This is a genomic window from Porticoccus sp. W117, from assembly GCF_030341905.1.
Classification (GTDB): domain Bacteria; phylum Pseudomonadota; class Gammaproteobacteria; order Pseudomonadales; family Porticoccaceae; genus SCSIO-12696.
Genome location: NZ_JATAAF010000006.1, coordinates 1 through 115,343, shown reverse-complemented (window position 1 = coordinate 115,343; position 115,343 = coordinate 1). Strand labels below are relative to the sequence as shown.

109 protein-coding genes and 1 other RNA gene are annotated in these 115,343 nt (G+C 54.4%); 76 read left to right on the top strand and 34 right to left on the bottom strand.

Going from position 1 to position 115,343, the window contains the following annotated elements:
• Window positions 1-85: 85 nt before the first annotated feature.
• From flgB to QSV34_RS06450, 32 genes are all read left to right on the top strand, one after another.
• Window positions 86-478 carry a flagellar basal body rod protein FlgB gene (gene flgB / locus QSV34_RS06605; RefSeq protein WP_289153061.1) on the top strand — a complete coding sequence of 131 codons (393 nt, stop codon included), beginning with the start codon at window positions 86-88 and terminating at the stop codon, window positions 476-478.
• Window positions 479-504: 26 nt separating this feature from the next.
• On the top strand, window positions 505-915 hold the full coding sequence (flgC, locus tag QSV34_RS06600) for a flagellar basal body rod protein FlgC (protein ID WP_289153059.1): 411 nt from the start codon (window positions 505-507) through the stop codon (window positions 913-915).
• A gap of 13 nt (window positions 916-928) precedes the next feature.
• Window positions 929-1,615, top strand: coding sequence for a flagellar hook assembly protein FlgD (locus tag QSV34_RS06595; protein ID WP_289153058.1), 687 nt, complete (start codon window positions 929-931; stop codon window positions 1,613-1,615).
• A gap of 42 nt (window positions 1,616-1,657) precedes the next feature.
• Window positions 1,658-2,923: a flagellar hook protein FlgE gene (gene flgE / locus QSV34_RS06590; protein WP_289153056.1), complete on the top strand. Its 1,266-nt coding sequence runs from the start codon at window positions 1,658-1,660 to the stop codon at window positions 2,921-2,923.
• Window positions 2,924-3,053: 130 nt separating this feature from the next.
• Window positions 3,054-3,791 carry a flagellar basal body rod protein FlgF gene (locus QSV34_RS06585; protein WP_289153055.1) on the top strand — a complete coding sequence of 246 codons (738 nt, stop codon included), beginning with the start codon at window positions 3,054-3,056 and terminating at the stop codon, window positions 3,789-3,791.
• Window positions 3,792-3,802: 11 nt separating this feature from the next.
• On the top strand, window positions 3,803-4,585 hold the full coding sequence (gene flgG, locus QSV34_RS06580) for a flagellar basal-body rod protein FlgG (RefSeq protein WP_289153053.1): 783 nt from the start codon (window positions 3,803-3,805) through the stop codon (window positions 4,583-4,585).
• 189 nt (window positions 4,586-4,774) lie between these two features.
• A complete protein-coding gene (flgH, locus tag QSV34_RS06575; protein WP_289153051.1) occupies window positions 4,775-5,455 on the top strand; it encodes a flagellar basal body L-ring protein FlgH in 681 nt (226 codons plus the stop codon).
• Window positions 5,456-5,480: 25 nt separating this feature from the next.
• Window positions 5,481-6,611, top strand: coding sequence for a flagellar basal body P-ring protein FlgI (locus tag QSV34_RS06570; RefSeq protein ID WP_289153049.1), 1,131 nt, complete (start codon window positions 5,481-5,483; stop codon window positions 6,609-6,611).
• Window positions 6,611-7,591, top strand: a complete 981-nt coding sequence (gene flgJ / locus QSV34_RS06565) for a flagellar assembly peptidoglycan hydrolase FlgJ (protein WP_289153047.1) — start codon at window positions 6,611-6,613, stop codon at window positions 7,589-7,591. The genes QSV34_RS06570 and flgJ overlap by 1 nt, the downstream gene beginning before the upstream one ends.
• Window positions 7,592-7,596: 5 nt before the next feature.
• Entirely contained in the window at window positions 7,597-9,525 is a 1,929-nt protein-coding gene (flgK, locus tag QSV34_RS06560) for a flagellar hook-associated protein FlgK (protein WP_289153046.1), read from the top strand.
• 104 nt (window positions 9,526-9,629) lie between these two features.
• Complete coding sequence (flgL, locus tag QSV34_RS06555; protein WP_289153044.1) at window positions 9,630-10,832, top strand: flagellar hook-associated protein FlgL; 1,203 nt, start codon at window positions 9,630-9,632, stop codon at window positions 10,830-10,832.
• Between the two features lie 425 nt (window positions 10,833-11,257).
• Window positions 11,258-12,415 carry a flagellin gene (locus tag QSV34_RS06550; RefSeq protein WP_289153043.1) on the top strand — a complete coding sequence of 386 codons (1,158 nt, stop codon included), beginning with the start codon at window positions 11,258-11,260 and terminating at the stop codon, window positions 12,413-12,415.
• Window positions 12,416-12,493: 78 nt separating this feature from the next.
• Entirely contained in the window at window positions 12,494-12,871 is a 378-nt protein-coding gene (locus QSV34_RS06545; protein WP_289153041.1) for a flagellar protein FlaG, read from the top strand.
• A 138-nt stretch (window positions 12,872-13,009) separates the two neighbouring features.
• On the top strand, window positions 13,010-15,055 hold the full coding sequence (fliD, locus tag QSV34_RS06540; protein ID WP_289153039.1) for a flagellar filament capping protein FliD: 2,046 nt from the start codon (window positions 13,010-13,012) through the stop codon (window positions 15,053-15,055).
• A gap of 16 nt (window positions 15,056-15,071) precedes the next feature.
• Window positions 15,072-15,488, top strand: coding sequence for a flagellar export chaperone FliS (gene fliS / locus QSV34_RS06535; protein ID WP_289153037.1), 417 nt, complete (start codon window positions 15,072-15,074; stop codon window positions 15,486-15,488).
• Complete coding sequence (locus QSV34_RS06530) at window positions 15,485-15,820, top strand: flagellar protein FliT (RefSeq protein WP_289153035.1); 336 nt, start codon at window positions 15,485-15,487, stop codon at window positions 15,818-15,820. Before fliS ends, QSV34_RS06530 begins: the two co-directional genes overlap by 4 nt.
• 313 nt (window positions 15,821-16,133) lie before the next feature.
• Window positions 16,134-17,570: a sigma-54 dependent transcriptional regulator gene (locus QSV34_RS06525; protein ID WP_289153034.1), complete on the top strand. Its 1,437-nt coding sequence runs from the start codon at window positions 16,134-16,136 to the stop codon at window positions 17,568-17,570.
• 118 nt (window positions 17,571-17,688) lie between these two features.
• Window positions 17,689-18,930: a sensor histidine kinase gene (locus QSV34_RS06520; protein ID WP_289153032.1), complete on the top strand. Its 1,242-nt coding sequence runs from the start codon at window positions 17,689-17,691 to the stop codon at window positions 18,928-18,930.
• Between the two features lie 39 nt (window positions 18,931-18,969).
• The gene (locus QSV34_RS06515) at window positions 18,970-20,364 is read left to right on the top strand and encodes a sigma-54-dependent transcriptional regulator (RefSeq protein WP_289153031.1); all 1,395 of its coding nucleotides are present in this window, start codon (window positions 18,970-18,972) and stop codon (window positions 20,362-20,364) included.
• Window positions 20,365-20,370: 6 nt separating this feature from the next.
• Window positions 20,371-20,724: a flagellar hook-basal body complex protein FliE gene (fliE, locus tag QSV34_RS06510; protein ID WP_289153030.1), complete on the top strand. Its 354-nt coding sequence runs from the start codon at window positions 20,371-20,373 to the stop codon at window positions 20,722-20,724.
• Window positions 20,725-20,866: 142 nt separating this feature from the next.
• Window positions 20,867-22,534, top strand: coding sequence for a flagellar basal-body MS-ring/collar protein FliF (gene fliF, locus QSV34_RS06505; protein WP_289153029.1), 1,668 nt, complete (start codon window positions 20,867-20,869; stop codon window positions 22,532-22,534).
• A gap of 234 nt (window positions 22,535-22,768) precedes the next feature.
• Window positions 22,769-23,413, top strand: coding sequence for a FliH/SctL family protein (locus QSV34_RS06500; protein WP_289153027.1), 645 nt, complete (start codon window positions 22,769-22,771; stop codon window positions 23,411-23,413).
• Window positions 23,414-23,457: 44 nt separating this feature from the next.
• The gene (fliI, locus tag QSV34_RS06495) at window positions 23,458-24,780 is read left to right on the top strand and encodes a flagellar protein export ATPase FliI (RefSeq protein ID WP_289153150.1); all 1,323 of its coding nucleotides are present in this window, start codon (window positions 23,458-23,460) and stop codon (window positions 24,778-24,780) included.
• 107 nt (window positions 24,781-24,887) lie between these two features.
• Window positions 24,888-25,334, top strand: coding sequence for a flagellar export protein FliJ (gene fliJ / locus QSV34_RS06490; RefSeq protein ID WP_289153025.1), 447 nt, complete (start codon window positions 24,888-24,890; stop codon window positions 25,332-25,334).
• A 320-nt stretch (window positions 25,335-25,654) separates the two neighbouring features.
• Complete coding sequence (locus QSV34_RS06485) at window positions 25,655-26,017, top strand: hypothetical protein (protein WP_289153023.1); 363 nt, start codon at window positions 25,655-25,657, stop codon at window positions 26,015-26,017.
• Window positions 26,018-26,510: 493 nt separating this feature from the next.
• A complete protein-coding gene (locus tag QSV34_RS06480) occupies window positions 26,511-26,843 on the top strand; it encodes a hypothetical protein (protein WP_289153021.1) in 333 nt (110 codons plus the stop codon).
• Window positions 26,844-26,912: 69 nt separating this feature from the next.
• Window positions 26,913-27,317 carry a peptidase associated/transthyretin-like domain-containing protein gene (locus QSV34_RS06475; protein WP_289153019.1) on the top strand — a complete coding sequence of 135 codons (405 nt, stop codon included), beginning with the start codon at window positions 26,913-26,915 and terminating at the stop codon, window positions 27,315-27,317.
• On the top strand, window positions 27,317-27,757 hold the full coding sequence (locus QSV34_RS06470) for a hypothetical protein (protein WP_289153017.1): 441 nt from the start codon (window positions 27,317-27,319) through the stop codon (window positions 27,755-27,757). Before QSV34_RS06475 ends, QSV34_RS06470 begins: the two co-directional genes overlap by 1 nt.
• A gap of 80 nt (window positions 27,758-27,837) precedes the next feature.
• Window positions 27,838-28,200: a DUF1801 domain-containing protein gene (locus tag QSV34_RS06465; protein ID WP_289153015.1), complete on the top strand. Its 363-nt coding sequence runs from the start codon at window positions 27,838-27,840 to the stop codon at window positions 28,198-28,200.
• 126 nt (window positions 28,201-28,326) lie between these two features.
• A complete protein-coding gene (locus QSV34_RS06460; RefSeq protein WP_289153014.1) occupies window positions 28,327-29,418 on the top strand; it encodes an efflux RND transporter periplasmic adaptor subunit in 1,092 nt (363 codons plus the stop codon).
• A 4-nt stretch (window positions 29,419-29,422) separates the two neighbouring features.
• Window positions 29,423-32,530, top strand: coding sequence for an efflux RND transporter permease subunit (locus tag QSV34_RS06455; protein ID WP_289153013.1), 3,108 nt, complete (start codon window positions 29,423-29,425; stop codon window positions 32,528-32,530).
• Window positions 32,511-33,920, top strand: coding sequence for an alpha/beta fold hydrolase (locus QSV34_RS06450; RefSeq protein ID WP_289153011.1), 1,410 nt, complete (start codon window positions 32,511-32,513; stop codon window positions 33,918-33,920). Before QSV34_RS06455 ends, QSV34_RS06450 begins: the two co-directional genes overlap by 20 nt.
• An 88-nt stretch (window positions 33,921-34,008) precedes the next feature.
• On the opposite strand, the gene QSV34_RS06445 is transcribed toward QSV34_RS06450, so the two are convergent.
• Window positions 34,009-34,761, bottom strand: coding sequence for a methyltransferase family protein (locus tag QSV34_RS06445; protein WP_289153009.1), 753 nt, complete (start codon window positions 34,759-34,761; stop codon window positions 34,009-34,011).
• A 126-nt stretch (window positions 34,762-34,887) separates the two neighbouring features.
• On the opposite strand from QSV34_RS06445, the gene QSV34_RS06440 reads away from it, so the two are divergent.
• A complete protein-coding gene (locus QSV34_RS06440; protein WP_289153007.1) occupies window positions 34,888-35,283 on the top strand; it encodes a DUF2846 domain-containing protein in 396 nt (131 codons plus the stop codon).
• A gap of 49 nt (window positions 35,284-35,332) precedes the next feature.
• Here the strand turns inward: QSV34_RS06440 and QSV34_RS06435 are convergent, their stop codons facing one another.
• Window positions 35,333-37,492 carry a M3 family metallopeptidase gene (locus QSV34_RS06435; protein ID WP_289153005.1) on the bottom strand — a complete coding sequence of 720 codons (2,160 nt, stop codon included), beginning with the start codon at window positions 37,490-37,492 and terminating at the stop codon, window positions 35,333-35,335.
• A 174-nt stretch (window positions 37,493-37,666) separates the two neighbouring features.
• Window positions 37,667-38,878, bottom strand: a complete 1,212-nt coding sequence (locus tag QSV34_RS06430) for a CaiB/BaiF CoA transferase family protein (protein ID WP_289153003.1) — start codon at window positions 38,876-38,878, stop codon at window positions 37,667-37,669.
• Between the two features lie 426 nt (window positions 38,879-39,304).
• On the opposite strand from QSV34_RS06430, the gene QSV34_RS06425 reads away from it, so the two are divergent.
• The 3 genes from QSV34_RS06425 (at window position 39,305) to csrA (ending at window position 44,354) form a co-directional block, all read left to right on the top strand.
• Window positions 39,305-42,064: an aminotransferase class I/II-fold pyridoxal phosphate-dependent enzyme gene (locus QSV34_RS06425; protein WP_289153001.1), complete on the top strand. Its 2,760-nt coding sequence runs from the start codon at window positions 39,305-39,307 to the stop codon at window positions 42,062-42,064.
• A 248-nt stretch (window positions 42,065-42,312) separates the two neighbouring features.
• Window positions 42,313-43,755 (top strand): hypothetical protein, encoded by a 1,443-nt coding sequence (locus tag QSV34_RS06420; RefSeq protein WP_289152999.1) that lies wholly within the window; start codon window positions 42,313-42,315, stop codon window positions 43,753-43,755.
• 254 nt (window positions 43,756-44,009) lie between these two features.
• On the top strand, window positions 44,010-44,354 hold the full coding sequence (gene csrA / locus QSV34_RS15235) for a carbon storage regulator CsrA (protein ID WP_502928993.1): 345 nt from the start codon (window positions 44,010-44,012) through the stop codon (window positions 44,352-44,354).
• Between the two features lie 50 nt (window positions 44,355-44,404).
• Here the strand turns inward: csrA and QSV34_RS06410 are convergent, their stop codons facing one another.
• The gene (locus QSV34_RS06410; RefSeq protein ID WP_289152998.1) at window positions 44,405-45,439 is read right to left on the bottom strand and encodes a C45 family autoproteolytic acyltransferase/hydrolase; all 1,035 of its coding nucleotides are present in this window, start codon (window positions 45,437-45,439) and stop codon (window positions 44,405-44,407) included.
• 269 nt (window positions 45,440-45,708) lie between these two features.
• Here QSV34_RS06410 and QSV34_RS06405 point away from each other — a divergent pair, with 269 nt between their 5' ends.
• From QSV34_RS06405 to flhB, 9 genes are all read left to right on the top strand, one after another.
• Entirely contained in the window at window positions 45,709-46,986 is a 1,278-nt protein-coding gene (locus QSV34_RS06405; protein WP_289152996.1) for a flagellar hook-length control protein FliK, read from the top strand.
• Window positions 46,987-47,324: 338 nt separating this feature from the next.
• Window positions 47,325-49,088: a gamma-glutamyltransferase gene (ggt, locus tag QSV34_RS06400; protein ID WP_289152994.1), complete on the top strand. Its 1,764-nt coding sequence runs from the start codon at window positions 47,325-47,327 to the stop codon at window positions 49,086-49,088.
• A gap of 428 nt (window positions 49,089-49,516) precedes the next feature.
• Window positions 49,517-50,068 carry a flagellar basal body-associated FliL family protein gene (locus QSV34_RS06395; protein WP_289152992.1) on the top strand — a complete coding sequence of 184 codons (552 nt, stop codon included), beginning with the start codon at window positions 49,517-49,519 and terminating at the stop codon, window positions 50,066-50,068.
• Between the two features lie 19 nt (window positions 50,069-50,087).
• Window positions 50,088-50,537, top strand: coding sequence for a flagellar motor switch protein FliN (gene fliN / locus QSV34_RS06390; protein ID WP_289152990.1), 450 nt, complete (start codon window positions 50,088-50,090; stop codon window positions 50,535-50,537).
• Between the two features lie 125 nt (window positions 50,538-50,662).
• Window positions 50,663-51,172 (top strand): flagellar biosynthetic protein FliO, encoded by a 510-nt coding sequence (gene fliO / locus QSV34_RS06385; protein WP_289152988.1) that lies wholly within the window; start codon window positions 50,663-50,665, stop codon window positions 51,170-51,172.
• A gap of 29 nt (window positions 51,173-51,201) precedes the next feature.
• Entirely contained in the window at window positions 51,202-51,936 is a 735-nt protein-coding gene (gene fliP / locus QSV34_RS06380) for a flagellar type III secretion system pore protein FliP (protein ID WP_502928996.1), read from the top strand.
• Between the two features lie 9 nt (window positions 51,937-51,945).
• Window positions 51,946-52,215: a flagellar biosynthesis protein FliQ gene (fliQ, locus tag QSV34_RS06375; RefSeq protein ID WP_289152986.1), complete on the top strand. Its 270-nt coding sequence runs from the start codon at window positions 51,946-51,948 to the stop codon at window positions 52,213-52,215.
• 181 nt (window positions 52,216-52,396) lie between these two features.
• Complete coding sequence (gene fliR / locus QSV34_RS06370; protein ID WP_289152984.1) at window positions 52,397-53,188, top strand: flagellar biosynthetic protein FliR; 792 nt, start codon at window positions 52,397-52,399, stop codon at window positions 53,186-53,188.
• Between the two features lie 116 nt (window positions 53,189-53,304).
• A complete protein-coding gene (gene flhB / locus QSV34_RS06365; RefSeq protein WP_289152982.1) occupies window positions 53,305-54,441 on the top strand; it encodes a flagellar biosynthesis protein FlhB in 1,137 nt (378 codons plus the stop codon).
• Window positions 54,442-54,443: 2 nt separating this feature from the next.
• Here flhB and QSV34_RS06360 read toward each other — a convergent pair whose 3' ends face one another.
• Together QSV34_RS06360 and QSV34_RS06355 are read right to left on the bottom strand one after the other, a co-directional pair.
• Window positions 54,444-54,743: a type II toxin-antitoxin system RelE/ParE family toxin gene (locus QSV34_RS06360; RefSeq protein ID WP_289152980.1), complete on the bottom strand. Its 300-nt coding sequence runs from the start codon at window positions 54,741-54,743 to the stop codon at window positions 54,444-54,446.
• A 30-nt stretch (window positions 54,744-54,773) separates the two neighbouring features.
• Window positions 54,774-55,001 (bottom strand): type II toxin-antitoxin system ParD family antitoxin, encoded by a 228-nt coding sequence (locus tag QSV34_RS06355; protein WP_289152978.1) that lies wholly within the window; start codon window positions 54,999-55,001, stop codon window positions 54,774-54,776.
• Between the two features lie 164 nt (window positions 55,002-55,165).
• Here QSV34_RS06355 and flhA point away from each other — a divergent pair, with 164 nt between their 5' ends.
• The 11 genes from flhA to QSV34_RS06300 all read left to right on the top strand — a co-directional run bounded on the left by flhA (window position 55,166) and on the right by QSV34_RS06300 (window position 69,340).
• Complete coding sequence (gene flhA / locus QSV34_RS06350; RefSeq protein ID WP_289152976.1) at window positions 55,166-57,259, top strand: flagellar biosynthesis protein FlhA; 2,094 nt, start codon at window positions 55,166-55,168, stop codon at window positions 57,257-57,259.
• A 190-nt stretch (window positions 57,260-57,449) separates the two neighbouring features.
• Window positions 57,450-58,709: a flagellar biosynthesis GTPase FlhF gene (flhF, locus tag QSV34_RS06345; RefSeq protein ID WP_289152974.1), complete on the top strand. Its 1,260-nt coding sequence runs from the start codon at window positions 57,450-57,452 to the stop codon at window positions 58,707-58,709.
• A 61-nt stretch (window positions 58,710-58,770) separates the two neighbouring features.
• Window positions 58,771-59,619, top strand: coding sequence for a MinD/ParA family protein (locus QSV34_RS06340; protein ID WP_289153147.1), 849 nt, complete (start codon window positions 58,771-58,773; stop codon window positions 59,617-59,619).
• Window positions 59,616-60,329, top strand: a complete 714-nt coding sequence (locus QSV34_RS06335; protein ID WP_289152973.1) for an RNA polymerase sigma factor FliA — start codon at window positions 59,616-59,618, stop codon at window positions 60,327-60,329. Before QSV34_RS06340 ends, QSV34_RS06335 begins: the two co-directional genes overlap by 4 nt.
• Window positions 60,330-60,353: 24 nt before the next feature.
• A complete protein-coding gene (locus tag QSV34_RS06330; protein ID WP_289152970.1) occupies window positions 60,354-60,527 on the top strand; it encodes a hypothetical protein in 174 nt (57 codons plus the stop codon).
• Between the two features lie 293 nt (window positions 60,528-60,820).
• Complete coding sequence (locus QSV34_RS06325; RefSeq protein ID WP_289152968.1) at window positions 60,821-61,408, top strand: sigma-70 family RNA polymerase sigma factor; 588 nt, start codon at window positions 60,821-60,823, stop codon at window positions 61,406-61,408.
• Window positions 61,405-62,415 (top strand): FecR family protein, encoded by a 1,011-nt coding sequence (locus QSV34_RS06320; RefSeq protein WP_289152966.1) that lies wholly within the window; start codon window positions 61,405-61,407, stop codon window positions 62,413-62,415. Before QSV34_RS06325 ends, QSV34_RS06320 begins: the two co-directional genes overlap by 4 nt.
• 383 nt (window positions 62,416-62,798) lie before the next feature.
• Window positions 62,799-66,062, top strand: coding sequence for a TonB-dependent receptor (locus tag QSV34_RS06315; RefSeq protein WP_289152964.1), 3,264 nt, complete (start codon window positions 62,799-62,801; stop codon window positions 66,060-66,062).
• A gap of 67 nt (window positions 66,063-66,129) precedes the next feature.
• Window positions 66,130-66,642, top strand: a complete 513-nt coding sequence (locus QSV34_RS06310) for a protein-disulfide reductase DsbD domain-containing protein (RefSeq protein WP_289152962.1) — start codon at window positions 66,130-66,132, stop codon at window positions 66,640-66,642.
• A 50-nt stretch (window positions 66,643-66,692) separates the two neighbouring features.
• The gene (locus QSV34_RS06305) at window positions 66,693-68,144 is read left to right on the top strand and encodes a hypothetical protein (protein WP_289152961.1); all 1,452 of its coding nucleotides are present in this window, start codon (window positions 66,693-66,695) and stop codon (window positions 68,142-68,144) included.
• 29 nt (window positions 68,145-68,173) lie between these two features.
• Window positions 68,174-69,340, top strand: coding sequence for a TlpA family protein disulfide reductase (locus QSV34_RS06300; RefSeq protein ID WP_289152959.1), 1,167 nt, complete (start codon window positions 68,174-68,176; stop codon window positions 69,338-69,340).
• A gap of 76 nt (window positions 69,341-69,416) precedes the next feature.
• On the opposite strand, the gene QSV34_RS06295 is transcribed toward QSV34_RS06300, so the two are convergent.
• Window positions 69,417-70,226, bottom strand: a complete 810-nt coding sequence (locus QSV34_RS06295; RefSeq protein WP_289152958.1) for a fructosamine kinase family protein — start codon at window positions 70,224-70,226, stop codon at window positions 69,417-69,419.
• Here QSV34_RS06295 and QSV34_RS06290 point away from each other — a divergent pair.
• The 4 genes from QSV34_RS06290 (at window position 70,215) to QSV34_RS06275 (ending at window position 72,285) form a co-directional block, all read left to right on the top strand.
• Window positions 70,215-70,682: a hypothetical protein gene (locus tag QSV34_RS06290; RefSeq protein ID WP_289152956.1), complete on the top strand. Its 468-nt coding sequence runs from the start codon at window positions 70,215-70,217 to the stop codon at window positions 70,680-70,682. The two genes, QSV34_RS06295 and QSV34_RS06290, sit on opposite strands and share 12 nt — an antisense overlap.
• Before the next feature lie 121 nt (window positions 70,683-70,803).
• Window positions 70,804-71,259, top strand: a complete 456-nt coding sequence (locus tag QSV34_RS06285) for an Mpo1 family 2-hydroxy fatty acid dioxygenase (protein ID WP_289152954.1) — start codon at window positions 70,804-70,806, stop codon at window positions 71,257-71,259.
• Entirely contained in the window at window positions 71,240-71,452 is a 213-nt protein-coding gene (locus QSV34_RS06280; RefSeq protein WP_289152952.1) for a DUF1272 domain-containing protein, read from the top strand. The genes QSV34_RS06285 and QSV34_RS06280 overlap by 20 nt, the downstream gene beginning before the upstream one ends.
• A gap of 47 nt (window positions 71,453-71,499) precedes the next feature.
• On the top strand, window positions 71,500-72,285 hold the full coding sequence (locus QSV34_RS06275; protein WP_289152950.1) for an alpha/beta fold hydrolase: 786 nt from the start codon (window positions 71,500-71,502) through the stop codon (window positions 72,283-72,285).
• Between the two features lie 87 nt (window positions 72,286-72,372).
• On the opposite strand, the gene QSV34_RS06270 is transcribed toward QSV34_RS06275, so the two are convergent.
• The 7 genes from QSV34_RS06270 to rsxA all read right to left on the bottom strand — a co-directional run bounded on the left by QSV34_RS06270 (window position 72,373) and on the right by rsxA (window position 80,911).
• Window positions 72,373-74,541: a S9 family peptidase gene (locus QSV34_RS06270; RefSeq protein WP_289152948.1), complete on the bottom strand. Its 2,169-nt coding sequence runs from the start codon at window positions 74,539-74,541 to the stop codon at window positions 72,373-72,375.
• A gap of 130 nt (window positions 74,542-74,671) precedes the next feature.
• Complete coding sequence (locus tag QSV34_RS06265) at window positions 74,672-75,388, bottom strand: electron transport complex subunit E (protein WP_289152946.1); 717 nt, start codon at window positions 75,386-75,388, stop codon at window positions 74,672-74,674.
• A gap of 130 nt (window positions 75,389-75,518) precedes the next feature.
• Window positions 75,519-76,175, bottom strand: a complete 657-nt coding sequence (rsxG, locus tag QSV34_RS06260) for an electron transport complex subunit RsxG (RefSeq protein WP_289152944.1) — start codon at window positions 76,173-76,175, stop codon at window positions 75,519-75,521.
• 4 nt (window positions 76,176-76,179) lie between these two features.
• Window positions 76,180-77,262 (bottom strand): electron transport complex subunit RsxD, encoded by a 1,083-nt coding sequence (gene rsxD, locus QSV34_RS06255; RefSeq protein WP_289152942.1) that lies wholly within the window; start codon window positions 77,260-77,262, stop codon window positions 76,180-76,182.
• A gap of 2 nt (window positions 77,263-77,264) precedes the next feature.
• Window positions 77,265-79,547, bottom strand: a complete 2,283-nt coding sequence (gene rsxC / locus QSV34_RS06250) for an electron transport complex subunit RsxC (RefSeq protein WP_289152941.1) — start codon at window positions 79,545-79,547, stop codon at window positions 77,265-77,267.
• Complete coding sequence (rsxB, locus tag QSV34_RS06245) at window positions 79,547-80,146, bottom strand: electron transport complex subunit RsxB (RefSeq protein ID WP_289152939.1); 600 nt, start codon at window positions 80,144-80,146, stop codon at window positions 79,547-79,549. Before rsxB ends, rsxC begins: the two co-directional genes overlap by 1 nt.
• A gap of 189 nt (window positions 80,147-80,335) precedes the next feature.
• Window positions 80,336-80,911 (bottom strand): electron transport complex subunit RsxA, encoded by a 576-nt coding sequence (rsxA, locus tag QSV34_RS06240; protein ID WP_289152937.1) that lies wholly within the window; start codon window positions 80,909-80,911, stop codon window positions 80,336-80,338.
• 404 nt (window positions 80,912-81,315) lie between these two features.
• On the opposite strand from rsxA, the gene QSV34_RS06235 reads away from it, so the two are divergent.
• Together QSV34_RS06235 and QSV34_RS06230 are read left to right on the top strand one after the other, a co-directional pair.
• Window positions 81,316-82,809 (top strand): CRTAC1 family protein, encoded by a 1,494-nt coding sequence (locus QSV34_RS06235; protein ID WP_289152935.1) that lies wholly within the window; start codon window positions 81,316-81,318, stop codon window positions 82,807-82,809.
• Between the two features lie 22 nt (window positions 82,810-82,831).
• Window positions 82,832-83,368, top strand: a complete 537-nt coding sequence (locus QSV34_RS06230) for a DUF2937 family protein (RefSeq protein WP_289152933.1) — start codon at window positions 82,832-82,834, stop codon at window positions 83,366-83,368.
• 299 nt (window positions 83,369-83,667) lie between these two features.
• On the opposite strand, the gene QSV34_RS06225 is transcribed toward QSV34_RS06230, so the two are convergent.
• The 7 genes from QSV34_RS06225 to QSV34_RS06195 all read right to left on the bottom strand — a co-directional run bounded on the left by QSV34_RS06225 (window position 83,668) and on the right by QSV34_RS06195 (window position 89,204).
• Window positions 83,668-84,327, bottom strand: coding sequence for a 2-thiouracil desulfurase family protein (locus QSV34_RS06225; protein WP_289152931.1), 660 nt, complete (start codon window positions 84,325-84,327; stop codon window positions 83,668-83,670).
• A 14-nt stretch (window positions 84,328-84,341) separates the two neighbouring features.
• Entirely contained in the window at window positions 84,342-85,067 is a 726-nt protein-coding gene (locus tag QSV34_RS06220; RefSeq protein ID WP_289152929.1) for an SIMPL domain-containing protein, read from the bottom strand.
• Between the two features lie 55 nt (window positions 85,068-85,122).
• Complete coding sequence (gene xerC / locus QSV34_RS06215) at window positions 85,123-86,037, bottom strand: tyrosine recombinase XerC (RefSeq protein ID WP_289152927.1); 915 nt, start codon at window positions 86,035-86,037, stop codon at window positions 85,123-85,125.
• 217 nt (window positions 86,038-86,254) lie between these two features.
• Complete coding sequence (locus QSV34_RS06210; protein WP_353738359.1) at window positions 86,255-86,953, bottom strand: DUF484 family protein; 699 nt, start codon at window positions 86,951-86,953, stop codon at window positions 86,255-86,257.
• The gene (dapF, locus tag QSV34_RS06205) at window positions 86,950-87,759 is read right to left on the bottom strand and encodes a diaminopimelate epimerase (RefSeq protein WP_289153143.1); all 810 of its coding nucleotides are present in this window, start codon (window positions 87,757-87,759) and stop codon (window positions 86,950-86,952) included. The genes QSV34_RS06210 and dapF overlap by 4 nt, the downstream gene beginning before the upstream one ends.
• A gap of 31 nt (window positions 87,760-87,790) precedes the next feature.
• The gene (gene lysA, locus QSV34_RS06200; protein ID WP_289152925.1) at window positions 87,791-89,059 is read right to left on the bottom strand and encodes a diaminopimelate decarboxylase; all 1,269 of its coding nucleotides are present in this window, start codon (window positions 89,057-89,059) and stop codon (window positions 87,791-87,793) included.
• Between the two features lie 16 nt (window positions 89,060-89,075).
• Window positions 89,076-89,204, bottom strand: a complete 129-nt coding sequence (locus tag QSV34_RS06195) for a lipoprotein (RefSeq protein WP_289152923.1) — start codon at window positions 89,202-89,204, stop codon at window positions 89,076-89,078.
• Window positions 89,205-89,255: 51 nt separating this feature from the next.
• Here QSV34_RS06195 and QSV34_RS06190 point away from each other — a divergent pair, with 51 nt between their 5' ends.
• Together QSV34_RS06190 and cyaY are read left to right on the top strand one after the other, a co-directional pair.
• Window positions 89,256-89,426: a hypothetical protein gene (locus QSV34_RS06190; RefSeq protein ID WP_289152921.1), complete on the top strand. Its 171-nt coding sequence runs from the start codon at window positions 89,256-89,258 to the stop codon at window positions 89,424-89,426.
• A gap of 146 nt (window positions 89,427-89,572) precedes the next feature.
• On the top strand, window positions 89,573-89,893 hold the full coding sequence (cyaY, locus tag QSV34_RS06185; RefSeq protein ID WP_289152920.1) for an iron donor protein CyaY: 321 nt from the start codon (window positions 89,573-89,575) through the stop codon (window positions 89,891-89,893).
• On the opposite strand, the gene QSV34_RS06180 is transcribed toward cyaY, so the two are convergent.
• A complete protein-coding gene (locus tag QSV34_RS06180) occupies window positions 89,890-92,055 on the bottom strand; it encodes a sensor domain-containing phosphodiesterase (RefSeq protein WP_289152918.1) in 2,166 nt (721 codons plus the stop codon). The two genes, cyaY and QSV34_RS06180, sit on opposite strands and share 4 nt — an antisense overlap.
• A 176-nt stretch (window positions 92,056-92,231) precedes the next feature.
• On the opposite strand from QSV34_RS06180, the gene QSV34_RS06175 reads away from it, so the two are divergent.
• From QSV34_RS06175 to QSV34_RS06165, 3 genes are all read left to right on the top strand, one after another.
• The gene (locus QSV34_RS06175; protein WP_289152916.1) at window positions 92,232-92,501 is read left to right on the top strand and encodes a hypothetical protein; all 270 of its coding nucleotides are present in this window, start codon (window positions 92,232-92,234) and stop codon (window positions 92,499-92,501) included.
• Window positions 92,502-92,677: 176 nt separating this feature from the next.
• The gene (locus QSV34_RS06170) at window positions 92,678-93,745 is read left to right on the top strand and encodes a sensor histidine kinase (protein WP_289152914.1); all 1,068 of its coding nucleotides are present in this window, start codon (window positions 92,678-92,680) and stop codon (window positions 93,743-93,745) included.
• Between the two features lie 41 nt (window positions 93,746-93,786).
• A complete protein-coding gene (locus QSV34_RS06165) occupies window positions 93,787-94,521 on the top strand; it encodes a LytR/AlgR family response regulator transcription factor (protein WP_289152912.1) in 735 nt (244 codons plus the stop codon).
• A 226-nt stretch (window positions 94,522-94,747) separates the two neighbouring features.
• Here the strand turns inward: QSV34_RS06165 and QSV34_RS06160 are convergent, their stop codons facing one another.
• Genes QSV34_RS06160 through QSV34_RS06145 form a run of 4 tightly spaced genes read right to left on the bottom strand, consistent with a single transcriptional unit; the run spans window position 94,748 to window position 98,258 of the window.
• Complete coding sequence (locus QSV34_RS06160) at window positions 94,748-95,386, bottom strand: BON domain-containing protein (protein WP_289152910.1); 639 nt, start codon at window positions 95,384-95,386, stop codon at window positions 94,748-94,750.
• Entirely contained in the window at window positions 95,387-95,974 is a 588-nt protein-coding gene (locus tag QSV34_RS06155) for a D-sedoheptulose-7-phosphate isomerase (protein ID WP_289152908.1), read from the bottom strand.
• 37 nt (window positions 95,975-96,011) lie between these two features.
• Window positions 96,012-96,383 (bottom strand): YraN family protein, encoded by a 372-nt coding sequence (locus tag QSV34_RS06150; protein ID WP_289152906.1) that lies wholly within the window; start codon window positions 96,381-96,383, stop codon window positions 96,012-96,014.
• A gap of 21 nt (window positions 96,384-96,404) precedes the next feature.
• On the bottom strand, window positions 96,405-98,258 hold the full coding sequence (locus tag QSV34_RS06145; RefSeq protein WP_289152904.1) for a penicillin-binding protein activator: 1,854 nt from the start codon (window positions 98,256-98,258) through the stop codon (window positions 96,405-96,407).
• An 11-nt stretch (window positions 98,259-98,269) separates the two neighbouring features.
• On the opposite strand from QSV34_RS06145, the gene rsmI reads away from it, so the two are divergent.
• Complete coding sequence (gene rsmI, locus QSV34_RS06140; protein WP_289152902.1) at window positions 98,270-99,112, top strand: 16S rRNA (cytidine(1402)-2'-O)-methyltransferase; 843 nt, start codon at window positions 98,270-98,272, stop codon at window positions 99,110-99,112.
• 72 nt (window positions 99,113-99,184) lie between these two features.
• Here the strand turns inward: rsmI and QSV34_RS06135 are convergent, their stop codons facing one another.
• On the bottom strand, window positions 99,185-100,297 hold the full coding sequence (locus QSV34_RS06135) for an ATP-NAD kinase family protein (protein WP_289152900.1): 1,113 nt from the start codon (window positions 100,295-100,297) through the stop codon (window positions 99,185-99,187).
• Between the two features lie 188 nt (window positions 100,298-100,485).
• Between QSV34_RS06135 and rnpB the strand changes: the two genes are divergently transcribed.
• An RNA gene (gene rnpB, locus QSV34_RS06130) (RNase P RNA component class A) lies at window positions 100,486-100,860 on the top strand.
• On the opposite strand, the gene QSV34_RS06125 is transcribed toward rnpB, so the two are convergent.
• The 6 genes from QSV34_RS06125 to yrfG all read right to left on the bottom strand — a co-directional run bounded on the left by QSV34_RS06125 (window position 100,859) and on the right by yrfG (window position 106,298).
• Window positions 100,859-101,236, bottom strand: coding sequence for a hypothetical protein (locus QSV34_RS06125; RefSeq protein ID WP_289152899.1), 378 nt, complete (start codon window positions 101,234-101,236; stop codon window positions 100,859-100,861). The genes rnpB and QSV34_RS06125 overlap by 2 nt on opposite strands.
• 181 nt (window positions 101,237-101,417) lie before the next feature.
• Entirely contained in the window at window positions 101,418-102,083 is a 666-nt protein-coding gene (gene rquA / locus QSV34_RS06120) for a rhodoquinone biosynthesis methyltransferase RquA (RefSeq protein WP_289152897.1), read from the bottom strand.
• A 124-nt stretch (window positions 102,084-102,207) separates the two neighbouring features.
• On the bottom strand, window positions 102,208-103,770 hold the full coding sequence (locus tag QSV34_RS06115; protein WP_289152895.1) for a phosphoenolpyruvate carboxykinase: 1,563 nt from the start codon (window positions 103,768-103,770) through the stop codon (window positions 102,208-102,210).
• Between the two features lie 427 nt (window positions 103,771-104,197).
• Window positions 104,198-105,085: an Hsp33 family molecular chaperone HslO gene (gene hslO, locus QSV34_RS06110; RefSeq protein WP_289152894.1), complete on the bottom strand. Its 888-nt coding sequence runs from the start codon at window positions 105,083-105,085 to the stop codon at window positions 104,198-104,200.
• Between the two features lie 170 nt (window positions 105,086-105,255).
• Complete coding sequence (locus QSV34_RS06105; protein WP_289152892.1) at window positions 105,256-105,636, bottom strand: RNA-binding S4 domain-containing protein; 381 nt, start codon at window positions 105,634-105,636, stop codon at window positions 105,256-105,258.
• On the bottom strand, window positions 105,633-106,298 hold the full coding sequence (yrfG, locus tag QSV34_RS06100; RefSeq protein WP_502928995.1) for a GMP/IMP nucleotidase: 666 nt from the start codon (window positions 106,296-106,298) through the stop codon (window positions 105,633-105,635). Before yrfG ends, QSV34_RS06105 begins: the two co-directional genes overlap by 4 nt.
• Window positions 106,299-106,409: 111 nt before the next feature.
• Between yrfG and cysQ the strand changes: the two genes are divergently transcribed.
• Window positions 106,410-107,240, top strand: coding sequence for a 3'(2'),5'-bisphosphate nucleotidase CysQ (gene cysQ / locus QSV34_RS06095; protein WP_289152891.1), 831 nt, complete (start codon window positions 106,410-106,412; stop codon window positions 107,238-107,240).
• Between the two features lie 51 nt (window positions 107,241-107,291).
• Here the strand turns inward: cysQ and QSV34_RS06090 are convergent, their stop codons facing one another.
• On the bottom strand, window positions 107,292-109,883 hold the full coding sequence (locus tag QSV34_RS06090) for a penicillin-binding protein 1A (RefSeq protein WP_289152889.1): 2,592 nt from the start codon (window positions 109,881-109,883) through the stop codon (window positions 107,292-107,294).
• Window positions 109,884-110,023: 140 nt separating this feature from the next.
• Here QSV34_RS06090 and QSV34_RS06085 point away from each other — a divergent pair, with 140 nt between their 5' ends.
• The 6 genes from QSV34_RS06085 to QSV34_RS06060 form a co-directional block, all read left to right on the top strand.
• A complete protein-coding gene (locus QSV34_RS06085) occupies window positions 110,024-111,091 on the top strand; it encodes a pilus assembly protein PilM (protein WP_289152887.1) in 1,068 nt (355 codons plus the stop codon).
• Window positions 111,091-111,693: a PilN domain-containing protein gene (locus tag QSV34_RS06080; RefSeq protein ID WP_289152885.1), complete on the top strand. Its 603-nt coding sequence runs from the start codon at window positions 111,091-111,093 to the stop codon at window positions 111,691-111,693. Before QSV34_RS06085 ends, QSV34_RS06080 begins: the two co-directional genes overlap by 1 nt.
• Window positions 111,693-112,313: a type IV pilus inner membrane component PilO gene (locus QSV34_RS06075; protein WP_289152884.1), complete on the top strand. Its 621-nt coding sequence runs from the start codon at window positions 111,693-111,695 to the stop codon at window positions 112,311-112,313. The genes QSV34_RS06080 and QSV34_RS06075 overlap by 1 nt, the downstream gene beginning before the upstream one ends.
• Window positions 112,313-112,852: a pilus assembly protein PilP gene (locus QSV34_RS06070; RefSeq protein WP_289152882.1), complete on the top strand. Its 540-nt coding sequence runs from the start codon at window positions 112,313-112,315 to the stop codon at window positions 112,850-112,852. The genes QSV34_RS06075 and QSV34_RS06070 overlap by 1 nt, the downstream gene beginning before the upstream one ends.
• A 17-nt stretch (window positions 112,853-112,869) precedes the next feature.
• The gene (locus QSV34_RS06065; RefSeq protein ID WP_289152880.1) at window positions 112,870-114,999 is read left to right on the top strand and encodes a type IV pilus secretin PilQ; all 2,130 of its coding nucleotides are present in this window, start codon (window positions 112,870-112,872) and stop codon (window positions 114,997-114,999) included.
• A gap of 95 nt (window positions 115,000-115,094) precedes the next feature.
• The coding region (locus QSV34_RS06060; RefSeq protein WP_289152878.1) for a transposase at window positions 115,095-115,343 on the top strand (249 nt) is incomplete at its 3' end.

Genomic DNA, 115,343 nt, shown 5'->3' with positions numbered 1-115,343 from the left:
GTAAAAATATTTTGGCATGAGGTTTGCTAAAACCGGTTGAAGGCGATGGCCACACAGGCCAGAGACAAAGCGAAAGAAAATTATTATGCCCAGCTGGATCGACAACGCACTGGATTTACACGCCCAAGCCATCGCGGTTCGCGGACGACGCGCCGAAATTTTGGCGTCCAACCTGGCGAATGCGGATACCCCCGGATACAAGGCTCGTGACATCAACTTTCGCGACGTTCTTGCCCAGGCTCGCGGCGGCTCCACTTTGCACACCACTAGCGAACGTCACTTTACCAGTGCCAGCAGCGGCTTGGGCGGTGGCGAGATTGTCTACCGCACGCCCAATCAGGCATCTCTGGATGGCAACACGGTGGAAACCCAGGTGGAGAAAGCCCAGTTTGGTGAGAACGCGGTGCGTTACCAGGCCAGCGTGAACTTTCTCAATGGCTCCATCAAAGGCCTGATGCTGGCCTTGCGGGGAGAGTAGGAGGACAGAACTATGAGGAGTAAGTCATGAGTCTATTTAATGTTTTGGACGTATCCAGCTCTGCCCTGCAAGCCCAGTCGATACGCCTGAATACCGTGGCCAGCAACATCGCCAACGCCGATGCGGTGAGCTCTTCGGCGGAAGAGGCTTATCGTTCACGCCAACCGGTATTTTCCACGGTGATGCGCGACGCTTTTAACGATTCGGTGGCCGGTGTACGGGTTTCTGAAGTGGTCACTACTGATGCCGCTCCGGTGCGCCAGTTTTCGCCGGAGCATCCCATGTCAGACGAAGATGGTTATGTCTATTACTCCAACGTCAACGCGGTAGCGGAAATGGCCAATATGATTTCCGCATCGCGCTCTTATCAGAACAGTGTCGAGGCCATGAAGACCGCCCGCCAGCTGTTGATGCAAACCCTCAATATAGGCCGATAGGCAGGAGCAGATCATGCCGGTAGAAAATCCATTTAGCAGTGTTACAGGTGTTTCCACGGCGGAAAACCTGGCCGCTGCTCGCCAGCGGGGCAGTAACGACCCCAACGACCTGGGGGTGGAAGAATTCCTCAGCCTGATGGTGGCGCAACTGGAAAATCAGGACCCAACAGACCCCCAGGACAGCAGCCAGTTTCTCGCCCAGATAGCCCAGTTTGGCACCGTGTCGGGCATCGATGAGCTGAATAATTCCATGAGTGGTCTGGTGGGCTCATTGTCTGCCAATCAGGGGTTGCAGGCGGCGTCTCTGGTGGGGCGGGATGTGATCGCCAATTACAACATTGCACCACTGGCGGAAGGTGGTGATTTCAATGGCGTGGTGGAGTTGCCCACCGGGGTTAACGGTTTGACTGTAGAGGTGGCTGATCTGGCGGGCAATCTGGTGGCGCGAGTGCCGCTGGGGCCCCAGTCCGGCGGGGTGGTGCCCTTTACCTGGGATGGTACCAATCTGGATGGCGATACGGTTGATCCCGGCCCCTACCAGGTGACCGCCACCGCTACCATCAACGGTCAGGCAGAGGCGGTTCCCGCCTTTACCCGAGTAAAAATAGACAGTGTTTCCCTCAGTGGTAGCGGCGATCCGGTGCTCAATCTGGAAGGTGGCGCCACCATGCGACTGTCTGAAGTTCGCGAGTTCTACTAACAGTACTAATCAACGAATCCTATAAAAACAGGAGAGTAAGTTATGGCCTTTGATACCGCAGTATCCGGTTTACAAAGTGCGTCCGCAGAGCTGGGGGTGATTGGCAATAACATCGCCAACAGCGCTACAACTGGCTTTAAAACGTCGCGGGCGGAATTTTCCGATCTCTACGCATCGGGACTATTGGGTTCTGGCTCAAACGCCATTGGCCGCGGTGTTAGCCTCAGTGCGGTCAGCCAACAGTTCACACAGGGCAATATCAGCTTTACGGAAAATTCCCTGGATGTGGCCATTAACGGCAACGGCTTTTTTATTCTCAACGACTCCGGTACCGAAGTATTTACCCGTGCCGGTCAGTTCGGTATCGATCGTGATGGCTTTGTGGTGAATAACGAAGGCCTGCGCTTGCAAGCGTTCCAGTCAGATACGGCCGGCGCTATTTTGCCGTCCATTGGTGATCTGCAACTGGATACCGGGTTGATTGAACCCCAGGCTACTACCCAGGCCGAGATTGTCTCCAATCTGGATTCTCGCGAGTCGGTACCTGTCACTGCCTGGGGTGGGCCTTTTGACGCTTTCGCTACACCGCCTACGGCGCCCACAGCGGATATGTACAACAACTCCACCTCTACCACTGTATTCGACAGCCTGGGTAACCCTCATATTCTCAGCACCTACTACGTCAAGTCCGCTACCGCTAACCAGTGGCAGGCTTACACACTGGTGGATGGCGTCTCCACTTCCGGCCCGGAAACCCTGCAATTTGATCAGGCAGGTGCCTTGGATCCCAGCGGTGGCGTGACTTCACTGACTATTACCGGTTGGGCGCCGCTCAATTCTGATGGCACGCCATCCGGTGCATTAGCCCAGAACTTTACCGTAGATGTGTCCCAGACTACTCAGTTTGGTAGCAACTTTGCGGTCAGCAATATCAACCAGAACGGTTTCACCAGTGGTCAGCTGCGGGGCGTTGAGATTGACCCCACTGGTGTAGTGTTTGCCCAGTACAACAATGGCCAGTCCCGCGCTTTGGGGCAGGTGGTATTGGCGGGCTTCTCCAATACCCAGGGCTTGCAGCCCCAGGGCGGTAGCATCTGGACAGAAACCTTCAGCTCTGGCCCGCCCACCCGTAACCCTGCCGGTGACGGTGGCCTGGGTGTGTTGCAGTCCGGCGCTCTGGAAGACTCCAACGTGGAAGTCACCGAGCAACTGGTGGCCATGATCGTCGCCCAGCGCAACTTCCAGGCCAACGCCCAGGTTATCCAGACCGAAGATGCGGTGACGCAGGCGGTCATTAACCTTCGTTAATGATGTGAGACGGGAGACGAAAGATGAGAGACGATAAAACCAGTATGGGCTTCGCCAAGAGTTGTGGAGGTGCGGGTAACCACCCCGTCTCCCATCTCCCATCTCCCATCTCCCGCCCGGAGGGCAACTAATGGATCGTCTGCTATATGTGGCTATGAGTGGCGCTAACAGCGCCCTTCGGGAGCAGGTGCACACCACCAGTAACCTGGCCAATGCCTCCACCACCGGCTTTCGGGCGGATTTGGCGTCACTCAGCACCACTGCAGCCAACGCCAGCGGCACCCGCAATTATGTGCAGCTGTCTGGCGCCGGTGCAGACACTCGCAACGCCCACATCGAGAGTACCGGCCGGGATCTGGATGTGGCTGTCAACGACGGTGGCTGGCTGGTGGTGCAAACCCCGGAGGGCGGTGAGGCGGTGACTCGTCGCGGCGATTTGCAGATCGATCCCTTTGGGCGCATGACCAATGGCGCCGGCGAGCCGATTATGGGCGACAACGGCCCCATCGCGATTCCGCCTTTTGCCAGTATGGAGATCGCCCCGGACGGCACTATTTCCATTGTTCCCCTGGGGCAGGACGCCACGGCCCAGTCGGTGGTGGATCGCCTCAAGCTGGTGCGGGTGGATGACCCCAGCCAGTTGCAAAAGGGCCTCGACGGTTTGCTGCGTCACAAAGATGGCATTGAGCTGGTGCCGGATGCCAGTGTGCGGGTGATTCCCGGCGCCCTGGAAGGCAGCAACGTCAACGCGGTGGCTTCCATGGTGAAGATGATCGAGCTGTCGCGCTCCTTTGAAACCCAAACCAAATTGATGCAGATGGCCTCGGAAAACGACCGTGCCTCTGCGGAACTGATGAAAGTTAGCTAGAGGGCTGCACCATGAACCAGGCATTGTGGATTTCCAAAACCGGACTGGACGCCCAGCAAACCAAGATGGCGACCATTTCCAATAACCTCGCCAACGCCAGCACCGTAGGTTACAAGCGCGGTCGCGCGGTGTTTGAGGATATGCTCTACCAGAATTTGCGTCAGGTCGGTGCCCAGAGCTCTCAGGATACGGTACTGCCCAGCGGCATGATGGTGGGCACCGGGGTGCGGGTGGTGGCCACCGAAAAAACCTTTACCCAGGGCAATCTCACCAATACCCAAAAGCCTCTGGACCTGGCTATTGAAGGCCGCGGCTTTCTGCAGATCACCATGCCCGATGGCACCCTGGCCTACACCCGTGACGGCTCCCTGCAACTGGATGCTCAGGGGCAGATAGTAACTGCCAACGGTTTTGCCTTGCAGCCCACTATTATCGTTCCACAAAACGCCCGCTCGGTGACCGTGGGTGCCGATGGCATTGTTTCTGTGGTCACGGAGGATGGTGCCTCGACCCAGGTGGGTACCCTGACTATCGCCGACTTCGTCAACCCGGCTGGCCTGGAGCCACGCGGCCAAAACCTCTATGTGGAATCCACCGCCAGCGGTAACGCCCAGGTGGGTAACCCCGGCTCTAATGGCCTGGGCACCCTGGCCCAGGGCTTTCTGGAAAGCTCCAATGTCAATGTGGTGGAGGAGTTGGTGGGCATGATCGAAACCCAGCGCACCTACGAGATGAATTCCAAAGCCATATCGACCACGGATCAGATGCTGCAGAACCTGACGCAGCAGCTATAAGCGAGGGCTGAAATGATGAAGTGTTTGTTACAGGGTCGCACGTCGCACGTCGCACGTCGCACGCTAAGTGCCGAACGTACCTCGGTGTTTATTAAGAAGGTTTTTAGCGTTAAGAGCTTTGTAGCTAAGAAACCCTGCCTATTTGTGTACAACGTGCTTGGTTTTAGCGTGCGACGTGCGACGTGCGACGTGCGACCAAGTCTTTACCGGCAATTACTTGCCGCTCTTGCCGTCGTTGGCTTGTCAGCCTGCAGCTCCGCCCCCCAACAATACGGCAATCACTACATCGACAACGAAGTGCCCTACGAATACCTGGCGCCAGCGCCCCAAGACGGTTCTATTTACCAGTCCGGCTATGAGCTGGCGTTTTTTGAGGACGTTAAAGCGCACCGGGTAGGGGATACCATCACGGTGCTGTTGAGTGAGCAGACGTCAGCAGAGAAAAGCAGCGCCACCAGCCTGGATCGCACCAACAGTACAACCCTTACCAACCCATCCGTGTTGGGGCGAAGCCTTACCGGCAGCACCAATCTGGGGGTGGATCTGGACTCACAACACGACTTCAGCGGTCAGGGCAGCAGTAATCAAAGCAACAGTCTTAGTGGTAGCGTTACGGTGACGGTGGCACGGGTCTTGCCTAATGGAAACCTGGTGATCCGCGGTGAAAAGTGGATCGAGATTAACCAGGGGGAAGAGTTCGTGCGCATCGAGGGAATGGTCAGACCTGTGGATATCACCAGTGACAATATGGTGCTGTCCACCAAAGTGGCCAATGCGCGCATCAGCTACAGCGGCAAGGGCCAGATGGCCGACACCAACCGCATGGGCTGGCTGGCGAAATTCTTCCTGGGACCGCTTTGGCCATTCTAATGGCCGCTTAAAAAGGTGACAGGCAATGGCAATCAACAAATGGATTACGGTAGCGTTTGTGGCAGTGATAGTTGCTTTTGGCGTATCCCTGCCCGCCAGCGCCGACCGGGTAAAAGACATTGCCAGCGTCGCCGGAGTGCGCAGTAACCAACTGATTGGCTATGGCCTGGTGGTTGGCCTGGACGGCACCGGCGACCAGACCACGCAAACCCAGTTCACCGTACAAAGCCTGAAAAACCTGTTGGCCCAGTTGGGTGTTGTGATCCCGCCCAATATCAATCCCCAGTTGAAAAATGTTGCCGCCGTAATGGTGCACGCGGATCTGCCACCCTTTGCCAAGAGTGGCCAAAATATTGACGTTACCGTGTCTTCCGTAGGCAACGCCCAAAGCCTGCGCGGCGGCAGCTTGTTGATGACCCCTCTCAAGGGCGCCGACGGTCAGGTGTATGCAGTGGCCCAAGGCAGCCTGGTGGTGGGGGGCTTTGGTGCAGAGGGCGCCGATGGTTCACGGGTTACCGTTAATATCCCCAGCTCCGGTCGTATTCCCAACGGTGCCACTGTAGAGCGCAGTGTGCCTACGCCTTTTGCCAATGGCAGTGAATTGGTGCTCAACCTTCACCAGCACGACTTCACCACCGCTCAGCGCCTTTCCAATGTGATCAACCACCGCTTTGGCCCCGGTACAGCGGCGCCTATGGACGGATCTTCCATCAAAGTGAATACGCCGGTGGATATGGCCCAGAAAGTGGCCTTTTTTGCCGAGGTGGAAAATCTGGAATTTACCCCAGGGCAAGCTGCCGCTCGCATTGTGGTAAATGCCCGCACCGGCACCATTGTGATGGGCAGCGGTGTGCAGATTCTTCCCGCTGCGGTGGCCCACGGCAATCTCAGTGTCACCATTTCCGAGAATATTGATGTTGTTCAGCCGGAGCCGTTTGGCAATGGCGATACGGCGATTGTTCCTGATTCCGATATCACCATTACCCAGGAAAATGCCCGGGTGTTTGCCCTTGGCGAAGACGGTGAAGGTATCGCCAGTGTCGACGAAATCGTGCGCGCATTGAATCAGGTAGGTGCCGCCCCCGGCGACCTGATGGCGATTCTGGAAGCACTAAAACAAGCCGGTGCCTTGCGCGGCGAGCTGGTGGTTATCTGATGGAATTGCAGGCGGCGCAAATGATCAGCCCGTTGCGGGGCGCTTCGGGCACCGCAGTGACGGACTTTTCCTCCCTGGCGAATCTGAAGGGCAAGGCGGCACAAGATAATCCCGATGCTCTTAAAGAAGTGGCTCAGCACTTTGAGGCGTTGTTTGTGCAGATGATGACCAAGGCTATGCGCGACGCCACCGAAGACGGCGGCCTGTTTGGCAGCGACGAAATGAAATTCCACCAAAGTATGTTTGACCAGCAGATATCCCTGCACTTGTCTCAAAGCGGCGGTGTCGGGTTGGCGCAGATTATTGAACGCCAGCTGGCTGGCCCGCAGGCGTCAGAAGGTAAAGAGTTGCAGCCATTGGCCCAAACCTGGAGTAAGTCCTGGCAAAAAAAACGTGCTGCGTTGGGTGCTGCTGCCAATGAGCCTGCCCAGCGACCTGCAGTGGAACACTTTGAACCGCAAACCCCACAGCAATTTGTTCAGGCACTTTGGCCCCACGCCCAACGGGCCGGAGACAAACTGGGTGTGGAAGCCGAGGTGCTAGTGGCACAGGCCGCGCTGGAAAGTGGTTGGGGCAAATACACCATCCGCGATACCGATGGCCGCAACAGCCTTAACCTGTTTGGCATTAAAGCGGACAACCAATGGCAGGGAGAACGGGCCACCAAAGTTACTCTGGAATACCGCGACGGTATTGCCAGTAAAGAACGCGCCAGTTTCCGCGCCTATCAGTCTTTGGAACAGCTGTTCGATGACTACGTGGAATTCCTGCAAAAGCCCCGTTATCAGCAGGCCCGCGCAGCCACCAACGGTGAGGAATTTGTGCAGGCCCTGCAAGACAACGGCTATGCCACCGACCCCAAATACGCGCAAAAAATTTCCGCACTGATGCAGCGTGACAGCTTTCGCAGCCAAATTGGTGAACTGAAAGGCGTTGAATTGAAAACCGCTCAAATCAAATCCGCTGCGGTCGGGAGATAATTGTTATGGCAGATATTTTTGGAATTGGCATCTCCGCACTGAACTCCTTGCAGCGTGCCATTACCACCACCGGCCACAATATCGCCAACGCCAATACACCGGGTTACAGTCGCCAGCAGGTGAACTTTGGCACGCGCCTGCCCCAGCAGGAAGGCAACAGTTTTATCGGCAGTGGTACCTATGTACAGAGTGTGCGCCGGGCCTACGACGAATTTCTCGGTGGCGAATTATTGTCGCGGCAATCGTCGTTCAACTCCCTGAGCGCCTATCACGATCTGGCCACCCGGCTGGACAATTTGGTAGCGGATCAGGACAGTGGCCTCAACGTATCGGTGCAGGCATTTTTTCAGGCCATGCAGGATGTGGCCAACGACCCTACCTCGTTGTCTGCCCGTGGCGTGTTATTGGGGCGTGCCCAGGCACTGGAAAATCGCGTGGGCTATCTCAATCAGAGTCTGGATTCCCTTGAAAACGCCAGCAACCAGCAGCTGCGTTCCACAGTTGCCGAGATCAACGGGCTGGCAGATTCCATTGCCAAGGTAAACCTGGAGGTGTCAGCGGCCCTGATCAGCAACCCCAACAATCCGCCCAACGATTTGTTGGATGAACGCGATCAGCTGCTCTCCCGGTTGTCGGAAAAAATTGGCATTACCAGCATCGAACAGAGTGATGGCTCTCTCAATGTATTAATCGGTAGTGGCCAGCCTCTGGTGGTAGGTGGTCAGGTGCAGCGTCTGGATGTGCAGTTTGACCCCCTCAACCCCAATCGTCTGGATGTCACCTTTGCCGGCCTTGCCGGTAATAACGATGTGATCAGCAATCAGATTCGCGGTGGAGAGATTCAAGGGGTTCTTGATTTTCGTCGTCAGGTATTGGATCCGGTGCGCGCCGAAATTGGCCTGCTGGTTCAGGGGATAACGGATCTGGTTAACCAGCAACACCGTTCCGGACTTGATCTCAATGGCCAAGTGGGGGGCGACTTTTTCGCGCCCATTGCCCCCCAGACGATAGCTTCCAGCAATAACCTGGGCACTGCGGCGGTAACCGTGGCTATCGACGATGTGGGTGCGCTGCTGCCTACGGATTACAACCTCAGCTATGACGGCGCCCAGTGGCAGCTGCGCAACCTGGCGGACAACAGCGTGCAAACGTTTGCCAGCCTGCCGCAAACCGTCAATGGCGTCACCATATCCAGCACCGGTGCTCCCACCGCCGGGGATGAGTTTTTGTTGCGCCCGGTGGGTGCCTCGGCAGCACGTTTTTCTGTACAGATCACTCGCCCGGAGCAGTTCGCTGCCGCTGGGCTGATACGCGGTCAGGCAACCGTCAGCAATAGCGGTGATGCCAGCATCAGCCGTGTCACCGTGGGCGATGCCAGCAGCTTGCCTTTGGCTGGCCCGATTACCTTGACCTTTGATCCCGATGCCCTGGGTGCAGGTGTACCCGGTTTTACCGTTAGCGGTGGCCCCGGAGGCACGTTGGCATACGATCCGGCCACTGAGGGTGGTGGCAAAACCTTTACCTTTAGTGGTTTTGGTGATGCCAGCTTTACGGTTTCCGGTACTCCTCAGGATGGTGACACCCTGACTATCCAGAACAACAGCGGCGCGGTGGGGGATAACAGCAACGCGCTTTCTATCGCCGGGCTGCAAAATGCCCGCCTGCTCAACGGCGGTACCAACAGTTTTTCTGAACTTTACGGGCGCACGGTCGCTACTGTTGGTGTGCGCACCAGCCAGGCGCAATCCAGTTTGGCCACTGAACAGGCATTGTTGGATAACACCGAAGCGGAAGTGCAAGGAGTGTCCGGGGTGAACCTGGATGAAGAAGCGGCCAATTTGTTGCGTTACCAACAGGCCTACCAGGCGGCGGCGCAAATGATCTCCGCTGCCAGCCAGTTGTTCGATACGTTATTGAGTGCAACCCGACGATAAATAGTACTGTCATCCTGAGCACAGCGAAGGATCTCGACGTTTGATGGCTCACAGAGATCCTTCGCTGCGCTCAGGATGACAGGTAAAAATCAAAAGAGGTGTCCATGAGACTCTCCACATCACAGATTTTCCAGCAGGGCATTAACGCCATCCTGGATCAGCAGGCCAAACTCAGCAAAACCCAGCTGCAGATTTCTACTGGCCAGCGTATCAATACCCCTTCCGATGACCCCAGCGGTGCAGTGCAGATTCTGGATTTTGCCGATCAGATTGCCACTGTTGAGCAATACAAACGCAATGGCAATGCAGCAAAAACCCAGCTCCAACTGGAAGAAAATGTACTCACCAATATGGGCAGTCAGCTACAGCGGGTACGTGTGCTATTGGTGCAGGGCAATAACGATGTGCTCTCGGATGCCGACAGGCAAAGCATTGCCACAGAGCTGAAAGGCATTCGTCAGCAGCTGCTGGCGCTGGGCAACAGTCGCGATGCCAATGGCGACTACCTGTTTGCTGGTTATCAGGTAAATACCCAGCCGTTTACCTTTAACGGTGGCAGCGTGCAGTACAACGGTGATCAGGGACAGCGTCTGGTGCAACTTGGGCCTGCTTCCCAGGTAGCCATTAATGATTCAGGGGCCGAATTGCTGTTGCGCATTCCCGAGGGCAACGGCCAGTTTACGGTTGCTCCCAATGTCGCCAATACCGGTACCGCAGTGGTGGGGCAATTGACCAGTACCAGCAGTTTTGTGCGCGATACTTACACGCTGACCTTCACCCAGGCGACGCCTACTGATCCGATCACCTATCAGGTGGTGGATTCCAGCGCCGGGGTGGTGGCTTCCGGCACTTACCAGCAGGGAGACAGCATCAGCTTTAATGGTGCTCAGATCGATTTTACCGGTACCCCGGCTAATGGTGATGTATTTACCGCAACACCTGCCAGCAACAACGATCTGTTCTCTATTGTCGATTCAGCTATTGCGGCGTTGGAGTCACCCGGCCAAAACAGCGCCGAACAAGCCCAGTTTCACAGCACCATCAATCGAGCCCTGGAAAGTATCGACAACAGTGTTGAGAATATTCTGAGGGTACGCACAAGTATTGGTGTGCGCCTCAATACCGTTGATAGCCAGCAAAACCTCAATGACGACAGCCTGTTGCAGTTGCAAAAACTGCAATCCGAGGTCAAAGACCTGGATGTCGCCCAGGCGATCAGCGAACTCAACTTCCAGCAAGTGGCCCTGCAGGCGGCCCAGCAGGCCTATGTAAGGGTGCAGGGGTTGTCGTTGTTTCAGCTTTTATAGCTATGTGTTCTTTTTGTCATTCTGAGCGTAGCGAAGAATCTCGAGCTTCGTTCAAGCAGGCTTGAAGTCGGAAGTCAGATGTCTGAAGCGGCAGCCTGCGGCTGCAATGCGTCAGATCATTATCTTGCCAACTCCTTCCTCTCCAGTTGGGCGTAGCCCAACCGCATCCGACTTCAGACATCCAGCGTCTAGCCTGTTACAAATTTCCTCGATCTTCCAATTTGGTGCTTCCCTCGAACAAATACGCCTAGTCCACTGAATGTGACCCAGTTGACAAAATTTCATACTTTTTCCCTAAAGGTTCCCTTTCAAGGGTCGTTAAAGGGGGTGTTGAAAGTGATGGCATATGCTTTCACACCCAAATTAACAACCAATACCAAACCGCAAACCCACGGGTAACGCGGCAGGAATAAAGGGGATTTGACATGGCTCAAACAATTAATACCAACATTGCTTCGCTGACGGCACAGCGCAATCTGAATAATTCGCAGAGCGCTCTGAATACCTCCCTGCAGCGTCTGTCTTCTGGTTTGCGGATTAACTCCGCCCGTGACGACGCCGCCGGTTTGGCCATTTCCGAGCGTTTTACCACCCAGATTCGCGGTCTTAACCAAGCGGCTCGTAACGCCAACGACGGCATCTCTCTGGCACAGACTGCTGAGGGCGCACTGTCTGAGGTAACCAACAACCTGCAGCGGATTCGTGAGCTGGCGGTACAGTCATCCAACGCCACCAACTCCGCCAGTGACCGTACTGCTCTGCAGCAAGAGGTAACTCAGCTGTTGAACGAAATTGACCGGGTTGCCAACCAGACTCAGTTTAACGGTGTAAACCTGCTGGACGGCAGCTTCACCGGCGCAGTCTTCCAGGTGGGTGCAAACGCGGGCGAGACCATTACGGTTGCCAGTACTGTAGACGCCAATACCGCTGCACTGGGCTCAGTGAGCCAGGCATCTGGTGCTGCCCTTTCTGTTGCTGCTTCCGGCCTGACCGGTTTCGGTACAGCTATCGCCGCTGGTGGTGTCACTATTAACGGTACTGACATCGGCGCGATTTCAGCAGCCAGTAGTGCTCAGGAGCGTGCAGGCCAGCTGGTAAACGCCATCAACAATGTATCGCAAACCACCGGTGTGGGTGCTTCTTATGATGCAGCTACAGGCCAGCTGACTCTGAACAGTGAAGCCACCATCGCTGTTGCGGGTACTACTAACAGTGCCACCGTTGCAGGTTTTGCCAACGCCGCGGCTCTGGGTACAGTGACTACCACTACCGGTATCGACACGCTGACCGTATCCAACTTCGCCGGTGCGCAAACCGCCATCAGCCTGGTGGACAGTGCACTGACTTCCATTAACGGAGCGCGAGCCAATCTGGGTGCGATCCAGAACCGTTTCGACTCTGTGGTACGAAGCGTACAAACCACCGCTGAAAACCTGACTGCTTCCCGTTCGCGGATTCAGGATGCGGACTTTGCGGCGGAAACTGCTGCACTGACCCGTGGCCAGATTCTGCAACAGGCCGGTACTGCGGCATTGGCTCAGGCCAACTCGCTGCCGCAGAACGTGCTGGCACTGCTGCAGTAATAGCAGAACAGTAAAACCCTGGAAAGGAATCGTCCTTTTCAGGGTTTTACCAAAAGGCGACTTTAGAGGACTTAGGTTATGTCCAGCCCAGATATTAAAAGCTTATCGCCGCTGCTGCCGCCTAATGGTGGCAGTCAGAGTGTTGAGCGGCAAGGTGGGGTGGAAAGCGGCAATGCTTTGCCGCAGTCGGATTCACAACAGGAAGCTCAAACAGTATCCCGTGAGTCAGTTGAACAGGCGGTTGTGCAAATTTCTGACTTTGTACAAAACGTTGCCAGGGATTTGCAGTTCCAGGTGGACGATGCCAGTGGCTATACCCTGATCACCGTGACAGACAGTGATACAGACGAAGTTATCCGTCAAATCCCCTCCGAAGAAGTGGTCGCTCTTGCCCGATATATCGCCGAAAGCGGCGGTTATCCGGTGAAGGGTGCATTGCTAAATAGCGAGAGCTGACGCCGGTCAGCTCTCGCTTGTACCAACTGTTTTCACATACGTTAATAAGTTGGCATTTAAATTGCTGTTTAGCGGGTATTGTCATTTTAAGGTAATACCGATGGTGAGACGGTGGGTAGCCAGTAAAGGGAGTGTTCTATGATTACCTCTGCGGGTGTTGGCTCTGGCTTGGATCTTGAGTCACTGATTACCCAATTGGTCAACGCAGAACGCGCACCGGTAGAAACCCGTTTGGTGCGCCGCGAGTCGGCATTGACCGCGGAGCTTTCCGCCTTCGGCACCTTTCAAGGGGTTCTATCAGGCTTTCAGAGCAGCCTGTCTTCCCTGAATCAGCTCAGTACCTTTGGCCAACGCACGGCCAGCTCCAGTGATGAAGATGTATTGACTGTGACGGCCAGCCCGGATGCAACACCCGCCAGTTACGACATCAGTGTTACCCAATTGGCCAAGGCGCACTCGCTGGCCAGCGGCAGTTATACCTCTCTGACGGATACCGTTGGTGAGGGCGTGCTGACCATTCGTTTTGGTACCACCGATTACACGCCCCCGACTCCTGGCCCGGAAAGCTACAACAGTTTCACGGTAAACCCGGATCGTGGTGTAGCCACCATCACAATCGACAGCAGCAATAACACTCTGGAGGGTGTTCGCGACGCCATCAACGATGCAGACCTTGGCGTCAGGGCGGTCGTTGTCAACGACGGCTCTGGATTTCGTTTGCTGCTCAGTTCAGAACAAACCGGCGCAGAGAACAGTTTGGAAATCACTGTGGACGACAGTGGCGATGGCAACGACCTGGATGCCACGGGCCTTTCTGCTCTGGCATTCAGCAGCGCCGCTACCAATCTCGAACAAACGGTCGCTGCCCAAGACGCTATCTTTAGCGTTAATGGGCTGGCCATTAATACCGCCGAGAATCGTGCCGACGATGTGATTCAAGGTGTGGATATCAACCTCGCCGATCTCACGGGCACTGCCCCGGTTACTGTCACCATTGCCGAAGATCGTGAAGGTGTGAAAGAGCTGATCAGTGACTTTGTCGACAGCTTTAATAATTTTGCAAATACTGCCAATGCCCTGACTGATTACAACGCGGATACCGGCACCGCCGGTGCCCTGCAGGGTGACTTTTCCGCCCGTTCTATTGTTGGCCAGGTGCGTCAAACCCTGACCAACGCCGTAGCCGGTTTTAATGGCCCATTTACCAGCCTCAGTGAAATTGGCATTACCACTCAGAGCGATGGCACCTTTGCTCTGGACAGTTCTCGCCTGGATACTGTGCTAGCTGACAATTTTGATGATCTGGTGGGCTTGTTTGCGGCGGTGGGTTTCCCCACCGATGACAATATCGATTTTGTCGCGTCTTCCGAAGAAACCCAGGTTGGTAGCTACGCGGTGGAAATCACCCAGCTTGCCACCCAAGGGCAGTTAATTGGCGCCACGGCCAGTTTTCCTCTGGATATCGATGCAGACAATGACAACTTTACGATTTCGGTCAACGGCGTTACCAGTGGCAGCATCTCCCTGACTCAGGGCAACTACGCCACTGGCGCGGCTCTTGCTGCAGAACTTCAGGCACGCATTAACGGAGATGCCAACCTCAGTGGGGCCGGTGTTACGGTGAATGTGGCCTATAACGTCGACCATTTTGAAATCACTTCCAGTGAATACGGTTCCGGCTCCAGTGTTGCCATTTCCGCTGTCGATACCAATACGGTTGCCGAGTTGGGCCTGTCAGTTATCACCGGCACTGGCGGAGTGGATGTGGCGGGCACCATCAATGGCGTTGCCGCACTGGGCAACGGCCAGATACTCACCGGGGCCACGGGCAGTAGCGTTGAGGGGTTGCAACTCACCATTAACGGCGGCGCCCTGGGGCCTCGCGGTACGGTGGATTATTCACAGGGCATCGCCTATCAACTGAATTCCCTGATCGCCAGTTTTCTGGAAGAAGACGGCATTCTTGACGCGCGTACTGACGGTATCCAAACCCGCCTGGATGATATTGAAGATCAGCGGGAAGACCTCGATCGCCGCATCGAATTACTCGAAGTGCGTTACCGCGCCCAGTTTACGGCCCTGGATGGCTTGCTGGCCCAGTTGCAGAGCACCAGCACCTTTTTGGAACAACAACTTGCCAGCATTCCAGAAGCCGGAACCCTGGTAAGAGGCAATAACAACTAATGAGTAGAGGTCAATCATGAGCCCAGCTGCACTAAAAGCCTATAACAGCGTCGGCGTCCAAAGCGATATCGCAGATGCTACCCCTCACCAGTTGATCAGCAAACTGTTCTCTGGCGCCCTGGATCGCATTGCTTCCGCCAAGGGCGCGATCAATCGTGACCAGCAGGCCCAGAAGGGCGAGCTGCTGGGCAAGGCCATCGCCATTGTCGACGGTCTGCGCGCCAGTCTGGATCACGAAAACGGCGGTGAGATTGCTACCAACCTGGCGTCCCTGTACGACTATATGGAACAACGCTTGCTGGAAGCTAACCTCAACAACGACATCGAGCGCCTGGATGAAGTAGCCGGTTTGTTGAAAGAAATCAAAGCCGGTTGGGACGAGATGCCAGCCGAGCACCGCGTTGGACAGCACTCTATGGAAAATAGTTTGTGAAAAATAGTGCGATAACAACAACCGATAGTCAGCGCCAGGCTCGAATACAGTCTGTGCTGTCTCTCTCCAGAGAAATGCTGGCCGCCGCTGAAAACGGCGATTGGCAACAGTTTGCCGAGCTGGAAAAAAGCCGCCGCCGCGATATGTTGGCCTGCTTTGAACAACCGGTAGCTGCTGTTGAAGCCAATGCGGTGCGTCAGGGTATAGAGCAACTGATGGCGGTAAACGATCAACTGACTCAGTGCCTGCAAAATGCCCGCGAACAAAGCGCTCGCCAGTTCCAGGCATTGCGCCAGGGCCAGCGCGCTGTGGGGGCTTACGCCACCGGATAACCTGAAAAACACGATACGGCTTCCCGTCATAAATGGCGGGAAGCCGTTTTTTATGGGCTCCTGACATTAAATTGTCATCAAGAAAAGCTGGCCAGAATTTCCAATCTGGGTCAGAATAACCGTCAGAAAACTGGCGATTCTATAGAGCAAACGGCCTCAATTGGTACTATAGTTTGACCGAAACGGCCTATTTGCTCTGTACTAGTTATAACAAAGGTGTCCCTGTGTTTATCAGCGGATGCCACACATTAGAGATCAGTAGTGAGCATTGGCGGTCCTTGACCATGGAGTAATGCAGGAAAGGGGAAAGTTGATGTCGGTTGCAGTTAATACCGCACAAGTTCTGTTGATTGAGCAGGATGCTGAAAGGGCCAGCAGCCTCAAGACCATCTTGGAATTTCTCGAGTACCCGGTTATCTGGTGCAATGACTGCAGCCAGTGGCAGGAAACTATTGCCAATGGTTCGCCTTTGCTGACGGCAATGGTCAACGAATCCTCCTGCCGTGCCAGTGCCAAATTGGTGTCTGAACTTCACAAAACCTACCCGCGCTTACCGGTATATCTGTTGAAAGAAGGGCAGCCAGATGAATCTGCTGATGCCCTCGACAGCAATATGGTGGGTGCACTGCGCTACCCGCTCAAGTATCAGGACGTTGCCGGAGCCCTGCACCAGGCCACCATTGCTGCGGCGTTGCCAAGGCGTTCCCAGCAAGATGCCGCGATGCCGCTGTTCCGCTCATTGGTGGGCAATAGTCAGGGCATTCAACAGGTCAAGGATCTGGTGCGCCAGGTGGCGGTCACCGATGCCAATGTGCTGATTCTTGGCGAGTCCGGTACCGGTAAAGAAGTGGTGGCGCGCAATGTGCACTTTCATTCCCAGCGCCGCAACGGCCCCTTTGTGCCGGTAAACTGCGGCGCCATTCCCGGTGAGCTGCTGGAGTCGGAACTGTTTGGCCATGAAAAAGGTGCCTTTACTGGCGCCATCAGTGCTCGACAAGGACGTTTTGAAATGGCCGCCGGCGGCACACTGTTTCTGGATGAAATTGGTGATATGCCGCTTTCCATGCAGGTGAAATTGCTGCGTGTTTTGCAAGAACGCACCTTCGAGCGGGTAGGGGGCAACGCCACCATTGACGCAGACGTGCGCATCGTCGCCGCTACCCACCAACACCTTGAACAGTTGGTGGCGGAGGGTAAGTTTCGCACCGACCTGTTCTATCGCCTCAATGTGTTTCCCATTGAGATTCCACCGCTCAGTGAGCGCCCGGAAGATGTGCCTCTGTTGGTTCACGAGTTTGTCGCCCGTATGGCGGCGGAGCGTCGCGGCACTCTGAAAATCAACACCTGCGCCCTGGCCGCGCTGGCCAGTTACGACTGGCCCGGCAATGTGCGGGAGTTAGCCAATGTGGTAGAACGCCTGGCGATTCTTCACCCTGGGCGCACCGTCAAGCGCCGCGACCTGCCAGAAAAGTACCGCCTTAATGAGGATTGGGTGGCAGAGCAGCAACCGGAAATGGAGCAGGATCAGGCCTGGGATGGGCCGCAGTCAGCACCTCGGTTGCCTCAGGAAGGCATTGACCTGAAAAACTACCTGGGCGATATGGAAGTGGAGTTGATTAACCAGGCGCTGGAGCAATCCGATTGGGTGGTGGCCAGGGCGGCCAAGCTGCTCAATTTGCAGCGGACTACCCTGGTGGAAAAAATTCGCAAATACGATATTCATCGTAATGAACTGGCGACAGGTTTTTGACGTCAGCATTTCTGTTTTTTATAACCATCTGATTCTAAAGAAAATTCTACCTAGGCACGGTTATTGCTAACTGTGAGTAGCGTTCGCAAATCTTGTGAGCGCCACCCACAGGAGCGATATGAGCCAGACGCAACTGAACCAGGTAAACGCCGAACCGGCCGCGCTTTCCGCACAACAGCTTGAAGAAGCGTTTGCGGCTTTTAATCGTGTCTCGGTGGAACTGGATACCAGCTATCGCGAGCTGCAGGTTCGCGTTGCCCAGCTTACCGAAGAGCTGGCGGAAGCCCGTTCTGCGCGCCTGCAAGAGCTGGCGGAAAAAGAACGCCTGGCCAATCGCTTGGCGCTATTAATGGGTGCTCTGCCCGGCGGTGTGGTGGTGCTGGACCCCAATCACCACGTTCGCGAAGTTAACCCGGAAGCGGCGCAGATGCTCGGCCATCCCCTGGCGGGGCGGCCCTGGCAGGAAATTCTCACCCGCAATACCGCAGAGCTGGATATGGCGCAGCAGGAACTGCTGACCCATAACGGTCGCCGCCTCAGTATGACTCGCCGCTCACTCCCTGACGGTGGCGAGGTGGTGATTCTGCTCACCGACATTACCGAATTGTACGCCCTCAAAGAACAGGTTAATCGAGAGCAGCGACTCTCCGCCATGGGTGAAATGGCGGCTCGCCTGGCCCACCAGATTCGCACTCCCCTAAGCTCCACCTTGTTGTACGTTTCCCACTTGGCCAGACCGCAATTGGCAGAAACCGAACGCCAGCGGGTGGCGGAAAAAATGCGCGATCGCCTGCGCCATATGGAGCAGTTGGTTACCAGCATGCTCACCTTCGTCAAAGGTGGCGCCTGCGAGGCACAGCCTTTTGGTGTCGATGAACTGCTGGCCAACTTGCAGGAGCTCACTCGGCAGCCACTGGCTGCGGTAAATGGCGAGCTTAAGCTGGCAGGCGATATTCCCGACGCCACACTCAATGGCAACGGTAATGCCCTGTCCAGTGCCTTGCTGAATCTGGTGGATAACGCCATAGACATTGTCGGCGATGGAGTGGAAGTCACTGTGGCAACCACTACCGATAATGACCAGCTGATCATACGTCTTGCGGATAACGGCCCCGGCATTGCCGACGATATTCGCGAACAAATATTTGATCCCTTCTTTACCACACGCATACAGGGAACGGGCCTGGGGCTGGCGGTGGTGGCTGCCACCGTACGCGGCCATGGAGGGAGTATTGAGGTGAGCAACAAAGATGGTGGTGGCGCCGAATTTTTAATTCGCCTGCCCCTTCACTGTGGGGAAACTGACTCACCAGAAAACCAACAGGGTATTAGCGCTGCCTCGGCTATTTGGCAGCGCTAACAACATACAAAGAATAATGATGAGAAAGGGGAAGTCACCATGATGCCAACTGCAAAAAAACTGACCTCGAAAGACCGTGCTCAAGTGTTGGTCGTAGAAGACGATGCCACGCTGCGCGAAGCCCTCTGCGATACTCTGGAATTTGCTGGTTTCAGCGTGCTCGCCTGCGATAACGGCAAATGCGCTCTGAACGTGTTGCGCAGCGAACGGGTCGGTTTGGTGGTCAGCGACGTACAGATGGCGGCGATGGATGGCCACACCTTGTTGCGCCAGGTGAAAAGCCGCTGGCCAGAATTGCCAGTGGTTCTGATGACCGCCTACGGCAGCATCGAACGGGCGGTGGAAGCCATGCGCGACGGCGCTGCCGACTACCTGGTCAAACCCTTTGAAGCGGAAGTGCTGGTGGAAATGGTCAGCCGTTTTATCGTTGACAGCAGCGCCCCCGCTGGCGATGTGGTGGCGGAAGACCCACGCACTCAACAGCTGATCGAGCTGGCTGGCCGGGTAGCCGGTTCCGATGCCACCGTTATGATCAGCGGTGAATCCGGCAGCGGTAAAGAAGTGTTTGCCCGCCTGATTCACAACCGCTCCCCACGGGCCGAAAAGCCCTTTGTCGCCATCAACTGCGCCGCCATCCCGGAAAGCATGTTGGAGTCCGTGCTCTTCGGTTACGAGAAGGGCGCCTTTACCGGTGCCTACCAGTCCCGCCCCGGCAAATTCGAACAAGCTCAGGGGGGCACTCTGCTGCTGGATGAAATTTCCGAAATGGATTTGGCGCTGCAGGCCAAACTGCTGCGGGTGTTGCAAGAGCGTGAAGTGGAGCGTTTGGGCAGCGACAAGCAAGTGACTCTGGATGTGCGGGTGCTGGCCACCACCAACCGCAATTTGCGGGAAGAAGTCAGTGCTGGGCGCTTCCGTGAAGACCTGTTCTACCGACTCAATGTATTCCCCCTGCAGCTGCCCCCGCTGCGGGATCGCCCCTTCGATATCGTGCCCATCGCAAAAAGTTTTGTGGAACGCTATGCCCCTGCCGGTTCAGGCATGCAATTTGCTGATGATACTGAGCAGGCACTGAGCCAGTACCCGTGGCCCGGCAATGTCAGGGAATTGGAGAACGTCATCCAGCGGGCATTGATACTGGCAGTGGGCAACGTGATTACCCCGGCCGACCTGCATTTTGAAGGCGCAGAGCCGGTACCCACACCAGTGGCCCCTGCGCCAATAACACCACAACCGGCCAACACTGATTTGGGTGGCGAGTTGGGTAACGAAATGAAAAATCGCGAACAGACATTGATTCTGGAAGCGCTGCAGGCGGAAAACGGTTGCCGCAAGGATGCCGCCGCCCGGCTGGGAATCAGCCCGCGTACACTGCGTTACAAACTGGCTAAGTTGCGAGAACAGGGGATAGCCATTCCAGGAATGGCAGCATAAGAGGGCATGACTGTGAACAATAACGTGGATATGAACCAAATGCTGGCGCAAATGCGAGTGCTGGCTAACGCTGCCCAAAGCGGTGCTGTGGAACAGAACCCGGTCGCTGGCCAGCCTCCCGTAGAAGGTGGCGAAAAACCGGATTTTGGCAAGATGCTGGCGGACAGCATTCAGTCGGTCAGCGACGCCCAGATGGAAGGTGGCGCCATGAAAAAAGCCTTCGACGCCGGTGATCCCGACCTGGAATTGCCGGAAGTGATGGTGGCCCTGCAAAAAGCCAGCCTGTCGTTTCAGGCCATGACTCAGGTGCGCAACAAACTGCTTTCTGCGTACCAGGAAGTGATGAATATGCAGGTCTGATACGTGAGATGAAAGACGGGAGACGAGAGACGGGGTACCGCATTTACGTCTCTCATCTCCCATTTCCCGTCTCACGAACAGCGCCCAGGTGCGAAGATATTTTCGCTTCGCTCGAAATAACAACAACTACGTAATAAAAACAATGGCAATCGTAGATACAGAAAAAGCAGCCCAACAATTCGGTGGTTTCAGCCGCTTGCCCCTGCTAAGGCAATTGGGGTTGATGGTGGGCCTGGCCGCCAGTGTGGCGCTGGGGGTTTGGGTGGTGAACTGGGCGCAGAGCCCGGACTACGTGCCCCTGTTTGGCAGCCTGTCATCCTCCGACGCCGCGGAGGTGGTGCAGGTATTGGAGCAGAGCGGTGTCACTTACCGGCTCAGCGGCAATACCGTTGCCATTCCGGCTGCTGATGTACACCGTATGCGCCTGCAGCTGGCCAGCCAGGGGGTGCCCCGTGGTGAGGCGGGGGGCGGTTTTGAATTGCTCGATCAGGAGCAACCTTTCGGCACCAGCAGCTTTATGGAAAAGGCTCGCTACAACCGCGCTTTGGAAGGAGAGCTGAGTCAATCCATCACCACCTTGGCCAGTGTACAGACCGCTCGCGTCCACTTGGCAGTACCCAAGCGCACGGTATTTACTCGCCGTGGTAACCAAGCCAGCGCGTCGGTATTGGTGAACCTGTACCCCGGCCGCAAACTCAACGACGCTCAGGTAGCAGGCATTGTTCACCTGGTGTCTTCCAGTATTCCCGGTATGGAATCAGATAATGTGTCGGTGGTGGATCAGCAGGGGCGCTTGCTCACCAGCAGCAATGGCAATTCCCAGCTGGCCGCCAGCTCCGAGCAATTTCGCTTTGTGCGCGATGTGGAGGCCACTTACTCCCGGCGCATTGTGGAATTGTTGACGCCCATGCTGGGGCCGGAAAAAGTCAGCGCCCAGGTGAGCGTAGATATGGACTTTACCGACCGGGAAGAAACCAGCGAAGTGTACGCTCCGGCCCCCGGTAACCGGGCGGTGCGCAGTGAGCAAACCCTGGAAGAAAACCGGGTCGGCAACAGTGGTGAGGGTGGTGTACCCGGTGCTGAATCTAATACCCCGCCGGAAGAAGGCGAAGAGTTGCTTGCGGCTGAAACACCGGCCGCCGCCCAGCCATCCAGCAGTACCCGTCGTGCCACCCGAAACTTCGAGGTGGATCGCACCATCAGCCACGAGCGCAAATCCCCCGGCGAAATCAATCGTCTGTCGGTGGCTGTAGTGGTCGATTACCGGGATGAAGTGGCCGAAGACGGCACAGTAAATCGAGTGCCCTTACCGGAAGAGGAAATGGGCCGTATCGAAGCGTTGGTGCGCGAGGCGGTGGGCTTTAACGAGGCCCGTGGCGACAGCGTCAATATCGTCAACAGCGCCTTCCGCCAGGAAGAAGCCCTGGAACCGCTGCCGGAGCCGGGCCTGATGGAAGACATTCTGCAAAACCCAATGTACGCCAGCTGGGGCAAGCAATTATTGGGCATTCTGGGGGTGGTGATTCTGATATTCGGCGTGCTCAAGCCGGTGCTGCGCAGCCTGGCCCAGGGCTCTGATGGCGGTGGCAGCAAAGCCCAGCAACTGACCGCTGCCAACGGCGAATTACAAGATGGCCAATTGGCGGAAGACCAGGTGACTCTCACTGGCAATACCGGTGTACTGCAACTGCCCGGCGGCCCCGCCATCAGCTACGAACAACAACTGGATATGGCCAAATCCATCGCCCGTGAAGACCCCAAACGGGTGGCCCAGGTGGTGAAAAGCTGGGTGGATGAGGTGCCGGGTTGAGTTTTATCACCGTAGGTGCCTGTGGGCAGTTTGCACTTCGTTAGAGTGGGTCGCACGCCGGACGTCGCACGTCTGACGCTGTTGGGCTTCGCCCAACAAAACCTGTTCAGTGCCACCCCGCAGCCGAAGGCTGCAGCGTGCGACTTGCGACGTTAGACGTGCGACCTGTAGCTACAAAGCTCGGAGTTTATCGCCCGTACCAAGAACGACAACAAACGCAAGCAACGAGACAAAATGTCAAAAATCCTTTCCGACAAAACCGGCGACTTCCAACGCTGGGTAGCCCCTTCCGTAGACGGCAACGATTCCGCCAACGACGAGTTGCCGGTTAACGCCGAAGAGCTGGAAGCGATCCAGCAGCAGGCCCACGCCAAGGGTTACCAAATGGGTCGCTGGGAAGGCATGAATTCCGGTCGTGAAGAATTGGAAGCTCAATGCGCTCGCCTCAAACAACTGATGGTTGGCCTCAGTCAACCATTGCAGCAGCTGGATCAGCAGGTGGAAAAAGAGCTGGTGTTGTTGGCAGGGGCCATGGCCAGTCAGTTGGTGCAACGGGAAATCGCCACCGACCCCAGTGTGCTCAATGAGGCAGTGCAAGGGGCAGTAAATATTCTGCAAAGTAGCGCCCGGCGAGTGGATGTGCACTTGTCACCGGAAGATGCGGCTCTGGTGGGTGATAGCCTGAAATCCCCGGATGCGGAGCAAAGTTGGCACTTGGTTTCTGACCCTTCTCTAAAAGGTGGCGACGTAATCGTTAAAGCCGACAACACCTTTGTGGACGCTAGCCTGCGCACCCGCCTTAACCAGTTAATTGCCGATATGTTGAAAGTGGACGTGGATGATGTGGATCGCACACTCCACCCGGATGGTGAGGCGTGAGCGATACCGCCCGCAGCAGTCGCTGGAGCAGCTCCCTCGCAGAACTGCGCCAGCAAATTCGCACCCCGCAGCCGCTGGTGGAAGGTGAGGTTATCCGCATGGTGGGCCTGACTCTGGAGGCCGCCGGTTGCCAGGCGCCTATCGGCAGTTGTTGCCGGGTGGCGGTGGAGCAGGGCGCCGACATTTTTGCCGAAGTGGTGGGTTTTGCTGGTGACCGCCTCTATTTAATGCCCATCGGCGATATTCGCGGTATTCGCCCCGGCGCCCGGGTTATTCCCCTGGGGCAAGCCAGTGAAGTGTTTGTGGGCGACGCCCTGCTGGGCCGGGTGGTGAATGGCGCCGGCCACCCCATCGATGGCAACGGCCCAATCGATGGCGAAATCCACGTACCCCTGTTGGGCCAGAGCACCAACCCCCTGCAACGCAAACCCATTCGCGAACCGCTGGATACCGGTGTGCGCGCTATTAACTCGCTTCTCACCTTGGGGCGCGGTCAGCGTATCGGCCTGTTTGCTGGCAGTGGTGTGGGCAAATCTACTTTGCTGGGCATGATGACCCGCTACACCAACGCCGATGTGGTGGTGGTGGGATTGATCGGTGAACGGGGCCGTGAGGTGCAGGAATTTGTCGCGGAAATTCTTGGCCCCCAGGGCATGCAGCGAGCGGTGGTGGTGGCCGCCCCGGCGGACGACTCCCCGCTGATGCGTATGCACGGCGCCTGGCGTGCCACTGCAATCGCCGAATATTTTCGTGCCCAGGGTTTAAACGTATTGCTGTTAATGGATTCTTTGACTCGCTTTGCCCAGGCTCAGAGAGAGATCGCTCTCGCCATCGGCGAGCCGCCGGTAACCAAAGGTTACCCGCCCTCGGTATTCGCCAAACTGCCGCAGCTAGTGGAGCGCGCCGGTAACACCGCCAGTGGTGGCACCATGACTGCGGTGTATACCGTGTTGGTGGATGGTGACGATCACAACGACCCGGTGGCAGATGCCGCCCGCGCCATTCTCGATGGCCACATTGTGCTCAGCCGCCAGATCGCCGAAAGCGGCCGCTACCCGGCCATTGATGTGGAAGCCTCCATCAGCCGCATTATGCCCAGCATCGTCGATGCCAATAACCTGCAACTGGCGCGGCGCTTTAAATCCATTTACTCCACCTATGAACAGAATCGTGACCTGATCAGTGTGGGCGCCTACCAGCCTGGTTCCGACCCACGCATCGACCAAGCCATTCGCTGTCAGCCCATGCTGGAAACCTTCCTCACACAGGAAGTTAACGACCCCGTGAATATGGCCAATAGTCAGCAGCAATTACAGCAGCTGTCGAGCCAGTGGCAGCAGGTGGTGCAGGAACCGCAACAACAGTAGCCCGGGTAAAGCGCAGCGGAACCCGGGAAGGTGCTCGGTACAATTTCTGGCCCCGGGTTCCGCTGCGCTTTACCCGGGCTACACTCTGGCAAGATTGAGCTTTAGTTATGAAAAAATCCCAACGCCTGCAAAAAATCTCCCAAGTGGCGGAAAACCGCGAACAGCAAAGTGGCCAGCAACTGACCCAAAGCCGCCACCACGCAGACGCGCAACAACAACAGCTGGTGCAACTGCGCCAATATCGGGACGAATACAAACAGCAATTCCAGCAACTGGGCGGCCAGGGTATCAATGCTCGTCAACTGGCGGACTTTCACAGCTTTCTCAACAAACTCAACGACGCTATAGGCCAGCAGGAACAGGCGGTAACCAACTCCCAACAAACCTTGGAAAACCATCACCAACTCTGGCTGGAAGCTCACCAGCGAGTAAAGGCCTTAAACAGGGCAGTCAACAAACGCCGCGCCGATGAAATTTATGCGGAAAATCGCAAAGAGCAGATGGCCAGCGATGAATATGGCCTGAGAGGAAGAGATAAAGAGTCTGTTTTTTAAGTAGGGCAGTAAACGCTTTTCAGAGTAAGCTTTTCTGGAAATTCGCATGCTCATTCTCGCATGCACGCTAGAAAATTCTCATGTATCCACTATAGGGTTTTTAAATTCTATAGATAACAAAGTGTTAGCATCTTTGTTTGGAGAATATCGAGACCCTCGCTATGATTGTTTTCGAGACCCCTCATATATACCCAAAGGGAATTTGGCGTCCTGAAAAAAATCTTTCTGGTTGAGCAGGTTATGAATAGATAAGGGACAATCTTATTAAGCAAAGCGCGCATGCGTGATATACAAATGTTATGGGTTAATGGAGTGGCGTTTTGAATAGAAGGAAAGAACTGGATTTAAGATATATCCAGGGAACTTCAGTGGCTTTGTTGCCTGTATGGTGCGCTGCTTTATTCACAAGTGACTATCCAGCCTATATAGGCTTTATCTCAATTATACTTGGAGTGTATATTTCTGTGCGTATCGCCAGCTCGTTAAAGATCGTGTACATGAAAACTAAGGCTGGCTCATGGGTGTTCTTCGTATCCGGCATAGTTTCAATGTTGGCGTATACTACCTTTTCAAAAAATAATCACATAAATATTGATAGCGAATATTTATTTATTTTATTCGCTTTTCTTCCACTTATATCAGCTCAGGTATATTTGTATGCAGCGAATTCAAACAACCCATAACCAGGTGCAGTACACCGCGGCTACGCCGCTTGGACGCCGCAAGCGGCGCCCATGTGCACAGCGTTAGCTTGAATCGGAGCTTAGGTGACATGAAATGGATAGCATATAGAATTGTCAGCTCAATATTGTCTGTTCTATTGGTCGCAATATTTCTTAGGCTGCTGACAGCCTATATGTCATGGCCGGCATTTTTCTCGAACTTTGTTGGTGTTTTCATTGTTTTCTGGGTGGCCATGATAATAATGCTACCTGTTACCGAATATGCTTTAGCCAAAATTTCCAAGAAGTACAAAGATCGGTCTAGTCCATCCAAATTGATATTGGCAAGCATTATTTCAGCGCTTATAAGTTATATGTTTGTATTTAGTTTGTTTATTTATGGTGTGTAGTAGAGTGTTTTATTTCACGTGCCAAGCTAACAAGCAGCGGCACCAACGCACGCATGTGGGGTGGGCTCAGCACTGCGTTCTTCGCCGGTGCGCTGGGCGACTAGATGCAGAAATTTAACTTGATTCTTACGGTGCTTAAATGGGTGGGCTTTATTCTGGCGCCACTGCTGGTGCTTCTGATTGTGAATTCAATCTATGATTTATCTGCAGGGGCATGTAGTCTAGATCATGATTATGCGAAGAAAAAAGTAGAAAAATACCTGCAGCAGAAAAAGATGCCATTAGAATATTTGGTTTCTAAAATGACAAGCAATGAGAAGTGCAGTTATTCATTCATGTATGAAGGCGCTGGCGAAAAAATTCATTTTGTAGTAGTTGATGACTTTGTTCGCGGCCCAAAGCTAACAAAGTGGGATTTTAATGCTCAGGCTAAATAAAGCACATAACCAGGCAAAGCACATGGACGCCGCTCCGCGGCGCCCATGTGCACGGCATTAAGAGACAACATGAAATATTTAGCCATCGTTCTATCTCTTTTTTTGGTTGGCTGTGTTATCACAAAGAGTGCAGGTGGCTATGATATTTCTGGAGTGGTTGTAGAGTCAGCGACCAATAACCCTATTGAAGGGGTAACAGTATATTTGAAGTACAGTGCTGTCAGTTTCTGGGGAAGTCATTCTAAGGAAGTTGGATATACTCTTACCAATAAGTCTGGTGAATTTTATATATCTGCTGAAAAGGTGAGACTATGGGGTGGAACAGGTGGTGGGCTCGATGGCGCAGTACATGAATGGCCTACTGTTTGGGTTGAAAAGGATGGGTATTTGTCGTCTGGTATAGACTTCATAGCTCCCTCCCTGGATAAATATCAAAATATGCAGATAAGAATTAAATCTAAAGGTAGCCAGTAATGCCTCTTAACAAGCATATGTTGATCGCCCTTCCAAGGATGGGGTGTTATACACGGGTTATGAGAAAGTACTTTTTATCATTCTTGTTAGTTTTATTGCCTTTTCAAATCCATGCTCTATCGATAGATAAAGGCCACATGCTGACTGCAGAAGAAATGGCTAATTTCGAAATAACTATTCGATCTCTTCACAAGAGTGAGTCTGATTGGCATTACCTAAATATTGGTTCGAACAAATTTTGTAAAATAAATAAGGTTAACTTCGTACCTATTGGCCTGGATGAAACTGGAATTGAAGTTCAAACTATCTATGATAGTTCAGATTATTTCGCAAGTGTTCGTAGTAAAAAATACATACACGCATTCTTTGTAATTTATTGTGAAGATTTCAATAAAGATTACGGTACAAGAATCTTCAAAATAAGATTAGATAAGCAGTAATGTATAACAAAGCGATTCAAAATCGGACTGCCTGCACGTTGTTTCGGTAGCCCATTAAATAGTCGTTGGACATACAATAAATGACTACAAAAACTATCCAGGCACTGTTAGATGATATTCGTCTTCTTGGCGAAGAGCAGCATTCTTTGGTCACGCTGTTTCGCGAATTAGTGAAAGATAGTATTTCGCCTGTCTCAGAGGAAGTTAAATATGGTGGCATAATTTTCTCGTCAGGGGAGCAATTTTGCGGTGTTTTCGCGTACAAAAAACATGTGTCTGTAGAATTTAGTCAAGGAGCGAAAATTACGGATACTCTTGGCTATCTCGAAGGTAAGGGTAAGGGCCGTAGGCACATAAAGCTGTACTCGATAGAGGATATAAAGATCAAGCATTTAGCGGAGTATCTTCCATTGTCATTAGTGGCAGCCAAGACTAATGCCTAACAACGTGCGGCAGTTTGATAGCATTACCCCAGCAGCTCCCCCACCACAAAAACCTAATCTCCCTCCAACAACGGCTAATTCCCCCCATCTCTGCTAATCTTGGGGAAATAACTCTCAGGCCGTGCCATGAAAAAAACAATAATGACGTTAGTTGCCCTGGCTCTTGTGGCTGCGGTGCTGGTTTGGCAGCCATGGCAACAGGGCGGCGCTAAAGCCAAAGCCAGCAAACCTTCGCGGGCGGTTCCGGTGACTGTGGTAGCCGCTGAGCAGCGGCCGTTCAGTTTAAAAACTCAGGCGCTGGGAACTCTGTCCTCTCGGGAATCGGTAGCCATTACCGCTAATGTTTCCGAAAAAGTCGCCAGCATTCATTTTGAAGATGGCCAGCGGGTTGAGCGCGGCGATATTCTGGTGATGCTTGAGCAGGGCGAAGAACAGGCTCAATTGTCCCTTGCCAATATTGAGCTGGCGGATCAGCAGCGGGAAACCAAGCATTTGGAAAAACTGCGTCAGAGCAATTCCATTTCCCAGAACGTGCTGGATGCCCGCCGTACCCAGCTGGAAGCGGCCAGGCAGCGCATTCGCGAGGTGCAGGCCAGTATTCAGGATCGCACTTTAAAGGCACCGTTCAGCGGTGTGTTGGGGCTGCGCCGGGTGAGTCCCGGTGCGCTGGTGTCGCCGGGCACCCTGATTGTTACCCTGGATGACGTCACCACCATGAAGCTGGATTTTTCTGTACCCGCCATTTACTTGTCAGTACTGCAGGAAGGCATGGATATCGCCGTCACCGCCAGGGTGTTTGAAGGCCGGCGCTTCAGCGGCCAGGTAACCACCATTGATTCCCGTATCGACCCGGTGAGTCGCTCCATACAGGTGCGCGCTCAATTACCCAACCCCGATGGCCTGCTGAAGCCGGGCATGTTGATGGAGGTAGAGCTGGTCAAAGAGCAACAGCTGTCCATCGTGTTGCCGGAAGTGACTGTTGTGTCACTACAAGATCGCCACTTTGTGTTGGTGGTGTCGGAAAACGACGGTGGCAAATGGGTGGCCAATCGCCGTGATGTCAAAATCGGAGGCCGCGAATACGGGCTGGTGCAAGTGTTGGCTGGCCTGGAAGCGGGCGAACAAGTGGTATTGGAAGGGGTTAACCGGGTGCGCACGGGCAGCGCGGTGACCATTAAACAGGCGGCGAACGCTGAATCACCTGGAACCGGGGAGTAGGGTAGTGTGGCTTTCTGATACCTCAGTTTCCCGGCCAGTGTTTGCCATGGTCATCAGCATCTTGCTGGTGGTGTTTGGTCTGGTTTCCTTCGACCGATTGTCTTTGCGCCAATATCCCAATGTGGATCGCCCGGTGGTGTCGGTACGCACGGATTACACCGGTGCCTCGGCGGCGGTGGTGGAAACCCGCGTCACCAAGGTTATTGAAGATCGCATTGCTGGTATCGAAGGCATTCGCACGATTACCTCCACCAGCCGCGACGGCCGCTCCGACATAAACATTGAGTTCCAGGCTGGCCGGCCCATCGACGAAGCCGCCAACGATGTGCGCGACCAGGTGTCCCGTGTCACCGGCAACCTGCCGGAAGAAAGTTCGCCGCCGGAAGTGAGCAAAGCCGCCGCCACCTCCAGCACTATGATGTACATCGGCCTCACCAGTACGGAAATGTCCATTCTGGAACTGACGGATTACGCTCGCCGCTATTTGGTGGACCGCCTGTCTGTGGTGGAGGGTGTGGCCAGGGTGCGCCTGATCGGTGAACTGGAATACTCCATGCGCATCTGGCTGGACAGGGAAAAGCTGGCGGCTCGTAACCTCACGGTCAGGGATATTGAAACCGCCTTGCGGGCGGAAAATATCGAACTGCCCGCCGGTAATATCGAATCCGCCCAGCGGGATTTTACTGTGCGCATTGAGCGCAGTTACAAAACCGCCACAGACTTTGCCGAGTTGGTGATTAGCCAGGGTGATCAAGGTTATCTGGTGCGTCTGGGGGATGTGGCCAGGGTGGAGGTGGCACCGGTAGAGAGTCGCCGTTTCAGTCGGGTCAATGGCAGGCCCAATGTCTCTATGGGAGTGGTGCCCCAGAGTACCGCCAACTCCCTGGATGTTTCCAACGGCGTTTACGCCCGCCTTGATGAACTGCGGCAATCCCTGCCAGAGCATATGGAGCTGGCGGTTGGTTACGACCGCTCCACCTTTGTGGATAGCGCCATCAATGAGGTGTATCGGACTCTGTTGATCGCCGCGCTGATGGTTGTGGTGGTTATCTGGGTATTTCTGGGTGACCGCCGTGCCACTCTGGTGCCCACCGTTACCGTGCCAGTATCGATTATCGCCACCTTTATTGTGCTGTACGCCTTCGGTTATACCCTCAACCTGTTGACCCTGCTGGCTCTGGTATTGGCGATTGGCCTGGTGGTGGACGATGGCATTGTGGTGTTGGAAAACATTCACCGCCGCATTCGCCAAGGGGAGCCGCCGTTGCTGGCCGCCTATCGCGGTACCCGCCAGGTTGGCTTTGCGGTGATCGCCACCACGTTGGTACTGGTGGCGGTATTTATTCCCATTACCCTGTCCCAGGGCAGTACCGGGCGTTTGTTTGGCGAGTTTGCGGTTACCCTGACGGCGGCGGTGGTGCTGTCGAGCTTGGTGGCGCTGACTTTGTGCCCGGTGTTATGCAGCAAATTACTGAAAAAAGAAAATTCACAAACCACCGCTGATCAGAACGGCAAGCAGCGCTTTTCCAAAATGACGGGAGTCTATCGAAAGGCGTTGGCTGCAGTGATTGCCCGGCCGCGGCGAATGCTGGTGATCTACCTGTTTCTGGCGGGGCTGATTGCGCTGTTCTATGTGAAAGTGCCCATGGAATTTGTGCCTCGTGAAGATCGCGGTGTGCTGATGATCTTTGCTCAGGGGCCGGAGGGTACCTCCTACGAATACAACCGCAAGTACATGGAACAGATTCAGGAGCGCCTGATGCCCATGGTGGAGAGCGGTGTTATCGAGCGCCTGCTGATTTCGGCTCCCCGGCATTTTGGCCAGGGGGATACGTTCAACAGCGGCTTTATTGTACTGGTACCTGGCGATTGGTCGTCCGGGCGCCCCAGTGTCACCGAATTGCGAACCGAAGTGCGCAAACGCATCGCCGATATTTCCGGGGTACGGGCACCGGTGATTTTGCCCCAGGGGTTGCGCACTGGCTCCCGCAAACCGCTGAGTTTTGTGATTGGTGGCGGCAACTACCAGGACTTGGCTCAGTGGCGGGACACTCTGCTGGATAAGATCGCCGAGAACCCCAAATTGTCGTCAGTCAGCCACGATTATCAGGAAACCCGGCCACAGTTGCGGGTATCCATCGACCGCGACCGCGCCGGTGACCTGGGGGTATCGGTGGCCAACATCAGCCGCACCCTGGAAACGTTTTTGGGCTCGCGCAAAGTCACCACCTTTCTGTATGAAGGCGAGCAATACAATGTGATTCTGGAAGGGGAGAAATCCCATCAGCGCACCGCCCTGGATATGACCAATATCTTTGTGCGCTCCGAACGCAGCCAACAACTGATTCCCCTGGCCAACCTGGTAACCATCAGCGAAATGGCTGGCGCCGAATCCCTCAACCGCTACAACCGCCTGCGCGCTATTACTCTGGAAGCGAACCTGGCAGACGGCTACAGTCTGGGGGCGGCGCTGGACTTTATGGACGGCCTGGCGCGGGATCATTTGCCCGCTGGCGTGAATGTGGATTACAAAGGCGATTCCATGGAATTTCGCCGCGCCGGAGAGGCCGGCGGCTTTGTGTTCGTGCTGTCGTTGATGGTGGTGTTTCTGGTGCTGGCGGCCCAGTTCGAAAGTTTTATTCACCCCTTTGTGATTATGTTGGCGGTTCCCCTGGCGGTGTTGGGGGCACTGGCGGGATTGTACTTTACCGGCCAGACCCTCAATCTCTACAGCCAGATAGGCATATTGATGCTGGTGGGGTTGGCGGCCAAAAACGGTATTTTGCTGGTGGAATTTGTCAATCAGTTGCGGGATCAGGGCATGGAATTTGAGGAGGCTCTGATCGAAGCCTGCCAGGTGCGCCTGCGCCCCATTGTGATGACTGCCATCACCACGGTTGTCGGTGCCATTCCACTGGTGATGGCCAGCGGCGCCGGTGCGGAAACCCGCTATGTGTTGGGAGTGGTGGTGATTTCCGGCGTGGCGGTAGCGACTTTCTTTACACTGTTTGTGGTGCCGCTGGCCTACCGATTATTCGCGCGCAACACCGGCTCACCGAAAGCAGTCAGCCGTAAATTGGAAGTGGAAATAAGTGCCCATCAAAACCAATAATTTTATGACGCCAAAAATTCGTTTTTTTACTGATAGTGGAGGCCACAACGTGGCCTATGCAGTGCAGGGCGAGGAAAGCAGCGGCAAGCCGTGGTTGGTGTGCCCCGCCTGGTGGGTGAGCCATCTGGAACTGGATTGGCAAAGTGATGCCTTTCAGGAATTCTTTAACACCCTGGCACAGCATTTCACTGTAGTGCGTTTTGACCGCCCCGGCACAGGCCTCAGTGATCGCGAGCGTCGGCAGTTCGATTTGCGCAGTGAAGCGGATACCCTGGCCAGCCTGATCGAGCATCTGAACATAGAACAGTGCACCTTGCTGGCCAATTCCTGCGCCGGGCCACCGGCCATTGTTTACAGCGCAGAAAACCCTGAACGGGTAGCAAAGCTGGTGTTTATCGGCTCTTACGCCAATGGCGAAAACCTGACAAAACCCGAGATACAGCAGGTGATGTGTGATCTGGTAAGGGCCAGTTGGGGGCTGGGCTCACGCACCTTGTCAGATATTTTTGACCCCAATATGTCCAAGCAGGAAGTGGAACGTCACAGCGGCTTGCAACGCAAATCCGCCAGCGCCGAGATGGCGGCACAGTTACTGCAATTGTCGTTTGATATGGACGCCAGAGAGTGGCTGTCGAAAGTCACCGCGCCCGCCTTGGTAGTACATCGCCAAAAAGACCACGCCATTCCCTTTGAAGCGGGCCGGGAGTTGGCCAGCGGCTTGTTGGATGCGCATTTGCAATTGCTGAGCGGCGTCACCCACGCCCCCTGGATGGGTGAACTTCAGGAAGTACTGCAGCCAGTACTGGAATTTCTGGTGCCCTCCGATGCGCCGCAAGTGACTGCATCGAATATTGAAAATACTCAGCAATTTATTCGCAACGGCGATGTGTGGGCACTGACGTTTGCGGGCAAAACCATTCATATAAAAAATGCCCGCGGCCTGAACGATTTGCATCAGTTGCTCAGCGCGCCGGGCAAAGAGTTGCACGTCAATGTGCTGGCGGGAGAGGGCGAGGCAGCACCGCAGGAACAGAGTATCGATACTCTGGATCAGCAAGCGCTGCTGGCCTACAAAAATCGCTTGGCGGAAATTGACAGTGAGTTGGCTGATGATGGCCCTGAAAATACAGTGCAACAGCAACAACGGTTGCTGGAAGAACGGGACGCCCTGTTGCAGCAATTGCGCGAAGGAGTTGGCCTGGCAGGGCGCAAACGTGCCCTCAACGACCCCACCGAACGCAACCGCAAAGCGGTATCAGCGCGTATTAAATCCAGCATCGCAAAAATCAGTGACTCCCATTCGGAATTGGGGGAACACCTGAAAAACAGCGTCACCACGGGTACTTTTTGTTGTTACTCCCCGGCGTCGCCGCAAAAGTGGAATTTCTAAATACAACATCGTGGGTGTTTGTAGGGTGGATTAGCGCAGCGTAATCCACCGGTTATGCGGGAATGCTCGTGGATACGTCGCTTCGCGCCTAATTCACCCTACGTATCTTAGGCACACCAGGCACCAACATCGGCGTAGTCTTGCAATACTCCTGATACTTTTCTCCCAACTCAGCAGTCAGAGTCTTTTCTTCATGGCGCGTGCCCAGATACACATACACCGTCATCAATACCGCAAACAACAACCTTCCCCAGCTCATATCGGCAACTGCCCACAGGGAAATCAGCACACCGGTCATCATCGGGTGGCGAACCAATTTGTACAGCAGAGGGGTGACAAAAGAACTCTCTTTTGAGGGCAGGTTGCGCACTTGCTGGTAGGCCTGCTGCAAGCCGAAAAGATGCCAGTGGTTAATCAAAAATGTCGATACCAGTACCACCACCCAGCCAAATACATAAACACCTGATAACGTATAGCCGAGCACAGAGCCACTGGTTTGCCACAGCATGTGCGGTATTGGGCACCACAGCAAAATAATAGCGAAGGTCACAATCGCCACTGTCAGCACATAGGTGCTGCGCTCTACCGCAGGCGGAACAATCCGAACCCAGAACTTTTTAAAGGCTGGGTCGGCCATCACACTGTGCTGAAGCCCCCACAGCAACACCAGCAATGTGTTCCAGCCCATTGCCAGCAATGGCGACAGCTGCGGCGCGTAGGCGGAACCGCTATTAACGGTGACAGGCACCCACCAATCCGCCATAAATAAAATCAGAAATACCAGTGCAGCAACACCGGCCAGGTAACAGCAAATACTGTAGATCATCAGTAAAGCGCGCATTTTGAACCCTCTCTATTTTGTTCACTCTTTATAGTCGCCAGATTTTTTCTGGCGCGCTGCGCGATGGTTTCTGGCGCCTTTTGGTTGTTGACGAAATGTTAGTCCAACCACAAAAGGAGAAACACAATGAAAACTCAATTTCTGACTGGTGCCATTGCCGCTATGCTGTTCGCCGCTTCTGTATCTTCAGGCGTGCAGGCTGAAAATACCCAGAGTGCGATCATGGCGGAAGAGCCCAATGTAGTCATCTATCGCCCCAGCCAGCAAGCGATGTTGAGTTATATGGATTATCGCCTGTATTTGAATGGCAAGAGTCTGGGCAAACTTGCCCACGGAAAGCGCATGGAGTTACAACTGGCGCCAGGGCATTACCAGTTGATCGCGAACGACTCTGCAAAGAGTCAGCTGAAGTTTGAGGTAGAGGCTGGAAAAACCACGGTGGTTAAAACTGAGGTGGATTCGGCGCTGTGTATGCCGATGAGTGAAATGGGCAGCCCTGTTGTGGCTTCTACAAGTAAATAATATGGAATGGCCATCCCCGCCTGGGCGGGGATGGCGTGCTTGGAAGGCTTTATTCCTCACTAAACCCACGGCTTTTCAGCAGCGGGCCAATTTCCGGGTCACGGCCCCGGAAACGGCGATAGAGTTCGCCGGGGTCTTCGGTGCCACCGGTGGAGTACACGTGCTCCAACAAACGCTGGGCAGTTTCCTTATCGAAAACAGCGGTTTCTTTAAAGGCTTCAAAACCGTCGCTGTCCAGCACTTCTGACCAGATGTAGGAGTAGTAGCCTGCGGAATAGCCACCGGCAAATATGTGGGCGAAGTAGGTGCTGCGGTAGCGGGAAACAATTTCGGGAATTAAACCGTAGTTTTCCAATACCTCTGTTTCAAACGCGCGGGTGTCTGTCACTTCGCTGTCAATGCTGTGCCATGCCATATCCAACAGCGATGCCGCCAGGTATTCGGTGGTTTTAAAGCCCTGGTTGAAGGTGCTGGCTTTTTTCATTTTGGCAATCAGCTCGTCGGGAATCGCTTCCCCGGTCTTGTAGTGACGCGCGTATTGCTTCATGACTTCCGGGTGAGCGGCCCAGTGTTCGTACAGTTGGGCGGGGAATTCCACGTAGTCCCGCGGTGTGGAGGTGCCTGCCAGGCTGGGATAGTGGGCTTTCGACAGCAAGCCGTGCAGGGCGTGGCCGAATTCGTGGAAGATGGTGGTCACGTCGTTAAAAGACAGCAGCGCCGGGTCGTCACCAATGGGTGGGGTGTAGTTGCCCACGTTCATAATCAGCGGCGTGACAAAGTTGTTGTCCAGATTCGACTGGATGCGGAAGCTGGTCATCCAGGCGCCGCCGCGCTTGCTGGCGCGAGGGAAGAAGTCGCTGTAGAAAATCCCCAGGTGGTTGCCGTCTTTGTCTTTAACTTCGTAGGTGCGCACGTCTTCCTGGTATTTGGAAATACCGTCGATGGGTTTCACCTCTACGCCCCATAATTGCTTGGCGACATAGAATGCACCATCCACTACGTTTTCCAGTTGCAGGTAGGGTTTTATTTCTGCAGCGTCCAGATTGTATTTTTGTTTGCGCAGTTTCTCCGCGTAGTACCACCAGTCCCAGGACGCCAGTTTAAAGTGGCCATCTTCGGCGTCGATCACCGCTTGCATTTCTGCGCGTTCGCGCTCGGCCGTGGCCAGTGCGGGTTTCCACAACTGGTTCAACAGGTCATAAACGCCTCCGGCATTTTTGGCCATGTTTTCTTCCAGCACAAAGTCGGCGTGGTTGGCGTAGCCCAGCAGGTTGGCTTTTTGCAAACGCAGGTTGGCAATGCGGGCGACAATCTCGTTGCTGTCGTTGGCATTGCCCTGGTCGCCACGGGTGATGTAGCCGGTGTAGAGTTTTTCCCGCAGCTCGCGGTTTTCCGCGTAGCTCAGGAAGGGAATCATGCTGGGCTTGTCCAGGGTGAACACCCATTTGCCTTCCATGCCTCGGGCAGTGGCGGTTTGTGCAGCGGCTTGAACAACGCTGTCGGGCAGGCCGGCCAGGTCGTCGCTGTTGTCGATCACCAGTTGGAAGGCGTTACTTTCAGCCAGCAGGTTTTCGCGGAATTGCAGCGTCAACACAGACAGCTCTTTGTTGATGGTGCGCATCTGTTCTTTTTGCTCACCCACCAGATTGGCGCCACTGCGTAAAAAGCCTTTGTAACGTTTGTCCAGCAGGCGGCGTTGTTCGGTGGTGAGCTCCAGCGCGTCTTTCTGCTCGTACACCGCCTTCACGCGGGCGAACAGGTCGGCGTTCAGGTTGATGTTGTCGGAGTGGCTGCTGGTTATCGGTGCCAATTCTTTCGACAACGCTTGAATATCCGGGTTGGTGTGCGCCGAAGACAGGGCGTAAAACACGCGGCCGACTTTGGTGAGTAATTGGCCCGAACGTTCCAGCGCCACAATGGTGTTGTCGAAAGTTGGCGCATCCGGGTTGTCGATAATGGCTTGCACTTCAGCGGTGTGATCGGCCATGGCCTTTTCAAACGCAGGCAGGTAATGCTCGTGTTTGATGCGGCTAAAATCCGGTGATTCGAAAGGCGTTCCCCAATCGCTAAAGAAGGGATTGCCTGCTGTTGTTGCTTCTGGAGTTGCTTCTGGCTCTACGGTGGCCTGCTGATCGCTGCAAGCTGACAGGCCGATGGCCAGTGCCAGGGCAGTCAGTGCCAAGGGGAGGGTTGTTAATGTTTTTTTCATACCTGTTTCCTGATCAAGTGTTATGTATTTGTGTCTGTCACCCTTCGCTGCGACATTATAGCTAAGGGGTTTGAGCCTTGTAGGTCGGCCTTTAGGCCGACACCCTTGGTATTTTGATGGCCGCTGTTGTCGGGCTAAAGCCCGACCTACACTCCCCATCTCCAAGGTAAAGAGTTAAATCACCTGCTTATCGCTAAGTTCGTTAATTTCACTATCGGAAAGCCCCAGCAGGTCGCCAAACACTTCACGGTTATGGCTGCCAATCTCCGATCCGGCCCACTGGGTGGCGCCGGGGGTTTTCGCCAGACGCGGCAATACGGCGGGAATATCCAGTGGCTTGCCGTTGATCTCTACCCGCTCGAACAGGCCACGATCCCGAAAATGGGGGTCGTTAAACATGTCTTCCACGTTGTAGATGGGGCCGCAGGGCACTCGCGCTTCTTCCAGCAGGTCGAGAATCTGTTGGCTGCTGTGTTTGCTGCACCAGGCAGCCAGTGCTTCATCAATCTCTTGTTCGTGCTGCACCCGTCCGGCGTTGTCCGCCAGGCGCGGGTCGCTGGCCATCTGCGGATAGCCGGCGGTGGTCATCAAACGCTGGAATATGGAATCGCCATTGCCGCCGATCACCACGTATTTGCCATCGCTGCAACGGTAGGTGTTGGTGGGCACAATGCCGGTGAGGGTAGAGCCGGAGGGCTCGCGCACCACACCGGCACCGGAGTATTCAGGCACCACCGCTTCCAGCAGGTTAAACATGGATTCGTACAGCGCCACATCCACCACCTGGCCGCTGCCGTCATTGCGTTGCCGTTCGATAATGGCCAGCAAAACGCCCATGGCGGCGTGCATGCCGGAAATGGTGTCACCAATCGACAGATTGGGGCGCACTGGCGCTTCGCCGGGGTGGCCGTTGACGTAACGAAAACCGCTGATGGCCTCGCAAGCGGAGGCAAAGCCCGGCTTGTGAGAGTAAGGGCCGGTCTGGCCGTAGCCGGAGATGCGGGTGTACACCAGGCCGGGGTTGGATTGCTTGAATACTTCTGGCCCCAGACCCCATTTCTCCATGGTGCCGGGGCGAAAGTTCTCAATCACCACATCGGCGCCGTCAATCAGCCGATGAGTTAACTCACGACCTTTGTCCGACTTGAGGTCAAGAGTAATGCACTTTTTGTTGCGCCCCAGGCTGCGCCACCAGTAAGACGTGGTCACGCCGTCTGCATCGGTATCTACCTCGCGCCAGCCGCGAATGGGGTCGCCGCCTTTGGGGGGCTCCACTTTGATCACCTCAGCGCCAAAGTAGGCCAGCATCAGGCCAGTAAACGGGCCGGCCAGTAATTGGCCCAATTCAATAACGCGAATGCCTTCCAGGGGGCGGTGTGTGGGCACGTTGTTACCTCTGTAGTGTGGATGTTTGCAAAAGCGGCCATTATACAGATACCCCTAAAGGGTTGAATGGCCCTGTTTACCATAGCGAGCAGCTATGGGGTCGCTGCTTTTAGGATTGTGCGGCCACGGTATATTCAGTATGCTCAGTGACCGCGCCGGGTCTGGCCGGTGACAACTAGAATTCAAAGCTAAAATTAAAAGAAAGCAGCGCCGTTGTGGCGAATGCTATATGGCAATCACCGAGGGGGCTTGATTTGCCAGCCAATAAAACCGAAAAGGTTTGCCAATAATGCTCTGTGGGTTTTGTTCTGCCCGCGCAATCTGCACTTCTCTGCGGGAGTGTCGTGGTGTCACATGGCGCCAAAAACACATAAGTGCCTATTTTTTAAATTGTCCGCTGCTTAGTCAGCGGGTTTGGATATTGTTATGCCCGTAACAAAGAGTTTAAGAACCTATACCACCCTGGGTTTCTACCATAAGTTTTCCCAGCTGCGCAGCGACTCCTGGAGCCGTTTGAAAGAGCAGCTGAGGCGTTTGCTGGACGAGCGCGCCAACGATACCGAAAAGCGCGTCGCCCGCCGCGGGGTAATTGCCCTGATGCGCCTGCTGGAGCGCATTGAGGATTACACCGCGTTTCCCTCCAAAAAGGATTTCAACTACCTGCAGACCCTTTATAACGCCAAGGATTTCCGCAAGCTCAACCAGGTGGTTAAGCGCATTGATGCGGCGCTGACCTCAGATGCCTACCGCACCCGTGAAATTGACCTGGAAGGGCAGCCGGACAAAAACAATCCCCGCGAAGACTGGCAGGGCCGCCCCCACAGCCACAAGGGCTATTTTGAAGTGCTGGTGGTGGATGATTTTGTGTCTTCGGAGCATGAAGAACAGGTGCGCGCTGAACATCTGGCTCTGCGCAATGACAGCGACGATTTTATCTACGATGTAGTGACCGTGCGCAGTTTCGAGGACGCGCTGATCGCGGTGATGATCAACCCCAATATCCAGACCTGCATTATTCGCTACGGTTACTCCCTGCGTTCCACCCACAACTACGACATTTTCCAGCACTACCTGCTGGATGTGGACGAGGCGGAGCTGCGCCGCATGTCCGACACAGAACTGGGTACCAAGCTGGCGGAGAACATCAACCGTCTGCGCCCGGAGATTGACCTCTATATGGTGTCTGGCAGTGCCTCGGAAGAAGTGGCGGGTAAATCCAGTCTGTTTCGCCGCACCTTTTTCCGCGAGCCAGGGCAAGTGGAGCAGCACTCCAGTCTGCTGCGGGCTGTGTTCCAACGCTACGAGACGCCGTTTTTCTCCGCCCTGATGAAATACGCCCGCAAGCCCACCGGGGTATTCCACGCGCTGCCCATTTCCCGTGGCCAGTCCATGCGCAAGTCTCACTGGATGGACGATTTCTCCAGCTTCTACGGCGCCAATATTTTCCTGGCGGAAACTTCCGCCACCAGTGGCGGCCTGGACTCCTTGCTACAGCCCAAAGGGCCGATGAAAGAAGCCCAGCAAATGGCGGCCCGCGCCTACGGCGCCAGGGAAACCTATTTTGTTACCAACGGTACCTCCACCGCCAACAAGATTGTGGTGCAGGGCCTGGTGCGCCCCGGTGATGTGGTGCTGGTGGATCGGGATTGTCACAAATCCCACCACTACGCTATGGTGATGATGGGTACCCAGGTTTCCTACCTGGATTCCTACCCGCTCAACGAATATTCCATGTACGGTGCGGTGCCGCTGCGTACCATCAAAGAGCGCCTGCTGCAGTACAAGCGTGCTGGCCGCCTTGATGAAGTGAAGATGCTGATTCTCACCAACTGTACCTTTGATGGCGTGGTGTACAACGTGCAGCGGGTGATGGAAGAGTGTCTGGCGATCAAGCCGGATTTGATCTTCCTGTGGGACGAGGCCTGGTTCGGCTTTGCCCGCTTCAACCCTTCCTACCGGGCGCGCACCGGTATGTATTCCGCGGATAAGCTGCGCAACAAGTACCGCACTGACGACTATCGTCAGCAGTACGAAGCGCAACAAGAAGAGTTGGCCGCCTGTGACCCGAACGACGACAGCGCTTGGCTGGATCGGCAGTTGCTGCCAGACCCGGATAAAGTGCGCATTCGCGTGTACTCCACCCAGTCCACCCACAAAACCCTGACTTCACTGCGCCAGGGTTCCATGATCCATATTTACGATCAGGACTTCCGCCTGCGGGCCAAGTCGTCGTTTGACGAAGCCTATATGACCCACACCTCCACCTCGCCCAACTACCAGATTCTGGCGTCGCTGGATGCCGGCCGCCGCCAGGTGGAGCTGGAAGGTTATGAGTTGGTTCACCAGCAGGTAGAAACCGCCATGACCCTGCGCGAACAGGTGTACAGCAACCCGCTGCTGGCGCGCAACTTCAAGGTTCTGGTGAACCGGGACATGGTGCCTGAGGAGTATCGGGTATCCGGTGTGGAAACCTACTACGAGAAGGAAACCGGCTGGAGCCGCATGGAGGATGCCTGGGAGAATGACGAATTCGTTATTGATCCCACTCGCGTTACCCTGATGATTGGCAAAACCGGCGTCGATGGCGATACCTTTAAAAACAAATACTTGATGGATAAATACAATATCCAGATCAACAAGACGTCGCGCAACACCGTGCTGTTTATGACCAACATTGGTACCGAGCGCAGCTCTGTAACGCACTTGATCGAAGTGTTGGTGAAGATCGCCAAAGAGATTGAGCAGAATCAGGAAGAGTTTTCCGGTGCCGAACAGCGAGTGCACGAGAAGAAAGTAGCGGCGCTGACCAGCAACCCGCCACCGCTGCCGGATTTCAGCTACTTCCACAGCGCGTTCCGCACCAAGGATGCGGATGGTGTGCTTGATGGCACTCCCGACGGCCTGATTCGTGTGCCATACTTCCTCAGTTACGACGAGGATAATTGCGAATACTTCCGTTACGATAACGGCGAGATTCAACGGGAAATGGCCACAGGCCGAGAGCTGGTGTCTGCCAGCTTTGTTACTCCATACCCGCCGGGGTTCCCGATTCTGGTGCCGGGTCAGGTGGTGAGCGCAGAGATTATCGACTTCCTGCTGGCGCTGGATGTGACCGAAATTCACGGTTACCGCCCGGAGTTGGGTTTGAAGGTGTTCTCTCAGGAAGTGATAGATAGTCATTCGTGACAGGACTTTTATTCGTAATGGAATGTCATCGCGAGCGAAACGCGGCGATCCAGTGGCTTTAACTACAAAGTAAGAAAATTAAAGACTCTGGATTGCTTCGCTCCGCTCGCAATGACGCAGTACCAAGATAGAATTTTGAGGCAAGCAAAATGAATCAGGGCGACCGAACAAACGTTTGGACCCGATCCAGATGGCGTATAACAAGAGCCATGAAACAACTACAAAATGAAAACAGCAGGAGTGGTAAAGTGAAAAAATTACGTTCCCTTTCTGATATCTATCAGTATTTTCTGGACCTGGAAGAGCCGATCTACTTCGTCTCTGGTACGCCTTTCAATATTCTTGGTCTGGGCCAGCAAGTGCCGTCGCTGCGTTATATCAGTTACTTCGACTGTTTTGATGGCCACCACTACCGGGTGTTCTCTCCCAACAGCAACGACAACCCGGAATTCACCTGTATGGAAGACGTGGTGAACTACCTGTTGGAAAACAAAGAGGTAGAGGGTTTTGTGGATCGCACCGGTAACGGCTTGATGCTGACGGTGATGTTCGACGAAGAAACCGAAAAACTGGCCAAAGCGCTGGGTATGAAAATCGCCCTGCCGCCAGCCAGCTTGCGCACTCACATCGACTCCAAGATTGTTACCACCCGCCTGGGTGACGAAGCCAATGTGCCCAGCGTGCCCAACACCATGGGTACCGCCGACACTTACGAAGAGCTTAACGCTTTGTCGGAAGGGGCGGGCATCGGCACTGACCTGGTAGTGCAAACCCCCTACGGTGACTCTGGCCGCACCACCTTCTTTATCAAGAGTGAAGAAGACTGGGACAAGCACAGCGAAGACATCATCGGCGAACAGCTCAAGGTGATGAAGCGCATCGACAACATCTCCGGTACCGTGGAAGGTGTTGCTACCCGCAACGGCACCCTGGTTGGCCCGATCATGATGGAAGTGGTTGGTCACAGCAAACTGACCCCTTACAAAGGCGGTTGGAGTGGCAACGAAAACGACCCCAACTTCTTCGAGCAAGAGCGCCGCGACGAAATCATCGGCATGGTGCAGCGCCTCGGTGACCGCCTCTACAAAGAAGGCTATCGCGGTACCTTCTGCATGGACTTCCTGATCGACACTGCCACCGGCGAAGCCTACCTGGGTGAAATTAACCCACGTATCTCCGGTGCGTCCCCCATGACCAACCTGGTGACCCAGAAGTACGGCGGCGTGCCCATGCTGTTCTTCCACCTGCTGGAATATCTGGATGTGGATTGGGAACTGGACCTGAGCGCCATTCAATCCCGCTGGATGGACTACGGTTGCTGGAGTACTTTGGTGATCAAGAACACCGACGACAACGTGGAAATCATTACCCAGGCGCCTTCCAGTGGTATCTGGCGTTACGACGAAGGCGACATCACATTCCTGCGCCGCTCCTGGGACTGGAGTAACGTGTCCAGTTACAAACAAGGCTTCTACCTGCGGGTACTGGGTGCCGGTGAATACGTCTACAAAGGCGCCGACCTGGGTATCTTGCTGCTGCGCGGCCGGGCCCAGAATGACGACGGCAGCCTGACCAGCCGCGTTAAGGGTTGGATCGCCGCCATCCGCGATCAGTACAAAACCACGCCACCGGCCGCGGATGCACAGGTGCCGGAACCCAAGCAAAAAGGCTTGCTGTATAAGATTAACTAAGTGCATCAAACACAAAAACGCCCCGCTTTTTAGCGGGGCGTTTTTAGTTGTGGTGTGGTTCTAAATTGCGGGGTGAGGTCATTAGCTTGACCTTACCCCAAGTGAGTAATATTCGCTCGATTTTACTGGTGCAGTATTCGTTTTCCTTGTGGCCAATTTCTGACGATGAAAAAAATATTTGCTAAGAATTTGATATCTAAGCCAATACAATCCATCTTTAGCAAGATTACTAAATCAAAATGAGAGAACTATCAATGTTAGAACTTACAAGGTATGTTGGTGAAAGATTGATGATTGGAGATAACGTGGTTATCACCGTACGAGAGACCAATGGCAATCAGGTTAGCTTTGGTGTTGATGCTCCAAAGGAGGTCTCGGTACATCGCAAGGAAATATACGACAACATCAAGCATGGTATTCCTAAGCCCGACAAAAGAAAGAACAGCAATGCTGACATAAATGAAGCTATAAGCCTTCTTAAACGCCTGATCGAACTAGAAAAAAAAGGCGATATACATATTACATCAAGCCAGTCGAATACTGAGTATATTGAAATACTTGCCGGCGCAAGCCGTTTGGTCTCAAATGAATCAAAATAAGCGATTCGCCCTGCAATTCGCTAGCGAATATGCTTTTAGGTAATTGCCCCCTAAACCTGATCCTCAACATTCACCCGCCTTTCCGTCGGCGTTACCTGAATCTGCATATCCTGAAAATGCGCAAACGACTGTTCCATCTGCTGGTTGGGCCACAGCAAGGTCACGCTGCCCAATGCCGGTTGGTAGCAGCTGGTGTAGATGGTGCCCCAGCCTTTGGCGTCTTTATTGCTGCGGTACAGTGGCGGGCTTAAAAACAGTTGTTTGAGGTGTTCCAGAGATTGGTGTTGGTCGTTGACGCGGCTTTGCAGGAAGCGATCCCGTACCCGGCTGTCGGACAAAATTTCCAGCGCTGTTTCCAGACCACTGTTGGGCTGGTGGTTGGTGGTGGTGGGTACATGGGTAATCTCTGCCGCCTGGTCGGGGCCAATAAATACGGTGCGATGATCACCCTGGGCATCCATCAGTACGATGTTGTAGGCCATTGACACTGGTATGCGCTGCAGTACCGCGCAGGCTTCCGCCACGGTGCGACAGAACTCAAGGATGTAGCGCAGCGCCAGAGTCACCGCAAAGCCGTCTCCCACCTGCAATTTGCCGCCAAAACTCAGTGATGCGGTGAGGCCATGTTCGTTAATGCCGTCGAGAACTCCCCACAGACAGTCGGTCATGGCGATCACCCGGGTGCCATTCCAGTTGCTGTGCAGCAGCATGGCGTCCCAGAGTTTTAACGGAAAGTCGTAATTACGTACCAATGCGTTGCCCTGGGGGCGCAGCCAGGCGGCTTGGGAACAGCCGGCTACAAAGGCCGGTGAGTTATACAGGGAAAGCAGTTGTGGCAACAGATGGGCATCATTGAGATGTGGTGCAAGGCGATTGATCAGGTGATCGTAGCTGGGTATCAGCTCTGGCATATGGGTGGCGAGCTGGGCGCGGCAGACTTCTGTAGTGGGCCGCTCACGATTGTCGACGCCGCTGGTGTACCACTTGGCGTAAGCAGGCCAGCGGGCGGCGATCGCCGGGGGCAGGTTGATGCCGTCGACGTCATCGCTGACAGCAGAAAAAACAAAGTCTTTATCGAAACCCATATAGAGTTGCCTTATTGATACCCCTAACTGCACTGGGTGCCTGCCGAAACAATCATCCAGGGGGTCATGTGGCAAGGCGACAAATCACTCTATCCAGATGGCAGTGTCATTGCAATTCCGAGACGTTATACAGCTATGAGTTATGTCTATGAGTAGCTGCAATTTTTTCTTTACGAAGAGATTGGCCCGGGTTTTGCAAAACACCAATGGAATGGTGGCAGGCGGCAATAGAGCCGGCGGCCAATGTTTTATGACTGTGGAGTGATTGTATGAATGCACCCCAAATTAACGCTGTGCCAACCGCAGGCAAAGCCACGGGCAGTGGCGCGGGTAGTGGCGTAAGCCCCGCTTCTGAAAGCCTGCCGTCAGAGGGCGGTGAATCCTTTGCCAAACATTTGAAGCAGCTGGATCAAAGCCAGCCCCCGGCAAGCAAGCAAACACCACAAAATACCGCTGCTGAAAAACCACAGGCGACACCATCGAAAACCCATACAGCCCAGGAATTGCGTGATATTGCGCAGTTCCGTGGCGATGCGATGCCAGAGGCTGTGCTGCCACTGGCAACTGGCTTGGCTGAGGATGGAGAACCCGGTGTGGTGGCTGGCGAATATCAGCAGGCGGTGTTGCAGCAGCTGGCGGAACGGCTGCAGGCCGGGGAGGAAGTGGTGGTTTCCAGTACCCAGCCGCAGGTTTCGACAGATGCCTTACCTGTTGCGGGTGAAGGTGCTGAGCAGCAGATATTGCTGACCAGCGCCAGTGTGCCTGCTGTGGGAACCAATTTGCCGCAAAGCGGCGATCCTTTGCCGCCGGTTGCATCGGACATGGCTCGTCAGGCCGTGTCAAAACCGCTACCCCAGGCGGTAGAGCCGGGTCTGAACCGCGCAGCTTTGGCGTCTCAGCAGGAGCTGCCCGCAAAAGTTGGCCTTGAGTTGCCAGCCAATACCTTGCAGCCAGAGAAAGCACTGGCGGATGCCGGGCGTTTTTCTGCAATTTTGGGTTCTGCGGCTGAGAGCACCGCCCAGTCTGCCGGTGGTGGTAATTCGTCGTTAACGGCATCGGTGGCTTCGCTGGTGTCCGGGGCACAGACGTTGGGCTCTACAGAAGCCAACGCAGCGCGGCCGGTTGTCTCACTCAATACTCCCCTTGGTGAACCCGGTTGGGCGCAGGAAGTAGGCAGTCGTCTGCAGGTGATGGTGGAGCGGGGCAACCAGCGTGCTGAGATTCGTCTCAATCCGCCGGAGTTGGGTTCTATCGAAGTCAGGTTGAACAATGACGGTGAACGTACCAACGTCACCTTCTTTGCTCAAAATGCCACCACTCGCGAAGCGCTGGAAGCGGCACTGCCCAGGTTACGTGAAATGTTTGGTGAAAATGGCCTGCAGCTGGCGGATGCCAATGTTTCTCAACAGCAAACCATGGCAGGAGGGAAAGAGTCTGGTGAACACAGCCGTGGTGGTGAGTTTTCCGTAGCCGATATGGGCCCAGAAGATGTTACTGAAACAACCGTTACGCGCACGGTAAATGGTTTGGTGGATACCTATATCTAGCCTGCAAATGAATTGCCTTACCGTCATGCCCGCGAAGGCGGGCATCCATAGACCGCCGTACCTTCTGGCTTTAGTGCCGTATTCACAATGGATCCCCGCCTGCGCGGGGATGACGACTCTTTGAATTTAGTGCCACTAGATTGCCGCGTCGCCTTTCTCTTATAAGAAAATCTCCTCGCAATGACGACTTGGGAGGTTATGTCGCTGCGCTCAGAATGATCGCACATAGATACATCCATCCGGGGTTTACCAAAACCGAGGTAGTTACCTGCCATAACACTGGAAATACCTATCACCATATGATTTGCTATGCCCACAATAATTTGAGGGTATAGATTATGTTGTTTCCATTGTTCAGGGCACTGCTGTTGTCCCTGCCCATTGCCTTGCCGGTATCGGCAGGCTCTTCCGTTCCCGCCGGCGAAGTTAGCCACGGCCCATACAATATGGGCAACGTGGGTATTGTTCGCTACGAAGACGTATTCCACCCGGTGGTGGGGCGTCGCGGTATGGTGTCCAGCCAGAACGCCGAGGCCACTCAGGTGGGCCTGGATATTCTCAAGGCCGGCGGCAATGCCATAGATGCTTCCGTTGCAGTGGGTTTTGCTCTGGCGGTGACCTTGCCACGGGCGGGTAACCTGGGCGGCGGCGGCTTTATGGTGCTGCACTCTACGGAAAAAGGTGGATCCGCCGCGCTGGATTATCGGGAAATGGCTCCCAGTGGTGTCACTGCCCAGCACTTCCTCCACGAGGATGGCAGCAAGGATGTGGAATCGGCAAAATACTGGCACGCCATGGGTGTACCGGGCACCGTGGCTGGTATGCACGCGGCTTGGGAACGCTATGGCAGTGGCAAGTTGAGCTGGAAACAACTACTGGCCCCCGCTATTGAATTGGCGGAGAAAGGCTTTCCGGTGAACTACGACCTGGCACAGCTGCTGTCGGTAAAAAGTGGCTGGTTGCTGAAAAATGACGCCACCGCAAAGGCCTATTACAAAAAGGGTGGTTTGCCCTACCAGCCCGGCGAAATTCTGGTGCAGAAAGACCTGGCCTGGTCGCTCAAACAAATCGCCAAACATGGTCCCGACGCTTTTTATAAAGGCGCTATTGCCAAAAAAATTGTCGCCGATATGGAACGCCACGGCGGCCATATCGATATGCAGGACTTGGCCGCTTACGAAGTGAAGTGGCGCAAGCCAATCACTGGCAGCTACCGCGGTTACGATATTGTTTCCATGCCGCCACCCAGTTCCGGCGGTGTCGCCATTGTGGAAGCGCTCAATATTATGGAGAGTTTTCCTGTCAATGAGTGGGGCATCTCCGCCAAAGCCGTTCACGTGATGGTAGAGGCCATGAAGCGCACTTTTGCGGATCGCGGCCTGCATATGGCAGACCCAGACTTTTACGATGTGCCGGTGGCCTGGTTAACGGATAAAGCTCGCGCCAACAAATTGGCGAAAGGCATTGATATGGAGCGGGCTACGCCGTCGTCTGAACTCAAGGGTGATCAGCTGCCCACAGAGAGTCCAGACACCACCCATTATTCCATTGTCGATAATCAGGGCAACGCGGTATCCAACACCTACACCCTGGCCAACTCCTACGGCACTGGCCACACCATTGCTGGCACCGGGATTCTGATGAACAACCAGATTTCCACCTTTTCCGTGCGCGCCGGTATTCCCGGAGCGGAAGGCTTTTCCGCCAGTCACGCCAATCGCCTGCAAACCCACAAGCGCCCGGTGAGCTCGCAATCGCCCACCCTGGTTCTGAAAGACGGCAAACCCTTTATGGCGGTGGGCAGCCCCGGCGGCAGCCGCATTATTAATTCGGTGATCCAGATGATCGTTAATGTGGTGGACCACGATATGAACATCGCCGAGGCCACCTATGAACGTCGGGTTCACCACCAGTGGATACCAGACCTGCTGGAAGTGGAGCCGGGCTTTAACCGCGACACCATGCAACTGCTGCTGGATAAAGGCCACAACGTGGAAATGACCCGCACCATGGGCAGTACTCAATCCATTATGGTGAAGGATGGTTACTTCCTGGGGGCGTCTGATTCTCGCAGGCCGAATGCATTGACGTTGGGGTTATAAAAACAGCGGCGGGCTGCGAGCTGCGTGCTACGAGCAGCTTGTGCCAATCTATTATTTTGAACGAATCTAAGAGCCTCCTCACTTACCGCAAGTGAGGAGGTTTTTTTGCACTCAGAATGCAGTGCTTCCCTCGATCTGCTCGTAGCCCGAAGCCCGCTGCTCGTAGCCTTTCAAAAAGTACGACCTAATCCCCAGAATCACACCCAACTCCGCGTTAACCTAACCCTGCCGATTTTCTGTCGGCAGGGCTTTTTTGTAACAACTACAGCCCGTCAAAACTTCGACAGTTAATAGTGTCGACTTTCTAATCTATTGAAACAAAAGAAAAAAATTGTCTGGCATAACTATTGCTGTGCAACAGAATAGTAACCGGGCGTTCAATCCCCCTCGCTGTCGGGCGAGGATATTTTTTGTTGAGGAGTACCTGAATGGCAGATGCAAACCCCGACCTGGACTTGGGTGAAGCCCCCGCTGGCGCGGAAGAGAAAAAAAGCGGCGGCAATATGATGTTAATTATTATTGTTGCGGTGGCGGCATTGGCGCTGGGTGCCGGTGCTGCCTGGTTTATGTTGCCCCAGTCTGAGCCAGCGGCCGAGGGTGAAGAAGTGGCCGCTGAGCAGTCGGCGGAAGAAGGCGCTACTGAAGAACAACCTGCCGAGGCACTGCCGGAGCCAATCTACTACGACCTGGGCCAAGAGTTTATTTCCAACCTGCAGGACTACGGCTTCGTGCGTATGAAAGCCTCGGTCATGTCCTATGACCAAATGCAGGTGGACAAAGTCAATCACAACAAAGCCGCCATTCTCCACGAAGTATTGTCGCTGTTGCGTGCCCACAGTTACGAGCAACTTTCCACGACTGAAGGGCAGGAAACTCTGCGTATGTCCATCAAGGACAAAGTGCAGGAAATTATCCGCGCCGGCGAAGGCGGTGGCGTAGAAGAAGTGTATTTGACCGACTTTATTCTGCAAAAAAATTGATCTGACCATTGGGAAAACCATGAACGATAAAGTGGATGGCAATCCAGACGTACTGGCTCAGGAAGGTAACGACAATAAGCAAGCGGAAGCCAAACCGGAATCCGCCGCCAGCGCCGATGCCGGACAGCAGCCAGCGGATGAGGCTCAAGCCTATCAGCCAGAAGATGTTTCCAATCTGTCTTCGGAGCCCTCTGCGGGGACGGGAGGCGACGTCAACCTGGCGGCCATTCTGGACATTCCGGTTAAGGTCACTGTCGAGATTGGCCGCACTCAGGTGCCGGTCAGCGACCTGATGCAGTACAACCCCGGATCTGTGGTGGAACTGGATCGCCTGGTGGGAGAACCACTGGATGTGTTGATCAACGGCACGCTGGTTGCCCGTGGCGAAGTGGTTGTGGTCAACGACAAGTTTGGCGTGCGGCTGACCGACGTGGTGTCCCCGGCTAGCCGTTTTCAGTCGATGCAATAACTGTGGTTTGTTTTGTACCGACTCCAATCGTAAATCGTCATCGCGAAGGAGCGCAGCGACTGCGGCGATCTCCTGCCATGTACTCCGATTTCAGGAGATTGCCGCGTCGCCTGCGGCTCCTCGCAATGACGGGAATTACAAAACTGATTACAGCTCTTACCCTTTGCCTGCTGTTGGCTACAAATACTGTTTTGGCACAAGCTGAGACAGACGACCCTCAATCCGCACAACAAACAATCGTTGAACAAGCAAAACCAGCAAAAATCGAACGCTCCAGCCCTCTTGCCACAAACAATACATCCCCCAACAGCAGCTACGTAATGCAACTGGTGGCCAGCCTGTTGGTGGTACTGGTGGCGTTTGCGGCGCTGGCTTGGTTGGTGAAACGTTTTAATCGCCTGCCCGGCCGCAGTGGCAACCATATGCAAGTGTTGGGAGCTATGAGTCTGGGCGCTCGCGAACGCGCGGTGCTGGTGCAAGTGGGCACCACGCAAATGTTGCTGGGGGTGTCTACCGGGCGGGTGGCGACGCTGCATGTGTTTGATGAACCAGTGGTAGAGGTGGAAGAAGGGAATGCATCCGGGCTGAATTTTGGCGCCATTCTCAGCCACCTGGGCAAGGGAGAAAAGTCGTGAATCGCGCTTTGATATTGCGCAGCCTGACTATTCTCACGCTGCTGATATTGCCCCTGTTTACCAGCGCAGGGTTTGCCTCGGCGGAGCAGGGGCTGGAGCTGCTTACCGTGAAGCCGGACGGAGAGGGTGGCGAAACCTACAGCACGCCCATCCAGATTCTGCTGATTATGACGGTGCTCAGCCTGTTGCCCACCGCGCTGATCACCATGACTTCCTTCACCCGCATTATTGTGGTGCTGTCTATTTTGCGCCAGGCACTGGGCACCACCACTACGCCGTCTAACCAGATTTTGGTAGGGCTGGCACTGTTCACCAGTATTTTTATCATGTCGCCGGTGTTTGAGCGCGCCTACGATGCGGGCCTCAAGCCCTACATGGAAGAGCAGATGCCATTTACCGAAGCCATGCAGGCTGCCAGCGTGCCGCTGCGGGAATTTATGCTCAACCAAACCCGCGAGAACGACCTTTCCATGTTTGCAGAAATGGCAGGCATAGAAGCGTTGGAAAAACCGGAAGACGCCCCCTTCAGTGTGCTGCTGCCCGCCTTTGTGACCAGCGAACTGAAAACCGCTTTTCAGATTGGTTTTATGATTTTTATTCCCTTTCTGATTATCGATTTGGTGGTGGCCAGCGTGCTGATGTCCATGGGTATGATGATGCTGTCGCCCATCCTGATTTCCCTGCCGTTCAAAATCATGCTGTTTGTGCTGGTGGATGGCTGGTCGTTGATTATTGGCACACTGGCATCGAGTTTTTATACATGAGTTTTTTCTATGACCCCTGAATCGGTAATGGATCTGGCCCGCAACGCCCTCTACCTGACGGTGATGATTTCGGCACCGCTGTTGTTGTCTGCACTGGGTATCGGGTTGCTTATCGGTATTCTCCAGGCCGCTACCCAAATTCAGGAAATGACCCTGAGCTTTATTCCCAAACTGATTGCCCTGGCCGTGGCTCTTGCCGTTGCCGGCCCCTGGATGCTGGAAGTCTGGGTGTCGTTTACGGAAAACCTGTTTATGGATATACCGGGCCTTATCGGCTGAGAGATGGGAGACGGGAGATGAAAGACGCAAACCCGCACCATCGTCATTCTGAGCGTAGCGAAGAATCTCTTACCTTGTTACGAAGTGCGAGATCCTTCGTTGCACTCAGGATGACAAGTGCAATGAACTGCGCTTTTTCGTCTCCCGTCTCACATCTTCCGTCTCACACCATGGCTTCGCCATGGAACTAACCAGCACACAAATTTTCACTTGGGTAGGCAGCCTGTTTTGGCCCTTTATCCGCCTCAGTGCCATGATGCTGGCGACACCAGTGCTGGGGTCGCGAACCATTCCTGTGCGCATTCGTGTATTTGCGACTCTGGTTATTGCCTGGATGCTTTACCCCTATTTACCTCCTGCTCCCCCCGTTGACCCACTATCGCCTGAGGGCATTCTGATTTCTGTTCAGCAAGTGCTCATTGGTGCCTCCATGGGTTTTATTTTGCAGATGGTGTTCGGTGCGGTGGTGATGGCGGGGCAGAATATTGCCATGAGTATGGGCTTGGGGTTCGCCTCGGCAGTAGATCCGCAAAACGGCGTGCAGGTACCGGTACTTAGTCAGTTTTTTATGGTGGTTACCACCCTAGTTTTCCTGGCGTTGGATGGCCACCTGGTGATGATTGAAACCCTGGTGCAGAGCTTCAATCTGTTGCCGGTAGGTGGTGCGGCACTGTCGTCGGACTATATCTGGCAGGTGGTGTCTTGGGGCAGTTTTATGTTTGTAGGCAGTGTGCTGATAGCGGTGCCGGTGATGGTGTCGCTGCTGCTGGTGAACCTGGCGTTCGGAGTAATGACCCGCGCTGCGCCACAACTGAATATTTTTGCGGTGGGCTTTCCTGTTACCTTGCTGGCAGGTTTTGTGCTGTTGCTGTTCAGCTTGCCCGCGCTGTTGCCACAGTTGGTTAGCCTGTTTGCCGATGCGTTTGCCAATGTTCAGGATATGCTGGCGATGGAGGCGGCGAATGCGCCTTGACGTGTTGGACGTTCGACGTTTGATGTTTGACGAAAACGCAGCGATGTTGGTATGTGCCACCGAACGCTGCTCGTCGAACGTCAAACGTCTAACTTCAAACCCCAAAGAGGTTTTCCATGTCTGAGCACGAAAGCGGCCAGGAAAAAACCGAACAACCGACCCCCAAACGGCTCCGGGAGGCACGTAAAAAGGGCCAGGTAGCCCGTTCCCGCGAGCTCAATACCATGCTGTCCCTGCTGGCAGGGGCCGTTGGCCTGCTGTTTCTCGGCGACACCATGTTTACCAAACTGTCACTGCTGGTCAGCGATAGCCTCACTCTGGAACCTAAACAGATTCGCGAACCGGCGATGATGGCGGCCACCTTTGCCGACAGTTTTATGACTGCTCTGTGGCTAATGACACCGTTGTTTGTGCTGTTGATCGCCGCCGCCTTTGCCGGGCCTCTGTTTGTGGGTGGCTTCGCCTTCAGTATGAAAGCCGTGGCGTTCAAACTCGAAAAAATCAACCCGCTTAAAGGCTTAAAGCGGATGTTTTCCATGAAAAGCCTGGTGGAACTGCTCAAGGCCGTCGCCAAATTTCTGGTGGTGGCGGGTGTAGCTGCTGCGCTGCTGTGGAGCATGCTCGACAGCCTGCTGGCGTTGGGGGTGGAGGAACTGTCGGCCTCGCTGGCTCACGCCGCTCAACTTTGTGGCTGGGCGTTTGTGGCCATCAGTGCGGCGTTGATTTTGATTGCTGCCATCGACGTGCCCTTCCAGCTGTTTCAGCACAACAAACAGCTGAAAATGACCAAGCAGGAAGTGAAGGACGAACTCAAGGAAAGCGAAGGCCGGCCAGAAGTGAAAGGTCGGGTACGGCAATTGCAGAGAGAAATGTCCCAGCGGCGCATGATGGAAGAAGTGCCCAAGGCCGACGTTGTGATTACCAACCCCACCCACTTCGCCGTAGCGTTGAAATACGATGACACCGGCAACGGCGCACCAATTGTGGTGGCCAAGGGCTGCGACCACCTGGCGGCGCGCATTCGCCAGGTGGCGGAAAGCAACCATATCACGCTGTTTTCCGCCCCACCCCTGGCCCGTGCCCTCTACGCTACCACTGAACTCAATCAGGAAATCCCCGCTGATCTTTACCTGGCGGTGGCCCAGGTACTGGCCTATGTGTATCAACTCAACAATATGGTGGATGGCCAAGCGCCGGAAATGCCCACGGATTTACCGGTGCCTGAAGGGGAGTGGAGCAAACCCGTCGAATAAAGTTAACGAAACAAGTTAAGCAAGTCGCGATGGCCTTCAGTGATTGAAATCACCCGTAGTTCCTGTTCCTTATACATAAAGAAAATAAGGTAGTTGCCATAGGCAAAGCTGCGGATATCTTTGCCCAGCTCAGGGCGTGGATGGCCTACTTGGCCGGAGTAGCTGGCAAGTTTGCGACACTGCTGTCGGAGTTTGGAGGTAAATTTTAGTGCTACTGCAGACGAGCCGCTTTGCCTGGTGAGATAGCTTTTGATGTGCAGCAAATCGTCCCTTGCCTGGTTCAAATAACGCAGTTTGTACATCCCTGATTCCCTGGTAGTACCTAGCCAGTTTTATGATTGAATATCTTGTTGCAGCAATGCGTCCAATTCGTCGTCTGTGTGGCTGCCGCCTCGTTCGATGGAATCTGCCAGATGTTGGCGCAACGCGGCAAGGCGCGCTTCTCGTTCTTCTACCAACCTCAAGCCTTCGCGAACCACTTCACTGCCATTGTTATAGCGCCCGGCTCGCACCTGTTCGCGGATAAACTGATCGAAATGTCGCCCAACGGTGTAGCTCATATCACTGATCCTCCTGACAAGGACTATAGCTCAAAATGTCAACAAGTGTCATTTGTTGGTATTTGTCTGTGAGATTGGGGATTCAATTTTTGGCCCAATAATTGCTCAACCTACCTACAGGGCGTAAAAGCGCCAAAAAACTATCATTGGGCAGTGGGTAGCGAATGAAGGAATTGTTGGGCAATTTGGGCAGCGGGCGCTTTAGTGTGCTCGGCCTCGGCACGCCGGTTCTGCTGATGGTGATGCTGTCCATGATGGTGTTGCCGTTGCCAGCACCGCTGCTGGACTTGCTGTTTACCTTCAATATTGCCCTGTCACTGATCGTCCTGCTGGCATCTATTTACACCAAGCGGCCGCTGGAATTTGCGGTTTTCCCCACGGTTTTGCTGGTGGCTACGCTGCTGCGCCTTGGCCTTAATGTGGCTTCCACACGAGTGGTGCTGATGAACGGCCACACCGGTACCGGTGCGGCGGGCGAGGTGATCGAGGCCTTCGGTGAATTTGTGATTGGCGGTAACTATGCCGTCGGTTTTGTGGTGTTTGCCATTCTGGTGATCATCAACTTCGTGGTGGTCACCAAAGGTGCCGGGCGTATTTCGGAAGTCAATGCCCGCTTTACTCTGGACGCCATGCCCGGCAAACAAATGGCCATCGACGCCGACCTTAACGCCGGCATTATCAATTCTGACGAAGCCCGCCTGCGTCGGGAAGAAGTCTCTCAAGAGGCGGACTTTTACGGGGCCATGGACGGTGCCAGCAAGTTTGTGCGCGGCGACGCGGTGGCGGGCATTCTAATTCTGCTGATCAACATTGTCGGCGGCCTCTCGGTGGGTGTGGCTCAGCACAACCTCAGCTTTGAGCAGGCGGGCCACAACTACGTACTGCTGACCATCGGTGACGGCCTGGTAGCGCAGATTCCTTCCCTGCTGCTGTCTACTGCCGCGGCCATTATTGTTACCCGGGTGTCTTCCAGTCAGGACATGGGCCAGCAGATGATGTCCCAGCTGTTCGGCAACCCCAGGGCGCTGGCGGTGAGTGCCGGTGTGGTGCTGATTCTCGGCTTGGTGCCGGGCATGCCCAACTTGGTATTCCTCACCATTGGTGCGGGTTTGGCGGGCCTGGCTTACTGGCTCAGCCAGCGCAAGAAAGTGGAGCTGGTGGACGAAAGCCAACAGCCGCGCCCGGAAGAACAGCCTCAGGAAGTACGTGAGCTGAGCTGGGACGACGTTCAGCCAGTAGACATGATTGGCCTGGAAGTGGGCTACCGATTGATTTCATTGGTGGACAAAACCCAGGGTGGTGAACTGCTTTCCCGCATTAAAGGCGTGCGCAAAAAACTCTCCCAGGAACTGGGCTTTCTGGTGCAGCCGGTGCACATTCGCGACAACCTGGATCTGAGCCCCAGCGCCTATCGCATCACCCTGCAGGATGTGCCGGTAGGGGAATCGGAGGTATACCCCGGCAAGGAGCTGGCCATCAATCCCGGTCAGGTGTTTGGCGAGCTCAATGGTATTCCCGGCGAAGACCCGGCGTTTGGCCTGCAGGCGGTATGGATTGAGCCCTCCCAGCGGGACGAAGCCCAAACCATGGGCTACACGGTGGTGGATTGTAGCACCGTGGTGGCCACTCACCTGAGCCAGTTGCTGAAAGACAACGCCTGCGACCTGCTGGGCCACGACGAGGTGCAACAGCTGCTGGATGTACTCGCCAAGAGCTCGCCAAAACTGGTGGAAAACCTGGTGCCGAAAACCCTGTCTCTGGGCGTGGTGCTGAAAGTGATGCAGAACCTGCTGCACGAAAGTATTCCCATCCGCGATGTTCGCTCTATCGCCGAGGCGTTAGCCGAACACGCGCCGCGCACCCAGGAAGCTGACCCATTGACCGCCAGTGTACGAGTGGCTCTTGGGCGTACTATCTTCCAGGGCATTGCTGGCATGGAAACCGAATTGCAGGTAATGACCTTCGATCCAGAACTTGAGCAAATGCTGCAAAACAGCCTGCAAAACGGCGGTGGCGGCATCGAGCCAGGGCTGGCGGAATCCATGATGCGGCAGATAAACGCCAACTCCCGTCGTCAGGAAGCGGCGGGGCAGGAGCCGGTGTTGTTGGTGTCATCACCTCTGCGCTTATGGTTGTCGCGGCTGCTGCGGGGCAACGCTCCCAGCCTGCATGTACTGGCCTACGATGAAATTCCCGCCAATAAGCGGGTGAAGGTGACCGCTTCCGTGGGCCGGGAATCCATGGCGTTGGCGGGTTAGGCCCTGAACAAAAAGAAAATGGTGAGAAGGAAATGAGTGCTTCTAAAAATTCAATATTTTTGCGAGAGCAAGGCGGCGGCGCGCGCAGGCCCGCAGTGTATAAAACATATATGAGGGGGCGCTTCCCCATAAAACAAGAGTGTTGCCAACGCAGCTCTCGCGGAAATAGTGCATTTTTAGGAGTGCTCATATGAAAATTCAGCGTTTCAAAGCCAGAGACAGCCGCCAGGCCATGCGCGAAGTGCGTGAGGTGATGGGCGGTGATGCAGTTATTCTCTCCAGCCAGCGGGTTAGTGGCGGTGTGGAAGTGGTGGCCGCTACTGACTACGACGAAAAACTGCTGCAGGCGCGCCTCAACGACGGCTCTTTAGCGGATGTGTTGCCGCGGCCTGAACCTGCGGCGCAGGCGCAGCCAAAGGAAGACAGCTACAACGAGATGCGTCGCGAGCTCACCCAGCTGCGGGATATGGTGGAAAAGGGCATTGCCCCGTCGCAACAAAAGCCAGCGACAGCACCAGCGCCTGAGTCAGCACCGGCTAACTTGGCTGCCAAGGGCAAAAAAAATGCCACAACGGATATGTCTGCAGTGCGCACCGCATTACTGGGCCGCCTGATGGGCCTCGGTTTGGGTCGCGAGTTGAGCATGCAACTGGCGGACAAGGCACCTCTTGATAGCGGTATGGAAAATTGCTGGGCCGCGTCCATGAAACGCCTCAGCGCGCGCCTTCAGGAAAGCGGCAACCAGATAATCAACAACGGTGGTTGTGTGGCACTGGTTGGCCCGACCGGAGTGGGCAAGACCACCTCGGTAGCGAAGCTGGCGGCTCGCTTTGCGTTAAAACACGGTCGCCAGCAGGTGGCACTGATTACCACCGACTGCTATCGCATCGGTGGCCAGGAGCAAATTTACACCTTTGGCCGCATTCTTGGTGTGCCGGTGCGTTTGGCCACCAGCCGCGAAGAGCTCAGCGAGGCCATCGCTGAATTTGCCGACCGTCGTCTGGTGATGATCGATACTGCCGGCATGGGCCAGCGGGATATGGAGCTGATGCAGCAGTTCAAAACCCTGCAGGGGGCGGCGCCGGATATGCAGATTTACCTCACCCTGTCAGCCACCTCGCAGCTGCCCATTCTCGATGAAGTGGTGCGCAAGTTTGGCGTTTCCAATCTGGCCGGCGCCATCGTCACCAAAGTGGACGAAACTGCCAGCCTGGGGCCGATTCTGTCTGCCCTGGTGCGCCATCGCCTGCCGGCGGCCTACGTGGGCAATGGCCAGCGGGTACCGGAAGATATTCAACTTGCTCGTGCCAGTGGAATGGTGAAAGATGCTCAACAGTTGATGGAATCCTACGATATGGAGGCCAGCGAGTGGCAGCAGCCGTTCGATCCAAGTTATAACAATCACAACAACCCGGTGGGAGGCCAGGCAGTTAATGCTGGAGTCGCATGATAATCAACACCCGGAAGACTCATCCCCTGAAAAAAGGGACCAAGCCAGTGGCCTGCGCACGATGACGCGCCAGGGGCCAGTTAAGGTAATCGCTGTCACCGGTGCCAAGGGTGGCGTGGGTAAAACCAACGTTTCCGTCAACCTGGCGGCCTGTTTTGCGGAGCTGGGCAACCAGGTGATGCTGATGGATGCTGACCTGGGGTTGGCCAATGTGGATGTGCTGCTGGGCCTGCACGCCAATTACGATTTGCGCCATGTGATCTCTGGTGAACGCACTCTGGAAGAAATCATTATCGATGGCCCCAGAGGCATCAAAATTGTGCCTGCCGCCTCCGGGGTTAGCCGCATGGCAGAACTCAGCAACGCCGAACACGTGGGTCTGATTCGCGCCTTTAGCGAGCTGGCCTTGCCAGTGGATGTGTTGTTGGTGGATACCGCTGCCGGCATCAGTGACAGCGTGGTGAGTTTCAGTAAGGCTGCCCAGGAAGTGCTGGTGGTGGTGTGCGACGAGCCCACCTCTATTACCGACGCCTACGCCCTGATCAAAGTGTTGAGCCGCGACCATGGGGTAGAGCGTTTCCATATTCTCGCCAATATGGTCAAAGACAAGGTACAAGGCGAGCAGTTGTTCTCGAAAATCAGCCGGGTGGCAGAACGCTTTCTGGATGTCAGCTTGCTCTACTTGGGGGCAGTGCCCTTTGATGAACAGCTGCGCAAATCCGTGCAGCGTCAGGTGGCCGTAGTGGAATCCGCGCCCCGCAGTAAAGCCAGCCGGGCGTTCCATCGGGTGGCCGAACAGGTCAACAATTGGCCCATGCCCGATGCAGCCAGTGGCAAGTTGGAGTTCTTTGTGGAGCGCCTTTTATACGCGGGCGACTATGGCGGCGGCAACACTGAGGGCTTCGGATGAGTGGAGCGGCTGCCTACACCGACCACTGCAAACAACAGCAAGAAGCGCTGTTGCAGCAACACCTGCCTCTGGTGCGGCGCATCGCCCATCACTTGATGGCGCGCATGCCTGCGGAAGTGGATGTTAACGACCTTATTCAGGTGGGCATGATGGGCCTGCTGGAAGCGTCAAAAAATTACGCCGCCTCCCAGGGTGCGAGTTTCCAAACTTACGCCAGCATTCGCATTCGCGGCGCCATGCTCGACGAGCTGCGCCGTTCCGACTGGACGCCCCGTTCGGTACAGCGCAAGGCGCGCCAGTTGGCCACCGCTACCCGCGAAGTGGAAGGCCAACATGGCCGCAGTGCCAGCGATACCGAAGTGGCCAGCCATATGGGCATTGGCATCGATGAATACCACAGCATGCTGCGCGATACCGCCGCTTGCCGGGTTACCGGTTTTGACGATCAGCCCCTGGGTACTGATGTGGCGGTGGATGAATCATCGCCACTGCAACAGTTGCAAAACACCGGTTTTAAAGAATCACTGGCGGATGCCATTGGCCAACTCCCTGAGCGGGAAAAGCTGGTGATGTCCCTGTACTACGATGAAGAATTGAATTTAAGAGAAATCGGCGAAGTCCTCGGAGTGAGCGAGTCCCGGGTGTGCCAGATCCACAGCCAGGCGCTGACCCGTTTACGCTCCCGAATGGGGGAGTGGACACAGGGGTAACGTGCCTGATGGTTAGGAGGCCCCATGATAGATCGTATTTCCATACCCACCGCACCGGGCATTCGCCCATCCAAACCGGTGATTAAAGACGGCGACCGTCGCCGTCGCGAACCGCCACCGCAACACAAAAAGCCCAAACCACCGCCCGGCGAAGACAATCAGAATGATGGTACACCGCATATTGATGAGTACGCTTGACGCATAGCGCTACGTTACCCTTCGCTGCGCTCCACAGTGTCCGGTAAAGCCCCACTCTCGTCATTCCCGCGCAGGCGGGACTAATGCTTGCATTGAGCGCCCACAGGGCGAGCGAAGCGTATAATCCAGACACCACCGTACTTCAAGGCGTTAGTGCCACTGTCAATATGGATCCCCGCCTGCGCGGGGATGACGATCTTTTTGAGTTGAATGACACGATGAAAAAATTCGGGGTTTTTTCATGCTGGGCCGTTAATCGGGTGGTTAGCTACTGATGTGCTATAAGAGTAAGCGTGAAACACACCCATAAAAAAGTTGTTGATATCTCGTCAGCTCGCCGTTGCGAGCGCAATGAGCTCGTGCAGCGCCTGTTTGATAAACACGGCGCCGGGGTGCGCACATTCTTGCGCGGTCGCCTGGTGCCCGATGCCGACGTTGAAGACATCGTCCAGGATATGTTTGCCCGCTTACTCACGCTGGATAACCTGGAACAGAAAATGGATGCCTCGTCGGGAAGCAATATTGCCCTGTTGCTGACCATGGCAAACAACATGGTTGTGGATCGCGCCAGAAAATTGTCAGTGCGGCAAAACTACCAGCAAGCCGCCCAGCTGGAACAGGAAGAGCACAGCGGGGGAGCGGGGCTTGAAAAAATCATTGCGGATCAGCGGGAGCTGGAGCAGGTGAGGCGAGTGATTCTGGCCATGAAACCCAGCTGGCAAAAAGCATTTTTACTCAGCCGTTTTCGCAACTTGGGGTATCGGGAAATTGCCCGGCAAATGAACGTAACCGTAAAACAGGTTGAGCATTATATCGCTCAGGCCATGAACAGTTTGAGAAGCGCAAAGCGCAGGAATTACCCAAAGGGGAAACAGTCATGACTCTTATGGAAGAGAAAATTTTGCAGGAAGATGTGGGCTACGCGCTGATGCGCCTTTACTCGGGCGAATTGTCCGAAGGTGAAGTGGCCATGATTCAGCAGCGCTCAAAAGCAGAGCCAGAATTTCGGCACGCCTATCTGGGCGCATTGGAAGAAATCGCCCTGGTCAGCTCCCTTGAGGAAAAAGGTCAGCTGTCTACCATTCTTGCGCCTCCCAAAAAGAATTTTCGTTGGCTGGCTGTCGCGGCCAGTATGATGTTGGCGCTGGCAACCACCTGGTTTTTTATGCAACCCGCAGAGGTTCAGGAATACACCGATATCAAACGTTATGTGTCCGGTGTCGGTGAGCAGCGAACCATTACATTGGAGGATGGTTCACAGGTGTCCCTGAATACCGCCACGCAATTACTGATTGAAATGTCTGACAACCAGCGCAGAGTAATTCTGGAACGTGGCGAGGCGTTTTTCGATGTGTCTGAAGATCCAGTGCGGCCTTTCGTGGTTGAGTTGGGGCAAAAGCAAGTCACTGTGCTCGGCACATCATTTAATATTTTCAAAACTCCTGACGCTTATCAGGTAGCGGTGGTAGAGGGTTTGGTTGCATTGCACGACCCTATGGAACCGGTAGATGATGTCGCTGTTGACCTCAGCAACCTTAAACAAGGCATAGCCGCCCCTCGCAAAGGCTTGCTAAGAGCCGGTTGGCTGGCCAGTTATTCCACGGACAGTAAGCACCTAGATGTAGTTCAGCCTGAATCCATGACGCGCTACAGCGATTGGCGCAAGGGCTGGATTCAGTTTGATAAAGAACCCATGTCGGATGTGGTGAAAGAACTGAATCGCTACGCGGCGAAAAAAATCCTGATAGAAGATAAAGCCGTAATGGACGTAAACGTAACGGCGCTGGTTAGCGTGACGGAGCTTTCAGCGACATTAAATGGTTTGGAACAATTGTTGCCCATCAAGGTAACTCATCACTTTGATCGCGTTGTTATCTCTGAAAAATAGCAGTTTGCCGCTGTTTTTCCTGCGCAAGCGGCACTGCTGCCTGGGATAACCTCCTAAATCGTCATACCCGCGAAAGCGCACTGCTGTCCGGGATATTCTTCTACCGTCATGCCCGCGAAGGCGGGCATCCATAGACCACCGTATTTTCTGGCTTTAGTGCCATATTCACAATGGATCTCCGCTTTCGCGGAGATGACGTTTTTTGAGCCTCTCTGCCACTCATTTGGTGACAACGTTTACCTTGTCATTCTGGGTACCTCTAAGCCATTCTTATTAATTTCAAAAAAACTCCGGGAATTTTTTTTGTGAGCCGTTAATAGGCCAGCCACGGATAATTCCCTGGCTGCAGCAAGTAAAATATATACCTATTAAGAGGGTGGGAAATGCCAACTATCAAATGTATGCCATCAAGGCGCAAACTTTCCATGGCAGTTGCCGGTGCGGCTTTGCTGGTATCTGCTTCAACGTCTTTTGCAGACGATGAAAAGATCAAATTCGATATCGATGGCCAGCAAGCGTCTGCGGCGCTTTTTCAGTTGGGCCAATCCGCAGGCATTCAGGTGCTGATTTCTGAAGAAGTGGGTTCCTCAGTGAACCTGCGAGGCCTGGAAGGGGAATACACCGTTGAGCAGGCATTGGGGATGATGCTTCAGGGCTCCGGTTTAACCCATAAATTTACCGCAGACAATGTGGTATTGATTACCAGCGAAGAAGAAGCACAAGGCGATGATGCCGATGAAGAGCCTGAAGAAGAAATTGTTATTACCGGTACTCGTTTGAAAGGCCACAAACCGGCTTCTCCGGTGATTAGCCTCGGTCGCGACAAGCTGGAAAAAGGCGGTTACACCTCACTGGACGATGTGCTTCGTCGCCTGCCGCAAAACTTATCAACCCAAACCACCGCGAGTGTTGAACTTGAACAGGGCGAGTTTGGCTCCGGTGCGCGCATAAGCTCATCGCTGGGTGCGTCTGCGCCAAATTTAAGGGGGCTGGGTACCCGTTCCACTCTGATATTGGTGAATGGTCGCCGTCGCGCCATTTCAGGTAACGGCTCTGGATCATTTACCGATATATCCTCCATTCCGCTTTCTCAGATAGAGCGTATTGATATTTTAACGGATGGTGCATCGGCTGTTTACGGCGCGGATGCAGTGGCCGGTGTTATTAACGTTATTCTTCGCAAGGATTACGAGGGCGTCGTATTGCAGGCGCGCACCGAACAGTCCAGTACCGGTGGTGATGTAAACCGCTTGACCGCAGGCTACACCATCAACTGGGACAGTGGTTTTGCCTCACTCAGTGCCGATTTTTCAAAAACCAAACCCTCTGATTTTAATGACCTGATTCGCAGTGCCGGCCCCCAGGGCCAGGGTGACTTCCGTGATCTGGGTGGTATCAATACTCGCCTTGTCGGTCTGGCAGGTGGAAACGACCCAAGGCCTGTGTATGAAGCGTTTCCAGGGTTTCCTGCTGGCTTTGAAGCTGATGCGTCTGTTCAGATTTCAGGCCCAAGCCCGTTTACCTATTCACGGTTTGAGCCACGTGTGTTGGGGCCAGAGATAGAAACCAGTGCATTGCGCATCAGTGGCGAACAAGAACTCTCCGATAGCCTGGTTCTGAGTTTTGATGCATCTTATACCCAGCAGCAAGATGGCAGGGTTCTGGATGCCCGGATATCCAATCTGGGCTTTCTTGCAATAGCAAGCGTTTTTGACGAAGATTTCAATACTGCTGCTAGCCTTCGCGGCTTGACAATCCTCAGCGAGACAAACCCAAATAACCCCAACCCCGGTCAGCTTGTTGCTGTTGGTTACGATTACGCCCAGGAGCTTTCACAGATACAACTGGATGAGTCCACAGAGCAGGACAATATCAATGCGTCTATAGGCCTTTCTGGTGACCTGGCTTTTGTAGATGGTTGGGATTTTGATGTGTCCCTGTCATACAGTAAAGAGGACGGTCAGACCGATAACTTTGGCTTTGATCCTATTCCTGGCTCCACAGCAGGGTTGACGGCCTTTGTTGATCAAGTAAACCCGTTTGCCACTTCAGATGCGGATGTGGCCGCAAATACCGCGTTGTTGCGGCGCTTTTTAAGAACAGAGCAGTCTCGGTTTGACTCCGACCAGCTGACCTTTGATGCCAATATAACCGGTACGCTGTTTTCACTTCCCGCCGGTGATGCACAAGCTGCTTTTGGTATTCAGTATCGCGATGGCGAAGTAAGCAATGCCCGTGATTTCGAGGCAGAGTTTCCGGAATTTGTCCCTGATGGTCTTGGTGAAGTACCGCTGAGTTCTGCAACTGAAGTTACCTCGGCTTACGCTGAAGTGGCCTTGCCCCTGTTCAAAGATTTGCCCCTGATGCAGGAGTTAACCTTAACTCTGGCGGCTCGTTATGAGTCTTTCGACTACGATGGGCTTTCACAGGCAAGGAGCGCAGCCGGTCGTTTTGTGCCAATGTTTGATGATATGGGCAATTTTATTGGCGGCTCAGTTCAGGGAGTCGACGTGGAAGGTGTGGATGAAGCTGCTTTACTGGGTATTGCGTTGCCTCCCTTTACCCGGATTCGCGAAGACAGCTTCGGCCCGGTTGTATCGCAGGAGGCATCCTTTAGCAGCACCAGTCCACAGGTCAGCCTGAACTGGGAGGTAAATGACGACCTCAGAATTCGCTCTACCTGGGGGGAATCTTTCCTGGCACCCCAGGCGACGCAATTGTTTGGCTTCAAGCGAAATAGTCGCCTTACAAACTCATTCCGGTTCGATCCCGATATTTCTGCGGCCCTTACTGCCCTTGGCTTTACATCTGGTTTTGAAGTAGTGGGATTGGCTGGCCCTAACAGCGACCTGACCGCCCAGGAAGCCGATACCTTTACATTTGGTTTTGACTATACCCCTGGTGCAATAGAAGGATTGTCTCTGAGTGCTACCTACGGTAAAAGCGAGTACGATAACTTTATTGACACCCCGAGTAGCACTGTTGACCTCCTGCAATTAGTAAATAACTTCGAGGATTTGGAAGGCACTCTGTTTTTCCGCGGCACGAATAACGCATTTGTCTTTGACACGCGTCAGCTCAACCTGGCCAGCCGAATTTCTCGAACAGTGGATATTGGCGCCAACTACCAGCTGTCCACGGATTATGGTGAATGGCTGTTCGACCTCAATGCGGTGCGCACACTTGAGCTAAGCAATCAGGTGAGTTCTTTGGTGGCTCCTACTGTGCTTTCTGACACTCAGTTTGGCCCCAGTGAGTGGGCGTTCGACTTTACCACTGGCTGGTCTTATAAGAATTACTCAGTCACTGCGTCCATGAATTACAGCTCGACCTTTACTGTGGTGAACCCGAGAACACCTTCTGATGTTGAAAATACCACGTTCCCGATGCTGTCTGGAAACCCGTTCTTCAGCAGTGTGGATACTCCAACCACGAGCAAGCAGTATATGACGGTTGACCTGCAGTTTGGCTATACGTCACCGGCAGATTCTGGACTGATGAGTGGTGTGAGGGTATCGCTGGGTGCCCAGAACCTGTTGGATGAGGAGTTCCCATTTGTTTCAAACAGCGCTGGTTTCGTTGCCAATCGGGTAAACCCCCGTGGTCGCGTACTTTACCTTGACCTGACAAAGCAGTTTGATATCTAAGATGCTTATCCGGTTAAAGTAATCACAGGCCAGCCCACCCTGGGCTGGCCTTTTTTCTGAGGCGGTTATGTGTAAATTCCTGTTTCTCCCATTTGTTGTTTCCCTGCCTTTACTGGCTATCGCCGATGATGGCGACTTTGAAAGCCGAATCAAAGCGCTTCCAGTCGAAGAATTAACACCCCGTAACCCGGTGTCGGTATCAGCCATTCTCGAAAAATCATCAATGGCTTCTGGCGATACGGCCCAGGTGGCTATTAAAACCACAGTGATGCCCAACTGGCATATCTATGCCTACGATCCCACGCAAGTGTTTAAAGTCACTACGTACAGCGTAACTTTGCCTGAGGGTATGGAAGAAGCCGGTGAATGGCAGCTGCCATCGGCAGAGCCCTACAGTGCTGACCCGAATATTCTGGTATATCACGACGAATTGATCTTTCAGCAAACATTAAAAGCCGGTGCTGATATGGCGCCGGGTAATTATCCGGTTACGGTGAATTTCAATTACCAGGCTTGCGACCCCTATATCTGCTTGCCACCGAAAAAGAAAAAGGTTGTTCTGGATATCGAAGTGAAATAATTTTTTTGGCTGAATTGGCCGTTTTTTATGCAATTGATTTGGAGGGAAATATGAAAAAGTTATGGTTACTGGCCGCAGCGGTGGTAGTGACGTTACTGGTGGCATGCGCTCCGGTATCGCAATCGCTGGATGAACCAATCCGCGTGCTTTACGTGGGGCAAAATCCAGATACCGTCGAGGGCTACTCTTATGGTGGTAATCGTGCCGACAACGCCAAGCTGATCAAAACCAAAGCGGCGGAGTATATGGCGTTTTTGAATCAGCACTTTGACGCCACTCTGGTTTATGGCGAAGCCTACAAGCCGGAAATGTCAGCCAACTACGATGTTACGGTTTTTGACGCCTTGCCCATGGAACTGGATGGCAAGGATATGACAGACAGCGAGCGTTATGGTTATGCCTCGCCACACGCCGGTTGGCGCTGGCTGCCGAACGATTTTAATCACGCAACCATCTTTGTTGCCGGCCCTTTAACCAATATGGGGCCAAGCCTGTCCTTGACCATGGGAACACTCTGTAACTGCCTGGATAAAACCGCGTTTAAATTTGATGAGTCCCACCCGATTTTTTCCAGCCCCAATAAGGTACCTCTGGACTACGTTGAAACACCTTATGCAGGGGGAGTGTTCAACTACTACTCCGGTCGCAATCTCCCCAAAAAAATTCCGATGCTGCGGATGGAAGTAGATGATCCGCAAGGGCTGTCGTTGCCACCGGGGCTGGTTACGGTGCCGGGCACTGGCGACTCGCCGGATACGGAATACATTTCTGGCGGTACCTGCATCAAGTCGGTAAACGCTGTGGCGATTGCCCGCCATGGCAATTTTTTGCAGTGGGGTTTCCGTTCTTCTCCTGTGCATATGACCGAAGCCGCCAAGCTGGCTTTTATCAATGCGGTGCACTACATCAAGCCTTTCAAGGGTGCCAAGCGCTTGGTGGCCAAAAAGTCGGCCCATCGCCTGGCGGCAATGGATGCCCCTTACAAACTGTCAGACCAGGGCTGGGCGGTTCAGCTTGAAAACCACAATAAAGCCAATGCAGTACTGCAGGGGCAATACGATCGTGTTCAGGCTGGTACAGGGTCTGAGCAAGACAAAATGATGGTCAAGTTGCTGGGCAAGCCAAAGGCGCTGGATCGCAGCCGGTTTGTGAAATCCATTCCCAAATCCCTGCAACAGGAATTTGGCGAGGACTGGAATCGCTACCTGGCTTATTACGAAGCCAATATGGGCTATCTGTACGCCAGCGAAGGTTATCAATTCGCCTTTGATGCCGACGCCCAACAACTGGGTATTGCCAACAATAACCCCGCGATTCTGGATCGCAGTATTGCGTTATTGGAGCAGGGCGATCAAGTAGAGCTGGCACAGCGCGTTTTGGCCCGTTACACAACGCAACAGTTTGAAACGCCCCAACAGTGGCGCCAGTGGTTTGACAGTAACCAAGACAAACTGTTTTTCACCGAAGTAGGTGGTTACAAGTTTATGGTTAATACGTTGTGATTGAAGCTATCTTCAAGAAGGAGGGAAAAATGAAATTTTTACGACTAACCGCTGTGGCAATCTTGTCACTGCTGGCAGTGGCCTGTGGGTCAGACAGCAAAGTTGATACAGCAGAAGTTGATCCGGCAGACATCAATAAGGGTACTTTTAATTTCACTGTTAAAAGTGGCGAGGCTTTCCCCGAGGGCAGCCGGGTAGCGATTTATCGCAATATGTTGAAAAAGAACGATATGGAATTTCTGCTGGATGCGCCGTTAAGTGGTGGTTCGGGGTCTTACCAGCACGCAGTGAACGACGCTCACTGGGCAACAGTTGATATTCTCCCTGCCGATAGTGACTCACCGTTGTTTCGTTTGGAGCTGGTGATGGAGCCAGGGGATGTTGAATTGGTGGTTTCAGACAGGCGTAATTACAGCCTCAGTGGTGGCCACTACAATGACAAATTGATTAACTCTTGGCGGAACAATGCGGAATACCGACAACTACAGGACCAGCTAAGTCAGCTTGAATTTGGTCATGAGCAGTTCAGGGTTGTATCCGATAAGGAAAGACAACTAAAACAGACTATTCTTGATCAGCAGATAGCGTCGAGTAATGACGATGTGGTCAAGGCACTCGTCTACACCCGCTATCGTTTTAAAAATGCAGAAGCCAAACTGGCCGCTGCGGAGAAGCTGGCGGCGGCACTGGGTGATCATCGCCAGGCGCAGCTTAATCTGAAGTTTGCAAAAAACCTGATTGCGATGCGGGCAGCAGCGAAAGCGGTAGGTGTCGGCTCGGTTATCAAAGATTTTACCGCGGAAGACCTGTCAGGCAATGAGTTTCATCTGGCGGATGTACTGGGGAAGAACAAGTATGTTCTGGTGGAGTTCTGGGCTTCCTGGTGTGGCCCCTGCCGCGCTGAAATCCCCCATATGAAAACCGCCTACGAGCACTACAAAGACAAGGGCTTTGAGATTGTCTCCTTTACTCTGGACGATGACCGTGACGATTGGCAAGACGCCTCTACAGAAGAACAGATTCCCTGGATCGATACCGGCGACTTGCTGGCCTACGAAAGTCCGGTGGCCAAAATGTACGGTGTCGCAGGTGTACCAGCGAATTATCTGGTAGAGGCTGCCACCGGTAAAATTCTGGCAATCCACCTGCGCCAGGAGGCATTGGATCACAAACTGGAAGAGTTATTGGGTAAGTAGGCGATCTTAAATTGTCATCGCGCTTCGCTCGCAATGACGAAAAACGAACTAATCGTTTTTCTTTAAACCGTAGTGTTTATAACGAAGTAATTATTTCCCACCCCTTTTCACAACCATCCAGATAACCACTGCCAAATAAGTTGTAGTGGTTCAGATAGTGATACAGATTGTAGATTTCCCGCTTGGTTTGGTAGGTATCGGTGCGTGGGTACGCATTGTCATAGGCGCGATAAAATTCTGGGTCAAAGCCACCAAACATTTCTGTCATAGCCAAATCCGCTTCCCGGTCACCGCAATATATCGCAGGGTCAATCAGCCATACTGCATCTGAGCTAAACAGCACATTGCCATTCCAGAGGTCACCGTGAAGCAGGCTGGGGTGAGGGCAGTTATCGTTTAAAAACTGCCTTAATTTGTCACTGCTTTGCACCAGCGTTTGTTGCCATTTTTTCTGGATGCTGCGGTCTCTTATCAGAGATAGCTGGTACTGCAAGCGCTGTTGAATAAAAAACGCTCCCCAGTCCTGATAAATACCATTGGGTTGGGGGTTAAGGCCGATGTAGTTATCTGTTTTCAGGCCATAGTGGCTCTGTTGTTGGCTGTGAAGTCGTGCCAGGCCTTCTCCCAGTTGCTGCCACTGATGCTTGCCAGGCCGCTGACTGGTAATTTGGGTGAGGGTTAACTGTTGTTCAGAAACATTGAAAACTTCTGGAATGCGCAGTGGGTTTTTCGGATCGTGGGCGATCCCTTGGCGCAGCAGTTGCAGCCCGGCCACTTCTTTTATCAGGGCATCGCGATACGGACTGTGGTTGTGCTTGATAAACATGGTGGCGGTGATGGTACCATGGGCTGAAACCGTAGAATGGAAGTGACTATGAGCGAGCAAGACAAGACTCTGGAGCAGGTCAATCGCGAAGCCATGCGTGAAGCGGTGGAATCCATGGGCATGGTGTGTGTGCCCACCATTGCCAATGTGCCGCTGCCCCATACCAGCATTGCCCCGGCGCCCAGCGAGGAAGAAGTCAGCAACGACTACCGCTCCGCTGGCGTGTTGATGCGACGCTTGGCTGACACGGTGATTCAATGGCGCAACCAACTGCCGGAGGATCAGCAACCGGCAATTCTTGCGGTTCTCAATGGTGGTATTCAGATTAATGTGTTGCGTCTGGCTCAGGAAAGTTTTCACGGCATTCGTATTGAAGGCACTATCAATGGTAGCCCCTGTATGTTGCTGTCACACCAGTCCAGCGTGCAGTTGCTCTGCTATGTGGAGAAAGTGGAGAAGGAAGAATTCCGCCGTCGCATCGGTTTTATTATCGATGGGGAAGAAGAGGAAGTTTAATTTCGTCAACCCGTCATCGCGAGCGTAGCGCGGCGATCTCGTGAATGCAGAGTGTAATTATGGAGATTGCCACACCGCCTCCGGCGGCTCGCAATGACGGAGCTTTGAGTGAGGGCCATATTTGAAAACCCAACAGCAGTGGTTTGAGCAATACGCCGAAAGCCATCGACACCCAACCAATAAACGCATCCACAATATTGCGGTGCCTGCTATTTACTGGTCCATTGTGGCTTTGCTGTGGTCGGTTTCTGTCTTTGGTATCAACTTGATTTTTATTGTCATTATTCCGGTTTGGGGGTTTTACGCTCGCCTGTCGCAAACTGTATTTGCGCGTATGCTGCTGTTCACTATTGCCTGCTGGGCACTGTGCGCTTTGCTTGAGCGCAGTCTGGGAATGCTGTGGCAATGGGCGCTGGCCGTATTCGTGATTGCCTGGATTGCCCAGTTTATTGGCCACCATCTGGAAGGAAAGCGCCCCTCATTTTTTACCGATCTGGCTTTCTTACTGATCGGCCCGGCCTGGATATTTATGGGCAGCCCCACATCTGGACAATCCGATGCTGAAACTAAAACCTGAATGCGAACGTTGCCAAAAATCACTGCCACCGGATTCCCGGGAGGCGATGATCTGTTCGTTTGAATGTACGTTTTGCCGGGATTGTGTGGAAGGAGAGTTGGCTGGCGTGTGCCCGAATTGTGGTGGGGGGTTTGAACTAAGGCCGGTTAGGCCTAAATCGTTACTTGAAAAATATCCTCCAACGGAAGCATAGGGCTTATATGTGTTGTTTTTGGGAATAGGGAATACAAGGAGAAGAAAATGAAAAAAGTAATGCTGTTGGTTACCTGGTGTCTGGCAACTGTTTTCAATTGCCAAGCTGATAAGTTAGCGGTAAATGATGTTGTTTTGTACTACGAATTGCATGGAAGTGGTAAACCTTTATTGCTAATTCATGGCGGTTCCGGTTCGGTAGACTCTTTGAGAGACCTGATTGCTCCACTGGCTAAGAGTCACAAGGTAATTGCAATTGATTTAAGGGAGCATGGCTACAGCACACCTTCAGATAAACCCCTTTCCTATAAGCTGGAAAGCGAAGATGTCATCCAGCTAATCAGAAAGCTGAATTTGGGAGTCGTTGACTTTGTTGGGCACAGTGATGGTGGAATTATTGGCTTATACATTGCTATGAATCAGCCAGACATGATAGATCGCCTGGCCGTTGTGGGCGCGAACTATCATTTCGATGGTTTGCCTGTAAGTGTTCGTGAATATATCTCCGGCTTGAATGGGGAAAATATGAGCGAAACTGCAAAGCAGAACTACCTGAAACACTCGCAGAGTATGGACGGGTTTTCTGAGTTTGTAGATGAATTAAAAAATCTCTGGCTGACAAGCCCTGAGTGGACAGAGAAAGACCTTGAGCGTATTAAAGCAAAAACATTAGTTGTACTTGGTGATAGAGACTTTATCACTTTGGAGCACACAGTAAATATGTACCGTGCTATTGAAGATGCTCAATTGGCAGTCATTCCAGGCTCGGAACACTCAATCCATAAAATGAATTTACCGTTGTTAGAAGCGACATTGGTGGATTTTTTTAAGTAATAAATATTGCCATCCTGAGCATGGCGAAGGATCTCTAGTTGGTTTTTAATTCGAGATTCTTCGCTGTGCTCAGAATGACAAGTGCGTTTACTTCTCTACGCCAATCAAATCAAACATAAACGCATAAACCAACGCCGTTTCATGCAGGCTTTTAAAGCGCCCGGATGCACCGCCGTGGCCCGCTTCCATGTCGGTTTTAAACAGCAGGCGGTTGTCGTCGGTTTTCAGTTCCCGTAGTTTCGCTACCCATTTCATGGGCTCAAAGTATTGCACTTGCGAATCGTGCAGGCCGGTGGTGACCAGCATGTTGGGGTAGTTCTGGGCTTTAACCTGATCGTATGGTGAGTAGGACAGCATGTAGTCGTAACTGTCTTTGTTGTTGGGGTTGCCCCATTCGCCGTATTCGTTGGTGGTGAGGGGAATGCTTTCGTCCAGCATGGTGGTGACCACGTCTACGAAAGGCACTGCCGCGTGCATGCCGCGGTAGAGTTCAGGCGCCATATTCGCGACGGCTCCCATCAGCAGGCCGCCGGCGCTGCCGCCCTGAGCGAATACCTTGTCTTTGTGGCCGTAGCCTTGCGCTGTCAGCGCTTTGGTGACGTCGATAAAATCCGTAAAGGTGTTAATTTTTTCAAACATACGTCCCTGGTCGTACCACTCTTGGCCAAGCATTTTGCCGCCGCGAATATGGGCGATGGCATAGACAAAGCCGCGATCCAGCAGGGGCAGGCGTGATGCACGGAATTCCGGTTCAATGGTGCTGCCGTAAGAACCGTAAGCGTATTGCCACAGTGGGTTGCTGCCGTCTTTTTTGAACAGGGATTTTTTGTACACCAGGCTTACGGGTACTTCAGTGCCGTCGCGAGCAGCGACAAAAATCCGCTCTGCAGCGTAGTCGCCTGGGTTGAAGTCACCGAGCACTTTTTCCTGCTTTTTCAGGGTTTTTTCACCGCTGGTCAAGTCAACGTCGTATACGGTGCCTGGTGTGGTCATGGAGGTGTAGGCGACGCGAACGCTGCTGTTGTCCATTTCCAGATTCGAAGCAAATCCCGCTACGTAAAGGGATTCATCAAATGAAATGGGGCGGGTGTTACCGCTTTCCAGTTCCATAATGCTCAATTCAATCTGGCCGCGGGTTTTCTGGCTCAGCACGATGTGGTCTTTAAATATTTCTACCCCATCGAGATAGATATCCGGTTTGTGGCCAACCACTTCTTGCCACTGGCTTTTGTCGGCGCTGTGATCCTGGTGTACTTTCATCAGCCGGTAGTTTTCCGCTTTCCAGTTGGTGTGTACGTAGTACCACTCGCCATTTTTCTGAACGCTGTATTTCAAGCCGTCTTCCATAGGGTGGAAGTGCTTGAACTGGCCCTGCGGTGTGTTTGCATCAAGTACCAGCATGGCTTCTTCGTTGGTGCCGTCCTGGTAAATGTACAGGGTGCTGCCATCTTTGGATTTGGAAATGCCAATGTACAGCTCGTTGTTGGTTTCTTCATACACCAGAACATCGTCGGACTGGGGGGTACCCAGGGTGTGGCGGTACACCTGGTAGCCCAGCAGGGTGACCGGGTCTTTTTTGATGTAGAAAATGGTTTTGTTGTCGTTGGCCCAAACCATCGAGCCATCGGTGCCGGTGAGGGTGTCTGCCAGCAGTTCGCCGGTTTTCAGGTTTTTGAACTGAATGTCGTAAATACGGCGGCTGAGGGTGTCGGCGGAGTAGGCCAGTGTCTGGTTGTCGGTACTTACCGCGTAGCTACCCAAACTGAAATAGGCGTGTTCACTGGCTAGCTGGTTGATGTCCAGCAGAACTTGCCGTTCGCCGTCTTCTGCGCCTTTGCGGCGAGTGTGGATGGGGTAATCGTTATCGCCACTGAATTCGGCGTTGTACCAGTAACCATTGCTGAGTACCGGCACGGAGGTTTCATCTTTGTTGATACGGCTGACTATTTCCTCAAAAAGACTGTCCTGTAACCCCTGGGTGTGGGCCATCACCTGTGCCTGATAGGCGTTCTCTGCCTCCAGGTGGGCGAGCATTTCAGGGTTTTTGCGTTCGTCGTCACGCATCCAGTAGTAGTTGTCGATGCGAGTGTCCCCATGGCTGGTCATTTCGTATGGGACTTTCTTTGCCACAGGGGGAGTGAGTGAGTTGTTGTTCATAGTGGAGTCAGTTGTCTGGCGGTTGTCGCTGCAGCCAGCGAGTAGGGTAGCTGCAACCAGTGTGGCAGGTAGCAGGCCTGTTTTATTGGTATGGTTCATAAATTGTGCCTTGGTTGAGTCTGCATTTGTGACAGGTAGACGGATGTGTTCTCTATAGTAAGACGCATAACAACGCCCCTTCCCCCCTGTAAATTTTTGGAAAGTTCAGCAAGGCAGTGGACGACGCCGTTTAGTCGGCAACTTCTGTGGTGCGTATACGTTTGCTGCCCGCTACCACTGGCTGGCGTTTAGCGGCAGCGCGTTTCTCGTTGCGATGGTCGATACTGTTTTTCAGGGCGATCAAAAAGCCGGTGACCAAAAATGCCCCCGGCGGCAGGATGGCTACTAAGAAATGGTAGCCGCCCGGCAGAATGCGAATTGTCCAGTTTTCGGCAACGGGGCCAAACAGCAATTGCATGTCGGCAAACAGGGTGCCGCTGCCCAGCAACTCCCGCACTGCGCCAATGGCCAGTAGCACCAGGGCAAAACCAATGCCCATCATCAGGCCATCTACCGCGGATGCCCAGACGCCATTCTTGCTGGCAAAGGCTTCGGCACGGCCTAGAATGGCGCAGTTGGTAACTATCAATGGAATAAAGATGCCCAGCACCGTGTACAGCTCGTAGGTGTAGGCTTTCATTAACAGTTCGGTGCAGGTGGTAAAGGTGGCGATAATCATTACAAACGCGGGCAGCCGTACCGCGTCGGACACCTGACGGCGCACCAGGGAGACGACGATGTTTGAGCCCACCAGCACCAGCAGGGTAGCCAGCCCCAGCCCTAGGGCATTGACCACGGAGCCGGTTACCGCCAACAACGGGCACAGGCCCAGCAGCTGCACCAGCGCCGGGTTGTTTTTCCATAGGCCGTCAACGACCAGTTTTTGGTAAGTGTTTGTATTGCTCATTTTTTCGTTTTACCTGAATTGAACCGAGCAATGACACGGGGGTGGCTATCTGTGACACGCCGTGAATCCGTCCGTGGAGGCTCGTGGCCAGCATCCCTGCTGGCCGCGGTCACAGATAGCCACCCCCATATCATTTGTCACTCCCGGCAGGTTTTTGAGCTTGCTTTAATAACCGCTCCTTGTCCTGTTCAAAATAATACAGAACCTGCCTGATCTGGTTGACCACCGCCCGCGGGGTGATGGTGGCACCGGTAAACTGGTCGAACTCGCCGCCGTCTTTTTTTACGGCCCAGGCGCCAACACCGGTTTGCGACAGGGATTTGCCATTAAAACTCAGCACCCAATTGCTTTTCTTCAATTCCACCTTGTCCCCCAAGCCGGGGGTTTCTCGATGATCGGTAATGCGCACCCCGGCGACTGTGCCGTCCACGCGGATGCCGATAATCATATGAATATCGCCACTGTAGCCATCTTTGGCGACAGTGGGCAGGATCAGCGCATTCACCTGGCCATTTTCGTCGCGGCCTATGTGTATTTGCCCGCCTTTATCCAGGCCCAGCAGTTCCCAGTGTTGTTCCGGTACCGGTACCACATCCATTAGCAGGTCGTTGCTGTGTTGCTCAATGGGCAGTATTTCCAGCAGCGCTTTTTGCTCCGCCTGGCGCTGGGCCAAGGCAATTTTGTCTTTGGTGGCCACTTGGGTGGTGGCCAGCAGGGTGCCGGTAACCAGCGCCACAGCGCCGAGAATAAGGCTGTTTTTACGAATTGAAGCCCGCTCTGTAGACACGGTTTTACTCCTGCTGCTCTGTGGCCCGGCGGCGGCGCTCATGGCCGTAGCTGCGAGGCAGGGTGTAGTAATCGACAAAGGGCGCGGCAAAATTGGCCAGCAATACGGCGAAGGCGACAGCATCCGGATAGCTGCCCCAGGCGCGAATAATGTAGACCAGCAGGCCAATCAGGGCGCCGTAGATCAATCGTCCAAAATTGCTGGTGGCAGACGTCACCGGGTCGGTAACAATAAAAAATGCCCCCAACATGGTGGCGCCGCTGAGCAGGTGCAGTGCCGGAGAACCCAGGCTGTGGGAACTGCCACCATCGTGGAATATCAGTGCCAGTAACAGCAACATGGCGAGCATGGCCACCGGGGCGTGCCAGGTGAAGATGCGTTGCCACAGCAGGAATATGCCGCCAGCCAGAAAGCCGAGGTTGACCCATTCCCAACCGACACCAGCCCAGCGCCCTTCACTGAACAACACTTCGCCCTGATAGAACTGTTCCACCAGCTGGCCGCTGTTGTGTTTAAACAGATCGAGCGGGGTGGCGCCACTGATGCCGTCCCACAGTCCATCAAGAGCGGGTGAGCTGGTAAATACCAGCGCAAGACTCTGCGATAGCCCAGGCAAATTGGCTCCACTGTCGAGAATAGTGGCTGGCGTTAACCAGCGAGTCATCTCTACGGGAAAGGAAATCAACAACACCACGTAACCCACCATAGCGGGATTGAACGGGTTGTAACCGAGGCCGCCGTACAAATGTTTGGCGATTACGATGGCAAACAGGGTGCCGGTAACCACCAGCCACCAGGGTGCCAGAGGCGGCAACGCCACCGCCAGCAAAACAGCAGTTACCAGGGCGCTGTAGTCTTTCAGGTAAAAACCTACCGGCTTCTGCCGCAGTTTCAGTATGGCGGCCTCAGCGACAATGGCGGTGAGGCTGGCCAGCAACAGGTTAATCAACACCCCCCAGCCAAAATAAAATACCAGCGCGGCAATCCCCGGCAAGGTGGCCAGCAGTACCAGCTGCATCACCCGTGCGGTGCTGCGGCCGGTATGGGTATGGGGAGACGACCCCGGTTGTTGTGAGGCGTGCATCATGGCTATGGGTTTTCCAGAGCCCTTTGGGCGTCGGCAAGTTTCTGTTGCAGATTGGCCAGCGAGGTTTGCAGGGCGTCTATCTGTACCGGGTCGCTGAGGGTGGCGAGCCGCTCCTCAGCCTTTTGCATGCGCTGCTGCAAACGCTCTACTTGCTGCTGTGGCGTCAGCGGTGCTTTCTGCTTGTTGGCCGCCAATGCTTGTTGGGTGGCGGCAACAGTGGCCGGGTCGGTTACCGGTTTATCGTTGCCGCTGTTGGCTGCCAACGCGGAGGCTTCCTGCTGAGCATCTTGCAGTTTGCTGCGGAATTTACTGGCGCTGTTTTCCAGAGCCTGGCGCAGGTCGTCATCGTCACAGGCGGCCAGCTTTTCCTCAATGCCTGTCAGGCGTTTTTGCAGCGACGCCACTTTTTTATCCGCGGTTTGTTTTGGGGAGGCCAGTACCTTGGCGGTGACTTTATCTTCCAAGTTGGTTTGTTGCCCGTTGTTGAATTCTTTCAGCTTTTGTTGTGTTTCGGTCAACTTGAGACGGGCGCTTTCAATCTGTGCCTGATAGCCGCTGACTTGTTCTTCACTCAGTGGGGCATCGCTGCTTTCGGCCTGACCTTCCGCCAGCTTTTTCTCCAGCCGTTGCAGGCGACTTTCGGCGCTGTTAACACTGCGCTCCAGTTTGGCCCGCTGCTGTTCCGGCGACGCCTGTTTGGCGGCCACTTGCTGCAGCGCGGCCTGCACCACATCGCTTGCTTGCTCGGTGGGCGTTTGCTCCTGCTGCGCATGGGTTTTGGCGAGGGTGGCCTTGGCTTGTTCGGCGGCGATGCGGCGGGCTTCACGCTTGGCGGCTTTTTCCGCTTCCGCCTGTTGTTTGCGTTGCTTGTTGTATTCGAAGCGTTCCCGGGCACGATCAGATTTAATGCGCTCTCGCGCGGCCTGGCGCAGTTCCGCCTTGGCGGCGCGATAGTGCTGCACCAGGGGAATATGACTGGGGCACACATAGGCGCAGGCGCCGCACTCGATGCAGTCGAACAGGTTGTGAGATTGCAGCCGTTGGTGATTGCGGGCCTGGGCGTGCCACAGCAGTTGTTGCGGCAACAAGTTGGCGGGGCAGGCTTCGGCACAGAGGCCGCAGCGGATACAGGGTTGTGCGGGTGGCTGCGGTGGCATTTCTGCTGTGCTGGGGGCCAACAGGCAGTTGGTGGTTTTAATAGCCGGCGCGTCCAGATCCGTCAATGCAAAGCCCATCATCGGGCCGCCCATAACCACCGGTTGGCCCGCTTGCGCCTGATAGCCGCAGTGTTCCAGCAAATGACGCATTGGGGTGCCGATCAAGGTTTCCAGGTTTTGCGGTTCGGCACAGGCATCGCCAGTGATGGTGGTGATGCGGGAAATCAGTGGCGTGCCTTCAACAATGGCGCGGTAGATGGCGTGCACTGTACCGATGTTCTGGCAGACGATGCCCATATCCGCCGGCAGGCGGCCGTTGGGTAATTCTTTGCCGGTGAGTATTTGTATCAGCTGCTTTTCGCCGCCGGACGGGTATTTGGTGGGGAATTTTGCCAGTTGTATTCCGGTACTTTGCAGGTGCGGTTGCAGGGCATCACAGGCCTGCGGCTTGTTGTCTTCAATGCCGATCAGGATACGCTGCGGCTGGCCGAGAATATGAGCCAGAATCTGGATACCAGTGACCACTTGCTGTGGGTAACTGCGCATCAGTTGGTCGTCGGCAGTGATATAGGGCTCGCACTCGGTGGCGTTAATAATCAGTGTGTCGATGGCCTGGCCATTGTCCGCTGCCGACAATTTGATGTGGCTTGGGAAACCCGCACCGCCGAGCCCGGCGATACCGGCATCGCGAATGCTGGCCAGCAGTGTTTGCGGCGATTGGCTGGTGAAATTGCTCACCGGGTTGCGCTGGCACCACTGTTCTTTGCCATCGCTTTCGATGGTGATGCAGGGGGCGTTCATACCGGAGGGGTGAGCCACCGGGTGCAGACCAATAGCGGTGACTGTGCCGGACGTTGGCGCGTGTACGGCGGCACTGACGCTGCCGGAAGGCTCGGCAATTTTCTGGCCCTTTAGCACCGTATCTCCCACTGCGACAATAGGGGTTGCTGGGGCACCACTGTGCTGGTTAAGAGGCAGCACCAGCTTTTCCGGCAGGGGTGCAATTCCCAGACCCCGTTGCAGGGATTGCTGCTTATTGTCCGGCGGGTGGATGCCGCCGGGTGTTTTATGAATAACCGGCTCGTGAATGGTGATGCTGGCGATCTTGGTTGCCTGGTCTGCGGTCATTACGCCACCTCGCCCTGTCGATCGGTGGCAATCAAGCCTGGGCGCTGCCAGCTCCAGGTATCAATGGTGGTGGTTACTGGAATCATATCGATGCAGTCCACCGGGCAGGGTTCCACACAGAGATCACAGCCGGTGCATTCATCGGCAATCACCGTGTGCATTAATTTCGCGGCGCCGAGAATGGCGTCTACCGGGCAGGCTTGAATGCACTTGGTGCAGCCGATGCACTCGTCTTCGCGAATGTAGGCGACGGTGGCGACATCGCTTTCTTCGCCGTGTTCTGCATCCAGGGGAATGGACTCCACGCCCAATAGATTGGCAAGGGCGTCGATGGTGTCCTGGCCGCCGGGGGGGCAGTGGTTGATGGCCTCGCCGTTGGCAATGGCTTCAGCGTAGGGGCGGCATCCGGGGTGGCCGCACTGGCCGCACTGGGTTTGCGGCAGCAACTCGTCGATCTGGTCAACGATGGGGTCGCCTTCTACCTTGTAGCGCACCGCGGCAAAACCGAGAATGCCGCCAAACAGAATCGCCAGCCCCACCAGCGCGTACAACGCGGCCAGCAGTGGTTCCTGGGCAACCATGTCGTAGAGCCTATCCATGTAGATACAGCCTTTGGTCGCACGTCGCACGTCGCACGTCGCACGCTAAAACCAAGCACTCTGTAGGTCGGTCTTTAGGCCGACACACATCTGTACTACATAGCGCCTTTTTTGTCGCCCTGAAGGCCGACCTACAGGCTGCCGCACCTAAGCGTGCGACGTGCGACGTCAGACGTGCGACCTGCTTTTTCATACCAACCCCCCAAAGCCCATAAACGCCAGCGACATCAACCCGGCGGTAATCATGGCGATGGCGGCACCTTTAAAGGGGGTTGGCACATCCGCCACTGCCAGCCGTTCGCGCATGGCGGTAAACAGAATCAACACCAGGGAAAAGCCCACCGCCGCGCCAAAGCCATACAGGGCGGACTGGAAAAAGTTGTGTACTTTGACGGTATTCTGCAGCGCCACACCCAATACGGCACAGTTGGTGGTAATCAGCGGCAAAAATACCCCCAGGGTGCGATAAAGCAGAGGACTGGTTTTTTCGATAAACAAGCGAGTGAACTGCACCACGGCGGCGATCACCATAATAAAGGCAATGGTGCGCAGGTATTCGATGCCCAGCGGCTCCAGCAAAAGTGCATTCACCAGATAGCTGGCAATGGAAGCGAGGGTGAGCACAAAGGTGGTGGCTGCCGACATGCCGATAGCACTTTCCAGCTTGTTGGACACACCCATAAATGGGCACAGGCCGAGAAATTGCACCAGTACAAAGTTGTTCACCAGAATGGTGCTGATCAGTATGACGGCGAATTCTTGCATTAGGATCCGGGCTGGCTGCGACTGAGACGGGTGAGAAGTGTATCTGTAGCGGCTTATTACTCACAATAGGGTATTATCTGCTATCGCACTGGAAGCGTCCAACATCAAAAAGCCAGTGCGGTAGATTGGGGAAATACTTCTGTTGAACAGGTATATCGCACGGCAAACCAAAAGGGTTCGCTATGCGTCAATCATCAAAAAACTTTCTGATATTCAGCGGCTTGTTGCTACTGCTAACCGGCTGTGGAGGTGGGGGAGGTGGCAATTCAGCGCCTCAGCCAACTCCAACTTCACCACCTACATCGAACCCTCCGGCCACCCCGCCTGTGGCAGGGGCTCCCCCTGCCGGTAGCCTGTTTTCGGATATAACCCCAGCAACAGGGCTTGCCTATGCAGTGCGTTACGTGGGCAGAAATCAACTGCACCCAGAAATCGAGGATATTGCTGGCGGCGTTGCTGCGGGTGACTATGATAATGACGGCTTGATCGATTTATTCATTGTGCGCGGAGATATTGGCCCCAACCTGCTGTATCGCAATATGGGCAACAACCAATTTGAATCCGTTGCCGATGCTGCCGGTTTGGCCTACACCCGCTCAGCTACTGAAAATTATCGGCACAGCGGCCCCACTTTTGTCGATCTAGATGGCGATAACGACCTGGATTTGTTTATAGGTGGCATTCAGGGTGATCCATCGATGATATTTGCCAATAACGGAGATGGTACTTTCAGTGATGTGACGGCGGGTTCCGGGATTGATGGTATGGCTGCTGCACAGACGGTGTCAGCAGCATTTGGAGATTACGATTTAGACGGCGATCTCGATATGTTTATCAGCCACTGGTCTGAAGAAAGAGATCAGAATAACCCCGGTGATACCGAGAACCTCTGGCGCAACGACAGCAGTGCTGGTGTTATTCGCTTTGTCAGTGTCAGCCTGTCTTCGGGGCTGTCGCCATCCATTATTAATTTGCCAGATTCACTGGTGGTCTCCCCAGGTTTCGATTTCAGTTTCGCGCCTACCTTTGCTGACGTTAACAATGATCGCCTGCCAGATATTCTCAGCGTGGCGGATTTTAATCAGAGTCAGTACTTTACTAATAATGGCGATGGCACTTTTAGCAATGCCACAGATGTGGATGTAATGATCGACAACAACGGCATGGGGTCGGCTGTCGCAGACTACGATAATGATGGCGATCTCGACTGGTTTGTGTCCGCTATTTATGCACCTGCAGTCAGGCCGGAGGCGGTTGGCAATCGCCTGTACCGAAACAATAACGGTGTGTTCGAAGATATCACTGATTCGGCAGGTGTAGCCGACGGTGGCTGGGGCTGGGCGTCCTGTTTTGTGGATGTTGAAAACGACGGTGACTTGGATATTTACCACACCAATGGGTGGAAAGACACCAGCTACGCGGGGGATTTTAACGACGATGCCAGCCGCGTGTTTGTCAATCAAGGTGATGGTACTTTTGTGGAAAGTGCCTTGTCGTTAGGGTTGGCGGATACCTATCAGGGTCGCGGTGCGGTCTGCGCTGATTTCGATAACGACGGCGACAGCGATATTTTTCTCTGGCATCTGGATGATGATAACGGTGCGTTGTTGTTGCGTAATGAGGGCGATGGAAATAACTATTTGAAAGTCAAACTCAGAGGGCGAGCACCTAACACCGAAGCGGTGGGAGCGCGCATCAAAGTCACCATCGCAGGAGTGGCCCAAATGCGGGAAATTAATGTCGGCAGCAATTTTGTTTCCCAAAACCCTACTGTGCAGCTATTTGGTTTGGGTACAGCATCGCAAGTTGATGATTTGGTCGTTGAGTGGCCAGACGGGACGGTGTCTAACCATGGTATTGTACAAGCCGGGCAATTATTGGAACTGAATCAGCCTTAATATAGGGATGCGAGGAATCACCATGAGTAAACTCAACCACTACCTGTCTATGATCGTTTTTATGGCGGCAGTGATGGTGGGGGTTCAGGTGCCCAACTTTGTTGATCAATACGTCAAGCGGGTAGACGCGCATCTGGCGGAGGTGGAAGCCAATTTCAGCAAATACCAGGAAGCGGCGAATGAGTTCCACGGTGGTTCTATTGAGGAACTGATAGACCTGTACGATTCCGAGAATAACCCCTCATTCCAGTGGGGAGCAGAAGCCATCCGCAACAGCCACCAACGCCTGCAACGCTTTCGTCTGGAAAGCAGAAGTCTGCAAACGGATTTCTGGGGTCAGTTAGTATTTGTGGCTTTGCACGGCGATCGTGAATTGTTGGCTGACACCCAGAGCAACTACTCCCCCAACGTGCCTTTGAATGCTAATGCGGCTATCTGTGGCCTGGGTGCAGGTGTGCTGGCGGCGATTTTGTATGAGCTGCTTTTGCTGCTGATAAGACTGCCGTTTGGCCGCCGCTACAAACCCATGCCCACAGCGCGGCAGCGGCATACGCATTAATAACCCGGTTCTTTAGCTCGCAAAGAACTCAAAATTTGGTCATTGCTGCCTGCGGGCACTGCTGTCCGGAATAAACTCCCAGGCCGTCATTGCGAGCGCAGCGAAGCAATCCAGTGTCTTTTAACACGCTGATTTATAAGCAAAGCCACTGGATCGCCGCGCTGCGCTCGCGATGACGAAATTTTTAAGTCTCTCTGCCATCCATTTGGCAATAGAGCTTACGCAACAAGGCTTTACAGTAAGGCCTTTAATTTATTCCGGACAGTAGTGCGCATGCGCGGGAATGACGGTAGCTATGTTTAACCCGTCATCGACGCCACAAAATCCCTGGCTTCACTCTGGGTCAAGGTCAGCAGATTATCAAACATCTCCCGCGCTCCCTGGGCGCTCATATTGGTGTCTTCCAACAGTCCTTGCTGGCTGCCGTCTGACAGGGATTGTGCCAGTTGGCAACAGGCCACAAACAGACGGCAGCGCCAGCCGCTGTTGAGCCAGCTCTCTTCAATAATGGGAATGCCCGGAAAGTGCAGTCCCAGTTGTTCGGCGAATAGACCATTGCTGGTATCGATGGAGTTGCCGGTGCCATCGTGAATGGGGGTGGAGCCAAAACCGCAGCTGGGGGAGCGACTTTTCAAAATAAAACCACTGAGGCTGGATTGCTGTTGCAGGTAGCTTTTGCTGCTGTGATTGAGGGCCTGGGTGACATCCAGCTTGCGGTCGTTAACCCCCAGGGCAAAGGTGAGGTTTTCAACTTTCACCAATTGCACTGGCGGCCTGGGAACCCCCAGTTTGGCGGCTACTTCCGGGCAGAATGGCTGTAAATCCAGGTGGGTTTGCAGATGCTGTTCAATCAGAGGTTGGTACTTGTTGCCACCATCGTAGCGAACGTTATCGCCGGCCAGGCAGGCACTGAGGCCTACCCGGGGTTTGGTTTTTGCGCTGTTATTGTGTTCCGTCACTGAGCTACCTGTGATCAGTTATTCACAATCAGATCAAATGTTACCTGAATATTATCGGAAAAGGTGATTTCGTCGGGGAGGTACGTGGCCGATGACACGCTGTCTGCCATTAATGACATGGCTCTCGCTGCATGTCGTCCTTCCATATGTTGTTCCAGACCAAAATTGGCCTGTCGGCTGTGGTACTGGATATTAACGATATTGCCCAGTTCGGCACCATAGGCGTTCGCCAGGGCAGCGGCTTTTTGCTTGGAGTTTTCAATGGCGTTTTTGCGAGCTTGATTAATGTGCTTGTCGGCCTGTGATGATTCGTAGCGTACCTGGTTAATATTCTCGATGTTGTGGCTTAACGCCAGATCCATAATGTCAGTCAGCTTATCGAGGTTTTTGATGGTAATGGTTAAATCGCGCGTCGCCGTATAGCCGATAAATGTGCGTTTCGAACTCAGTTTGCTGTATTCAAAACGTGGCTGGGTTCGTACCCCTGAGGCAATAACGTCCTTGCTTTTAAGACCATGTTTTTTAAGCCCAGCTAACAAATCGTTTACTCGTTTGTCTGCTTCGGATTTTGCATCCAATGCCTTTTTACGCTGTACGCTAACCGATAAAACCAGTTTTGCCATATCCGGTTTTACCTTCACTTCACCATAGCCGTTGGTATGAATCAAACGGCGGTCGTATTGGTCGGCGACGGCCAGCATGGGCAGTATCAGTGAAAAAGCGATCAATAATTTTTTCATAACGCAGATTCCTTGTTTGTTGTCTTCCGGTAAACGCTACAACCACCGCTTGGGGTTACTTGGTTTTTCGCTTTTGTGCTCGCGGGTGTGCTTTGTCATACACCTTGGCCAGGTGTTGGAAATCCAGATGGGTATATACCTGAGTGGTGGAGATATTGGCGTGGCCCAGCAACTCTTGCACAGCCCGCAAGTCGCCGCTGGATTCCAGCAGATGGCTGGCAAAGGAGTGGCGCAACATATGGGGGTGGACCTTGCCGTCCATGCCCTGTTCCAGGCTCAACTTTTGCAGGCGTTGCTGTACAGTGCGCGGTGATATGCGGTTGCCCCGTTTGCTGACAAACAATGCCTGATGATCACTGAGGGGGATTTCCCGGCGGCGCTTCAGCCAATCTTGCAAGGCTTTTAAAGCAAAGCGGCCGATGGGCACCAGGCGTTCTTTGCGGCCCTTGCCCAACACCCGTGCGCTGCCTTCGCCCATATCGATATGAGCCAAATCCAGCCCTACCAATTCTGCCAGCCGCAGGCCGGAGGAATAAAACAGTTCCACCATGGCGCGGTCGCGGCAATCAATCCAATCGTCAGTGCTGATTTCCAGATATTGCTGGGTTTGATCTGCATCCAGGGTTTTGGGCAGTTTTTGTGGTGATTTTGGGGCGCGAATACCGCTGGCGGGGTTGAGTTGTAAACCGTATTTACGGCTGGCAAAGGTAAAGAAGCTGCGGCTGGACGACAACCAGCGCTGCAGGCTGCTGCCACTGAGCCCCTGGCGGTGCAATTGCCCCAGGCAGAGACGAATATCGGAAGGGGTAATATCTTCCAGCCGCTCAATGCCCTGTTGCTGGCAATAGTCTTGCAGTTTTTTCAGGTCGCGTCGGTAATTGGTAATGGTATGAGGAGAGGCGTTGCGCTCCGAGCGCAGATAACGCTCGAATTGATCGAGTTGCTTGGCGAATGGTAGAGAGTCAACCATGCCTTAGTCCTGTTATCGTCATTCCCGCGCAGGCGGGAATCCATATACCACCTTACTTCAAGGCTTGGGTGCCATACTCAACATGGATCCCCGCCTGCGCGGGGATGACGTCCTTTGGGGGATTATGTCACCCTGAGCGTAGCGAAGGGTCTCACAACTTGAAGAGCCGCAGAGATCCTTCGCTGCGCTCAGGATGACAAAGGGGCAAGCCCCTTTGTCATTTAATAAACTTCGGCAATATCCGATTCAGCACTTCGGCGATATAGCTCAAAAACAGGGTACCCATGCTACTGCGGTAATAATTGGGGTCGGAGTTGCCGATGGCGAGAATGCCGTAGCTTTGGCCGCGGGTCAGGGGTACAGCGGCCACTGAGCCGATTTCACCGGCCTTGTTGCCGAACAGAAATTGCAGCTCTTCCTGGCGCAGTACGCCGCAGATGGCGCGGTTGCTGCGCAGCAACGTGCCTACCTGATTTTCCGCTTCTTCCAGGCCCACCACGCGGGCGGGATTGTCTGGCAGGCGGGTGGTGTCGGTGAGCAGCACCAGGCTGAAGTACTGCAACTGATAGTCGTTGCCAAGGCTTTCGTAGAGGGTGTCTACCAGACTGTTGATGTCGCGAGAGTCCAGCAGGTTGAGCACCAGGCGTTTGGTTTTTTCAAACAGCTTGTCGTTGGTGCGTGCCGCTTCCAACAGGTTGTTGAGGCGCTGGCGCATCTCCATATTGCGTTCCCGCAACACTGCTACCTGGCGTTCCACCAGGGACACTGCGCGGCCACTTTCGTGGGGCAGCTGAATCAGTTCCAGCAAGTCCGGGTGGTTTTCAAAAAAATTCGGGTTGTCCTGCAGATACGCCTTGATGGCGGCGTCATCTATGCTGGTCTTGTTCATATTGGAGTGTTCGTTGTCGGCTGTCATATTCTTATACGCCCTTGATACACCGTGGATGCTGGCCCGGTCATTGTGACACTTTGGCCCTCCCCCTGCCACTGGATTTGCAGACTGCCGCCGGGCAGATTGACCGTTACCTGAGCGTCCAGCAAGCCCTGCAGACAACCGGCAACCACGGCCGCACAGGCGCCGCTGCCGCAGGCCAGGGTTTCTCCGGCGCCGCGTTCATAAACCCGCAGATTGATCTCGTTGCGGCTGACAACTTCCATAAAACCGGCGTTGACTCGCTGGGGAAACTGCTCATGGTTTTCAATCAGCGGCCCCAGTTCTTCTACCGGGGCGGATTGGATGTCGTCCACCACGCAAACCGCGTGGGGGTTGCCCATGGAAACCGCACCTATGGTCAGTTGTCGACCGGCAACCGGCAAACTGTAGCTGTTGGCGCGAGAATCTGCCCGAAAAGGAATATGTTGCGGCTCCAGTTCCGGTACGCCCATATCCACTCGGTAGTGGTTGTTGGCCTCGCAATGCAGCTCAATGGTGCCTTTGCAGGTTTCCACTTTCAGGTGCTGTTTACCGGTGAGCTTGCGGTCGCGCACGAACTTGGCGAAACAACGTGCGCCGTTGCCGCATTGTTCCACTTCACTGCCGTCGGCATTGAAGATGCGATAGCGAAAATCCATCTCCGGTTGGCTGGGTGGTTCTACCAGCAGAATCTGATCGCAGCCCACGCCAAAATGACGATCCGCCAGTTTGCGCGCCTTGTTACTACACATGGCAAACGGTTGGGTGACTGCGTCGATCACCACAAAGTCGTTACCCAGGCCGTGCATTTTGCTGAAATGGACCAGGTTCTTACGCGAGTTAGCCACTGTGTTCACCCTTGTCGGGTAACAGGCACTCACCGCGAATCAGGTCTTCAAAGCTCTCCCGGCGGCGCACCAGATGGGCGCGGTCGCCATCCACCATCACCTCGGCGGCGCGGCAGCGGCTGTTGTAGTTGGAACTCATGGCAAAGCCATAGGCTCCAGCACCGCGCAGGCACAGCAGGCTGCCGGGCTCAAGGGCCAGTTCACGATCTTTGGCGAGGAAATCGCCGGTTTCACACACCGGGCCAACCACATCGTAGTGGCGGCTGGGCAAGTCGGCATTGGGCTGTACCGGTTCGACCTTCATCCACGCCTGGTAAAGCGCCGGGCGCAGCATATCGTTCATGGCGGCGTCCACCACGGCAAAATTTTTGTGCTCTGCCAGTTTCACTACGTCCACGCGGGTGAGCAGCACACCGGCGTTGGCGGCGATGGAACGGCCTGGCTCAACAATCAATTTCAGGTCGCGACCTTCCAAGAAGGGCAGCAAGTCGGCCATGTACTGATCCGGGTGGGGCGGTTGTTCGTCTTTGTAGGGCACACCCAAGCCGCCGCCGATATCCAGGTGTTGCAACACAATGCCTTCCGCGGCCAGTTCGTCCACCAGCAGCAGCACCCGTTGCAGGGCGTCCACAAAGGGGGTGGATTCAGTGAGCTGCGAGCCGATATGGCAATCCACGCCAATCACATGCAGGTGGGGCAGGGCATGGGCCAACCGGTACACAGTTTTCGCCGAGCGAATGTCGATGCCGAATTTGTTTTCTTTCAGGCCGGTGGAAATATAGGGGTGGGTGCCGGCGTCCACATCCGGGTTTACTCGCAGTGATACCGGTGCCACGCAGCCCAGTTCCCCAGCCACCCGGTTAAGGGTTTCCAGTTCGCCCTGAGATTCCACATTAAAGCAGTGAATACCCAGCTGCAGAGCGCGAGCCATTTCGTGGGGTTGTTTGCCGACACCGGAAAACACCACTTTGGCCGGGTCGCCACCGGCATGGAGAACCCGTTCCAGCTCGCCGCCGGAAACAATGTCAAAACCGGCTCCCAGCCGTGCCAGTACATTGAGTACGGCCAGGTTGGAATTGGCTTTGACGGCATAGCAAATCAGGTGGTCGCGATCCGCCAGGTTTTTCTGGTAAGCCTGAAAGTGGCGGGTCAGGGTGGCACGGCTGTATACGTAGGTTGGTGTACCGTACTGTTCGGCAATGCTTGCCAGCGGCACTTGCTCGCCGTACAGCTCGCCGTTTTGGGCGTTGAAATGATCCATGGGTCGGCTCTGTTAATTATGGGTTGGAAACGTGGCTGGTTGAGGGCGGCGGTTTTAACGGCCCCTTATTGCCACAACCCACGCCTCCCAGGCTGACAAGCAGCAGTGCCGCAATCAGCAGCCGACAGGGTGTAAAACGGTTCATGGTGTCTGTATCGTGCAAAAATTGATGAGTGTGTAGTGTATTGGATAGATTATGGATTTAAAAAGCCCCCAGAATGCTCACAGCAAGGCGCTGTTTGCAGGCAATGTAGGTACCTTGTCAAAAACAGCAACACCGCTGTGGGCATTCTGGGGGCTTCCCTTCGGGCGAGCCGGAAAGCGGTCATCTGCTTTGTTGCATTTTTTTGAAATAGGCTGGCTATGACTGCAAAAATGCGTCGCGCATATGACCGCTTTCCGACTCGTTTAAACCACAATCTATCCGATACACTACACAGAAGTATACCGGCCATATTCCGGCACGTATACTTCGTCCTTTAAAACAAGACCTTACCGGGATTCAGAAGCGTCATGAACGAAAGCGAATTCACCCAGATTGCCGACCAGCTGATGATCGATATTGAAGAGGCGGTGGACGCCAGTGGCACTGATATCGATTACGAGGGTAATAATGGCGTGCTGACGCTCACCATGGAAGCTAATGGCTCGGTGGTGATTGTGTCGCGCCAGACCGCTGTGGCGCAGATATGGGTGGCGGCGCGCAGTGGCGGCTTTCATTTTGTGTGGCAGGGCGAACACTGGCACTGCACCACCACCGGTGAGACCTTACTGCAGCTGATGAACCGGGTGTGTACGGAGCAGGCTGGCGAGGCCGTTGAGCTGGTTTTTTAACCAACCGCAACGTTGAGCTGTTCGGCCCACTTCTGCAAATAAGGCAGCACCTGTTCGGCCTCAATGGGTTTGGAAAAGTAAAACCCCTGGGCGTAGTTGCAGCCCAGTTCCATCAACTTATTCAGTTGTTCCTGGTCTTCCACCCCTTCGGCCACTACCTTCAGATTGAGGCTGCGAGCCATGGCGATAATGGTGGATACCAAAGTCAGGTCGTCCTCCCGGTTGGTGAATTCGGCGATAAAGGAGCGATCGATTTTGAGAATGTCCACCGGGAACTTGCGCAGATAGCTCAGTGAGGAGTAGCCGGTACCAAAGTCGTCAATGGCAATTTGCGCACCGGCATTCTTGAGTTTGTTGAAGTAGCGCTTCTGATCCAGATTGTCTGGCGCCAAGATGCTTTCGGTTACTTCAAAGCAGATGGCACTGGCGGGCAGTTGGTGATCTTCCAGTACGTCCAGCCAGTTGGGTTCCGCTTCGCCAGAGCGTGGAAACTCCTTGGCGGAACGGTTGATGGCAAACTGCAGGTTGGTGAAACCCGCCCGTTGCAACTGACGCAAAAGCTCACAGCTTTTTTCCAGAATGATTTCGCCAATTCTGGGAATCATGCCGAACTCTTCTGCCACCGGAATAAATTCCACGGGCGAGATAAATTTCCCCTGATGCTGCCATCGCGCCAGCGCTTCAAATTTTTCAATCTGGCCGTTTTCGATATTGATGATTGGCTGGTAGGCGACGCCGATGTCTTTGGCGGCGATGGCTTCTTCCAGCTGATGTTTCAACACCAGGCGCCGTTCCGCCTGTTGCTGCATGGTGGCGGTAAAGAAGCTGAAGCAGTTTTTGCCGCGGTTTTTGGCGTTGTACATGGCCTGGTCGGCGTAGCTGAGCAGCTTGTCCGGGTTGTCGCCATCCTGCGGGTAGGCGGCGATGCCAATGCTGCCAGTGATGGTGACCGGGTGGTGATCCAGTTGGAAGGGTTGTGCCAGTTGCTGCAGCAATTTGTCGGCAATCACTTCCGCGTCCTGAGCACTTTCCATGTCGTTGACGATGATGGTGAATTCGTCACCTCCAAGGCGCGCTACGGTATCGCTCTCCCGCAGTCCTTCGGTCAGGCGTTTGGCCACCAGCTGCAGCAGTTGGTCCCCGGCCTGATGACCGAGGGAGTCGTTGATGGTCTTGAACATGTCCAGGTCGAGAAACAGCACCGCACAGTGTTTCAGGTGGCGCTTGCTCATCTGTATGGCGTCGTTGAGACGGCTCAGCAACAGGTGGCGATTGGGCAGTTGGGTCACCGGGTCGTAGTTGGCCTGGAAGCGGATTTTCTGTTCTGCGGCTTTGCGCTCGCTGATGTCGGAAATCAGGATGGCGTAGTATTCGATACTTCCCTGACTGCTTTTTATAGGGTTGTTGGTTTGCCAGGCGGGAAACAGGTCGCCTTTTTTATTCACTCCCCAGACTTCACCAGACCAACGACCTTCTCTGGCACTGGTATGCCAGATGTCCTCGTAAAACTCCTCGCTGTGGTAGTCGCTGCGCAATATGCTGGTGTGTTTGCCGATCAGCTCATCGGCGCTGTAGCCGGTAATGCGGCTGAAGGCGGGGTTGGTGAGAATAATATGGCGATTGCGGTCGCACAGGGCAATGCCTTCGCCGATGGTTTCAATAATGGTGTCTGCCAACAGCAACTGCTGTCGTTTTTTGATGTGCTCCAGGTGGCTGGCAATCAGCTCTGCTGCCATCATAAACAGGGCGCGGATATTTTCTTCACTCCCCAATGGCAGGCTGTTGGCAAACAGGGCGCTGAGAATACCGACGACTTTACCTTCGCTGTCTATCAGGGGAACCCCTGTATAGGATGTGACGCCGAGGTCCACCAACAGGGCATCTTTGGGGTACTGTTGTTGGACATCGCCGTTGATCAGGCACACTTCACCACAGTAGACATCGGCGCAGGGGGTGTCTTTCAGGTCGTAGACAATATTGTCTACTGGCTCGCCACTAACCACATAGGCCAGGGTGCTGCAGGTGTGGCCATCGGTACCCAATTCACCAATCAGCACATGATCGGCGCTGAGGGACTGTGCCAGTCGGGTGGCGGTGGTGGCGAGGAAGTTGCTGTCCTCGGTGAGGTTCCAGTTGATTCCACTGAGTTTGATATCGTCCACGACGCTCTGCTTTTTTATGGTTATGGTGGAGGTTGTAACTGAGTATATCGGCACCGACCCGGCAAAAATTAAGCCCAGGTCTCATAATTATTGACCCGCAAAATTGTGAACTGGTCGCTGATATGGCTTGGCCATGGGTCTATATTGACAACAACACTGCAATTTGTGAGCACAGTATGGAAATCAACAGCGCACTCAATGCCGGTTTGCAAGGTATACAGAACAGCCGTCAGCAGCTGGATCAGACCGCAGCCGAGATTGCCGGAGTTGCCGTGACTGACAGCCGTCAGCCCGGTGATAGCCAAAGTAGCCGCCCCGCGTCAGACGTGAATGTGGCGGAAAAACTGATTGAATTGCGTGAACAGGAGCTGGCCTTCAAAGCCTCTGTGGAGGTGGTTCGCAGTGCTGACCAGGTGCTCAGTGAATTTGTCGACGATATTGTGTAACCGATTTTCTTCAGTAAATTTTCTTATCTTGCTGTTTTCCCAATAAAAATCATACTCTATTCCCATTGCCGGAAGCGGCAATTGGGTTGATACTGCGGCGCTGAACGGTAACTGCAAAGCCAGCTGCCGATAATAAAAACCATAAACAGCCAAACCGGTTGACCCCGGGATACTCTATGGATCTGGACGAATTCGAGGGGCACTTGCCCACCCCTGTGCCGGACTCGCTGCTGCCTAATTTGTGCCGCGGCGGCGAGGGATTGCTGTCGGTTATTGTGATCACCGAATTGCTGGCTATTCTGATTGTGATCGCCGGCAGCGGCGTGGCTGGTTTTGATTGGAGTCAGTTGGGCAAAGTTTCCATGCTGGCTTTGTGGATTTCTCTGCTCAGCGCGGTGGTGCTTTGTAAAACCCGCCGACTCTTTGCCCGTTGGGGGCTGCGCATGGCGGCCATCGCCAGCCTGGTGGCTATTGTGTTGGTGGCATTGGTATGCAGCGCTCTGCTCATGTGGCTAACAAAACTGTTGGGTATTGGCAGCGGCTTCGACAGCTTGCAATTGCTGGATATTGCCGTGGTGACGGTGATACCGGCGGGCATCCTGTTGCGCTACCTGTATCTGCAACAGCAGCTGCGCCTGCAGCAGAAGGCAGAACTGGAGTCCCGTATCCAGGCGTTGCAGTCACGCATTCGCCCGCACTTTCTGTTCAACAGCATGAATATGATTGCTTCGCTGATTGGTTCTGACCCGGCCAAGGCGGAGCGGGTGGTGGAAGATCTTTCTGATCTGTTCCGATGTGCCCTGAGCGAATTTCACACTCTGGTGCCGTTGCGAGATGAGCTGACTTTGTGCCGCCGCTATCTGGCCCTGGAGGGGTTGCGTCTGGGGGATCGCCTGAAAGTGGAATGGCAGATTGGCGATTACGGCGAAGAAGTGCGTATCCCCTCACTGGCGTTGCAGCCGGTTTTGGAAAATGCCATTTACCACGGTATTCAGCTGCTACCCGATGGCGGCACCATCAAAATATCTTTGCAGCGTGAGGGCAATCGCCTCACTTTTGAAGTGAATAACCCGCGCTCACCCATTATGGAAAGCCATCGTGGCAGCCGTACGGCGCTTACCAATATTCGCCATCGCCTGGAAGCGCACTTCGGCAGCAGCGCTACAGTTACTGCAGAAGAAGGCGATAATTGCTACATTACACGGATCAGCTACCCGGTAATTGATTCAATCGCGGAAGTATAAGAACAAGCTGCTTTTTGCAGACGAGAATGATTGGGGGAAACATGAAGGTCCTGATAGTCGATGATGAACCACTGGCGCGGGAACGCCTGGCCAGAATGACCGGTCTGGTGGAAAACTGCGAAGTGGTTGGCCAGGCGGGCTCAGGCAGCGATGCCATTGAACTGGCCCGTATGTTGTCGCCGGATGTGATTTTACTGGATGTGCGCATGCCTGGAATGGATGGCTTGGCGGCTGCACAGCACATGGCGGAATTTGACCCTCCCCCCGCGGTTATCTTTTGCACTGCTTATGACGACTACGCGGTGCAGGCGTTTTCTTCCCAAGCAGTAGGCTACCTGTTGAAGCCGGTGAAACAACCGGATCTGGAACAGGCAATTTCCCGCGCCCGACGCCTCAATAAAGCCCAGCTCGATGAACTGGAGCAAGTGCCTGGGCTGTCCGGCCGCCGCGCCCATGTGAGCTCCAAAAACCGCCGTGGTGTTGAGCTGGTGCCGGTGTCCAATATTCGCCTGTTTCAGGCAGACAACAAATACGTGACTGCCTACCACACCGAAGGCGAAGCGCTGCTGGATGAAACTCTGAAAGACCTGGAGGCGGAATTTGCCGGACTGTTCGAGCGCATTCACCGCAACGCCCTGGTTTCCATCCCCCATATCGAAGGCTTGGAACGCAATCAGGATGGCCAGTACTTTGTGCGCTTGGCGGGGTTGGATATCAAGCCGCAGGTGAGCCGGCGGCATGTGTCGCAGCTTAGGAAGTTGTTGGATAAACTCTAAAATCGCATCGGGCGGCGGGCTACGAGCTGCTAGCAGTATGTGCCAAATAAAAAACCGAGCCCTGTAGCGGGGCTCGGTTTTTTGTGGTTGTCATCCTGAGGTCGCGAAGCGACCGTGAGGATCTCACAACTACCAAACTCTGAGATCCTCACGTCGCCGTTGGCTCCTCAGGATGACGGTAGCGTTGTACTGCCCGCAGCCAGAAGCTCGTAGCCCGCAGCTGTGTTCAATCGTGATACTCAAACACTTTCACCACCCGCTTCACGCCGCCGGTACGGCTGGCGATGTTGGCGGCCTGGCGGCCCTGATCCTGGCTGACAATGCCCATCAGATAGACGACGTTGCCTTCGGTGATGATCTTGATGTCGGAGCCTTTGAAGTTTTTTTCCAGAATAAATTTGCTGCGCACTTTGGTGGTTAACCAGGTGTCGGTAGTGCGTGCCAGCAGCGAGGATTTGCCGGAAATTTGCAGTTCGTTGTGAACCTGGCGCACGCCGCGAAAATTGCGGGCGGTATCTCCCGCCAGGGTGCGCAACTCCGTGCTGGGTACTTCGCCGGTAAGCAATACCACGCCGTTGTAGGCGTGTACGTTGACGTGAGACCTGTCCAGTTGGGGATGCGCTTTTTTGATATTGACGCCCACCGAGACTTCGATCTGAAGGTCGTTCAAATCGGTACCGATGGCGGTTTCGTTGTGGTCCGGTTCAATGGGCTTGGTGGTCACTGCATCGACAATGGTGGTGCAGCCGGAAGCCAGAACCAGGCTGGCAGCTAGTAGCGTGGCCGTAAAAGCACGCAGCATGTGAGTACCTTTGAAAACCCGGTTACCTTTGAAAGTACGGGTACTCCTGAAAGTAGTGCCCATTTAATTTATCCCTCCAAACAATTGATCATCAATTAAATCGCACAGGGCGAACAAACTCAAAAGCTGTACTTCCTGAACCCGGTGTACGTCTGTGTTATCGACACAGATGTCCAGGTCGTCGTCTGCCAACAGCGAACGCAGGTTGTGATCCCCAGGGGCGGTAAATGCCAGTAACTTAACGCCCCGGTCGTGGGCGGCGTGAGCTGCCTGACTGAGATTGGCTGGGTCTTCCCCGGTGCTGAATAGTACTAACAGGTCATCCGCTTCCCCCAGGGTTTTTACCTGGCGGCTAAACACTTCGCTGAAATTTTGTTGGCTGCCAATACCCGTTAACAATCCTGCCTCCGCAGACAGGCAAATGGCCGCAAAGCCGGGCCGTTCCAAACGGTATTGGTGCAGTAGGTTCTGGCAGAGAATGCTGGCCATGGCAGCGCTGGCACCGTTGCCTGCGCACAGCAGCTTGCGCCCTTCCAGCAGGCTGGCCACACAACGTTGGCTGGCATTGACCAGTAATGGAGCCAGGCTTTCGCCGACATTCATCTTGGCTTCAATGCTGCGGTGAAACAGTTCGATAACGCGTTGTTCCATGAGTTCCGTGTGGTGGCCTGTCAGTTCTTGTTAGGGTTTACTGGTTTGCCTGAAAGGCATTGCGCAGCCAGTCGATATGGTAAGCCTGCCGCCACAGGCCGTTGGCCGGGTTCGGGGCGATGCATATGGTATCAAATCGGCAGGGGAGTGTTTCACCCAATTGGTGCCGCTGCAGGTAACTGAGTGCGGCAGTGGTAATACGTGCTTGCTTGCGCTGGTTGATGCTGTCAGCGGCGCTGCCGAAACTGTTTTGACGACGGTAGCGCACCTCAACAAAAACCAGACTGTCGCCGTCGCGGGCGATAATATCAATTTCGCCCCGGCGACAGCGGTAGTTGCACTCGATGATTGTCAGGCCGGCCTTTTTTAAGTGTCGGCGGGCCAATTGCTCGGCTTTGTCCCCGTCCATGGTTTTGCTTCCAGTGTGCCTTTATTGAGTTTGATCCGGCAGCCGTGCGCGACGCACCTTGCCGCCGCGAAATTCCGCCCAGGGCTGGCGTCTGATCACCTGGTTGTTGTCCAGGCTCAGCGAACCGGTACTGCCAAACAGTTGGGTTTCCGGCAGCAGTTGCATTTGCAGCGCCGCCTGGTGAATTTTGTAGGCGTCCAGGCCAAGGGCGAAAAAGTTGGCGACAAAGTTGGCCTTGGGGATCATGCTCTCGGCGATGGTGCCGGGCAGTGCCCAGGGCATGGCGGCGAAGCGCACGCCGTCCAGGTCGCGGTCTTTGCTGGCCTGGGGTTTGCCATCGTAAATTTGAGAGGTGGCGTAAACCGGCAGATCGTCGGCGTGAAAGAAGTCCAGCATGGGCTTCACCTGACGGCCTTCTTCGGGGAATGAGAACAGAAATACCATGTCCAGGTCGTTGCGCCGGTGCAGGGGTTCTGATTTCAGGCGTTTGCCAAGCACGTTGGCCAACCGATTGCTGCGCTGTTGGCTTTGGTCAATCAGCAGGGCTTTTTTCACCGCTGCCTTGAAGTCCACCTGTCCCCGCTGGTAGTTAAGAATTTGCACCAGCTCGCCGCCATGGCTTTCCCACTGTTGCTGGAAAGCTGCCAGGGTGCGCTGCCCCAAAGCGCTGTCGGGAACAATCGCCAGGGCGCGGCGGTGGCCTTCCAGCCAGGCTCGGTCTGCCACCTGGCGGGCTTCGTTGGGGGCTGATAATCCGAATTGCAGCAGTTGGTTGGCCACCGGAACTTCGGCATCTTGCAGGTAGGTGAGTGATACGGTTGGCACAGGCAAGTCGCCGATGGCGTTAAGCTGGTCGACACTCTCTCTCGCCAGCGGGCCGATCACCATCTCAGCGCCATCGTTTACCGCCTGGCGGTAAACGGCTTCGATGTCCGGGTCGGCAGCGGTGTCGTACAGCTGAATCACCGGCGGCTGGTGGCCCTGTTCCAATACCTGGTAATAAGCTGCCATAAAGCCGTCGCGGATAGTCTGGCCGGCATTGGCCAGTTTGCCGCTGCTCATGGGCAATAGTAGGGCCAGTTGCCGTGGCAGGCGATTGGCAATGGCGCGGATATCGTCGAGGCCCGCCGGCGGGTAGAGCGCGCCGGGGTGCCAGGCCCAGTTGTTCTGCCAGCGATCGATGGCCTGTTGCAAGCCTTCGATATTGCCCTGATTACTGCGGCTGATTTGCGCCAGCTGGTACCAGCCTTTCAACACTTGCTGCTTTTCACTGTTGACCAGTTTTTGCAAATCCAGCTGTGGAATGCGGGTGAGCAGTTGCCACAATTGCTGGTGGATTTTACTGATTTCATCACCATCATCGATGCTGCTGCTCAGCGCCACGTATTCTTTAATGCTGCGCTGTTCTTCGCCGAGAATGGCAAACACCGTGGCCCGGTGGCGGTGCCAACGTTGGCGCAATTCCACAGGCAGATCACGCCACATGCGTTCCAGTGCCGGGTGAGTGAGGTGGTGGCGGGCGACAAAAAAGTTGTCTTCCTGCAATGCCAGTTCGGCACTTAATAAACTGTAGCGCGCCAAGGGATGCAAGGTGAGCCTGTCTTGCTCTACTTGCTGCAATACCCGCGTTGCGCCGCTGTAATTTTCGGCGTTGTACAACAGGTGGGCGGCATCCAGTAGTAATGCCTGACGCTGGGTGGAATTGGCACCGGCTGCCCGTTGCAGCAATTCGTTAGCGCGCTGTACTTGAGCTTGCCCGGTTGTGTATTCTGGGCCACTCGGTTTGGGGGACAGGCAGCCACTGGCCAGTATGCTGGACAGGGCGATAACAGTCAGGCGAGTGCGACAAAAAGCGCGGGTAAATCGTAACCTCATGGAAACCTTCAATGGCAGGTGAACTGTACGTAGTAGCGACGCCAATTGGCAATTTGGGGGATATGGTACCCCGTGGCATAGAGGCGCTTCAATCGGCGGATATGGTGGCGGCGGAAGATACCCGCCACAGCCGTCGTTTGCTGGACCATCTGGGCATCGACAAACCGCTGGTGGCCTACCACGATCACAGTGGCGGCGCCCGGGTGGATGGCCTGTTGCAGGCGCTGCGCGATGGCAAAACGGTGGCGCTGGTATCCGACGCGGGCACGCCGCTGATCTCTGACCCTGGTTATCGCATTGTTCGTCAGGCTCGTCAGGAGGGCATTGCCGTATCACCGATCCCTGGTCCCTGCGCCGCCGTCGCTGCCCTGAGCGCTGCCGGTTTGCCCACTGACCGCTTTACTTTTGAAGGCTTCTTGCCTGCCAAAAGCGCTGGCCGTTGCAAAGCCTTGCAACAATTGGCCAACGAAACCCGCACCATGGTGTTTTATGAAGCGCCCCATCGGGTACTGAACTGCCTGCAAGATATGGCGTCGGTATTTGGTGATGACCGGGATGCGGTGCTGGCGAGGGAAGTCACCAAAGCCTTTGAAACTTTCCATGGCAAACCGTTGGCCGAGCTGGTGGAAATTGTCGCTGCCGATAGCAACCAGCAACGGGGTGAGATTGTGTTGGTTGTGGCTGGTGCAGAACCCAGAGAGCAGGCCGCCAAGAGTGACGAGCAACAGCGCGTTCTGGGCTTGTTGCTGCAAGAGCTATCGGTAAAGCAGGCGTCCACACTGGCGGCGAAGATTACTGGTGGTAATAAAAAGGAATTGTATAAGTTGGCGGTGGAGATGAAAGCGCAAAGTTAGTTTCGGGTTGCGTGTTACGGGTTACGAGTAGACCGAGCGAGCTTTTCGCGAAACCCGGAACCCGCAACCGATTCAAAACTTCGCCACCCGATACAGAATCGAGTCGTGGTAGCCGGTGTGCACCGGCAGCAACCCGGCGAGCATTTTGTTGGTTGCCTCATCGCCACTGTCGACGATCAGTGGTCTACCATCCAGCTCTTTGATTTTGGTTTTGGTGGCAACGACATACAGATTATTGCGCCCCAGGCGTTGCAGTAGCTCTGGGCTTAACTGCTGATTGCCGCGGCCGATAATATGGCCCTGGCCGCCGATAATAGTAACCACCAGTTGGCAGGGGTGGTTGTCGGTCAGTTCCAGTAACTGTTGCGCTGTGCAATCACTGGCGATTAACTGGCCGTTCTCTACCACGTCGACACCCAGCAAGGTATTGGCTAAACCCAGCTGTTCCATAATATTGGCCACGGTGGTACCGGAGCCCATGATATAGCGCACACCGTCTTCCATCTGTTCCATAAAGTCGGCGGCGATATCGTCCAGCACCAGTTCTTCCACTTCTTTGCCGCCGTTTTTGACGCTCTGGATGTACTGGTGTTCGTTGGGCACGGTCAGGTCGCCGTAGTAGCGGGCACGCACCTGGCCCTGACGAAAGGCGTCTTCGTCGATGTCTCGTACTTCCTGTTCGCCCAAACTCACCAGCTCACCACGAACCAGCTCCGCCACCAGTTGTCCGGCTGCTTTGGGGGTGAGGGCGTAAACGCCGGAGTGGATTTTGACCCCGGCGGGAATGCCCAATACCGGCACCTGATCGTCGAGCACATTGCAGAGGTTGCGGGCGGTGCCATCGCCACCGGCAAACAGCAGTAGATCAATATTTTCAGCAGCCAGCTCCACAGCGGCGCGCTCGGTATCGGTGGCAGTGGTAGCGCCGCTGTCTATGGTGCCGATAACGGTGGGATCAAAACCGGCCTGGCGTGCAATATCAGCACCCATCTCGGCGGGGTAGGTGATTATCTCTACCTCCAGCCCTTGCAGCGGCTCCAACGCTTGCAACGTGCGCAGCCCGGCCTTGGGCTCCGCGCCGCGGGCTATGGCTTCGCGCACGGTGTCAGCACCGTCGCTGCCCTTCAGCGCCACACTGCCGCCAATGCCCGCGAGGGGGTTAATAATCAGGCCGAGTTTGAACATGGTTTTCTCGTGATTTCTGTGGGCGCGAGTGTAGATGATTCGGGTCACGCACAGCAATGTAGGTCGGCCTTCAGGCCGTCAAGTAAAGCGTATCCGCTTGGTATTTTGTCGGGCTAAAGCCCGACCTACAGGCTTTACTGCTAGCCGCCCGTAGCTCGCCGCCCGCAGCTGTAGTACCATCCGCGCCGGGAGTCGGCCAGGCAATCGCTGTCCCGCTACTTTAAGTAGTGGGAGGGAGGAAAGTCCGGGCTCCACAGGGTAGAACGCCAGGTAACGCCTGGGGGGCGCGAGCCTACGGAAAGTGCAGCAGAGAGTAGACCGCCGATGGTACCGCTACTTTAAGTAGCGGTACACAGGTAAGGGTGAAAGGGTGCGGTAAGAGCGCACCGCGCAACGGGTAACCGTTTGCGGCATGGTAAACCCCGTTCGGAGCAAGACCAAATAGGCCCACTACAGGTGTGACCCGCACTGTGGGCGGGTAGGTTGCTAAAGGTGTATGGTGACATGCATCGTAGAGGAATGATTGCCCACGACAGAACCCGGCTTATCGGCCGGCTCCCATTATTTTTTATATACTGATGAAAGCTTTCTAATTTTCTCTAAGTGATCTTGGCTTATTTTATTGGGGTCTACTCCCTCGTTAAGTACGGTTCCATCAGTAAATCTCTCAACAATAATTCCTACAGATGAAGCCCGTGTTGAGCCATTGCAGATATTTGCATGGTTGTCTTCACCTACAAAAATTAAATACTCGCTATCTGGATCAACCCCAAGGCCACAATCTCCACCCCCATCACCAGTTTCTACTAACTCAACCTCCTGAATGTGGCCTTTAAGCCTCTCTAATACCCGGACAAGGAGTTTGCCTTCATGGTTTCTAGTGGAAGAGGCTAATTCTCCTAAGAATATCTTATCGGCATTTTTATAGTTTTTTTCCAAGGTCGATTCTTGGCAGCTACAGGCCAAGATGTTTTGACAGAAAGATATACAGAATAATGCCAATACGATTTTCATGATCAGTCCTTCTTAAGAGCTGATATTAAAGATTTTAAACACCGATCTTACTCTTCAAGTTTGGTAAATCAAGTAAGCTGATTAAGAGGTTGTCCGATTCAATTTTTTAGTTTTCAATAATCGTTAGTTCGTATAACTCAGAAAAAAATGTTTCCTGGACTTTTATCTTGGCGTTGTTTGTTAAATGCCTTGCTAAAGGCCTATCCCAAAACTCCCCCGCAAACGGCTCCAGCCATTTAAAAGCCCCAGCCATCACCCAACGTAATGGATGCCACCATTTCGGCTTGTGGTAATCCACAATAATCACTTTGCCGCCGGGGTGTGTAACTCGCAGTGCTTCGGAAATTGTTTTTTGGCGAACATCCGCAGGTTGTTCGTGCAGCAGAAAAAACAGCAGGCTGGTATCAAAGCTATCGTCGGCAAACTGTAGGCGGCTGCTGTTTTGGCAGTGCAGGTTTATATGGGGGCATTTGCGGGCCAGGTTGGCCAGTTGCACTGGGGCAATATCCACGACAGTCAGGGAGTGGTTAGGTGCCAGCTTTTCGCTGATACGTTTGCTCAAGTCGCCGTAGACGGCGGCAATTTGCAGGCAGTTTCCTTCTATGTGCTGTAAGGCAGCGTTGCTCAAGCGGCGGTAGTTTCCCCATAGAATCAGGTTAACCAGCCAGGGGCGATCCCAGAATTTTACCGCGCGGCTGGTGGTGTAGGCCCACTGGTAGTAGTCGGTGAGGTAGTCCGGTAGGGGCGGTTTTGGGTCGAAGGCCTGGTTCATGGCGGTAACTCTAAAGAGGTACGCTTGGAAAGCCATTGACCTGAAGCAATAAATCGGTGCGCAAAAAAAGAGCGCCACTAAATCCATTAGCGGCGCTCTTTTTAGGTGCAGCAGTAAGCTGAATCTACAACTGCGGCCCTGCCGCCACGATGTCGTCAGAAACATCGAACTTGGCAAAGTTTTCCACAAACAAACCAGCCAGTTTACGGGCCTGCTCGTCGTAGGCAGCTTTGTCTTCCCAGGCTTCGCGTGGGTTGAGGTATTTGCTGTCGATACCCACTATCGCTGTTGGGATGGTGAGGTTAAACAGATCCAGCGTTTCTGTGGGGGTGTTTTCCAGGGCGCCGTTCTGGATGGCAGCAACAATGCCGCGGGTCACCGGGATGGGGAAGCGGGAGCCGGTGCCGTTGGCACCGCCGGCGCCGCCGGTCCAGCCGGTGTTCACCAGGTAAACTTTGGAGTCGAACTCTTCCACGCGCTTCATCAGTAGCTCGGCGTAAACGCCAGCCGGGCGCGGCATAAAGGGTGCACCGAAACAGGTGGAGAAGGCTGGGTGGATACCCGCTTCTGCGCCCAGCTCGGTGGAGCCAACGCGAGCGGTGTAACCGCTGAGGAAGTGGTAGGCGGCGGCTTCCTTGGAGAGGATGGATACCGGTGGCAGTACACCGGATACATCACATGTCAGGAAGATGATGTTTTTGGGCTCGCCAGCGCGGTTGGCTTCGCAGCGCATTTCCACGTGGTGTAGTGGGTAGCTGCAACGGCCGTTTTCGGTGAGCGAGGTGTCGTCGTAGTCGGCAGTGTGAGTGTCGTCAGACAGCACCACGTTTTCGATGATGGCGCCAAAACGGATGGCGTCCCAGATTACCGGCTCGTTTTTCTTGCTGAGGTTAATGGTCTTGGCGTAGCAGCCACCTTCAAAGTTGAATACGGAGCCTTTGCCCCAGCCGTGCTCGTCGTCGCCGATCAGGTAGCGGTCCGGGTCGGCGGACAGGGTGGTTTTACCAGTGCCAGACAGGCCGAAGAATAGGCACACATCGCCGGTCTCACCCACGTTGGCCGCACAGTGCATGGGCATTACGTCTTTTTCCGGCAACAGAAAGTTCTGTACCGAGAACATGGCTTTTTTCATTTCACCGGCGTAGCGCATGCCGGCCAGCAATACTTTGCGCTGGGCAAAGTTGATGATCACGCAGCCTTCGGAGTTGGTCCCGTCTTGCTCTGGATCGCAGACAAAATTGGCGGCGTGCTGGATGTGCCATTTCTCTTTGCCAGCGGGGTTGAACTTGCTGGGGTTGATGAACATATTTTTGGCAAACAAACCGTGCCAGGCGGTTTCGGTGGAGACTTTGACCGGAAGGTAGTGCTCTGGGTCTTCGCCAACGTGCAGGTGTTGCACAACGCGGTCACACTCGGCCAGATAGGTGGAGACTCTGTCCCAAAGGGCGTCGAACTTGTTTTGCGGGAAGGGCCGGTTTACGCCGCCCCAGTCGATGGCTTCTGCCGTGCTGGGTTCTTCCACAACAAAGCGGTCGCCCGGTGAGCGGCCAGTGCGTTTGCCGGTAATGGCAGAAAAGGCGCCGGTGTCAGAGAGGGTGCCTTCACCGCGTACCAGTGCCTGCTCAATAAGTTTGGCGGCGCTGGGGTCTGTTAGCACGGTGGCTGCAGAGTCTTCTGTTTGGGTCATTGGTGTTGATCCTTCCAGGTCTTTAGTTGCTGTAACAGAGTTAAAATCAAGATGCGGCAGGGTGCCCCTGTCGTCGTCCCCATGCAATTCCCTTAATGGGGTGAAAAAAAGACGCCAAGTATCGCAGATTACACGGGCCTTGACGACGTTTTTTGCAGGTCAGGGCCTGTTCATACTAATTGAATCATCACTGCTGGGAGCTATTTTTTCGTCCAGCAAGGCAGAAGGAGTGCTGTGTGGTTATTCCACATAAGCGACTGATAACACAGCTGGGCGGAAAAATGGCCCCAGCCCTTCGGGTTGCGGCTAAAAAAGCGCCACTCGGTGTTGCTCGTCGCTCATTTGGAATGACCAAACCACTCTCCTCGCGCCTAGATTGGCGCTTTTTTAGCCACAACAGTGGCGATTCAATTAGTGTGAACAGGCCCTAGTGGAGAGTCGGTGGTTCTCCACTGTATAGCTGGTTGATGTCGCTGGCGTCAAAGCGGTACTGCTGGTTGCAGAAGTGGCAGTTGACGTCAATCCGGCCTTGTTCGGCGAGGATACTTTGCAGTTCATCGCGGCCCATTTTCATCAGCATCTGCGCGGTGCGTTGTTGTGAGCAGCTGCAAGCAAATTGCAGGTCGGTAGCGTCGAACAGGCGCACATTATCTTGATGGAACAGGCGGTAGAGCTGATTCTGGTGAGCCAGTTGCAGCTGCTCTTGCGGGCTGATGGTCTCCGCCAATTGGGTAAGGTGCTGCCACTGTTCTTCGTTTTGTTCGTCGCTGGCGGTTTGCCTGGGCAGTGCTTGCAGAAACAAGCCGCCGGCCCGATGGCTGTCGGCGCTTAGCCAGAGTCGTGTAGGTAGTTGTTCCGATTGCCGGAAGTAATGTTCCAGGCAACCTGCCAGAGTCGGTTGTTCCAGTGGCACGATGCCCTGGTAACGCTCGCCCCGGCTTGGGTCGATGGTGATGGCCAGTTGCCCGTTGCCAACCAGTTCGCGAAGGCTGTGGTCGCTGTCAAAGTCGAATTCTGGGTAAGATTCTTCGTCCAGCTCGGCCACGGCACGCAGGTTGTGATGGCGGGTACAGTCCGCCACGATCAGTTTTAAGGGGCCATCGCCGCGAGCTTGCAGGGTGATAACGCCATCGAACTTGAGAGTGGCGCTGAGCAGGCCAGCAGCGGCGAGAAACTCTCCCAACAAGTGCTGCACCGCTTGTGGGTATTGGTTGATTTGCAGAACCGCCTGGTAGCTCTGTTCCAGGGTGATGATTTCACCACGGATGTCGCAGTGGTCGAACATAAACCGCTGCAGCTTGTCGCTATCGCTCATAGATAAGAGGGGTGTTTTTAAAGGAGGCGCACTGTAGGGAAGTTTGCTGTGATTGTCTACATTTTGAGCACAATTCAAAAAGGGTACAGGTTACAGGACGCGCTTCGCGCTACAGGTGATAGGGGCGGCCCTGTCACCTGTTTCCTGTAGGGCGAAGCCCGTCCTGTAAGCTATTGTTTTTCCCAAAACCCATGAATCTGCCGGCGCTGCTTTTTTGTGGGGCGTTTTAGCGGGGCGGCATCGCCACCGCGCAAGGCCTTGCGCTGGGCGGCTTCAGTTTCCCGTTTGGCAATGCTTTCTGCGGTTTCCCGGTACAGGGTGTTGGCTTCCGGAGCCCCCCGGCGCTGGTCGGACAGAGCGATAATTTCCACGGTCTTGATATCCCAGCCCTGGCGGATTTGCAGTGTGCTACCGACGGTAATTTCTTTGCTGGCCTTGATGCGTTGGCCATCCATATGCACTTTACCGCCTTCGATGGCGGCTTTGGCCAAACTGCGGGTTTTGAAAAAGCGCGCGGCCCACAGCCATTTGTCGATACGTACCTTGTTCATGGTTGGTGGTAGTGGGGCGGGATTACTTCATCGAAGTGGTTGATGGCTGGGAAGCGTTCTATCTGGCGATGTTGCCCCTTGCTGTCCGGTTGGTGAATGCATAACAGGTGGGCAATGCCAAACTGCTGCGCCGCCGCCAGAATATTTTCGGTGTCGTCCACAAACAAAGTGCGTGCCGGGTCAAAGTTCAGTTGTTGGTGCAGTTGTTGCCAGAAGTGCTGGTCTTCCTTGGGAACGCCGTACTGGTGGGAGCTGATCACTTGATCCAGGTGAGGCTCGATGCCGGTAACCTGCAGTTTCAATTCCAGGGTGTGCGGATGGGCGTTGGTGATTAGAATGCGTTCTTTGTTCTGGTCGCCAAGAAAAGACAGAAAAGCCTGGGTAAAAGGACGCTCGCTTATCAGGTGATTGACTTCCTCTTTCACCTGGCGGATGTCCACAGCCAGTTCCTTTGACCAGTGTTCCAGGCAGTACCATTCCAGAGTGCCGCGCTTGGCGTCAAAGCGATCGTGCAGGTCCCGGGTGGCCTGATCCGGGCAGATGTTGTGGTGCTGAGCATAGCGTTGGGGCAGGTACTCGAGCCAGAAGTGGTTGTCGAAATGCAGGTCCAGCAGGGTGCCGTCCATATCCAGCAGCACGGTGTCGATGGCGTTCCAATCCACCTTGTTGTTCAATGGACGGTTGTTCAATACTTGGGCTTTCAATGTGGTTTTTTCGCGGTGATGATAATGTTGCACAGTATGCACCGCTGCAACTTTAGGTAAAAGGCATCAATGAATATTGAAGTATTGAAGAAAGTGGAAGCCCTGTGCGATGAGGCAGCGCAGGCGGCATTGGCTATTTATCGGCAAAAAGATGGTTGGCAGGTAACTGCCAAGCAGGATGACTCGCCGGTGACGGCAGCAGACCTGGCTGCCCACAAGGTATTGGTGGCGGGTTTGCCGGAAATTCTCAATATTCTGGTGTTGTCTGAGGAGTCTCAGCTGCCGGATTTTGCCGAGCGGCAAACCTGGCAGCGCTATTGGCTGGTTGACCCCCTGGATGGCACCAAGGAGTTTATTAGCGGCAATGGGGAATTTACGGTTAATGTGGCCCTGATCGCTGATGGGCAGCCTGTGTTGGGAGTGGTTGTGGTGCCGGTAACCGGGGTTGTGTATAGCGCCGTGTCTGGCCTTGGCGCCTATAAAAATGGCGAACCTATTCGTTGTCGTCAGCTGCCTGAGGGGGCTCATCCAATCGTTGTGGCGAGCCGCCGTCACGGTTCTTCAGAAGGTGATAAAGCCCTGGCCAATCTGGAAAGCCATTTTGGCGGTGTTGAATTGATGCAGGTGGGCAGCTCGCTGAAGTTCTGCATGATTGCCGAGGGGAAGGCGGATATCTACCCCCGCTTTGCTCCCACTTGTGAGTGGGATACCGCCGCCGCCCAGGCGGTGCTGGCAGCGGCGGGGGGGGAGGTGGTGTCAGTAGATGGCTGTGTGCTGGGTTATAACCACAAAGAGTCGCTGCTCAATCCATTTTTTGTGGCGCTTGGGGATACCCAGGTGCCCTGGATGGATATTCTGACAAATTGTCATCCTGAGCGTAGCGAAGGATCTCGGTGTTAATCGAACTGTGAGATCCTCACGTCGGCTTCGTCTCCTCAGGATGACAGTGGGCTACAGCAATTCTTCGTTAAGCAATTCCCGCTCTATGGATTTGCTGGAGCCGCCATTTTCCGGCTCCACTGGCAGGTGTTCGCGGCGGAAAATCTCGAAAATGGCGCCGGGGAATCGAGCGCTGACCCGGTTGCCGGTTTTCGGGTCGACGCGAACCTGCACCAGGCCGTCTGGCTGAGTGCGGGGTTGATCCTCTACACCTCTGAGCGCGGTGCGCATAAAGTCGATCCAGATAGGCAGGGCTGCCGATCCACCGTATTCGTTTCTGCCCAGCGAGATATTGTTGTCGAAGCCCACCCAGGCGGTGGCGACAATCTCAGGGCTGTAACCGGAAAACCAGGCGTCTTTGGCGTCGTTGGTGGTACCGGTTTTGCCAGCAATGTCATTGCGTTTTAGTTGTTTGGCTTTGACGCCGGTGCCTTTGCGGATTACGTCTTTCAGGATGGAATCCATAATGTAAGCCACTCTGGGCTCAACCACCCGTTCCGCTATACGGGGTTTCTGTTTTGGGGCTTGTGGTTGTACGGCGTCCTCACTGGCTGCTGCCTGTTCGCTGGCGTCTTCAGGTGCTGTCTGCTCCGTACTTTCATTGCTATTGGCATTGTTATTGGCCCACTGGCCCAGATCCAGTTGTTCCAACTCCTGCTCAATTTGCTCCAGCTGTTGCTGCTCCAGCGTTTCTTGTTTCTCTTCTGAGGCGTCATTGCTCGCGGTTTCGTCGGGAACCTGTGTTGGGTTGGACTGGAACAGGATATTGCCGTACACGTCTTCTATGCGGTCGATCAGATAGGGTTCTACCAGGTAGCCGCCGTTGGCAAATACTGCGTAACCGGTGGCGATTTCCATGGGGGGTAGGGCGTGGCTGCCCAGTGCCAGGGTGTAGTTGTCGGGCAGGGTGTTGGGGTCAAAACCAAAGCGCGAAGCACCATCGATGGCGGCGTTGAGGCCAATGGTGCGCAGCAGGCGAATAGAGACAGTATTGAGAGATTTGTACAAACCTTTGCGCAGGCGGGTTTCGCCGTACACTTCGCCACCGTCGTTCTCTGGTTGCCAGTAGCCTTCCAGCAGGTTGTCTTCCATAGAAATACTGGCGCCACTGACGGTGGAAGCAGCGGTCATACCACTGTTGAGGGCAGCGGTGTATATAAAGGGTTTGAAGTTGGAGCCTGGCTGGCGTTTTGCCTGGGTGACCCGGTTGTACTGGCTTTGGTCGAAATCAAAACCGCCCACCAGGGATTTAATGGCGCCATCCTGGGGTGACAGTGCCACCAGTGCTGACTGGGCATTGGGGATCTGCGACAGAGCCCAGCTGCCATTGCTTGTTTGCTTGAGGCGCACCAGATCGCCCACGGCAAATTCATCCACAGTGTTTTTCAGGTTGCGGTAGCGGTTGGTGGTAATAAAGCCGCGCACCTTTTTGAGGTCATCTTCCCAGGTGAGAGTGACTTCTTCGCCGGATTTGCTCAGCAGGGTGACTTGCTGTTCGTCCACAGCACTGACAATGGCCGGCATCAGGTCGCCTACCACAGGGGTGTCTTTAAGGATTTCGGGCCATTGGCTCGGGTCGTCGAATTGGCGTTCCGGGCCTCGGTAGCCGTGGCGCCAGTCGTAAGTGGTCAGGCCATTGCGCAGCGCGCGGCGAGCGCTTTTCTGCAGGGTGCTGTCGATGGTGGTGTAAACCCGCAAACCATCGTTCATCATGTCGATGGGATTGTCCTGGTGGGCGTCACTGCGATTGAGTGTGGCGATAATTTGCTTGGCTTCCAGGCGCACCATTTCAGACACATAGGGCGCATTGAGTTCAGTCTGTGGGCCGTGGTAGCGGGCGGTGATTGGCTCTGCGACCGCCAGGTCGTACTCCTCCTGGGTGATATAGCCCAGAGGTGACAACATGCGTGACAGTATCCAGTTGCGTCGCTGCAACGAGGATTCGGGATCGTTGATGGGGTTTTGGGTGGAGGGCAGCTGGAACAACACCGCGATCATGGCGGTCTGCGCCAGACTCAGCTCGTCAATGGCTTTGCCGTAATAGACGTTGGCCGCAGCCTCTACTCCGTAGGCACGCTTGCCCAGAAACATCTTGTTGGCGTACAGGGAAAAGATTTCTTCTTTAGTTAATTCGTCCTCAATGCGGAACGACAGCAGAATCTCATTGAACTTGCGGGTGAACTCTTTCTTCTTGCTGAGGAAGAAGTTGCGCGCTACCTGCATGGTCAGGGTGCTGCCGCCGCCTTGGCGCGAGCCACTTTTCACCATCTGCAGAACAGCCCGCCCCAGGCCCCTGGGGTCGATGCCTTTGTGTTCGAAAAAGCGGCTGTCTTCCGCCGCCAATATGGCGTGAACCATATTTTTCGGAATGTCCTCGTAGGCAATAGGGTTGCGCCGCTGCTGGCCAAATTCGCCGATCAGTTGCGAATCTTGTGAATAAATTCGCAAAGGTGTTTGCAGTTTTACCGTTTTCAGGGTTTCAACGGTGGGCAATTTGGGGCTAAGGTATAGGTAAAGGCTGGCCGCTATAAGCAGTATGCCGCCGATTCCGGCGACAGTAAGGCGTATCAAGGAGCCGATTAGCGGTTTTGAGGGCAACTTCATCTGTTTCTGATGTGATTGGGCGTAAAGGGCGCTCATTATAGAGGCAGCATCAGTGATAAACAAAAGTACTTGCAATGTTGCGGCAAGTAACTAAAGTTGTTTATCGCAATGTCACCTAACCCACGGATAAGAAAATAAAAATGGGATTACTACAGTTCTTGGATAAACGGCCAAAAAGCTTGTTGGGGTTGGATATTACCTCCTCAGCGGTCAAGCTGTTGGAACTCAGTGGCAGCCGCGACCGGCTCCGCGTAGAAAGTTACCTGGTGCGGCCCCTGCCACCCAATACGGTGGTGGAAAAAAACATCAATGACGTCAGCGCCCTGGCGGATAACATTCGCAAGCTGCTCAACCAGTCCCACTGCAAGCTCAAGGATGTGGCGGTGTCGGTGTCTGGTTCTTCCGTCATTACCAAAGTGATTGAGGCGCCCTCCGGGCTCAGCGACCAGGGGATGGAAGCTCATATCGCCCTGGAAGCGGATCAATACATTCCCTACCAGCTGGATGAAGTGGCCATCGACTTTGAAGTGCTTGGCCCTTCGGAGAGCAACCCTGATCAGGTAGATGTTCTGCTGGCAGCCTGCCGCAAAGAGAATATCGACCAGCGCTCCGAGGCACTGGCGGAAGCCGGGCTGACTCCGAGGGTGGTGGATGTTGAAGTCTATGCGGTAGAGCGCGCTTTCAGCTTGCTGTCTCAGGGCGATCAGGACATGCAGAGCCAGGTGGTGGCCATTGCCGATATCGGCGCCACTATGTTGACCCTCAGTGTGCTGGTGGACGGTAAGACGGTTTACACCCGGGAGCAGCTGTTTGGCGGCAAACAGGTGACCGAGGAAATCCAGCGCCGCTACGGCCTTTCAGTGGAAGAAGCTGGCCAGGCCAAGAAACAGGGTGGCTTGCCTGAGGATTACCAGTCTGAAATCCTCGACCCCTTTAAGGAAGCCCTGATTCAACAAATCTCCCGCTCTTTGCAATTCTTCTTTTCATCCAGCCAATACAACTACGTCGACCAACTGGTGCTTGCCGGTGGTGTCGCTGCTATGGAAGGGCTGCGGGATGAAGTGGAAGAAAAGCTGGGGCTGCCCACCATGGTCGCCAACCCCTTTGCCGGTATGTCGGTGTCCAAAAACGTCAATGCAGTGGCTCTGGCGAATGATGCCCCGGCCATGTTGGTAGCGGCAGGACTTGCGCTGAGGAGTTTTGAGTAATGGCATTGATTAACTTACTCCCTTGGCGGGAAGAGCAGCGCCAGGAGAAGCAAAAAGAGTTTCTCAGCATTTTGATGCTGGTGCTGATTGCTGCCCTGGTTGCCGGATTTGCCTGGCATTCGGTCGTTAAAGGGCAAATTGAAAATCAGCAAAGCCGCAACAAGATGCTGCAAGACAACATCAAGCTTCTGGAAAATGATCTTCGAGAGATCAATACCTTGGAAGAAAAGAAAAAATTGTGGCTGGCCCGCATGGATGTGATCCAGGGGCTGCAGAGCAACCGCGCGGAAGTGGTGAAAGTGTTCGACCAGTTTGCCCGTGCCGTGCCCGATGGTGCTTTTTTGTCGGAGATGGAGCTGACTAACGAAACCACGGTTTCCCTGAAAGGTTTTGCCGAGTCCAACGCCCGGGTATCAGCATTTATGCGTCGCCTGGATGAGTCGGAGAAGTTCGACAAGGCGGGCTCCCTCACCATGGGTAAAGATGAAACCTTGGGTGAAGATGGCACTGAATTCGAGTTTAAGGCCCAGGTGGTCAAGCCCGCTTCCTTAGCAGAAGATGGCAGCGGTTCAGGAAACAATAACAACGGAGGAGAAGGCTAATGGCACTGTCTGACTCCTTACAGGAGATGAAAAACTTCGATACCTCGGAGTTAACCCTGGAAAATATCGGCATCTGGCCGGCGGCCTACAAAGCCATCGCCCTGCTGTTTGTGGTTGCTCTGGTACTAGGGGGCACTTACTACCTCTACATTGGTGACATGAACAGCCAGCTGGCATCGGAAACCCGCAAAGAGCGCCAGTTAAAGCAGGACTACAAAAAGAAGGCCTTTGATGCCGCCAATTTGGATGCGCTGAAAGCTCAGATGGCAGATTTGGAAGAGTCATTTAAAAACCTCAAGAGCCAATTGCCCAAAGACACGGATATCCCCGATCTGGTGGATGAAATATACGACGCTGGCCGTGGCAGCAGTGGCGTGGTTGCCAAGGTTGAGATGAATCCGGAAAGGGACGCCGAGCTGTTTATCGAGCAACCCATGGATGTGATTGTTGAAGGTGGTTACCACGATTTTGGCTCTTTCGTCAGTACCATCTCCGCGCTCTCCCGCATCGTCACTCTGCACGACTTCAAAATTGCCCGTGCCGGTGACAGTAGCAGCCTGCTGCGTATGGAGATCAAAGCGAAAACCTATCGTTACAAAGCCGAGGAGGGAGAAGAATAATGAACCCTTTTATTCGACGACTTTCCCTTCCCTTGACGGCATTGCTGTTAACCGCCTGCGGTGGCGACGGCAATCACCAGGATTTGAAACAGTATATGGCTGAGCAAAAGCAGCAAACTGGTGGCGAAATCCCACCGCTGCCCACTGCTCAACCCTACAAGACTGCCAAGTACGATGCCTTTTTGCTGCGCAGCCCGTTTGAGGAGCCAGAGGTGGTTATTGCGGGCATGGTGCGCCGTGCCAAGGGAGCGCCTGCGGTAAAACCGGATGAAAACCGCGTGCGTGAGTATCTGGAGGATTTCAGCTTCTCGGCGCTGAGCATGATGGGTTCCATGACCCAAAAAGGCCAGATGTGGGCGTTGCTGGACGATGGTACAGGTACGCTGCACCGGGTGACAGTGGACAACTACATTGGCAAAAACCATGGGCGTATTACATCTGTTGGCAGAGACAAACTGCAAGTGATTGAAATCGTCTCTGATGGCAAAGGTGGCTGGCTGGAAAAACCGCGCACCCTGTCGTTAGAGGTCAAGGAATAATCAGGTTGGGGAATAGTATGAATAGGCATATAAACAAAACAATTAGCACTCTATTTGCTGCTCTGGCCTGTTGGGCAACGTCACTTGTGGCGGCTGCCGAGCCGGTGACTCTGGACAAGGTGGACTTCGCCTCCTTGCCAGGTGATCGCTTCCAGGTGGTGATGACGTTCTCAGACACACCGCCGCAGTCCAGCGATTTGGCCATGGCGGACCCTGCACGACTGGTGATGGATTTCCCTGGCGTCCAGAGCAAGCTGGAAGAGAAGCGTTACTCGCTGTCTTTCGAAAATGCCCGCAACTTTACGGCACTCACTGCTGGCGAGCGCACTCGTGTGGTGCTGAGCCTGCAACAGATGGTGCCTTATCAGTCCCGTGTGGATGGCAATGTACTGACTCTGGAAGTTGGTGCTTCTGCCAGCCAGGTGGCGGATGTGGCTCAGGCAGCGAAAGTGCATACAGCCGGCTATAACGGTGATGTCAGTGGTTCAGTGTCTGTTTCCAATGTGGACTTTGAGCGTGGTGAAGGCGGTGAAGGCCGCGTCATTATTGATTTGTCCGACGCCAACGTAAATATCGATATCAATCAGGTAGGCAGTGAAATTCAGGTGAATTTCTACCAGACGGCGCTGCCGGGCAACCTGGATCGTCGCCTGGATGTAGTGGATTTCGCCACCCCAGTGAAAGCAATCGACAGTATACGTCGTGGCTCTACCACTCATGTAGCCATCGACGCACTGGGGGAGTTCGAATACTCCGCCTACCAGGTGGATACCCAGTATGTGATTGAAGTAAAACCGCTGACCCCCCGCGAGCTGGAAGAGCAGCGCAACAAATTCGCCTACAGTGGCGAGAAAATGACCCTGAACTTCCAGGATGTGTCAGTGCGTGCGGTACTGTCTGTGATCGCTGATCAGGTGGGTATCAATATTGTGGTTTCCGATGCGGTTGACGGTAGTATTACCCTTAATCTCAATGACGTTCCTTGGGATCACGCTCTGGATGTGATTCTGAAAACCAAGGGCTTGGACAAGCGTCAAGAAGGTAACGTAATTCACGTGGGCCTGGCGGAAGATATTGCCGAGCAGGAGCGTCTGCAGGTCGAAGTGAACAAACAGCTTCAAGAGCTGGCACCGCTGCGTACCGAGTATGTGCGTATCAGCTACGCCAATGCAGAAGAACTGTTTGAGTTGTACCGTGGCGAACGAGCTGAAGGTGCAGAAGGTTCCCTGGATCGCGGTGAGCTGAAAGTGGACTCCCGCACCAACACCATCATTATTACCGACACCGAAGAGAATATTGCTGACTTCCGCCGTTTGGTTAGAGAGTTGGACATCCCCATTCGCCAGGTAAGAATTGAAGCGCGTATTGTTACCGCCAATACCGATTTCCGCGAGGAGCTTGGTGTGGAGTGGGGTGTTGCCGGCGGTGGTACCTTTAACGGCAATAACATCTTCGGTGCTGGTGCCAACGCTGCTTTTGACAGCGATAACGGCGGTGTTATTGAAAACTTTGATGGCAACCCGGCTACCAGTGAAACCCTGAATTTGACCAATATCATTGCTGCTGACCTGGGAGTCAACGAGCCAACAGGCAGCTTGGCTTTGGCGTTCTTGTCCGACAATCTGTTCCTGGATCTTGAACTCAGCGCTCTGGAATCCGCTGGTCATGGTGAAGTAGTGGCTCAGCCCAGTATAACCACTGGTGACAAGCAGGAAGCCATGATCCGCACTGGTCAGGAAGTGCCTTTCCTGGAGGCCACTTCAAGTGGTGCTGCTAGTCTTCAATTCAAAGAAGCCTTGTTGCAACTGCAAGTAACCCCACAAATTACCCCGGACAACCGCATCAATATGGACTTGCTGATTACTCAGGATGCGGTGAGTGGGCAGGCCATCGGGCTGGCCAACAGTACGGTACCCATTATTGATGTCACCAGTATTGAAACAACGGCTCTTGTGGGTGATGGTCAGACTATTGTACTGGGCGGTATCTTCCAGCTGGAAGAACGCAAGGATACCCGCAAGGTTCCGCTGCTGGGTGATATTCCTTACGTAGGTCGCCTGTTCCGCAATGAGACTGATACGTACGAAAAACGGGAAATTCTGATCTTTATCACTCCCAAGATTATCGACGAAGCATTAAACCAGTAAGTGTTTTACGCAAATAAAAAAACCGGGGCCTTGGCTCCGGTTTCAGACTGCTGACAAAGTCCTCGCCCTCGTGCGGGGACTTTTTATAATGGGGCATGTTAAAAGACCGCCCCCAAACCCAGTCCACTATGGAGTTCGTCAGCATTGACGAGCTAGTTCCTGCCGACCACCTGCTGCGTAAGATCGATAAGGTCATCGACTTCAGCTTTATTCACGATCTGGTTAAAGACCTGTACTGCGCCGACAATGGTCGTCCGGCCTTGGATCCTACGTTGCTGTTTAAATTGCTATTCATTGGGTATGTGTTTGGTGTACGCAGTGAGCGTCAGTTGATCCGAGAAGTT

Coding starts and splice junctions, on each gene's coding strand:
- QSV34_RS06310 (WP_289152962.1), top strand. CDS start 66,130: ATGTGTAAATTCCTGTTTCTCCCATTTGTTGTTTCCCTGCCTTTACTG.
- dapF (WP_289153143.1), bottom strand. CDS start 87,759: ATGCACGGCCTGGGTAACGACTTTGTGGTGATCGACGCAGTCACCCAA.
- ggt (WP_289152994.1), top strand. CDS start 47,325: ATGTTGTTTCCATTGTTCAGGGCACTGCTGTTGTCCCTGCCCATTGCC.
- QSV34_RS06300 (WP_289152959.1), top strand. CDS start 68,174: ATGAAATTTTTACGACTAACCGCTGTGGCAATCTTGTCACTGCTGGCA.
- QSV34_RS06135 (WP_289152900.1), bottom strand. CDS start 100,297: ATGTTCAAACTCGGCCTGATTATTAACCCCCTCGCGGGCATTGGCGGC.
- QSV34_RS06150 (WP_289152906.1), bottom strand. CDS start 96,383: ATGGACGGGGACAAAGCCGAGCAATTGGCCCGCCGACACTTAAAAAAG.
- QSV34_RS06425 (WP_289153001.1), top strand. CDS start 39,305: ATGCCCGTAACAAAGAGTTTAAGAACCTATACCACCCTGGGTTTCTAC.
- QSV34_RS06175 (WP_289152916.1), top strand. CDS start 92,232: ATGGAAATCAACAGCGCACTCAATGCCGGTTTGCAAGGTATACAGAAC.
- QSV34_RS06525 (WP_289153034.1), top strand. CDS start 16,134: ATGTCGGTTGCAGTTAATACCGCACAAGTTCTGTTGATTGAGCAGGAT.
- QSV34_RS06195 (WP_289152923.1), bottom strand. CDS start 89,204: ATGAACCGTTTTACACCCTGTCGGCTGCTGATTGCGGCACTGCTGCTT.
- QSV34_RS06340 (WP_289153147.1), top strand. CDS start 58,771: ATGACGCGCCAGGGGCCAGTTAAGGTAATCGCTGTCACCGGTGCCAAG.
- QSV34_RS06595 (WP_289153058.1), top strand. CDS start 929: ATGCCGGTAGAAAATCCATTTAGCAGTGTTACAGGTGTTTCCACGGCG.
- fliO (WP_289152988.1), top strand. CDS start 50,663: ATGACGGGAATTACAAAACTGATTACAGCTCTTACCCTTTGCCTGCTG.
- QSV34_RS06570 (WP_289153049.1), top strand. CDS start 5,481: ATGGCAATCAACAAATGGATTACGGTAGCGTTTGTGGCAGTGATAGTT.
- QSV34_RS06270 (WP_289152948.1), bottom strand. CDS start 74,541: ATGAACCATACCAATAAAACAGGCCTGCTACCTGCCACACTGGTTGCA.
- rsmI (WP_289152902.1), top strand. CDS start 98,270: ATGGCAGGTGAACTGTACGTAGTAGCGACGCCAATTGGCAATTTGGGG.
- hslO (WP_289152894.1), bottom strand. CDS start 105,085: ATGAGCGATAGCGACAAGCTGCAGCGGTTTATGTTCGACCACTGCGAC.
- QSV34_RS06190 (WP_289152921.1), top strand. CDS start 89,256: ATGGATTTAAAAAGCCCCCAGAATGCTCACAGCAAGGCGCTGTTTGCA.
- flgE (WP_289153056.1), top strand. CDS start 1,658: ATGGCCTTTGATACCGCAGTATCCGGTTTACAAAGTGCGTCCGCAGAG.
- fliS (WP_289153037.1), top strand. CDS start 15,072: ATGAGCCCAGCTGCACTAAAAGCCTATAACAGCGTCGGCGTCCAAAGC.
- QSV34_RS06335 (WP_289152973.1), top strand. CDS start 59,616: ATGAGTGGAGCGGCTGCCTACACCGACCACTGCAAACAACAGCAAGAA.
- flgK (WP_289153046.1), top strand. CDS start 7,597: ATGGCAGATATTTTTGGAATTGGCATCTCCGCACTGAACTCCTTGCAG.
- flgL (WP_289153044.1), top strand. CDS start 9,630: ATGAGACTCTCCACATCACAGATTTTCCAGCAGGGCATTAACGCCATC.
- QSV34_RS06500 (WP_289153027.1), top strand. CDS start 22,769: ATGTCAAAAATCCTTTCCGACAAAACCGGCGACTTCCAACGCTGGGTA.
- QSV34_RS06085 (WP_289152887.1), top strand. CDS start 110,024: ATGGGATTACTACAGTTCTTGGATAAACGGCCAAAAAGCTTGTTGGGG.
- QSV34_RS06355 (WP_289152978.1), bottom strand. CDS start 55,001: ATGAGCTACACCGTTGGGCGACATTTCGATCAGTTTATCCGCGAACAG.
- fliD (WP_289153039.1), top strand. CDS start 13,010: ATGATTACCTCTGCGGGTGTTGGCTCTGGCTTGGATCTTGAGTCACTG.
- cysQ (WP_289152891.1), top strand. CDS start 106,410: ATGAATATTGAAGTATTGAAGAAAGTGGAAGCCCTGTGCGATGAGGCA.
- flgC (WP_289153059.1), top strand. CDS start 505: ATGAGTCTATTTAATGTTTTGGACGTATCCAGCTCTGCCCTGCAAGCC.
- QSV34_RS06090 (WP_289152889.1), bottom strand. CDS start 109,883: ATGAAGTTGCCCTCAAAACCGCTAATCGGCTCCTTGATACGCCTTACT.
- flhA (WP_289152976.1), top strand. CDS start 55,166: ATGAAGGAATTGTTGGGCAATTTGGGCAGCGGGCGCTTTAGTGTGCTC.
- QSV34_RS06520 (WP_289153032.1), top strand. CDS start 17,689: ATGAGCCAGACGCAACTGAACCAGGTAAACGCCGAACCGGCCGCGCTT.
- QSV34_RS06075 (WP_289152884.1), top strand. CDS start 111,693: ATGGCACTGTCTGACTCCTTACAGGAGATGAAAAACTTCGATACCTCG.
- xerC (WP_289152927.1), bottom strand. CDS start 86,037: ATGGTTGACTCTCTACCATTCGCCAAGCAACTCGATCAATTCGAGCGT.
- QSV34_RS06315 (WP_289152964.1), top strand. CDS start 62,799: ATGCCAACTATCAAATGTATGCCATCAAGGCGCAAACTTTCCATGGCA.
- flgB (WP_289153061.1), top strand. CDS start 86: ATGCCCAGCTGGATCGACAACGCACTGGATTTACACGCCCAAGCCATC.
- QSV34_RS06545 (WP_289153041.1), top strand. CDS start 12,494: ATGTCCAGCCCAGATATTAAAAGCTTATCGCCGCTGCTGCCGCCTAAT.
- QSV34_RS06115 (WP_289152895.1), bottom strand. CDS start 103,770: ATGACCCAAACAGAAGACTCTGCAGCCACCGTGCTAACAGACCCCAGC.
- QSV34_RS06145 (WP_289152904.1), bottom strand. CDS start 98,258: ATGAGGTTACGATTTACCCGCGCTTTTTGTCGCACTCGCCTGACTGTT.
- QSV34_RS06515 (WP_289153031.1), top strand. CDS start 18,970: ATGATGCCAACTGCAAAAAAACTGACCTCGAAAGACCGTGCTCAAGTG.
- flhF (WP_289152974.1), top strand. CDS start 57,450: ATGAAAATTCAGCGTTTCAAAGCCAGAGACAGCCGCCAGGCCATGCGC.
- QSV34_RS06475 (WP_289153019.1), top strand. CDS start 26,913: ATGAAATATTTAGCCATCGTTCTATCTCTTTTTTTGGTTGGCTGTGTT.
- QSV34_RS06480 (WP_289153021.1), top strand. CDS start 26,511: ATGCAGAAATTTAACTTGATTCTTACGGTGCTTAAATGGGTGGGCTTT.
- QSV34_RS06465 (WP_289153015.1), top strand. CDS start 27,838: ATGACTACAAAAACTATCCAGGCACTGTTAGATGATATTCGTCTTCTT.
- flgJ (WP_289153047.1), top strand. CDS start 6,611: ATGGAATTGCAGGCGGCGCAAATGATCAGCCCGTTGCGGGGCGCTTCG.
- lysA (WP_289152925.1), bottom strand. CDS start 89,059: ATGGATCATTTCAACGCCCAAAACGGCGAGCTGTACGGCGAGCAAGTG.
- fliJ (WP_289153025.1), top strand. CDS start 24,888: ATGAAAAAATCCCAACGCCTGCAAAAAATCTCCCAAGTGGCGGAAAAC.
- rsxD (WP_289152942.1), bottom strand. CDS start 77,262: ATGATGCACGCCTCACAACAACCGGGGTCGTCTCCCCATACCCATACC.
- QSV34_RS06440 (WP_289153007.1), top strand. CDS start 34,888: ATGAAAACTCAATTTCTGACTGGTGCCATTGCCGCTATGCTGTTCGCC.
- rsxB (WP_289152939.1), bottom strand. CDS start 80,146: ATGGATAGGCTCTACGACATGGTTGCCCAGGAACCACTGCTGGCCGCG.
- QSV34_RS06405 (WP_289152996.1), top strand. CDS start 45,709: ATGAATGCACCCCAAATTAACGCTGTGCCAACCGCAGGCAAAGCCACG.
- QSV34_RS06305 (WP_289152961.1), top strand. CDS start 66,693: ATGAAAAAGTTATGGTTACTGGCCGCAGCGGTGGTAGTGACGTTACTG.
- QSV34_RS06280 (WP_289152952.1), top strand. CDS start 71,240: ATGCTGAAACTAAAACCTGAATGCGAACGTTGCCAAAAATCACTGCCA.
- rquA (WP_289152897.1), bottom strand. CDS start 102,083: ATGAACCAGGCCTTCGACCCAAAACCGCCCCTACCGGACTACCTCACC.
- QSV34_RS06445 (WP_289153009.1), bottom strand. CDS start 34,761: ATGCGCGCTTTACTGATGATCTACAGTATTTGCTGTTACCTGGCCGGT.
- QSV34_RS06070 (WP_289152882.1), top strand. CDS start 112,313: ATGAACCCTTTTATTCGACGACTTTCCCTTCCCTTGACGGCATTGCTG.
- QSV34_RS06170 (WP_289152914.1), top strand. CDS start 92,678: ATGGATCTGGACGAATTCGAGGGGCACTTGCCCACCCCTGTGCCGGAC.
- QSV34_RS06550 (WP_289153043.1), top strand. CDS start 11,258: ATGGCTCAAACAATTAATACCAACATTGCTTCGCTGACGGCACAGCGC.
- QSV34_RS06330 (WP_289152970.1), top strand. CDS start 60,354: ATGATAGATCGTATTTCCATACCCACCGCACCGGGCATTCGCCCATCC.
- QSV34_RS06460 (WP_289153014.1), top strand. CDS start 28,327: ATGAAAAAAACAATAATGACGTTAGTTGCCCTGGCTCTTGTGGCTGCG.
- QSV34_RS06290 (WP_289152956.1), top strand. CDS start 70,215: ATGAGCGAGCAAGACAAGACTCTGGAGCAGGTCAATCGCGAAGCCATG.
- QSV34_RS06410 (WP_289152998.1), bottom strand. CDS start 45,439: ATGGGTTTCGATAAAGACTTTGTTTTTTCTGCTGTCAGCGATGACGTC.
- fliN (WP_289152990.1), top strand. CDS start 50,088: ATGAACGATAAAGTGGATGGCAATCCAGACGTACTGGCTCAGGAAGGT.
- cyaY (WP_289152920.1), top strand. CDS start 89,573: ATGAACGAAAGCGAATTCACCCAGATTGCCGACCAGCTGATGATCGAT.
- QSV34_RS06360 (WP_289152980.1), bottom strand. CDS start 54,743: ATGTACAAACTGCGTTATTTGAACCAGGCAAGGGACGATTTGCTGCAC.
- flhB (WP_289152982.1), top strand. CDS start 53,305: ATGTCTGAGCACGAAAGCGGCCAGGAAAAAACCGAACAACCGACCCCC.
- QSV34_RS06160 (WP_289152910.1), bottom strand. CDS start 95,386: ATGGGCACTACTTTCAGGAGTACCCGTACTTTCAAAGGTAACCGGGTT.
- QSV34_RS06080 (WP_289152885.1), top strand. CDS start 111,091: ATGGCATTGATTAACTTACTCCCTTGGCGGGAAGAGCAGCGCCAGGAG.
- rsxA (WP_289152937.1), bottom strand. CDS start 80,911: ATGCAAGAATTCGCCGTCATACTGATCAGCACCATTCTGGTGAACAAC.
- QSV34_RS06230 (WP_289152933.1), top strand. CDS start 82,832: ATGAGTAAACTCAACCACTACCTGTCTATGATCGTTTTTATGGCGGCA.
- QSV34_RS06165 (WP_289152912.1), top strand. CDS start 93,787: ATGAAGGTCCTGATAGTCGATGATGAACCACTGGCGCGGGAACGCCTG.
- QSV34_RS06320 (WP_289152966.1), top strand. CDS start 61,405: ATGACTCTTATGGAAGAGAAAATTTTGCAGGAAGATGTGGGCTACGCG.
- rsxC (WP_289152941.1), bottom strand. CDS start 79,547: ATGACCGCAGACCAGGCAACCAAGATCGCCAGCATCACCATTCACGAG.
- QSV34_RS06155 (WP_289152908.1), bottom strand. CDS start 95,974: ATGGAACAACGCGTTATCGAACTGTTTCACCGCAGCATTGAAGCCAAG.
- QSV34_RS06265 (WP_289152946.1), bottom strand. CDS start 75,388: ATGAGCAATACAAACACTTACCAAAAACTGGTCGTTGACGGCCTATGG.
- QSV34_RS06435 (WP_289153005.1), bottom strand. CDS start 37,492: ATGAAAAAAACATTAACAACCCTCCCCTTGGCACTGACTGCCCTGGCA.
- QSV34_RS06585 (WP_289153055.1), top strand. CDS start 3,054: ATGGATCGTCTGCTATATGTGGCTATGAGTGGCGCTAACAGCGCCCTT.
- fliQ (WP_289152986.1), top strand. CDS start 51,946: ATGACCCCTGAATCGGTAATGGATCTGGCCCGCAACGCCCTCTACCTG.
- csrA (WP_502928993.1), top strand. CDS start 44,010: ATGTTAGAACTTACAAGGTATGTTGGTGAAAGATTGATGATTGGAGAT.
- QSV34_RS06275 (WP_289152950.1), top strand. CDS start 71,500: ATGAAAAAAGTAATGCTGTTGGTTACCTGGTGTCTGGCAACTGTTTTC.
- QSV34_RS06220 (WP_289152929.1), bottom strand. CDS start 85,067: ATGAAAAAATTATTGATCGCTTTTTCACTGATACTGCCCATGCTGGCC.
- QSV34_RS06065 (WP_289152880.1), top strand. CDS start 112,870: ATGAATAGGCATATAAACAAAACAATTAGCACTCTATTTGCTGCTCTG.
- fliF (WP_289153029.1), top strand. CDS start 20,867: ATGGCAATCGTAGATACAGAAAAAGCAGCCCAACAATTCGGTGGTTTC.
- flgG (WP_289153053.1), top strand. CDS start 3,803: ATGAACCAGGCATTGTGGATTTCCAAAACCGGACTGGACGCCCAGCAA.
- fliR (WP_289152984.1), top strand. CDS start 52,397: ATGGAACTAACCAGCACACAAATTTTCACTTGGGTAGGCAGCCTGTTT.
- QSV34_RS06470 (WP_289153017.1), top strand. CDS start 27,317: ATGCCTCTTAACAAGCATATGTTGATCGCCCTTCCAAGGATGGGGTGT.
- QSV34_RS06210 (WP_353738359.1), bottom strand. CDS start 86,953: ATGACAGCCGACAACGAACACTCCAATATGAACAAGACCAGCATAGAT.
- QSV34_RS06395 (WP_289152992.1), top strand. CDS start 49,517: ATGGCAGATGCAAACCCCGACCTGGACTTGGGTGAAGCCCCCGCTGGC.
- fliE (WP_289153030.1), top strand. CDS start 20,371: ATGACTGTGAACAATAACGTGGATATGAACCAAATGCTGGCGCAAATG.
- QSV34_RS06105 (WP_289152892.1), bottom strand. CDS start 105,636: ATGAACAAGGTACGTATCGACAAATGGCTGTGGGCCGCGCGCTTTTTC.